We start from the raw sequence: 112,742 nt of genomic DNA, 5'->3' as shown, positions 1-112,742 counted from the left end.
GGGGGATGGTGGGATGGACTGTGCGGGTGAGGAATCCGTCGGATTCCAGGCTGCGCAGGGTTTGGGTGAGCATCTTCTGGGAGACGCCGCCGATGCGGCGGGACAGGTCGGTGTAGCGCATGGTGCCCTGCTGCATCAGCGAATCGATCACCAGGACAGTCCATTTGCCCGCGATGTGGTCGAGGACCTGCCGGGTGGGGCATTTGGCCGAGTAGCAGTCGGCGGCAAGGCCTGAGGATTCGACGGTTGTCACCTTTTCGAGAGTAGCGCACTAATTAGTGCCTACTTCCCGATCGAGCGCCACTCTCTGATAGTTAGTGACATGACACAGCTGAGCGTCGCCGACGCGATCCGCACCCGCCGCACCGTCCGCCACTACCGCCCCGATCCGGTCCCGGCCGAGGCCCTCGAAACCCTGGTGGAGCTGGCCATGGAAGCCCCTTCGAGCTGGAACTTGCAGGACCGATCCGTGGTCGTGGTCACCGACCCCGCCGGGTGCGAGGGACTGACCTGGGCCACCGGCGGGCAGCCGCAGCCGCAGGAGGCTCCGGTCATGCTGGTGTTCGTCGCCGAACCGCAGGCGTGGCGCGGCGACCGCACCGACATCTTCGACCTGGCGCGGGATAACCGCGCCTGGAGTGAGGAGTTCATCGCCGGATTCGCGGCCGCTTCCACCGAATTCCAGCAGGGCCTGGCCGAGCGGGAGCTGCTGCGCGAATACGCGGTCAAGGACGCCATGATCGCGGCGACCTATGTCATGCTGGCCGCCACCGAACTGGGCCTGGCCACCTCGCCGATGAACGGGTGGGACGAGGCGAAGGTCAAGAAGGTGATCGGGATCGAGGATCGGGACGATCTGGCCATCGCACTGCTCGTCTCGGTCGGCTACCCCGCCGAACGCCGTGAGCACCCCGGCCGCCGCCCCCGCGCACAGACGGTATTCCACGGCACCTACACCAAATCCGGCCCCGAGGGTGGCGTCTGACTCGCCCCGATCAGTGGAAGGACAGTGTCGGTCCTGGTCGGTAGGCTGCGGGAGTGCCCGAATTACCGGAGATCGTGGCGCTCGAGCAGTTTCTGGCCGAGCATGCGGTGGGTGCGGTCGTGGGACGGGTCGATGTCGCCGCGCTGAGTGTGCTGAAGACCTTCGATCCGCCGGCGACCGCGCTGCAGGGGCGTGACGTGACCGGGGTCGGTCACTGGGGGAAGCATCTCGGGATGGATTGCGGCGGGCTGTGGTTGATCACGCACCTGTCGCGGGGCGGCTGGCTGCGGTGGATCGACGAGCCGGGAGCCAGTCCGCCGAAGCCCGGGAAGGGGCCGCTGGCGCTGCGGGTGCATTTCTTCACCCCCGAAGGGGCCACGCCCGCTTTCGATCTCACCGAGGCGGGCACCAAGAAGCGGCTGGCGGTGTGGGTGACCGAGGATCCGCTGTCGGTGCCCGGCATCGCGCGACTGGGCCCCGACGCGCTCGCGGTGAGCGAACCCGAATTCGCCGAGATCCTGCACGGCACCTCGCAGCGCGTGAAGAACGCCCTCACCGACCAGACCCTGCTGGCCGGCATCGGCAACGCCTACTCCGACGAAATCCTGCACACCGCAAAGCTTTCCCCGTTCGCGAACTCCCGCACCCTGGACCCGGAAGAGCTGTCCCGCCTGTACTCGGCCATGCGCGCCACCCTCTCCGACGCCATCCAGCGCTCGGTAGGCCAGGACGCCGCCCGCCTGAAGGGCGAGAAGCGTTCCGGCTTCCAGGTCCACGCCCGCACCGGCCTCCCCTGCCCCGTCTGCGGCGACACCGTCCGCGAAGTCTCCTTCGCCGACAAGTCCTTCCAGTACTGCCCCACCTGCCAAACGGCCGGCAAAATCCTCGCCGACCGCCGCATGTCCCGCCTCCTCAAATAGCGTGAGAATGCACTGACGGACAAAAATGTCCGAATTTTTGTGCGCCAGTGCATTCTCGGCGGCTACACGGTTACTGGGGTGGTGCACCTCTGGAGGACGTGAGCTGGGATCTCGATGTCGGGGGCCAGGTCGTCGGAGGAGATGGGGGCGTCGAAGACCGTGCGCATCGGCAGCACTCCGGCCCAGACTCCGCCCGCGGCAATGTCTTCCGCGTCGTCGCGGGGGCCACCGGTGCGGACCTTGACCGAGGCCTCGGTGAGGTCTACGGCCAGGACCAGGGTGGCGGCCATTTCCTTCTTGTTGGGGGAGCGGACGGCGTCCCAGGCGCCGGGGGCGGCCTGTTCGACGATGACGCGCAGGGCGTGCATGCGCTCGTCGGGGTCGGTGAGTTCGACCGGGCGGGCGTGGATGACGGCCGAGCGGTAGTTCATCGAGAAGTGCATGGCCGAGCGGGCGTAGACGATGCCGTCGAGGTGGGTGACGGTCAGCGAGACGTCGCCGGTCATGGCCGCGCGCAGGTTGCCGGAGCCGGTGGAGCCGTGCAGGTAGAGGGTGTCGCCGTCGCGGCCGTAGATGGTGGGGATGACGACGGGGGTGCCGTGCAGGACGACGCCGAGGTGGCAGAGCATGCCGGCGTCGAGCACCGCGTCCAGGTCGGCGCGGTCGCTGCGACCCCGCTCCTTGGACCGGGTGAGGCTGCTGCGGAGGGTGGGTGACAAAGGCGCCCGCGTCGAAGACGATGGTGTCCGAGTCGAAGCTGTCTCACTCATGAGACCAGTTTCGCGGGGGAAATGGCATTGCTGAATAGCCAATTCTGCGTCGGATTCGAAGACCACTTTGGGGGAGAAGTGCCGTTCACGCTCGCACATCCGGCCGCCGTGCTGCCGCTGCGGCGGGTGCTGTGGTTTCCGGGGTTGGTCGCGGGGAGCCTCGCGCCGGACCTGCCGTACTACCTGCCGATCGGGATCGACGGGGAGCTGACGCACTCGGTGCCGGGGTTGCCGGTGGATGTGCTGCTGGGCGGGGTACTGGTGGCGATCGCCTGGGTATTGCGCAGGCCCGTCGAGGGCATGGTGGGCAGGGCTGCCACCCTCACCCGGCCGAGTGTGCCGGGGGCCGTGGCGGCGCTGCTGATCGGGGCGGTCACCCACCTGGTCTGGGATGCCTTCACCCATACCGACGGCGTCGCGGTGCGGCACTGGGAAGTGTTGCGGGAGTCGGTGATCGGACCGCACCGGGTCTACAACGTGATCGGCTACGTCTCCTCGATCGCCGGAATGGCGCTGCTCGCGGGCTATCTGATCGCCTGGTACCGCCGTGCCCAGCCCGTCGCCCCAGACCCCCACCGCGCCCGGGTTGTGCTGTCGCTCAGCGTCGTAGCGATACTCGCCGGTCTCCTAGCGCGAACCGATCCGGTGGCGCGGATCAGCCTCTACGATTGCGTGCGGCACATGATGATCTACGCAATCACCAGCGCCGCCACGGGTTTCGTGTTGTATGCGCTCGTGTCCGCGGCCGCTTCGGCCTCCAGGGGAAATCGTTGACCCCGCTCGAACATCCGCCCACCGACCCGGAGGTCGCACTGCTGCGCTGAGTGGCATGCTGGAATCGACCGGTTGTCGATTGACCAGGAGGCCACTTGCGGGGAAATCACCTGGTCGACGACGATCTGCCGTTCACCGTCGACCGTGCCAGCGGCGTGGCCCTGGCCGCGCAGGTGGCGGACGGGCTGCGGCGGGCCGCCACCTCCGGGGCCCTGCGCGGCGGGGATCGGCTGCCGTCCTCGCGGGAGCTGGCCAACCGGCTCGGGGTGAGCCGGACCGTGGTCACCGCCGCCTACGACCAGCTGCACGCCGAGGGCTGGCTGGACGGCCGCCACGGCTCGGGCACCTATCTGACGGCCGCGCCCGCACCGGCCAGCGCGCACGCCGACGGGCCCGAGCGCGTCGATCCGCGGGCCGGACTGCTGGATCTGGCCGCGGGCGCGCCCTCCATCGAGGTCATCGACACCGCCGCGTGGCGCCGCGCCTGGCGGGCCGCCTCGGACCGAATGCCCTTGATACGCAAGGACCGCCGCGGTGAGCCGGAGTATCGCGAGGCCGTCGCCGAACACCTGCTGCGCCATCGCGGGCTGGGCGCGGGCAGTGGCACCGCCGTGCTCGCCACCGCCGGAACCGGTTCGGCCGTAGGCGAACTCGCCGCCGCCCTGCTGCGACCCGGCGATGTGGTGGCCATCGAGGATCCCGGATATCAGCGTGCCGCCGGTGCTTTCCGCGCGGCGGGCGCCCGGCTGGTTCCGGTGCCCGTCGACGCCGAGGGCCTGCGGGTGGATCTGCTGCCCGAGGACGCCCGCATGGTGTACTGCACTCCCGCACACCAGTTTCCGCTCGGCGCGCGCATGCCCGCCGCCCGCCGCGTGGCCCTCATCGAATTCGCCCGCCGCACCGGCGCACTCGTGGTCGAGGACGACTACGACGGCGAATTGCGTTACGACACCGCGCCGCTGCCCCTGCTGGCCACCCTCGCCCCGGATGCCGTCGTGCACCTGGGTACCACCAGCAAGATCCTCACCCCCACCCTGGGCGTCGGCTGGCTGGTCGCCGAACCCGCCGTCACCGAAGCCGTGCTCGGCTATCGCGAACTCACCGGCACCAGTCCCGCCCCGGCAGGTCAGCAGGTGGTGGCCGAACTGGCCCGCCACGGCGACCTGGCCCGGCACCTGCGCCGACTGCGCCGCGACATGCCGCACCGCCGCGCCCTGGTGGTGGAGGAACTGCGCGGCCGCGGTCTGGAAGTACGCGGCGACGACGCCGGATCACACGTGTTCGTCCCGCTCGCCTCGGCCGAGCAGGAGGATCGCGCGGTGGCCGCCGCCCGTGAACTCGGCGTCCACCTCGACGCCCTGGCCCGCTACCACGTCGGCCCCCGCCACACCTTCGGTCTGTCCCTCGGTTATGCCGCCCTGCCGGCCGCGGACCTGCCGAAGGCCGTCCGGTTGGCCGGGGATGCGCTGAGCCGAGTCGTACAGTGGACCGCATGACCGAAAAGGACATCCACGCCCGCATCAAGGACCTCGTGGACCGTGAGCACGAGCTGCGCTCCAAGACCACCGGCGGCCAGCTCGACCCGGAGGACGAGCGCCGTCAGCTGGCCGAGATCGAAGTCCAGCTCGATCAGTGCTGGGATCTGCTGCGTCAGCGTCGCGCCCGCCTGGATCAGGGCCGCAATCCGGATGAGGCCGAGGTGAGCTCGGCCCGGCAGGTCGAGGGCTACCTGCAGTAATACTCGAGCACTCCGGCATCCGGTGGCCGTCTTCCAGGTGCGGCCCCCGGATGCCGGATTGTTGTGCGTCGAGGGCAATTGTTGTATCCGGAGGGCATAAGCCCCTGGGAGCGCCCGGGGGTTGGGCTTACGCTTTTCAGATGGTGGCAACGACAGACATCACGACCGCGGACGGAACCGTTCGCGGACTCCGGGGCCGCCGCGTTTCACGCTGGCGGTCCATTCCTTTCGCGGCGCCTCCGGTGGGAGAACTCAGGTTCCGCGCGCCGCGGCCGGTGCAACCGTGGAGTGGCGTACGCGACGCCACCGGATTCGGTTTCGCCGCAATGCAACACCGCGACGGTGCGCGGATCGGGCCGCGGCAGGCGCAGCCGACCGGTGAGGACTGCCTGACGCTCAATGTCACGGCACCCAACGACCCGTCGGCATCCCCGCGCCCGGTGATGGTGTTCATCCACGGCGGCGGCTACATGATCGGAACCTCCGCGCTGCGGCTGTATTCCGGTGCGCGGCTGGCGCTGCGCGGCGATGTGATCGTGGTGTCGGTCAACTACCGGCTGGGTGCCTTCGGATACGTCGACTTCGGCGAATACTCCACGGACGACACCCGATTCGAGTCCAATCTGGGGCTGCGCGATCAGGTCGCGGCCTTGGAGTGGGTGCGGCGCAATATCGGCGCGTTCGGCGGCGACCCGAACAATGTCACCATCTTCGGCGAATCCGCCGGTGCGCACGCGGTGCTCGCGCTCATGTGCACGCCCGCCGCGGCGGGGCTGTTCCATCGCGGCATCGCGCAGAGCGCGCCCGCCGACTGGGCGCCGACCCAGGCCGAGGCCCGGCTGTTCGCCCGGCGCTGTATCGACGAACTCGGTGTCGCCCCCGAGGACGCCGCGAAGACGCTGCTCACGGTCGGCGCCAACGACATTCGCCGGGCCGTGGACCGCGCGGTCACCAAGGTGATGCACGAGCAGCCGGGGCTGTTCCCGGTCGCGCCCGTGGTGGACGGCGACTACCTGCCGTCCCCGCTCATCACGGCCTTCACCAACGGCACCGCGCACCGGGTGCCGCTCATCATCGGCACCAACCGCGACGAGGCCACCCTCTTCGTCCGCTTCGACGACACCCTGCCCACCACCCCCGACCGCATGCGCTGGCTGCTGCGCCACGTCGATCAGGCCATGGACGCGGGCGGCGACAGCCCGATCTTCATCAAGCTCGGCCAGACCATGCCGACCTCGCCGGAACGCCTGCACGAGGCGCTCGCGGATTACGGCGCGATCGTCGAAAAACGGGTGACCGCCGCGTATCCCGGGTTCCCCGGCAAGAAGGCCACCGTCCGCATGGGCGGCGACTTCACCTTCTGGCGGCCGTCGGTCCGGGTCATGGAGGCGCACAGCCGATTCGCGCCCACCTACGCCTACCGCTACGACTTCGCCCCGCGCGCAATCCAATTGGCGGGCTTCGGAGCCACCCACGCCCTCGACCTCATCCCGGTCTTCGGTGCGGTGGATTCGGCGTTCGGGCGGGCCATGACCGCCGCGGGCGGGCATCGCGCGTTCCGTTCGGTGTCGCGCCAGTTCCAGGACAACTGGCTGGCCTTCGCCCGCAACGGCGCACCGCTGCCGAACTGGCCCGCCTACACCGAGGACCGGCGAGCCACCATGATCATCGACGCGCCGTCGCGAGTGGAGATCGATCCGGAGCGCACCAAACGCCTTGCCTGGCAAGGGGTCCGGATACCGGCCCTCACCTGAGCGAAATCACCAGGGCGTACCCGACAGGCCCATGTCCGCCAGCGCGGACCGGGCCAGCGCGGTGAGCGCGTCGGCTGTCGGAATGGCCTCCGGGTCCAGGCTGACCAGCGACAACGTATAGGTGTCGGCGATCCTGGTCAGGTACCCGGACAGCCGGGTGCGGGGCAATGCGTCCGATCGCAGTCCGGGATGGATGGCGCGGGCCGCCAGCCCGGTGCACGCGTGCGGTCCCAGCGCGAGCAGGGATTCGGGCAGGTTGCCGATGTTGGAGCACAGGATGTCCCGCTCGCCCGCGCCCTTGGCCAGCCGATACGCCCAGCGGTCGGGCACCACCTGCAGGATCTCCTCCGGAATGCCGCCGGGACTGGTCATGCGGTGCTCGTAGGCGTTGCGGGCCTTGCGCCGCAGGCTCGCCGGGGTGTCGTCGCGGGTGATGGCGACCTCGGTCATGGACATGTCGTTGTCCACGCGCGGCTCGTCGCGGGTGTCGACCGGCAGGCTGGCGGCAATGGTGTCGCCGGGAAAACCGCTGGCCCACAACATGTTCGCGATCAGATGGACGAACAGGCTGTTGGCTGTGCCGCCGTGCGAGACGGCGACACGATTCCAATCGCGGGCCGGAATCGCGAGCACCGCACCGCACGTGGCCGCGCTCGAACTGCCGGACCGTGCCTTCCGGTCGGGCGTCGCGGTCGGCCGGTCCGGAATGCCGCGCCGCAGCGCGCGGGCCGTCCCACCCAGGACCGTGGCCCACATGCGCCGCGCGTCCGCCCAATCCGAGTGGCCCGCAACGGGTGCCGCGAGCGGAATGCCGGACAGCGCGTTATCGATGGCCAGGGTCAGCGCTCGCCCGTCGGCCAGCGCGTGCGAGCAGGTCAGCGCCACCACGCAGCCGCCGTCGTCGAGTCGCGCGGCCGAGAGCCGCCAGCCCGGGCCGGTCTCCGGATTCAGGTCCGCGCCCTGCCGGTCGGCCCAATCCAATACCGCCCCAGCCGGAATCGGCTCCTGGACCATGGTGAACGGGTACGCCGACTGGTTCGGCTGCCAGCGCGGACGCGCACCCGGCACCCGGGAGCGCACCACCCGCCGCCCGAGCGGACCGGTGCGCAGATCGCGATGCACCCGCCAGAGCAGGGCGGGATGCACGGGTTCGGCGGTACGCCAGAGTCCCTGCAGGACGATCGGGGTGCCCATGCCCCGATGCGACCGCAGGAAGATCTCGTCCAGCACGCTCAGCCGATCCATCGAACCGCAAGCGTACCGATCGGTTGCATGTACCGCTGCCGCGCGTACTCGGGGGTTGCGCTCGAGTACATCCGCCCTGCTCGGGCCGGGCAACTGAGGCGTCAGGCCGGGCGGCCGTGGCGGCCCGCGCCCGAGGCGAAGCGCTGCGCGCCGTCCAGGGCTCCGTCCATCAGGGCCTTCATGCCGTGGCGCAGTTCGTTGGCGATGGCCTCGGACTCCTCCAGGCCGTTCTGCTCCAGCACCGACAGGCGGTCCGAGCGCAGGCAGGTCTGCGGGAGCGCGGCCAGCTCGAGCGCGAGTTCCTCGGCGGCACGCCGGGATTCGCCCGGCGGGACCACCCGGGTGACCAGCCCGATCTGCAAGGCCTCGGTCGCGCCGACCGCGCGCCCGGTGAGGATCAGGTCCATGGCGCGGCCCTCGCCGATGATGCGCGGCAGCCGCACCGTGCCGCCGTCGATGAGCGGCACGCCCCAGCGGCGGCAGAAGACGCCGAAGGTGCTGTCCTGCTCCGCGATTCGCAGATCGCACCAGAGCGCGAGTTCGATGCCGCCCGCGACCGCGTAGCCGGAGACGGCAGCGATGACGGGCTTGGACAGCTTCATGCGGGTGGGGCCCATGGGGCCGTCGCCGTCCTCGGTGACGGCGTTGGAGCGTTCGGTGCCAAGGGCTTTCAGGTCCGCGCCCGCGCAGAAGGTGCCGCCCTCGCCCCACAGCACGGCGACCGCAGCGGTCGGGTCGGAGTCGAAGTCGCGGAAGGCGTCGGCCAGGGCTTTCGCGGTGGGGCCGTCGACCGCGTTGCGGGCTTCGGGGCGATGCAGGATCACGGTGTAGACGGGGCCGTTGCGCTCCACTCGTACTGTCACCCGCCCGACGGTACGCCGTAAGCCCAGCGGCGCGCAGCGCCTCCGTTGAAGGGTGGTGGTGGGTGACGGGTGGGCTTGCGTCAAGAAATGAATCGATGGTTCACTTCTTGCATGGCGTATCGCAGAACCCCCGCTGTCCAGGCGCGCCTGGACGCCCAGGCGGGAACGATCGTGCGTGCCGCCATGACCGTGCTGTCCCGCGACGGCTTCGCGGGACTGTCCATGGCCGCGGTCGCCGCCGAGGCCGGGGTCGCCACCGGCACGGTCTACAAGAACTTCAGCGGCAAGGCCGAATTGGTGACCGCCGTCTTCCGCGAGGTGGTCACCCGCGAAGTCGAGGCGGTCGCCGAGGCCGGGGCCGCGGGAGCGGGCCGCACCGCCCGCGACCGGGTCACCGCCGCCGTCGAGACCTTCGCCGGCCGCGCGCTCAAGAATCCGAAACTGGCCTACGTGCTGCTCGCCGAGCCCGTGGATACCGCGGTTGACGCCGAGCGCCTGCGCTTCCGCCGGGCCTTCGCCGAGACCTATGTCAACGCGATCGCCGACGGCGTCGCGAATGGCCAACTGCCGCCGCAGGATCCGCTCACCTCGGCCACCGCCCTGGTCGGCGCCATCGGCGAGGTGCTGGTCGGCCCGCTGTCGGAGCGACTGGAGAGCGAATCGGTGCTGCCCGAGCTCGTCGCCTTCGCGCTGCGCGCGCTCGGCGTACCCAACGCCGCGCCTTCGAACGCTCTGCCTCCCAACGACTAGGAGTCACCCCCAATGCACACGCACGACGTCTTCAACCAGGTGCCGCCCATCGTGCCGTTCGACAACTCCCGCAATCCGGCGCTGATCGAGGGTCTGCACCGGGAGGGCGCGGGCTGGGCCGAGGCCGAGGTGCGGGAGCTGGGTGCGCTGGCGGGCGGCGCGGCCGCGCAGGAGTGGGGGCGGCTGGCCAACGAGTACCCGCCGGTCCTGCACACCCACGACCGCTACGGCAATCGCATCGACGAGGTGGAGTTCCACCCGTACTGGCACAACCTCATGGAAGTCGCTGTCTCCCATGGCCTGCACGGCTCGCCGTGGCAGGACGACCGGCCGGGCGCGCACGTGGCCCGCGCCGCCAAGTTCTACACCTGGGGTGTGGCCGACGCCGGGCACATGTGTCCCATCTCCATGACCTACGCCGTGGTGCCCGCGCTGCGCCACAATCCGGAACTGGCCGCGAAATACGAGCCGCTGCTGGCCTCGCGCGTCTACGACTTCGGCCTGCGCGAGCCCTCCACCAAGGCCGGTCTCATCGCCGGCATGTCCATGACCGAGAAGCAGGGCGGCTCCGACGTCCGCGCCAATACCACCACGGCCACACCGCTTTCCGACGGCAGCTACCGCATCGTCGGCCACAAGTGGTTCACCTCGCACCCCATGGGCGACATGTTCCTGACCCTGGCCCAGGCGCCCGGCGGACTGTCCTGCTTCCTGCTGCCCCGGGTGCTGCCCGACGGCACCCGCAACGCGCTGCGCATCCAGCGGCTGAAGGACAAGCTGGGCAACAAGTCCAACGCCTCCTCCGAACTCGAGTACGAGAACGCCATCGGCTGGCTGGTCGGCGGTGAGGGCGCGGGCGTAAAGACCATTATCGAGATGGTCAATATGACGCGACTGGACTGCGTGATCGGCTCGGCCACCGGCATGCGCACCGGCGCCGTCTTCGCCACCCACCACGCGCGGCACCGGCAGGCCTTCGGCAAGAACCTGGTGGACCAGCCCGCCATGCGGAATGTGCTGGCGGACTTGATCATCGAGTCCGAGGCCGCGACCACGGTCATGATGCGGCTCGCGGGAGCCACCGACCGCGCCGACACCGATCCGGCCGAGGCGGCGCTGCGCCGCATCGCGCTGGCGGTCACCAAGTACTGGGTCTGCAAGCGCGCCCCCGCGCACGCGGCCGAGGCGCTGGAATGCTTCGGCGGCAACGGTTACGCCGAGGAATCGGGCATGCCGCGGCTGTACCGCGAGGCCCCGCTCATGTCCATCTGGGAAGGCTCCGGCAATGTCGCCGCACTGGATGCCTTGCGCGCCATGGCCCGTCAGCCCGAAACCGTCGAGGCTCTGCTCACCGAGGTGAACCTCTCCCGCGGCGCGAACCGCCACCTCGACGCCGCCATCGACCGAATCGGCAAGGAACTCACCGACTTCGCCGACATCGAATACCGCGCCCGACGCCTGGTGGAACTGATGGCCCTCGTCCTCCAGGGCGCCCAACTGGTCCGCCACGGTCACCCGGCGGTCGCCGACGCCTTCTGCGCCACCCGCTTCGGCGGCGACTGGGGCATCGCCTTCGGCACCCTGCCCACCGGCGTGGACACCGAAGCCATCCTCCAGCGCGCCTACGTCGACTGACTCAGCCGAAGTCGAGGCCCTGTTCGGTCAGGGCCTCGCGCAGCACACGGATGGCCTTGGGGCCCATGCCGTGCAGGGCGAGCAGGTCACGCTCGGGCACCCCGGCCAGTTCTTCCAGGCTCTGGTATCCGGCGGCCGCGAGGGCGCGGGTCGCGGGTGCGCCGATACCGCGTGGCCAGGTCGAATCGCTCATGGCCCGAGCCTAGGACGCGTCGGTCGGGCGCGGGGAGGGTGGCGCGCCGTTGTAGAACGTGTTCTACTTTCTGGCGTATTCGTAGGAATCTCAGGGGGTTGCGCGTGACTGTGAGCAAGGGGCCCTTGGCGGGTGTGCGGATTGTGGAGCTGGCCAGTATCGGGCCCGGGCCGCATGCCGGGATGATGCTGGCCGATCTGGGTGCGGATGTGGTGCGGGTGCAGCGGCCCGGGGATGGGTCCGCGGTGGGGCCCATGCGCGCGCAGTTGCGTGGGCGGACCATTGTGCAGGCCAATTTCAAGGATCCGGACGATATTGCCGCGGTGCGCGGGCTCATCGATAAGGCCGATGTGGTTATCGAGGGGTACCGGCCGGGCGTGGTCGAGCGGCTCGGGCTGGGGCCGGAGGAAGCGCTCGCGCGGAATCCGCGGCTGATCTACGGGCGCATGACCGGGTGGGGGCAGGACGGGCCGCGTGCCGATCGGGCCGGGCACGATATCAACTACATCGGGCTCACCGGTGCGCTGAATGGCATCGGGCGCAAGGGGGAACGGCCGCTGCCGCCGATCAATCTGCTCGGCGATTACGGTGGCGGGTCGGTGTTCCTGGTGCTCGGCATCATTACCGCGCTGTACGAGCGGGAACGTTCCGGGCAGGGGCAGGTGGTGGATGCGGCCATGGTGGACGGCGTGCTCACGCTGGCGCATTCGATCTGGACGCTGCACCAGGGCGGGGTCTGGTCCGACGAGCGCGGCACCAACCTGCTCGACACCGGAATGGCCTGGTACGACACCTATTCGACGGCCGACGGCAAGCACCTCGCGGTCGGCGCGTTCGAGCCGCAGTTCTACTCCGAACTGCTGCGCGTGCTCGAGCTGGATCCGGGATCGCTGCCGCACCAGATGGATCCGGCCGGACAGGATGTGCTGCGCAAGGTTTTCACCGAGAAGTTCGCGAGCAGGACCCAGGCCGAATGGGCCGAACTCTTCGACGGCGTGGACGCCTGCGTCACGCCCATTCGCACCTGGACCGAGGCCGCCCAGGACGAACACCTCAGGGCCAGAGGCTCTTTGATCGAGGTGGGCGGCATGCTGCAGCCCGCCCCCGCGCCCCGGTTCTCGCGCACCCCGCCGCCGACGCCCGCCCCGGCGCCGGAGGCGCTCACCCCCATCGATGAGATCTGGGTGTAGCGAACCGGAGGATCAGTCGCCCCGTCATCTCCGTCATTCCGGCGTGCTTTTGGCCGGAATCCACCGCTCGGGGTGTGGATCCCGGCCAACAGCATGCCGGGATGACGAGCGGGGATGACGGGGCGCTGGTCAATCTTCCGGGCTAGGCGGTGCCGCCGTTCACCCGGATGTTCTGCGCCGTAACCCAATTCGCCGCATCACTGGCGAGAAACGCTACGACAGCTGCGATCTCACTCGGTTTGCCCAACCGGCCGAAGGCGCTCATGCCCTCGAGCCGCCCCAGGAACTCGTCGCTCTTGCCGGTGCGATAGGTCTCGGTCTCGGTGGCGCCCGGGCTGACCGCGTTCACCGTGATGCCGCGCGGCCCGAACTCCTTGGACAGGATGTGGGTGAGCTGTTCGACCGCGCCCTTGGTCGAGTCGTAGACGGCGTAGCCGGGCAGCATGAGCGCGGTGGTGGAGCTGGAGATGGTGATGATCCGGCCGTTGTCGGCCATCCGATCCCAGGCCAGCTGCATGCCGTGAAAGACGCCCTTGACGTTCACGGCGAAGCTCAGATCGAATTCCTCGGAGGTGATCTCCGGAAACGGTTTGGTGATCGCGACGGCCGCGTTGTTGACCAGGATGTCCCAGCTGCCCCAAGTGGTCAGCAGCCGGTCGACCATGGCCGCGTACTCGTCGCGGTCACGCACATCGGCGGCCAGCGCCAGCGCCTGGCCCCCGTCCGCCTCGATCTTCGCGACCACTTCGTCGGCGAGCTCGGGCGTGTGCGGATGATTGATGCCCACTCGGACGCCCTGCGCAGCAAGGGTTTCCGCGATGGAGCGGCCGATACCGGTGGCGGCGCCGGTGATCAGGGCGGTCCTCATTACTCGTACCAGTAGTCGAGCCAGATCTGCGCGCCCTCACCGAGATTGGCCTTGAAGCCGCCCTCGCCGCGCAATCCGGTCAGGTCGCCGGTGCCGGAGCCGGGAATCACGAACCACTCGCCGCTGACGATATTGTCGGCGACGGTGCCCGCGTCCTGCAGCAGGAAGGTGCCGGACTTGCCGTCCACCGATCCCGTAATGCGTTCGATGCCAACGAAACTGGCGGTGCCGTCGGGGGAGGAGGACTGCAGGAACTCCACCACGCCCTCGCCCTCGATACCGCCGGAGAAGCTCTCCTCCACATGGATTCGGGTGAGGACCGGGCCCTGTTCGGGCTCTTCGTAGGGGACAGGCTCGTACTTGTGCACCGCGATGGTGCCTTCGACGCGAATCTTCTCGCTCATTGCTCGCCTCTTGTTCAGGAATGCGCCGAAAAGGGCGCATGGGTATCCTCCCTCACCTTCGGGCGGTGCGCGGGGTTCATCAAGCCCGGAATCCTGTTGTATCCAGAAGCTCGGTTAATGAATGTCCGCCGACACCCACGCGTTGCGACCAAGGCCACGCTTCCGGGCGCGGCCCAGCGGTAATAGCGTCGGGGCATGCCTCGTACAACGACGTACACCCAATGGATCGCCCTCCCGCCGAAGCAGTTGTGGAGCGTGCTCGGCGATCCGGCGCGCTGGCCCGAATGGAATCCCGCCGTGAGCGCCCTGACGTTGCACGCCGCGCCCGGCGCGGGGGTCACCGGCGACTATCTGCCGCGCGGGCGCGTGAACGAGGCCGTGCACGGGCGGCTGGCGAAACCGTTCGTGCTGTCCACCTTCGTGCCCGAGCACGAGATCACCATCGAACAGCCCGAACCGGCGGGCACCATGCGCATGCGCTGGGTGCTCACCCCGCGCGACGGCGGCACCGAACTCAGCCAGCAGCTCACCTTCAGCGGTATCTCGGGCGCGACCATGCGCAAGGTGGTCGGCGATCTGCTCGAGACCGACACCCACACCTGCTTCACGCGGCTGGCTAGGCTGGCCGGGCTCGAGCCCGCCGCCGACGCGCTGACCGTCGTAATCGCCGGTGGCACCGGCGCATTGGGGCGCATCCTGGCCGCCGACCTCGCCTCCCGGGGCCAGCGCGTGGTCATCCTCACCCGGCACACCGTGGCGGAACTGCCCTACCCGCAATACGAATGGGACGGGCGCACGGTCGGCGCGTGGGCCGACGCCCTACGCAATCCCGGCCGCACCGCGGTCATCAACCTGGCGGGCAAGCTCGTCGACTGCCGGCCCACCGCACGCAATATCGCCGAATTGCGCCGCAGCCGAGTCGATTCGACGCGGGCTCTCGTCGAGGCGTCCAAGACCCTGGACCGGCCGATCGACCATTGGATCCAGGCCAGCACCACCGCCATCTGGTCCGACGCCGGGGAGACCCGCTGCACCGAGGCCACCCCGCTGCCCGAACCCGGCCTGCCGCAGATGACCGGCGTGGCCGCGCCCTGGGAGGCGGCCTTCGACGGTGCCAATGCCGCGCACTGGACGATCCTGCGCACCTCCATCGTGCTGGATCCGGACGCGCCCGCGCTGAAACGCCTGGCGGCCCTGACCAAGGCGGGACTGGGCGGCAGCGTCGGCAACGGTCGGCAGTGGTTCAGCTGGATCCACTTCGAGGACTGGCTGGCCATCGTGCGGGCCGGGCTCGGCCTGGATCCGCGGGTGAGCCTGCCCAACGGCGTGGTGGTCGCGGCCACGGACTTCCCGGTCCGCAACAAGGAACTCATGGCCACCCTGCGCAGGCAGCTGCGCCGCCCGTGGTCGCCGCCGACTCCCGCGCCCGCGCTGACCATCGGCGCGATCTTCCTGCGCACCGATCCGGCGCTCGGGCTGACCGGGCGGCACGCCACCTCCGAGGTGCTCCGGCACAACGGTTTCCGCTTCCGCTACCCGACCCTCGACGAGGCGCTGTCGAACCTGCTGCCACGCTGATCGCGCCGTCCTGACAACCGAAAAGTGTGATCTACGACAAACTGTCGTATTCGGATGTCACGTTTCGAGGCCCGCCGGCGTCTGTTGTTCATGAGTACCACCGCGAACCGCGCCGATGCCGCCGACCAGCGGTATCACTTGGCCGCGGGCCTGAAACGCTCCATCAACAAGGTGTTCCCGACGCACTGGTCGTTTCTGCTCGGGGAGATCGCCCTCTACAGCTTCATCATCCTGCTGCTGTCCGGGGTCTACCTGACCCTGTACTTCGAACCCTCCATGACCGAGGTCGTCTACGAGGGCTCGTACCAGCCGCTGCGCGGCGTGCAGATGTCCGCGGCCTACCGCAGCGTCCTCGACATCTCCTTCGACGTGCGCGGCGGGCTGTTCGTGCGACAGCTCCATCACTGGGCCGCCCTGCTGTTCCTGGCCTCGATGATCATCCACATGCTGCGGGTGTTCTTCACCGGCGCGTTCCGCAAACCGCGTGAGGCCACCTGGGTGGTCGGCGCGATCCTGTTGATCCTGTCCATGTTCGAGGGCTACTTCGGGTATTCGCTGCCGGACGACCTGCTCTCCGGCACCGGGCTGCGTTCGCCGCTGGGCGGCATCACCATGGCGGTCCCGGTCATCGGCACCTGGACGCACTTCTTCCTCTTCGGCGGGGAATTCCCGGGCACCGTGCTGATCCCGCGCCTCTACATCACCCACGTGCTGCTGTTCCCGGGAATCATGCTGGCGCTCATCGTCACGCACATCGCGCTGGTCTGGTACCAGAAGCACACCCAGTTCCCCGGACCCGCCCGCACCGAGCGAAATGTGGTGGGCGCGCGCATCATTCCGGTGTTCTCGCTGGATCAGGGCGCGTTCTTCGCGTTCACGCTGGCCACCGTGTCACTCATGGGTGGACTGTTCCAGATCAACCCGATCTGGAATCTCGGCCCCTACAACCCCGCTCAGGTGTCGGCGGGCTCGCAGCCCGACTTCTACATGATGTGGACCGACGGCCTGGCCCGGCTCATGCCGCCGTGGGAGATCTACCTGGGCAACTACACGATTCCCGCGCCCTTCTGGGTGGCGGTGATCATGGGCCTGGTGCTGGTGGTCATCCCCATCTATCCGTGGATCGAGAAGCGCCTCACCAAGGACACCGCCCACCACAATCTGCTGCAGCGACCGCGAGATGTGCCGGTGCGCAGCGGAATCGGGGCCATGGCCATCGCGTTCTACCTGGTACTCACCTTCGCCTGCGTCAACGACATCATCGCCTTGAAGTTCGATATCTCGCTCAACGCCACCACCTGGTTCTTCCGCATCGCCCTGCTGGTGCTGCCGCCCCTGGCCTACTTCGTGGCCTACCGGTTCTGCCTGGGCCTGCAGCGCAGCGACCGCGCGGTGCTCGAACACGGCATCGAGACCGGCATCATCAAGCGACTGCCGCACGGCGAATACATCGAGGTCCATCAATCGCTCGGCCCGGTGGACGAGCACGGACACCCAATCCCCTTGGCATACCAGGGCGCCGCCGTCCCGAAGAAGATGAGCAAGCTCGGCTCTGCGGGCAAGCCCGGAATCGGCGGCTTCCTGACCGCCGACCCACCCGAAGAACGCGCGGCCCTCGACGCCGTCCATCATCATGAGGAACAGGCACAGCTCACCATGCTGAAGACCAAGCAGGACACCGGGAGTCGGCAATGAACCTCCGAACACACACCGACGAAGCCGAATTCGGCCTACTGGTCCCCGCCGCCACCGTCTACGACATGGTCTCCGCCCGCACCGTCCAACACCTCCTACGCGAAAACGGAGTCCGAGCCACCCTCGGCCGCACCCGCATCCACCGCTGGCGAAACCTCAAGGACCGCTTCCAAATCCTGGTCTTCCCCGAAGACGCCGCCCGCGCCTACGACGTCCTCTCCCGCCACACCAGCTGACAGGACTACGCGACCTTGATGGTGTGCGGGCCGACGCTGAGGGTGATCTCCACTCGTCCACCCAGCGCTTCGGCATAGGCCCGGAGAGTGTCGAGTTCCATGGCGCCGAGATCGCCGTTCTCGATTTGAGATACGCGTGACTGAGAAACACCGAGTACCACGGCGATCTCGGACTGGGGCTTGCCCAGGGTTTTGCGGAGCTCCTCGAGGTGATAACCCGCGACGTAGGCATCTAGCTGCGCCGACGCCTCGGCACGAACTGCCGGATCCGCCAGTTCCGGGTGTAGGTGATGGGCTTCCGCCTTGATGTCTCGCCAATTCCGCGCAGGGCTCATGACCTCTGTTCCTTCTCCACGTCTTTCTCGGTTCGATAGTCGGCGTATCGGCGCTCGGCCAACGGAATCGCCTCCTCGTACCAGCGAGACCATCTTCTCGCCTTGTCGCCAGCAACCAGAACGATGGCTTCGCGATCAGGGTCGAAGACGAACAGCATTCGGATCTCCGACTGACCACAGGAACCAGGCCTGAGTTCCTTCAGATTGCGTAGTCGGCTGTGCTCGAGGGTATCGACGAGAGGCCGGCCCAACACCGGGCCTGCCTCCGCCAGCCTGTCCAGCGCCTGCTCGACCAAGGCGGCGGCCCCGCCTTGGTGCTGGCCGTGGTCGCGCTCGTCACCGGCACGTGCGCTGTGCTGCGCCCACGGCCGGCCGCCTAGAGCTTGGTGAGGGTGCGGCTGAACTTGGGGATCAGGCGGATCTTGCCGGCTGTGCCGAAGTCGATGGTGACCGTGGCGAGGTCGCCGAAGCCCTCGGCGGCGATGACTCGGCCGAGGCCGTACTTGTCGTCGTTGACGCGGTCGCCTACGGCCAGTACGAGATTGGTGTTGTTGCGTTTGGCGGCTGCTGCGGGGGCGGGGCGGCGGTCGCCGCGGCCGCTGAGGCCGGGGCGTTGGTCGGACCAGCCGTCGCCGCGGGTCCAGTCGCGGTCCAAGCCATCGTCTTCGCCGCGGCGGCGGAAGCCGCGGGAGGTTTGGGAGGGGGTGGGCTCGAGGCGGCGCCAGTCCATGAGGTGGCCCGGGATCTCCTGCAGGAAGCGGGATTCCGGGTTGGAGACGGGCTGGCCCCAGCCGGAGCGGACCACGGCGCGGGTGAGGTACAGGCGCTTGCGGGCGCGGGTGATGCCGACGTAGGCCAGGCGGCGCTCCTCCTGGAGCTCGGCGGGATCGCCCAGTGCGCGCATGTGCGGGAACTGGCCGTCCTCCCAGCCGGTCACGAAGACCACCGGGAATTCCAGGCCCTTGGCGGTGTGCAGGGTCATCAGCGTGACCACGCCGGAACCCTCTTCGGGGATCTGGTCGGCGTCGGCCACCAGCGAGACGCGCTCCAGGAACGCGGCCAGCGAGCCCGGCTCCGGTTCGCCCTCGGCCTGCTCGGGAATGATGCCCTCGGCCCGGGCCGCCTCCACATTGTTGCGCGCCTCGGAACTGAATTCGCGTGCGACGCTGACCAATTCATTGAGGTTGTCCAGCCGCGCGCCGTCCTGCGGATCGTCGGAGGCCTCCAGCTCGGCGCGGTACCCGGTGCGATCCAGCACCGCCTCGACTATCGAACCGACATCCGGGAAGTCCATATCGGCCTGCGCGCCCGCGGCCCGGATCTCGTCGAGCAGCTCCAGGAACCCGCCGATCAACCGCTGCGAACGCGAATTGAGCAGCGCCACCTTCCCCTCGGCCGCGTCCCGAAGCGCCTGTGCGAAGCCGATATTCCGCTGCTCGGCATGCACCGCCACGCACGCCTCCGCGCGATCGCCGATGCCGCGGCGCGGGGTGTTCAGGATCCGGCGCAGGCTCACCGCGTCGTCCGGATTCTCCAGCACCCGCAGGTAGGCCACGATGTCGCGGACCTCCTTGCGCTCGTAGAAGCGCACGCCGCCGACGACCTTGTACGGCAGGCCCATTCGGATGAAGATCTCTTCCAGCGCCCGGGAATTGTTGTTGGTGCGGTAGAAGACCGCCACATCCGCGTAGTTGGCGTCGCCCTGATCGACCAGCTTGTCGATCTCCCGCGCCACGAACGAGGCCTCGTCGTGCTCGTTGTCGGCCACGTACCCGACGATCAGCTCACCGTCGCCGTGATCGGTCCACAGCTTCTTCTCCCGCCGCCCCTCGTTGCGGGCGATGACCGCGTTGGCGGCGGTCAGGATGTGCTGTGTGGAGCGGTAGTTCTGTTCCAGCAGAATGGTTTCCGCGTCCGGGAAGTCGCGCTCGAACTCCTCGATATTGCGGATGGTCGCACCGCGGAAGGCGTAGATGGACTGATCGGCGTCACCCACCACGCACAGTTCCGACGGCGGCACCCGGTTGTCGTCCTCCGGGGTGTCCGGCTCGTCGCCCCACAGGTTCCGGTGATGGCCCACCAGCTCTCGCACCAGCACGTACTGCGCGTGGTTGGTGTCCTGGTACTCGTCGACCAGCACGTGCCGGAACCGCCGCCGGTAGTACTCGGCCACCTGCGGATGCCGCTGCAGCAGCGACACCGTCTCGCCGATCAGATCGTCGAAGTCCAACGCATTGGCCGCGCGCAGCCGCCGCTGGTACTCGGCGAAGACCCGGGCCACGATGCGCGGCAGCTCGGCATCCTCGGTCTCGGCGTCGGCCGCGGCCTGCTCGGGATCGATGAGCTCGTTCTTGAGATTGGAGATGGCGGTGGCCAGCAGCCGGGGCGTGTACTTCTTCGCGTCGATATCGAAATCGCGAATGATCATGCCCAGCAGCCGCCGCGAATCATCCGCGTCGTAGATGGAGAAGTTGGTGTTCAGCCCGGCCAGCAGCGAGGCCTGGGTGCGCAGGATGCGCACGCAGCTGGAGTGGAAGGTGGACACCCACATGCCCGCCGCGCGCGGGCCGACCAGCCCGGCCACCCGCTCGCGCATCTCGGCCGCGGCCTTGTTGGTGAAGGTGATGGCCAGGATCTCGCCCGGGCGCACCCCGCGGGCGTCGAGCAGATAGGCGATGCGACGGGTGAGCACCGCGGTCTTGCCCGACCCGGCGCCGGCCACGATGAGCAGCGGGGTGCCGGTGTGCGTCACAGCGGCCCGCTGTTGTGGATTCAACCCCTCGAGCAACCGCTCGGTCTTCATATCGTCCCGTGCCACCGTCGTGTTGATCGCCACCGTCGTGTTCATCGCCCGTCCACGCTACCGGCGCGCACCGACAGACGGCGGACGGGATCGCACAGGTGTCCGATAAGTGCCGGTCCGGCGAACTTCCGGTGAATCGAATCGGCTCCGGATACTCAGAAGATTCACAAACGTAGTTGTTTTGCTTGGGTCACTCTGCGTGGCACACTCGTCGAATGACCGGCTCTATGGCGACGCATTGCACCTGAGCCCGACCACGGGGGGACAATGTATGGCCAACAGGTCTGATTCTTGGTGAAGAACCGATCGGTAACAGGACGGGTCCAACCACCGATCGACGTTCGGGACCACGAGGAGTTGAAAGTATGAGCATCTCGACGACGGGACAGTCCGAGTCCGCCACCGGCTCGGATTCCGCCCTGCCCTCCGAGGCTGAGATCGAAAAGCTGCGCTTGGAAATCGACAAGCTGGACGCCGAAATCCTCGCGGCCATCAAGCGCCGCACCGAGGTCTCGCGCATCATCGGACGCACGCGCATGGCGAACGGCGGGCCCAAGCTCGTCCACTCCCGTGAGATGAAGGTGCTGGAGCGATTCAGCGAGCTCGGCCAGGAGGGTCACACCCTCGCCATGCTCCTGCTGCGCCTCGGCCGCGGCCGTTTGGGCCACTGATCAATCCGACTCGTTAACGGACAGCACCGCCCGATCCGATACATCGAGCGGTGTGTCTTTCGGCGTGCCCACAGACCTTGCTGCATGCGGAGACCGGTGCAGCATCCCCAGGCCGCCCCGGGTGTTTCGACCCCGGGGCGGTTGTTTTCGTTCCGATGGGCAGAGCGTGCCTAGGGCAGGGCGATGTACTTGGTGTCGAGGTACTCCTCGATGCCCTCGAAGCCGCCCTCGCGGCCGAATCCGGACTCCTTCACGCCGCCGAACGGCGCGGCCGGATCGGAGATGACACCGCGGTTGACGCCGACCATGCCGGTCTCCAGACCCTCGGCGACCCGCAGCGCGCGATCCAGGCTGCGCGTGTAAACGTATGCGACCAGGCCGAATTCGGTGTTGTTGGCCGCGGCCAGACCCTCTTCCTCGGTCTCGAAGCCGACCACCGGGGCGACCGGGCCGAACACCTCCTCGCGCAGGATGCGGGCCGCGGGCGGAATATCGGTGAGCACGGTCGCGGGATAGAACCAGCCCGGGCCGCCGGGCGCCTTGCCGCCCAGCTTGATCTGCGCGCCCGTGGCCACCGCGTCGTCGACCAGTTCGCTCACGGTGTCGAGCTGGTTCTCGTTGATGAGCGGACCGAGCGTGGTCTCGGGATCGACGCCATTGCCGAGTTTGTACTCCGCCATGGCCGCCGCCAGCTTGTCGGTGAATTCCTGGCGAACCGAGTTCTGGACGTGGAAACGGTTGGCGGCCGTGCACGCCTCACCGCCGTTGCGCAATTTCGCCAGCAGCGCGCCCTGCACCGCGGCATCGATATCCGCGTCGTCGAAGACCACGAACGGGGCATTGCCGCCGAGTTCCATGGAGGTGCGCAGCAGGCCGTGCGCGGACTGCTCGACCAGCTTCTTGCCGACCGGCGTCGACCCGGTGAAGGTCAGCTTGCGCAGGCGCGGGTCCTCGAGCAGCGGGGCGGTGACCGCGCTCGACCGCGAGGTGGTGATCACCGACAGCACGCCGTCGGGCAGCCCGGCCTCACTGCACAGCTGGGCCAGCAGCAGCATGGTCAAAGGTGTTTCGCCGGCAGGCTTCACGATCATGGTGCAACCGGCGGCGAGCGCCGGACCGATCTTGCGGGTGCCCATGGCCAGCGGGAAATTCCACGGCGTGATGGCCAGGCACGGGCCGACCGGCTGCTTGTGCACGAGAATGCGGCCGGTCCCGGCCGGGGCGGGCTGGTAGCGGCCGTGAATGCGCACGGCCTCCTCGCTGAACCAGCGGAAGAACTCCGCGCCGTACTTCACCTCATTGCGGCTCTCGGGCAGGGCCTTCCCCATTTCGAGCGTCATGAGCAGCGCGAACTCCTCGGCCCGCGCGGTGATCGCCTCGAACACCGCGCGCAGGATCTCCCCGCGCTGCCGGGCCGGGGTCGCGGCCCATTCGGCCTGCACCGCGGCCGCCGCGTCGAGCGCGCGCACCGCGTCATCGGGCGTGGCGTCGGCGACCTGGGCGATGACCTCACCCGTGGCCGGATTGTGCACCGGGAACGTCGCACCCCCCGTGGCGTCCACCGGTCCGCCGATCCAGAGTTGCGTGGGAATGGATGCGAGTAATGCGGTTTCGGTCACCATTCCGCCAGCCTATGCCTCACCCTCGAATGTGACTCCTACGCTGGACGAATCCCGCGAATCACCAGTGGTTACCTGCGGGTCAGATCGGCGACGTTGTAACCTCGCCCGGGTGAGCAGCGACATCACCGCGTCGGCGGTCTGGCGGAAACTGCACGACCATCATGCGTCGATCGGCACGCGACATCTGCGGGAGTTCTTCGCGGAGGATCCGGCCCGCGGCGAAGAGCTGACGGTCCAGGTGGCGGACCTGCGCATCGACTACTCGAAGCATCGGGTGACGCGCGAGACCCTCGATCTGCTGGTCGAATTGGCGCACACCGCCGGGGTCGAGCAGCGGCGCGACGCCATGTTCGCGGGCGAGCACATCAATACCTCCGAGGACCGCGCGGTCGGGCACGTGTGGCTGCGACGGCCGGCAGGGGAACCGCTGCGCGTCGACGGCCAGGACGTCGAGACCGATGTGCACGAAGTCCTCCGGCGCATGGGCGAATTCACCGATCAGCTGCGCTCCGGCCAGTGGCGCGGCGCGACGGGGGAGCGCATCACCACCGTCGTGAACATCGGCATCGGCGGCTCGGACCTGGGCCCGGCCATGGTGACCCTGGCGCTGCGGCACTATGCGGACGCCGGCATCTCGGCCCGCTTCGTCTCGAATGTCGATCCGGCGGACCTGGTTTCGAAGCTGCACGGCCTGAACCCGGCGACCACGCTGTTCATCGTGGCGTCCAAGACCTTCTCCACCCTGGAGACGCTCACCAATGCCACCGCGGCCCGGCGCTGGCTGGTGGCCGCGCTCGGCGAGGAGGCGGTGGCCAAGCACTTCGTGGCGGTGTCCACGCACGCGCAGCGGGTGGCGGACTTCGGCATCGACACCGCCAATATGTTCGGCTTCTGGGACTGGGTCGGCGGACGCTACTCGGTGGATTCGGCCATCGGCCTGTCGGTCATGGCGGTCATCGGCAAGCAGCGCTTCGCCGAGTTCCTCGACGGAATGCACCGGGTGGACGAGCATTTCAAGACCGCGCCGCTGCACGAGAACGGTCCGGCGCTGCTCGGCCTGCTGGGCGTCTGGTACTCGAACTTCTTCGGCGCGCAGTCGCGCGCGGTGCTGCCGTATTCCAATGACCTGGCCCGCTTTCCGGCCTACCTGCAGCAGCTGACCATGGAGTCGAACGGGAAATCCGTTCGCGCGGACGGCACTCCGGTGTCGACCAGCACCGGCGAGATCTTCTGGGGCGAGCCCGGCACCAACGGCCAGCACGCCTTCTACCAGCTGCTGCACCAGGGCACCGTGCTGTGCCCCGCCGATTTCATCGGATTCGCCCGCCCCACCGACGATCTGCCCACCCTCGACGGCACCGGCAGCATGCACGACATCCTCATGTCGAACCTCTTCGCCCAGACCAAGGTGCTGGCCTTCGGCAAGACCGCCGAGGAGATCGCCGCCGAGGGCACCGACCCGAAGATCGTGCCGCACAAGGTGATGCCGGGCAACCGCCCCACCACCGCCATCCTGGCCCCGCAGCTCACCCCGTCGGTGCTGGGTCAACTCATCGCCCTCTACGAGCACCTCGTCTTCACCGAGGGCGCGATCTGGGGCATCGACAGCTTCGACCAGTGGGGCGTGGAACTCGGCAAGCAACAGGCGCTGGCTCTCGAGCCGCTGCTGACCTCGCCGGAAGACCCCGCCCCGCAAGGAGATTCCTCCACCGACGCGCTGATCGGCTGGTACCGCTCCAACCGTCGCTGAGCCCCGGCAAAGCCCGCTCCGGGGCCGTGAGGGCCCCGGAATGCACGAAAGGCGCGCCCGTCCGGGCGCGCCTTTCGTCTGTTCGTCTGCCGCTCAGTCCCGTTCGGGGCCGAGGGAGATGCCTCGGGAGGCCAGCCAGGGCAGCGGGTCGATCTTGTCGACGCCGTTCAGCCAGACCTCGAAGTGGCAGTGCGGGCCGGTGGAGAAGCCGCGGTTGCCGACGGTGGCGATCTGGTCGCCCGCCATGACGCGCTGGCCCTGGGAGACGGTCGCGGTGTCGATGTGGCCGTAGATGGTGACCGTGCCGTCATCGTGCAGCAGGCGGACCCACATGCCGAAACCCGAAGCGGGACCGGCCTCGAGCACGGTGCCGTCGGCCACCGCGTAGATCGGGGTGCCGATCGGGGCGGCGATGTCCACGCCCTGGTGGGCGACGCCCCAGCGGATGCCGAAGCCGGAGGTGAAGGTGCCCGCGGCGGTGAACTTGGTCCACAGCGGCCGGTACTTCGAGGCCTCCTGGTTGGCCATATCGGCGGCGAACTGCTTGCCCTTGGCCAGGATGTCGTTGAACTGGTCCAGGCTCGCGGGCGCGCTCGGGTTCAGCACCTGCGGCGAGCCGGGCGCACCGTCGCCGACCACCGAGGTGGCCGCGACTTCCTTGACCTGGTTGGCGGCCTGGTAGTCGACATTGCTGCTGTCGTGGCCACTGGCCTCGATGGTGGCCTGGCCCGCGGCCACGACCGCACCGGCGGCCACCGCGACGACCGCGGCGCGGCCCTTGAGCGCGTTGGGCGGTGCGGGCAGGCGATGGGTGCCGCCCGCGCGGCGCTTGCCGCCGACCCGGGTGGGGCGCTCGTCGTCGTCGGAATCCGCTTCGCGCGCCTCACGATTCACGCGCGCGCCGTCGCCGGAGAACTGGAGCTTCTCGCCGGACGCGGTCTTGAACGTGTAAACGGGGCGATACTCGTCGGAGGGGGTCGGGTCCGCGGACGGATCCCAGTTGGTCCGCGACCGCGCGGCCCAATCACTCGGATTCGGTGCGGCCCAGCCGTTCACGGTGGTCTGGGCGTTCCAGTCGGCCTCGGGCTGCTCGTCCCAGCTCTGCTGCTGGTCCCAGGCCTGCTGCTGATCCCAGTTCTGCTGTTCGTCCCACTGCTGTGCGGACTGCCAGGCGGATTCGTCCCAGGGCCGGGCGTTGTCCCAGCTCTGCTCGGAGTTCCAGGCCTGCGTGGCGTCCCAGTCGCCGTGGGCGACGGTGCTCTGTGCCGCGAACGGGGCGTCGAAGCTGGTCGCGCCGTAGGTCTCCGCGTCCTCTTTGTAGCGGTGGCCGCGTCGGGGCCGGTGTTGCGGAGCGTCGTGCTGCGTCAAGCCTGCCGTCCTCCTGTCCGTGACCGGGTTGTGACATCGACCGCAACGACGGTAACGAAACGATTGCGGCTCAGCAAGCGATGGACCTGGTTCGACACGCGGCTGTGACATTCATCACTCCGAGGGCGGGAATGTGCCCACTGTGCTTGGGGTAACCAACTGAGGTTTGTCAACGACGCTGCGTAGTAGCCGATGTCACTCTTCGGGATTCGTGTGCTCCACCTGGCACCGGGTCAACAAGCTACCGATGAGTAGCATTGACGAGGGGTTTTAGGACCGCGGAGACAGTACCGTGACCTGCGCCACTTAGGCTGTATGCGGCTGATTTCCGCTCCATGTGACTGATTAGAGTCCGATCCGACCCGCCTCCGACGACGGGCCGCCAACCAAGACGTTGTCACAACAACGCAGACGAGACGGTGAGTACATGGATCTCTTCGAATATCAGGCGAAGGAACTCTTCGTGAAGCACGGAGTGCCTTCGTCGGAGGGCCGCGTCACGGATTCCGCCGAGGACGCGCGGGCGATCGCCGAGGAAATCGGCAAGCCGGTAATGATCAAGTCGCAGGTCAAAGTCGGTGGCCGCGGCAAGGCCGGTGGCGTGAAGTACGCCGCCACCCCGGACGACGCCTTCACCCACGCCTCCAACATCCTGGGCCTGGACATCAAGGGCCACATCACCAAGAAGGTCCTGGTCGCCGAGGCCAAGGACATCGCGGCGGAGTACTACATCTCCTTCCTGCTGGATCGTTCCAACCGCACCTACCTGGCCATGTGCTCGGTCGAGGGCGGTATGGAGATCGAAGAGGTCGCGGCCACCAAGCCCGACCGTCTGGCCAAGGTTCCGGTCGACGCCGTCAAGGGCGTGGATCTGGCCTTCGCCCGCAGCATTGCCGAGCAGGGCCACCTGCCGGCCGACATCCTGGATGCCGCGGCGGTCACCATCCAGAAGCTGTGGGAAGTCTTCATCAAGGAAGACGCGACCCTGGTCGAGGTCAACCCGCTGGTGCGCACCCCCAACGACGAGATCCTGGCCCTCGACGGCAAGGTGACCCTGGACGAGAACGCCGAGTTCCGCCACCCCGACCACCTCGAGTTCGCGGACATCGACGCCACCGATCCGCTCGAGCTCAAGGCCAAGGAGAACGACCTCAACTACGTCAAGCTCGACGGCGAGGTCGGCATCATCGGCAACGGCGCGGGTCTGGTCATGTCGACCCTCGACGTCGTCGCCTACGCCGGTGAGAACCACGACGGCGTCAAGCCGGCCAACTTCCTCGACATCGGCGGCGGCGCCTCGGCGGCCGTCATGGCCGCCGGCCTGGACGTCATCCTGGGCGACTCCCAGGTCAAGTCCGTGTTCGTGAACGTCTTCGGCGGCATCACCGCCTGTGACGCGGTCGCGAACGGCATCGTCGGCGCGCTGCAGACCCTGGGCGACGCGGCCTCCAAGCCGCTGGTCGTCCGCCTCGACGGCAACAAGGTCGAGGAGGGTCGCAAGATCCTCGCCGACTTCAACCACCCGCTGGTGACCCTCGCTCAGACCATGGACGAAGGCGCCGACAAGGCCGCCGAGCTGGCCGCGGCCAAGTAAAGGACACGAACCAACATGTCTATCTTCCTGAACAAGGACAACAAGGTCATCGTCCAGGGCATCACCGGCGGCGAGGGCACCAAGCACACCGCGCTGATGCTGAAGGCCGGCACCAACGTGGTCGGCGGCGTCAACGCGCGCAAGGCGGGCACCACCGTCAAGCACGTCGACAAGGACGGCAACGAGGTCGAGCTGCCCGTGTTCGCGTCCGTGGCCGAGGCCATGGAGAAGACCGGCGCCGACACCTCCATCGCCTTCGTGCCCCCGGCCTTCTCGAAGGACGCCATCATCGAGGCCATCGACGCGGAGATCCCGCTGCTCGTGGTCATCACCGAGGGCATCCCGGTGCAGGACACCGCCTACGCGTGGGCCTACAACGTGGAGAAGGGCAACAAGACCCGCATCATCGGCCCGAACTGCCCCGGCATCATCACCCCGGGTGAGTCGCTGGTCGGCATCACCCCGGCCAACATCGCGGGCAAGGGCCCGATCGGCCTGGTCTCCAAGTCGGGCACCCTGACCTACCAGATGATGTACGAGCTGCGGGACTTCGGTTTCTCCACCGCCATCGGCATCGGCGGCGACCCGGTCATCGGCACCACCCACATCGACGCCATCGAGGCGTTCGAGAAGGACCCGGAGACCAAGCTCATCGTCATGATCGGCGAGATCGGCGGCGACGCCGAGGAGCGGGCCGCGGCCTACATCCAGGCCAACGTCACCAAGCCGGTCGTCGGCTACGTCGCGGGCTTCACCGCGCCGGAGGGCAAGACCATGGGCCACGCGGGCGCCATCGTGTCCGGCTCGGCCGGTACCGCCCAGGCCAAGAAGGACGCCCTCGAGGCCGCGGGCGTGAAGGTCGGCAAGACCCCGTCCGAGACCGCCGCCCTGGCGCGCGAGATCCTCGAAAAGGCTTCCATCAGCGCCTGATTGCGCTGCTGAAACGCTGATCACGAAGGCCGCCTGTCGAATTCGACAGGCGGCCTTCGTGCGTATTTCCCGGAACTTTTCGTTCGTTATTTCAGGTATTGCGGTAAGGCCACGGCTGGTGGTAGATGGTGCCCCCGACCGTCAAGTGCAGTAGCGTCGGTGGAGGTTCGTGAACGACTCGATAGGAGACGACGACATGTCATACCCGACCGGGGGCTCGGGATTCAACGCGCCCCAGCCGACGCCCTCCTCCGCATCCGGATACGGCTCGCAGCCCGCAGGCGCTCCCGCTGCCGGTTCGGGAACCTCTCCAGTCGCGGGGAAGGGACTGCCCTTCTTCCTCACCGTTGGAATCGCCGCGCTCGGCGTCATCAACTTCCTGCTGGGCTTCGCGCCCTACATCGGCACCAAGTCCGTCGAGATCGGCGGCACCCGGGTGGGCGGTGACACCAGCTTCAGCCTGTTCGAGAACGCGGGTTCGGCCGCGCTGGTGACCATTCTGCTGGTGGCCGGTCTGGTGGCGGGCCTGTCGCTGCTGCCCAAGCAGGCCGGCAATACCGCCGTGGTGGCGGCCGCCTCGCTGGCCGCGTTCCTCGGCATCCTGTTCAGCTCCTTCGACCTCGGCGACAGCGTCACGCTGAAGTGGGGTGGCTGGGTGATTCTGTTCCTGAGCTTCGTGCAGGCGGTGGTGGCCGTGCTGGCGCTGCTGTTCGAGCTCGGCATCGTCAAGGCTCCGGAGCCGAAACCGGCTGCGGCGCAGGGTGGTTACGGCCAGCCGCAGCAGCCGTTCAGCACCACCGGGCCGCAGTCATACCAGCAGCCTTCGTTCGGCCAGCAGGGCGGTTACGGCCAGCAGCCGCAGCAGCCCGGGTTCGGCCAGCAGGCCGGTCAGCAGTCCTACGGGCAGCAGCCGTCCTACGGTCAGCAGGGCGGGTACGGTCAGCAGCCCGCCGGGTACGGCACGGGTTCGCAGCCGACCTACGGTCAGCAGCCGCAGCAGCCGTACGGCCAGCAGCAGCCGGGCTACGGCCAGCAGCCGTCGTACGGTCAGCAGCCGGCGCAGCCCGCGGGCAGCTCGGACGCCACCCAGCACTTCGGCGGCCAGCAGGCGCAGCGCCCGGCGCAGCCCTTCGGCGGCGAACAGGCCGCGGATCCGGCGGCCGACGCCACCCGCGCCTTCCGTCCGGGCCAGGACGACAAGTAATTCGGTTCGTGGGAACGGCCCCCGGTGTGTCTGCCGGGGGCCGTTCTCTTTGCCCGCCCGCCGTTCTCACCCGGCGCGCCTGACCCCCCGGTTTCCGAGATGCTGCCACGCTGGTTGTCCATGAGTGCCCCGAAAGCTGCCCTGGCTCGCCTGAGCGACCCCGATCCACGGGAGTCGCCGCGGCCGCCGGTCCGGCGGCGGGGCGGGGGTTTCGGGTCGCTGACCCCCGAACGCGCCCGGGTGCTGATGCTGGTGGCCGCCCGGCCCTCGGCCATCACCATGCTGGTGATCTTCATCCTGGTGTACGGCACGCTGTTCGCGGCGGGCGGCGGGATGAGCGGTTCGTCGGGGGCGATCGCGGCGAGCTGGCTTGCGGTGCACCAGGTTCCGCTGGTGATCGGCAAGACGAGCATCGGGCTGTGGCCGCTCCTGCCGACCGCGATCATGCTGTGGCTGGTGGCCCGCGAGAGCGCGGAGGCGGCCGGACCCGATTGCGAGACAGAGGAATTGGGCTGGGTCGTCGGCGCGGCGGTCGGTGGGCCGCTGCTCATCACGGCGGTATGCCTGGCGGTCGCGGACGACGCCTCGGCGGTGGTGGCATTGCAGCCGCCCGACACCCTGGCTGCGTTCGGCTGGGTGCTGGGTCTCAGCGTGCTGGCGGCGGCCGTCGGGATCGGGTCCCAGCGCTGGCGCGATCTGGCCGATCTGCTGCCGATTCGCCTGCCGGACTGGGTGGTTCCCGGTTTCCGTGCGGGCATGACAGCCGTCGGCCGGCTGCTGGCGGTCGGGGCGGTCGCGACCGTCGCGTCCTTCCTGGTCCACTGGTCCCGCATCGGCGACACCTACCAAGCCGCCAACGGAAGTGTCTTCGGCGTACTGGGTTTGACGCTGCTCTCGCTGGCCTACCTGCCGAATGTGGCGGTCGACGCGGTGAGCGTGCTGGCGGGCGGGCAGGTGCGGATCGGGCCGGGATCGTTGAGCCTGTTCCGGATCGAGGGCGCGCCGGTGCCCGCGGTGCCGGTGACGGCGGCGGTGCCGTCGGGTCCCGTGGCGGTGTGGTGGCTGGCGCTGCTGGTGGTGCCCGCTGCCGCCGGGGCGCTCGCGGGCCTGGATTGTGCTCGTACGTCGCGGGATCGGGCGGCCGCGCCGTGGGCGACGCTGACCGCCGCCGGGGTCGCGGCCGTCGCGGTGGCGCTGCTCGGCGCGATGGCCGGGGGCGAGCTCGGGACGTTCGGCCGGATCGCGCCGACCCTGGTGACCGCGGCGCTGGTCTTCGTCTGGGTGGCCGTCGCCGGATACGTCGGCATGGTGGGCGCGCGGTGGTTCGGCGGTCCGGCGGTGCTCGCCCATGACGAGTACTACGACGACGAGGTCTACGCCGACGACGAGTACTACTACGAGGACGACGACTACTACGACGACGAATACGAGGACGAGGACGAGGACGACGAGACCGCGCGCGCCGCGACCGGAGGCTGGTACGACGAGTCCGATCTGGACGGCGCGCTGGAGGCCGAACTGGTCGAGGACCAGGACGAGGACGTCGCCGCGGCCGGTGTGAAATCCGTCGAGAACTCCGACATCGTGGACGCGGAAGTGGTAGAAGGCGACCTGCCGGACAAGTAGCAATCGGGCGATAGTTACTCTTTAGGCGGCGGATTCGCCCCGCCGTCCCTTCCCGCTCCGATACCCAGGGAGTAGTGCGCTGACGTCCACGCCCGCCCAGCTGCTGCCGCCGACCGCGCCCGCGACCGTTGTCGTGCTGGCCTCCGGCACCGGATCTCTGCTGCGTTCACTGCTCGAGGCGACCCGGACGCCGGGCTATCCGGCGCAGGTCGTCGCCGTCGGAGTGGATCGTGACTGCCCCGCCGTCGAGCACGCGGAGGCCTTCGACGTCTCCTCGTTCAAGGTCGCGCTGGGCGAGTTCGCGAACCGCGCCGAATGGGATGTCGCACTGACCGAGATCGTCGCCGCGTTCGAGCCCGATCTGGTGGTCTCCGCGGGCTTCATGAAGATCCTCGGGCCCACGTTCATGGACCGCTTCGGCGGTCGCATCATCAATACCCATCCCGCGCTGCTGCCCGCGTTCCCGGGCGCGCACGGGGTGCGGGACGCGCTCGCCTACGGCGTCCGGGTCACGGGTTCGACCGTGCACCTGGTCGATTCGGGTGTGGACACCGGGCCGATCCTCGCGCAGGAGGCGGTCACCGTGCTGCCCGACGACGACGAGGACAGCCTGCACGAGCGCATCAAGGTCGTGGAGCGGCGGTTGCTGGCGGAGGTCGTCGCCGCCGTCGCTACCCGAGGCATTGTCTCCGATGGACGAAAGGCAGTTATCCCAGATGAGCGAGTTCTCCGGTGAGTGAACGCAAGCCGATCAAGCGGGCCCTCGTAAGCGTCTACGACAAGACCGGTCTGATCGAACTGGCCCAAGGCCTGCATCAGGCGGGCGTGGAGCTGGTCTCGACCGGATCCACCGCCAACAAGATCGCCGAGGCCGGCATCCCGGTCACCAAGGTCGAGGACCTGACCGGTTTCCCGGAGACCCTCGACGGTCGCGTCAAGACCCTGCACCCGCGCGTGCACGCCGGCATCCTGGCCGACACCCGCAAGGAGGAGCACGTCGACCAGCTCGTCGAGCTCGGGGTCGAGGCGTTCCAGCTCGTCGTGGTGAACCTGTACCCGTTCACCCAGACCGTCGCCTCGGGTGCGAGCGTCGACGAGTGCGTGGAGCAGATCGACATCGGCGGGCCGTCCATGGTGCGCGCCGCCGCCAAGAACCACCCGTCGGTCGCGGTGGTCGTGAACACCGGCGACTATGCCGAGGTGATCGCGGCCGTGCAGCAGGGCGGTTTCACCCTGCCGCAGCGGACCGCGTTGGCCGCCAAGGCCTTCCAGCACACCGCCACCTACGATGTGGCCGTCGCCAGCTGGATGACCAGCGTCGCCGTCCCGGCCGTCGCTCCGGAAACCGAAGCGGCGGACAAGTTCCCGGCGTGGATCGGCGCGACCTGGAACCGCGAGAACGTGCTGCGCTACGGCGAGAACCCGCACCAGGGCGCGGCGCTCTACGTCAACGAGGCCGGTCCGGCCGGGCTGGCGCAGGCGAAGCAGTTGCACGGCAAGGAGATGTCGTACAACAACTACACCGACGCCGATGCCGCCTGGCGCGCCGCCTACGACTTCGACGAGCCGGCGGTGGCGGTCATCAAGCACGCCAACCCGTGCGGCATCGCGGTCGGCGCGGATATCGCCGAGGCGCACCGCAAGGCACACGGCCACCGACCCGGTCTCCGCGTACGGCGGCGTGATCGCGGCCAACCGTGAGGTCTCCGTCGAGATGGCCGAGCAGGTCGCCGACATCTTCACCGAGGTCATCGTGGCCCCGGGCTACGCCAACGGCGCGGTGGAAGTGCTGCAGCGCAAGAAGAATGTCCGCGTGCTGGTGGCCCAGCCCGCCCAGCGCAAGGGCGCGGAGCTGCGCCCGGTCAGCGGCGGCGTGCTGCTGCAGGACCGCGACATCCTCGACGCCGATGGCGACAGCGCCGCCAACTGGACCCTCGCCGCCGGTGAGGCCGCTGACGAGGCCACCCTGCGCGATCTCGAATTCGCCTGGCGCGCTTGCCGGGCCGTGAAGTCGAACGCCATCCTGCTGGCCGACGAGGGCGCGGCCGTGGGTGTCGGCATGGGCCAGGTCAACCGGGTCGACTCCTGCAAGCTGGCGGTGGAGCGGGCCGGGGATCGGGCCAAGGGCTCGGTGGCCGCGTCCGACGCGTTCTTCCCGTTCTCGGACGGTCCGCAGATCCTGGTCGCCGCGGGCGTGCGCGCCATCGTGCATCCGGGCGGTTCGATCCGCGACAAGGACACCATCGACCTGTGCCGCGAGGCCGGGGTCACGCTGTACCTGACGGGGTCGCGCCACTTCGCTCACTGAGCAAGGTCACAGCTCACTGAGCAAGCGGCACAACGTCATTCACGAAGGGTGCGGATCGCGACGGCGATCCGCACCCTTCGTGCATCGCGATATCTATTTGGCGCTCAGTACTTTTCGATCACCCAGCGGGGCCTTCAACGGGATCTCCAGCGTGCCGAATACGGCGATCATGGTGCACATCTTGCCGACCGCGGTGGGCAGCGTGCCGGACTTCAGATCCACGGTGACGCTGGACGAGGTCTCGGTGACGGTGGCGTCGATGCCGTAGCACTCCGGCGAGCCGGTCTGGAAGTTCACCGCGATCTTGTCGGGGGCCAGCCGGGTCCAGCTGTCGAACGAGATGCTGTGCGGGCTGACGATGGTGGGGTCGGCCGTGAAGGGCCGCCCGAATTGTCCGTTGGGTGCCTCGGTGGGCGTGCTGGTCGCGCTGCTGGCGGTGCTGGATTTCGCTTGGCCGCCAGTGTCTTTCGAGTCGCCGCACCCCGTCACGGCGAGCCCGATCGATGCGGCCGCGGCGGCAGCGATCAGGCGGCGTCCCCTTGTCCCGGTCATGGCTGACACCCTAACGGCAGGGACCGGTCGGATGGTTCCGCGCGCGCGATCCCTTACTTTGGCGAATTTCTGGCGACGACACGCCGAAATCTTCGCAGACCCGGCGCGTATCCCTGCGCTGACCGGTGCAACGTGAGTAATCTCGATTCAGATGCGCCAATGCACTTCCGTGCCATCGCCTTACCTATGATCACCATCTCCCGAAAGGACACACCGTGGGCGACACATTGAGGGTCGGAGAAGAACTCAAGGCTGGGGAGTCGCTGACGGGTGGTGCCTACACCCTCGCGCTGCAACCCGATGGCAATCTGGTGCTCTCGGAGCCGGATGGCAACGTCGTGTGGTCGACCCTGACCCACGGCCAGGGCGTCGAGCGGCTGGCCCTGCAAGACGACGGCAACCTCGTGCTCTACAAGGGTGACGGCGCCGCCTGGTCCACCGAGACCAACGGCAAGGACGCGGACCGTCTGGTCGTCCAGGCCGACCGCAATGTCGTGCTGTACGGCAAGGACGGCAGCGCGCTGTGGTCCTCCGAGACCAACACCGACAACCCGCTGCCCGCACCGGAGCCGGTCCAGACCGAGGCCGCCGCGGTCGTCGAGGACGTGCCCCCGCCGCCGCCGGCCGCCCAGACCTACACCGTCGAGCCGGGTGACACCCTGTGGGCGATCGCCGAGCGCTTCTACGGCGACGGCAACCGCTACCAGGAGATCGCCAACGCCTCCGGCATCGACAACCCGGATGCCATCAACCCGGGCCAGGTCCTGACCATCCCGTAAGGCGCAGCTTCGCTACGCATGCGAGAAATGAAGCCCCCGAGTGCAAAAGCACTCGGGGGCTTCATGTTTGGGTGGGTGGGTAGCGCTCCGCCACTGTCGGGGTTTCAGGGGGAACCCCTGAGAGCTACGAGAGTTGTTTCAACTCTAGGTATTTCGCCCGGCGAAAGTGTGTGAGCTACCGGCTCGTGAACGGAAGCAGTGCCATCTCACGGGCGTTCTTCACCGCCACCGCCACCTGGCGCTGCTGCTGCGGGGTCAGGCCCGTCACGCGACGCGAGCGGATCTTGCCGCGGTCGGAGATGAACGTGCGCAGCAGGTTCACGTCCTTGTAGTCGACGGTCTCGATGCCCGCGGCGATCAGGGGGTTCTTCTTCGGGCGACGGGCCTGCTCGGCACGGACCTTCTTCGACGGTGCTCGCTTCACTGCCATGTCAGCGTTCCTCACTCACGAATCGTGGATGCTTACCAACTCGATTTGTGCACACCGGGCAGTTCACCTCGATGGGCCATCGCGCGTACTCGCACACGCGAGAGACCGAACTTTCGGAGATGACCACGCGGGCGTCCGTCCGCGGCGTCCCGATTGCGCAATCGTACCGGACTGGCATCGCGCGGCAGCTTGGCCAAGGCGGTCTGCGCGGCCGCCCGATCGGTGTCGCTGCTGGTCGTTTTGCGGATGATCTCCTTCAGTTCCGCTCGCCGTTCGGCGTAGCGGGCGACGATCAGTTTGCGCTCTTCGTTCTTGACGATCTTCGACTTCTTCGCCATATCGTTGCTCCTCCCGGAGGGGTCAGCGGTCCTCGCGGAAGTCGACGTGCTTGCGGGCGACCGGGTCGTACTTCTTCAGGACCATCCGGTCGGGATCGTTGCGCCGGTTCTTGCGGGTGACGTAGGTGTAGCCGGTCCCGGCCGTGGACTTCAGCTTGATGACGGGCCGGATGTCGGTCGATTTCGAGGCCATCTTCTTCCCTTTCAGATCTTCTCGCCGCGCGCCCGCAGGCGAGTGACGACCGCTTCGATGCCGTCGCGGTCGATGGTCTTGATGCCCTTGGCCGAGACGGTCAGCGTGATCCGCCGGTCCTCGCTGGGCAGGTAGTAGGTCTTGCGCTGGATATTGGGGTTCCAACGCCGGTTGGTCCGCTTGTGCGAGTGCGATACGGACTTGCCGAAGCCCGGCTTTCGACCGGTGACCTGGCAGATGGCCGACATGGGCACTCCCTTCCGGGTGGTGGACGTTACTGATAATCGTTTTCGACAACGAAGTTATTCCAAGGTACATTGACTCGTCGGTAATTGAAAATCATTGTCGAAAGGGGGACCGGTGCCGTCCCAACGCAAGCCCGTGCTCGTACTCGCGGGGCTCCCCGGCCGCGCCGCCGACGGTGTGGATCGGGCCGCCCGCCTGCTCGGGTCCGAGCCCGGCACGGTGGTGGTCCGCCACGATCTGAGCGAACTGCGCGAGGGCGTGGTGCGCCGCACCGTCCGCCTCGACGGCCGCGAGGACATCTCGGTGCTGGAACTCGCGCACGGCTGTGTCTCCTGCACGCTGCGCGCCGACCTGCTGCCGTTCCTGTGCCTGCTGGCCGAGCGGGATTCGGTGCGCCGCATCGTGCTCGCGCTGGATCCGGCCTTCGAGGCGGAAGCGGTGTGCCAGGCCATCAATGACGTGGTGGTGACCGGGGTCGTGGGCCGCGTGGACGGCCCGGCCGGGCGTAGCGTGCGCGTGGAGACCGTGCTCACCTGCGTCGACAGCCGGGACTGGCTGGCCGACGCCACCGGCGACGAGACCCTCGCCGAGCGCGGCCACGCCACCGCCGAAGATGAGCGGACCGTGGCCCAGCTGGCCGTCGGTCAGGTCGAATTCGCCGATGCCCTGGTGGTTTTCGACGGCGGAGCCGATCCGGTCGAGCGCGAGCGCACCAATGCCGTGCTGGTGCGGCTGACCCCGCGCGCCCCCATCAGCTGGGTCGCCGCGCCCGAGGTGCTCGACACCGAGGACCTGACCTGGCTGCTGCGCCGGGTGCCCGCCGATGCCCGCCGCGGCGCGGCCTTCGATCCGCACGCCCCGCTGCTGGGCGGTCAGCCGCCGCTGGAGCCGGATTGCGGTGTGGCACTGGTGGAATTCGCCACCGACCGCCCCTTCCATCCGGATCGATTGCACTCGGCCATCGACGTGCTGCTCGACGGCGTGGTGAGCGCGCGGGGCCGGGTCTGGCTGGCCACCCAGCCCGACGAGGTGGTGTGGCTGGAGTCCGCGGGCGGCGGCCTCCGTGTCGGCGGCGCGGGAAAGTGGCTGGCGGCCATGACATCCCGGGAACTCGACGAGGTCGATCCGGAGCGCCGCACGCTGGCCTCGCTGCGCTGGCACGAGGAGTTCGGGGACCGGCACTCCTCACTGGTGATCCTGGTCGCCGATGCCGACGCCGACGAGATCCGCCACGCGCTGCACTGGGCGCTGGTCGACGAGGACGAACTGCGGCAGGTGCGTTTCGCGCCGGAGCGGGTGGCGCTGTGGGCGGACCCGTTCGGCGATCAGCACGAAGAACCGTGCGACACCACCCGATCCACGCCCGTCGCCGGCGACGGCGCTACCCGAAACAACGAAAGGTGAAGTGATGAGAGAGGGAATCCATCCCGATTACCATCCGGTGGTCTTCCAGGATGTGAGCACCGGAAAGTGCTTCCTGACCCGATCCACCGCGGTGTCCACCCGGACCATCGAATGGGAGGACGGCAATACCTATCCGCTGCTGGTCGTCGATGTGACCTCGGATTCGCATCCGTTCTGGACCGGCAATCAGCGCGTGCTCGATACCGCGGGCCGGGTCGAGAAGTTCGAGCGCCGTTACGGCAAACGCGTTCGCGGCGGACACAATTCGCCTACCAATAAGGAGAACTGACAATGGCCGTACCCAAGCGCAGAATGTCGCGGGCCAATACCCACGCCCGGCGCTCGCAATGGAAGGCGACGCCGCCGGATCTGATTCCGGTGAAGGTCGGGGGAGTCGAGTACCGGATTCCGCGCCGGCTCGCGCGGGCGGTGGAGCGCGGCCTGATCGATCCGGGGAAGATCTGACCGATCAGGCCGCCGAACCTCAGCCTTCCTTGGTCGCCAGGTCCACGAGGGTGGCGGCGAGGCGGAAGTACTTGTTCTTGCCGAGATCGGCAATGGTTTTCACGCCGAGCGCCTCGAGCAGCTGGGCGTCGTGCTTCTCGGTCAATCCGGCGAGCGCCGACGGCGGCGCGGCCAGGATGTCGTCGAGGGACTTCGTTTCGTATGCCTTGTCGAGAGCTTTGTCGAGAACCACGCTGACGGCCACGGGGGCCTCCTTCGTCTGGAACTGAGCAAGAGATCGGACGACGCCGACAATAGCCCCGAAGTTGCTGTCCCACCAGAGATCTGCTCGAGTGTTGCGGACACGTGAATCGGCCGTCCGATTGTTTCGGGAGTGCGAAAAAGTCTTCCTAAAGTTGTGAACTCGTGGCCTGGCGACGGTATCCTCGTGCCTTGAGGGCGGGTTCTTCTGATCACAGAAGAACCCGCTCATCGCCACTTCAGGGCCAGTTCAGCGGGTGTTCGGCCGCCATACGCGGACTCTTCGGCCGGCATTCACACTCCGGATAAAATCCGACAAATCGACCAATTCAGTTGCTGGATGGCGGATTCGGCGCGCCCGCAACCGGAGCTTGTCCAGTTTCTACCGACTCGTCCGAATGGCCGTCGGGTCCGGTGCCCCAACCGGGTAATGGCACACCCGGCAGCAACTGTTCCAGCCGGGCCAGCTGATCGGCGAACGCGGTGGCCGGTCCCTCCACGAGCGAGAAGGGGAACGGCCAGTGCCGCCCGCCGCTCAGCCGGTCCACCTCGGCCTTCAGCTCGGCGGTCGTGGCCTCCAGATCGCTGATCTCGGTGCGCAGTTCGTCGATCTCGGCGAGCGCGGCCGCCAGCCCATCCACCACCGTCCGATCGTGGCCCTGTGCGTCCTTGCCCAATTGCGGCCAGCCGTTGAGGCCGGGGCCGCGCAACTGGGTCTGGATATCGCGCAACACTTGGTCCTGTTCGGGGGTCAAGTCCGGTTCCTCCGTTTCTACGTCCCATTGGCCGAAATCGGCTCGGTCGGTTTGGTTCACATCGCATTCCACGCCGTCGACCACGACCTGCTCGCCGGTCTGATAGATCGAGATGCGCGGATCGATATTCCCGCCGGACCAGGCCACCGTCTGCCACGCCCAGCTGGCCGTGCCCGTGTCCAGCGCCCGGCTCACCGGCCAGAAGCCGCCGTAGATACCGACATTCGCGCGCCCGATGACGCTGGCCGCCCCGTCCAGGTACTCGTTGATCGGCACCTGCTGCTGAGGGGTGGCGTCGAAATCGGCGGAGAAGTAGATGGGCCGATCCGCCCGTCCGCCGCAGCGCAGCACCCGGGCCAGCGCCGCGCGCGCGTCGGTGACGCCCGCGCCGTAGCCGTCGAGCATGCGCGCGGCCGTGGTCTCCCAGTTCGAAACAATCGAAATGCCCTGTGCGCGCAGGTCGTCCGCTTCGGCCGGAGTGAGCAGTTTGCCCGGGAGGGTGGGACCGCCGTCGGACAGATACCGGACGACGAAGTCGTACCCGGCGGCTTTGATGGCACTGGGGGCGGGCCTACCTGCGGCGTAATCCAGCCCGAAACGCATGCCTCTCACTGTAATTCGCGAGGTGGGCCCAATGTGCCGCTCTGACCGTTTTGCCCGCCGGAAGGTGACGCGCCGCGAACCGTCGCGGTGATCGTTCGAGAGTGGTTGACTGGGAGGCAATTTGTGATGTGCGTCACTGGTTTTTCAGAAACGGAGAAGATCGATGCCTGTACGCAACGAGGCGTGGCCGCCCGGCACACCGTGCTGGGTCGACTGCCAGGTCGACGATCCGGTGAAGGCCGGGGAGTTCTATTCCGCGCTGTTCGGCTGGACCATGCAGGGCGGTGGGGAGGACGCCGGGGGCTATCTGATGGGGCTACGGGACGGGCAGGCGGTGGCCGGGATCGGGCCCAAACCGGAGGTGGGGGTGCCGTCGGTGTGGACCACGTATTTCGCGGTGGCCGATGCCGACAAGAGCGCCGAACAGGTGACCGCGGCGGGCGGCAGCCTGCTGGTGCCCGCCTTCGACGTGATGGAATTCGGCCGCATGTTCGTGGCCGCGGATGCCTCGGGCGCGCCCTTCGCGGTGTGGGAGGCGCGGGCGCACGACGGCGCGGCGGTCTACAACGAGCACGGCTCCTACGTCTGGAACGACTTGCACACCGGCGATTTCGAGGCGGCCAAGAGCTTCTACGGCGATGTCTTCGGCTTCACCTTCACCGAATTCGACGACGAGGCCATGCGATACGCCACCTTCACCCCGCCCGGCGGGACCGACGCGGTGGGCGGCATCAATGACGACAGCGTCAACGGCGTGGCCGCCGAGGTGCCCTACTGGCTGACCTGGTTCCAGTTCGAGGGCATCGACTCCGGCATCGCGCACGCGGTGGAATTGGGTGCGACCGTGCTCATGTCGGCCACCGACGGGCCGTTCGGCCGGATGGCCATCATGGCCGCGCCGCAGGGCGAACTGTTCGGCCTGCTCGATCCGACCACCACGGCGGAGACGCCGACGGCCGACTGAGACAGACGGCTTCGTCATCCCGGCGTGTTCTTGGCCGGGATCCACCGTCATGCAGTGGATTCCGGCCAAAAGCACGCCGGAATGACGAGAGCGGCAGGCGGTTCAGCGCACCGCCGCCATGGGCGCCCGCGCCTCGCGGCGGTCCGGCGCGACCAGGATGGCCGTGATCGGAATCGCCAGCGACAGCGTGCCGATGATGAAGAACGGCACGAAGAAGTTGAACAGCACATTGCCCTGCGGCGTGGACTTGGACGGGTCCACGTGCACCTGCAGCCCGGTCAGCCCGGCGTAGTGCATGCCGGTCACCAGGATCGCGTACACCACCGCGCCGAGCAGCACCAGCGGCACCGACGACACCCAGAGGCTGAACCACAGGGTCAGCGCCGAGAGCACGAAGGCGATCACGTACACCGCGACCGTGGCCACCAGGCTGGTGTCCACCGTGCCCTGGATGCGAATCGCCTTCAGCAGCAACAGGTGCACGTCGCCGAAGCCGAAGGCCATCACGGCCGCCGCGATCAGCAGCCGCCACCAGACCAGCCGCTTGCCGTTGATGAGCATGGCGATGAACACCGTCGCCGCGGCCAGCACCGAGAACAGCGTGATCGACACATTGTCGTAGCGCAGCTGGGTGCCCTTGATGTCGAAACCCAGCATGGACACGAAGATCGGCATGGCGACGCCGACGCCGCCGATGGAGACCGCGGCCACGAACTGCCACACCAGCCGGAAGCGCTGGGTCACCGACTTGGTGGACTGGCGAATGCATGCCAGCCCACAGGCGGCCCCCGCGAAGGACACGATCAGTGCCAGCGCGATGACCCAGTAGCCCATCGAGAAATAGATCATCCGGTGATTCCCCCTACCTAACCGCGAGCGGCGTTTTCGCGTTGCGCCGCCATCAGCCTTTCGATCGCGTACTCGGTGACCGCGGCCAAAGAGCGGCGCACCTCGGCCGGGTCCCGCGCGTCGATGTCGACGATCGGCACGCCCTCGCGCACGCTGAGCGCCTCGCGCAGTTCGGTGACCGGGAAGCGGGGCGCGTCCGGGAAGCGGTTGACCGCGATCAGGAACGGCAGCGATTTGGCCTCGAAGAAGTCGACGGCCGCGAAGCTGTCCTCGATGCGGCGGGTGTCGACCAGCACCACCGCGCCGATGGCGCCCTTGATGAGGTCGTCCCACATGAACCAGAACCGCCGCTGCCCGGGCGTGCCGAACAGGTACAGCACCAGGTTGCCGGGCAGGATGATGCGCCCGAAATCCATGGCCACCGTGGTGGTTTCCTTACCGGGCGTGGCGGCGAGGTCGTCGACCCCGTCCGAGTAGCCGGTCACCATGGCCTCGGTGCGCAGCGGCACGATCTCCGAGACCGCGCCCACGAAAGTGGTCTTGCCCGCGCCGAATCCGCCCGCTACGACGATCTTGGTCGAGGCGGTGCGGGCCTCCTCGCCCGGTCGCGGCGGGTACTGCAGGGCCGGGTTGGGGAACTGCCCGGTCGTGTACGCGGGGGCCCCGTGCGGGCCACCGGGGTACCCTGCGCCATCAAAGGGCGCGGAGTCCATGCAGGGTCCTCTCCATCAGGGAGCGACGCTCGTCGAAGGTGGCCTGATCGCTCAAAGTCGAATGCACGCGCAGCGTTCCGGCGACGACGAGATCGCCGATCACGACCCGGACCATGCCCAGTGGCCGTCCCAGGTGCGCGGCGATCTCCGCGACCGAGAGCCGGGCGGTGCCCAGGCGCAGGATCTCGGTGCGCACGTCACCCGCGGGCCAATCGAAATGGGCGGTGTAGGACAGGGTTTCGACGACCGCCTCGAGCGGCAGTTCGACCGCGGGTTCGGTGCGGCCGGAGGTCAGCGCGTAGGGACGAACACGTGTGGTCGGTGGCCGATTGCCGCCACCGCCAAGGGGATTGGTCATCGGCGGCTCATCTACGAGGCCGTGCGGGCGGTGGCCGAGACCACGGACCCGACCCGGTCGACCAGCAGCGCCATCTCGTAGCCGATGCGGCCGATGTCGTGCTGCTTGTTGGCCAGCACCGCCAGGTGCGAGCCATTGCCGACGCTCATGACCAGCAGGTATCCGCGCTGCATCTCCACGATGGACTGCATCACCTTGCCGCCCTCGAAAAGCTGTGCGGCGCCGGCGGACAGGCTGGCCAGACCGGCGGTCACGGCGGCCAGCTGCTCACCGCGATCGGACGGCAGATGCGGGCTGGTGGCCTGCAGCAGGCCGTCCGCGGAGACCAGGACGGCGTGTGAGACGCCCGGAACCTCGCGGGTGAAGCGGGTGACCAACCAGTTCAGATTCTCGTCCGTGGTGGTGCTCTGGGTGTCGGTCATGCATGCCCTCCGTCGTTGTACTGGGAGTCGGCGCGCCCGGAACGGACGCCGCTGAGGTGCCTGCTGAGGCTGTTGCGGATCTCTTCCGGATTGCGGCCTTCGCCGTCGTCCTCCTGGGCGACGGCGCCGGGCACCAGCTGGGCTCCGGGCCGCCGAATCGGCAGCCCGCCCTGGGTGCGGTCACTACTGGTGGGGTTGGCCGCCTCCTCGGCCGCGGCCCAGCCGGCGTCCGAGTTCGACGACCATGCCGCGCCGTTCTGCTCCGCGGCGGCGGGTTCGACCAGCCACTCGGAGACCATGCGCTGATAGATCGGGGTCGGGGCCCCGACCGGACGCAGCCCGGACTGCGGCGCGGCCTGCCGCTGCGCGGCGGGTGCGGCGTCATTGCCGCGAATTTCACTGTCGGTCTGGGCATTCCCTTCCGGGGCCTCGATGGCTTCCGGGGCCGCCTCGACGACCTCGGGGGCCTCGGCGACATCCTCGGCGGGGTCGCCGATGACGTAACCGTTCTCGGTCGGGCGGGCCACGGGGTGCTCGCCGGTACCGAAAGCGCTGTAGCCGTTGCCGAACGAGGTGCCCGCGCTCTCCGCCTCGGCGCTGAAGCCGTAGCCGGAGTTGTTGCCGCCGCCGGTGATCGGTGCGACCGGCTCCGGGATATCCTCGGCGGGATCGGTGGCGCGAACCTCGCCCCAGAAGTCCATCGGCGCGGCGGCCGGCTCGGGTTCCGGTTCCGGACGCAGTGCCGTCACACCGTAGGCGCGGGCCTCGTCGGGTTCGGTGAACGCGTCGGTGAAGCCGTCGGAGAAGCGATCCTGCGGTGCCTGCTCGCCCCGGACGGGAAGCTGACCGCGAACCGGAAGCTCGCCGCCGAAGACGGGCACCGCCGGCTGCTCACCGGTATCGACCCCCGGCTTGCGCTGGGGCAGGCCGGAACTGGTGGTGAAGCGTCCGGTGGTGGCCGGAACCGGTTCGGGCAGATTCGGGACCGGCGTCAGCCGCGGCGGCGCGATCACCGGCTGCGGCGCGGAGATCGGCCCCATCGGCACGCCGACCGGCCCGGAGGCCAACGGATTCGGACCGGTCACCAACAGCGGATTCGGCGCGGTGGCCAAGGGATTCTGCCCCGGCGGCACCGGGAGCGCCGTCGGCACCGCGTACTGCCCGGTCGGGTCGCCGCCGCGCTCCGGCGCGGGCGAGACCAGGCTGCCCGGTAGGTGCACGCTGGCGGTGATGCCCGGCTGCTGCACCATGGCCGAGGTGCGGCGCAGGCTCACGGTGATGTTGTGCCGCTTGGCCAGGCGGCCGACCACGAAAAGACCCATGCGGCGGGCGGTCTCGACATTGACCTCGCCACCGGAGGCCAGGCGGTCGTTGATGCCCTGCAGGTCCTCGGCGTTCATGCCGAGGCCGCGGTCGGTGATCTCGATGAGGTAGCCGCCGTCCACCGCGCGCGCCACCGACACCGCCACCGGCGTGGTGGGCGGGGAGTAGCGCAGCGCGTTGTCGATCAGCTCGGCCAGCAGATGCTCGATATCGACGGCCGGTTCACCGGCGACGATGCCGTCGGGCACGGTGCCGATCTCGACGCGCTGGTAGTCCTCCACCTGGGAGACCGAGGACCACAGCATGTCCGACAGCGGCACCGGCGCGAGATGGCCGCGGCGCAGCGCGGTTCCGGCCAGCACCAGCAGGTTGTCGCCGTTGCGGCGCATGCGGGTGGCGAGGTGGTCGAGGCGGAACAGCGACTGCAGGCGCTCGGAGTCGTCCTCGTCGCGCTCGAGCTCCTCGATCAGGCCCAGCTGCTGCTCCACGAGGGATTGGCTGCGGCGGGAAAGGGTCTCGAACATGTTGCCGATCTGCAGGCGCAGTCGCGCCTGCTCGGCGGCGAGGTGCAACGCCTGGGAGTGGATGTCGTCGACGGCGCGGGCCAGCTGGCCGATCTCCTCGGTGGTGTGCACGTCGACCGGGGTGATCTCCGGGGTCGCGCCGCCGGCGCGCACCACCTCGAGCTCCTGGGGCAGGTCGATGTGGGCCACCTGCAACGCATCTCGCCGCAGACGGCGGACCGGGACGACCAGCGAGCGGGCCACGATCAGGGCCAGCGCCAGACCGGCCAGCAGCATCCCGATCACGATCGAGGTATCGCGCAGCACGTTGTTGCGGGCCTCGGTGGTGAGCTGGGCGAGCTTGTCGCCCATGGAGTCCGCGACCTGCTGGACTTCCTTGCTGTAGGCGTCGGCGCTGGCGCGCAGCGAGTCCTGCATGGCCGGCAGGGAGCCGGCGTCGGGCACGTTCTGCATCAGGATGCCGACGCGCGCGCCCGCACTGTCCTTGAGCACGTTGGCGTTCTCGGCCGCGTCCGGCACCAGGCCGCGGTACACCTCGATCATGGTGATCTCGGCGCCGATGGCGGTGAGCAGCTTGGTGCGCAGCGCCGGGTTGTTGCCCGCGCCCGGCACCGCGAGCATGACGCGCTCCTGGGTCAGCAGCCGCGCCGCGGTGAGCGCGGCGCCGTACTGCAGGAAGGACTGCTGCACCCGGAGGTCGCCGACGGTGGGCGCGTTGGTGAGCGCGGTCTGGGTCCGGGTCTGGACCTCGTCGGCCTGATCGCCGATGGTCTGCGGGGAGCTGGTGCGCAACGTGTTGCGCATGGTCTTGGCCACCGCGATGGCGGTGCCGAGCTCCTTGGTCACGCCGGGATCGGCGTTGGAGGCCTTGATGGCGGTGTCCATGACGGCCGTCGCCTGATCGAACTTGGCGGTGGCCGCGTCCAGCGCCGGGTCGACGTCCTGGTTGCCGCCGGAGATGGCCGCGACCGCGAGTTCGTTGGTGGAGGTGATGAATCCGACCGTGGCGTGCATGACGTCCATCTGGTCGGTCGCCGCGCTCAATTTCGAAATGGTCTGCAATTCGCTGTTGATGCGCAGTACCGCGAACGTCGCGGCGAGGAGCACCGGGAGCACCAGCACGATCCCGACTTTGCGGGTTACGGGCCAGTTGGACAGGCTGAATTGCCAGGACCGGGGTGCTGCTTCCATCCCGCTTCCGTCGCCTCCGCTTTCACGTTTGACCCCCGGGTACGTATGCGGTTGTACGGCTTTGGGGTCGAACCCGCGCGGAACCAACTAGAGGTCTTCTTTTACGGCCTGCAACATACCGCGTGAGCTGAGTAACGGCAATTCGGGCGACTCGGTGGTTTAGTTTCCGAATGAGGGCTTGCCCCAACGTTTTTCGCGTGGATTTGGGTGACACCGCAACCACTCCGCATCGGGCCTCCGGGAAACACGCAGGTCAGCTTCCTCACTTGCCCGGCGTGTCGAAGGGGACCTTCTCAGTCACCTCTCAGTCGCTGTGGGCAGACTGATTGTCATGCGCATTCTGGTAGTCGACGACGACCGCGCGGTTCGTGAATCGCTGCGTCGCTCGCTGACCTTCAACGGGTACACCGTCGACCTCGCCGTCGACGGTCTGGACGCTTTGGAGAAGACCGCCAGTCAGCGACCCGACGCTCTCGTCCTGGACGTCATGATGCCCCGGCTCGACGGCCTCGAGGTGTGCCGCCGCCTGCGCAGCACCGGCGACGATCTGCCGATTCTGGTACTCACCGCACGGGATTCGGTCTCCGAACGAGTGGCCGGGCTCGACGCCGGCGCCGACGACTACCTACCCAAGCCCTTCGCGCTCGAGGAACTGCTGGCCCGGCTGCGCGCCCTGCTGCGCCGCACCGCCGCCGATCCGGTCGACGCCGCCTCGGAGGCCATGACCTTCGCCGACCTGTCGCTGGACCCGGTCACCCGCGAGGTGCTGCGCGGCGAGCGCCCGATCAGCCTCACCCGCACCGAGTTCTCGCTGCTGGAAATGCTGATGGCCAATCCGCGCCGGGTGCTCACCCGCAGCCGCATCCTGGAAGAGGTGTGGGGCTACGACTTTCCGACCTCCGGCAACGCGCTCGAGGTGTACATCGGCTACCTGCGCCGCAAGACCGAGGCCGACGGTGAAGCGCGACTCATCCACACCGTGCGCGGCGTCGGCTACGTGCTGCGCGAAACCCCGCCCTAGGAGCCGAGCTCGTGGGTAGAACCGTTCCCCGGCGCCCGGTGGTGGCCGGTCTCGGCGCACGCACCGCGGCCGGTTCGGGGCCACGGACCGAGGCGTCCGAACTGCGGCCGCCGATGCCGCTGACCCGATCGGTGTCGCTGCGCTGGCGGGTGACGCTGCTGGCCGCCTCGGTGGTGGCCGTGGCCGTCGCCTTCACCTCCATCGCCGCCTACGCCATGGTGGCGCGCTCGCTGTACGCCGACGTGGATTCGCAACTGCGGGCGCGGGCCTCGGTGATGATCGACAACAACCTCGACAGCCTCGGCTTCCAGTCGCTGGTGTTCGCCGGGCTGTACTCCAGCGATGTCGGTGTGGCCCTGGTCTTCCCGGACCAGTCGCAGTACGTGCCGCCGCAGACCACGATCCCGCCCATCGGCCCGCAGGAGCGCGAGGTGGCCAGCGGCAAGCTCGGTTTCTCGCTGCGCACCGTCGACGATCAGCGGGTGCTGGCGCGGCGCACCCATTCCGGTTCCACCCTGGTGGTCTCGCAGCGGCTGCAGCCCACCAAGGAGGTGCTCGACCGGCTGGCCTGGCTGCTGTTCGTGGTCGGCGGCTGCGGGGTCATCGTGGCGGCCGCGGCCGGAACCACCGTGGGGCGCACCGGTTTGCGGCCCATCGCCCGGCTCACCGCCGCGACCGAGCGCATCGCCCGCACCGACGACCTGACCCCCATCCCGGTCACCGGCGACGACGAACTGGCCCGGCTCACCGAGAGTTTCAACACCATGCTGCGCGCCCTGGGCGAATCCCGGGAGCGGCAGCGGCGGCTGGTGGCCGACGCCGGGCACGAGCTGAAGACGCCACTGACCTCCTTGCGCACCAATATGGAACTGCTCATCGCCTCCTCGCGCCCGGGCGCGCCCCGCATCCCGGACGAGGACATGGCCGAGCTGCGCTCCGACGTGATGGCCCAGATCGAGGAGTTGTCCACGCTGGTGGGCGATCTGGTCGACCTGGCCCGCGAGGACGCCCCCGAGACCGTGTACGAGCAGATCGACCTCGGCGATGTGGCAGAGCGGGCGCTCGAGCGAGTCCGGCGGCGGCGCACCGGAATCGAATTCGACGCCAAGCTGCGCCCCTGGTTCATCTACGGCGACGAACCGGGCCTGGAACGCGCGCTGCTCAATGTGCTCGACAATGCGGCCAAATGGAGTCCGGAGGGCGCCAAGGTATTCGTCACCATGCGCGAGAGCGGGCGCGGACTGCTGGAATTCGCCGTCGACGACGCCGGGCCCGGCATTCCGCCCGCCGAACGCGAGTTGGTGTTCGAGCGGTTCTACCGGACCACCGCCTCGCGCTCCATGCCCGGTTCCGGGCTCGGATTGGCGATCGTGAAGCAGGTCGTGACCAAACACGGCGGCACCATCAACATCGATACTTCCGACCGCGGCGGCGCTTTGATCCGTATCGTGCTGCCTGGAGAAGGCGCACCACCGCACGTGGCGGACAACTGAAAGCTCGGCGAAAAGCAAGCACGGTCTCAGTCCACTCTCAGTCGTTCCCGCCAGGCTTGGCGACGAGACTCGAGGAGAAAACGAGAAATGACCGAGGATTCGAACCAGCGGGGCACCGAGCCCGAAGGCAACGCCGCCGAGCACCCGGGCAGTGCCGCCGAAGGCGTTCAGCCGAACCCGACCGCCGCGCCCGAAACCACCGCCTCGGGCCTACCCAAGCGCGACACCACCTCCACGCCCGCCCCCGAGACCGCGGACAAGCCCTTCGACGGCTTCGATGCCCCGGCTCCCCGCCCGCATCCCGCCGCCCCCGCCGGTTTCGGTGCGGCACAGTCGTTTTCCGGCGGCGCCGCGCAGGCGCAGGGCCCCGGGGCCGCGCAGCCGCAGGGCTCCGGCGTTGCGGGACAACCGGGTTCGGGTCCGGCCGGACCGCAGGGACAGCCGCCCGTGCCGGGACCGTACGGCGCTGATCCGGCCACCCAGGTCATTCCGGGCGCGCAGCAGGCCAATCCGGGTGCACAGCCACAGCACCCCGGTGCTCCCGCCTACGGTGCGGCTTTCGGTGGGGGACAGGCCTATTCGGAGCAGTTCGGTGGCAAGCATCCGACCGAGGAGATTCCGGTCGGCGCCGCTCAGCAGTTCGGAACCGCACAGCAGCCCTACGGGCAGGCGTACGCGGCGTCGGGGGCCGGGTACGCGACCGGGCAGCATCCGGCCTATGCGACGGGACAGCATCCGACGCAGGTGATTCCGGGCCAGCCGGGCGTGCCGGGACAGTTGGGCGCGCCCTACGGCCCGCCGCCGCAGAAGCGGTCCGGCAAGGCCGGACTCGTCGCGGGCGCGGTCGCGCTGGCGCTGCTGAGCGGCGGCATCGGCGGCGGCGTGGTGGCCCTGGCCAACCACAACGACACCCACACCACGGTCACCAACGCCCTGGAGCAGCCGGTCGGCAAGGGCAAGGCCGAGCCCGCACCCGCCGGATCGGTCCAGGCGGTGGCGCAGAAGGTGCTGCCCAGCGTGGTCATGATCCAGGTGGCCGGGACCCGGGCCGAGGGTGAGGGCTCCGGCGTGATCCTGTCCTCGGACGGCCTGATCCTCACCAACAATCACGTGGTCAGCGGCGCGGGCCAGAACGCCAAGCTGACCGTGGCCTTCAGCGACGGCTCGACCTCCCCGGCGACGGTGGTGGGCGCGGATCCGATCTCGGACGTCGCGGTCATCCGGGTCACCGGCAAGACCGATCTCAAGCCCATCGAACTGGGCCAGTCCGCGAATCTCGCGGTCGGCCAGGGCGTGGTGGCGGTCGGTTCGCCGCTCGGCCTGGCGGGCACCGTGACCAGCGGCATCGTGTCCTCGCTCAACCGCCCGGTCTCCACCAGCGGTGAGCCGGGCTCGCAGGGCACGGTCATCGACGCCATCCAGACCGACGCCGCCATCAACCCGGGCAACTCCGGCGGCGCGCTGGTCGATATGGACGGCAAGCTGATCGGCATCAATACCGCCATCGCCACCATGGGCACCGCCGAGTCGGCGGGCGCGCAGAGCGGCTCCATCGGCCTGGGCTTCGCCATCCCGGTGGACACCGCGCGCCGGGTGGCCGACGAGCTGATCAAGAACGGCAAGGCCACCTACGCCCAGATCGGCATCACCGTGAAGGCGCAGGACGATGTGAACGGCGCGCGCGTGATGGACGTGTCGCCGGACGGCCCGGCCGCCAAGGCGGGCATCCCGAAGAACGCCATCATCACGAAAATCGATGACCAGGTGGTGGATTCGGGTAATTCGCTGATCGCCGCGGTGCGCTCGCACCGGCCCGGCGACAAGGTCAAGGTGACCTACACCGATGACCAGGGCAAGAACCCCAAGACCGTCGAGGTGACCCTCGGCGAGGCAGCAGTGGAGGGCGGCCGATGATGATTCACCAGAAGGACCGGGAAAGCGCACCGACGATCCGTGTCACCGCGGACGGGGGATGGGAGCTGTTGTCGGACAAGGACGCTACGGTGAGCACCATGGAAATCGATGCCGCTGTGGCGGGCCGTGCTCTTGTCGTGGTCGTCGACGACCGAACCGCCCATGGCGGAGTGGACTCGCTGGGTCCGCTGGTCACCGAACTACTCACCGAGGCCGGGTTCCTGGTGGACGCCTCGGTGTCGGTGCAGGCCGATGAGGTGGAGATCCGCAATGCGCTCAATACCGCGGTGATCGGCGGTGTCGACCTGGTCATCTCGGTCGGCGGCACCGGCATGTCCCCGCGCGACGTGACGCCGGAGGCCACCGAAGAGGTGCTGGACCGGGTGCTGCCCGGCATCAGCGAGGCGCTGCGCTCCTCCGGGCTGGCCTCGGGTTCGCTGGACGCGGGCCTCTCGCGCGGGCTGGCCGGGGTCTCGGGCAGCACGCTGGTGGTGAACCTGCCGGGTTCGCGCGCCGCCATCCGGGACGGCATGGCCACCCTGGGCCCGCTGGCCAGCCGCGTCATCGATGAGCTGTCCGGCCTGTCGGAATGACCGACGCCGATAGTCCCGAATCCGCCGATTCCGCCGAGCCGGAATCGCGGGATTCCCCCGAGTCACCCCGTCCGGCCGAGCGCCGGGCGGGGTCTCGTCGTTTGACCCCTGCCGAGCGCGCCCGGCTGGCGCGCGTCTTCGGTGACGAGCTGCCGTCCACGACCAAGGACGAGCGCACTCCCGAACCCGAATCCGGCCGATCCTCCGATGATTGGCTGCGCTCGCAAGTCCCGCCGCATCACGGCTGAGTCTCTCGCACATCACGATCGGTCTCTCGCACATCACGAACGCTGAGAGTTAACCAATGCTCTGACGGTGGGCTTTGCCATGTCCTTTATCTTTTTGTTGCCATTTGGTAGCTGTTGTGGCTAAGGTCTCTTTCGGGTCAGTAAAGCTACGGTTCTATTGAGTTTTAGGCGCGTGCCGGAACGTTGCCTGTGTGGAATTCGGTGCCGTGGCGACCCTCTTCAACCCCGGTGGTCGGGGTTGTCCGCAGAAAAACTGATGAGGGAACTATGAGCGAGAACCGGACCGCCGGTTTGCGGCGTGCCGCCCGTATCGCGGGTGTCGGCGCGGCCGCCTCTGTGGCCTTGGGCCTGATGTCGACCGGCGCCGCCAACGCCGACACCTTCGTGCCGTTGCCGGACGGCCACAAGGCCGGACCGGGCGTCACCATCGATCGTCTCGGCGAGCACGCCGTCATCTCGCCGTCGCTGTCGGCGAACGGCGCGGGCCGCACCGCCTGGCTCTCGGGCCGGGTCATCGCCAACGTCGATACCCCGGAAGGCACCGTCGGCCCGAACAACGGCCCGACCAACTCGCCCGGTTCGAACAACTCCTCGACCCACGGCACTTCGCAGGTCAACACCGGCTACATCATCGGCTGCCAGGTCAACATCTCCGACTCCGCCGTTTCCGCGGGCGTCTCCGGCGGCGTGAGCCTGACCGGCGCCAACGCGGGCGGCTCGATCGGCCTGAACCTCGGCCCCGGCCAGGTCACCTTCGTCCAGGTGCAGTCCAAGGACATCACCAAGTCGGGCACCTACGCCATCGACTACAAGGACGTGCCGGTCGACGTGCAGGGCTGCGCGGGCTACGCCCAGGCGCGCGCCTACACCGTCGTCGAGGTCATCGGCGACAACTACTCCAAGACCACCCTCTACGGGCAGCCGTTCAGCCTCGGCTGACGTTCGGTCACCAATTCATTTCTCGCATAAGCGAATTCGACCCTAGAGGGAAACATCATGAACGTTCGCAAGACCATGGCGCGGGTCGCCGGCGTGGGCGCTGTCGCCACCGCCGCCCTGGGCCTGTTCTCGACCGGCGCCGCCAATGCCGACACCTTCGTGCCGCTGCCCGGCGGCTCCATCACCGAGACGATGGCTGACGGCACCGTCGTGACCATCTCCATGACCGGTGAGTCGGCCAACATCAACCCGTCGATGGGCGCCACCCCGCTGCACCGCAACGCCTGGGTCTCCGGCTCCGCGCGGGTCCAGCTGTCCGGCACCAACGGCACCGTCGGCGGCAAGATCGTGCCCGGTTACGTGGTCGGCTGCCAGGTCAACATCGCCGGTGGCGGCGCCAACGGCGGCCCCAGCGTGGGCGCCAACTACGACGGCTCGAGCCCGACCGCGGCCGCCAATGTCGGTGGCAACCTGACCCTGGGCCCCGGCCAGTCGAAGGCCTTCTACCTGCTCGATCAGGAAGCGCCGGACGACTTCGGCAGCGAGGCGCACTACAAGCGCAACAAGTTCTCCGGCAGCTCGGGTTCGGTGACCTGGTCCGACGAGACCATCAACCTGAACGGCTGCGGCGGCTACGCCCAGGCCCGCTCGTTCGTGGCGGTCCAGGTCGAGACCGACAACGTCATCTCCGCCTACACGCTGTGGGGTCAGCCCTTCAGTCTCGGCTGATCCAGTTTCCGCTCAGCGGAAACCCAAGGGGCCCGGTGCTAATCGCACCGGGCCCCTTTTGCTATGTATGAATTTCTCGACATACCTGCGGGTTTGTGTTCGGGAGTGAGCGGTCTTGTTCGCTCACGTCTCAAAGCTCACAGCGGTGATGTAAAGTGCCCTCCGTCGCTACACGAAAAGAAATTGTTACCAGTAACACAGTGGCAACAATGTGGCGACAAACTCTACCGGGGATTCGGCCAGGATCCCATTTCAACCTCGGTGGTCGAGGTTGAACCGCTAGAACCTGATGAGGGGAAGTATGAGCGAGAACCGCACCCACGGTGTGCGCACCGCGGCCCGTTTTGCGGGCATCGGCGCGGCCGCGGCCGTGGCCATCGGCCTTATGTCCACCGGTGCCGCGAATGCCGACACCTTTGTGCCGTTGCCGGACGGCCAGAAGGTGAACCCGGCGGGCACCGTCACTATCACCCGTACGGGCGAACACGCCATCGTGTCGCCGTCGCTCTCCGCCAACGGTGCCGGCCGTGTGGTGTGGGTCAGCGGCGCGGCGTCCGCCGTGATCACCGATACGCCGGAAGGCACCGCGGGCCCGAACAACGGCCCGGCCGGTGGCGCCGGCACCAACAACTCGTCCACACACGGGATTTCGCAGATCAACACCGGCTACATCGTCGGCTGCCAGATCTCCATCGGCGAGGACGCGATCTCGGCCGGCATCTCCGGCAACGTCAGCCTGAACAGCGCGGGCGTCGGCGGTTCGCTGGGCGTCAGCCTCGGCCCGGGCCAGGTTGCGTTCGTGCAGATCGACTCGAAGGACGTCCCGAAGGCGGGCACCTACTCCGTCGAGTACCGCGATGCCGAGATCCAGATCCAGGGTTGCGCGGGCTACGCCCAGGCGCGTGCGTACACCGTCGTCGAGATCATCGGCGACCACTACTCCAAGACCACCCTCTACGGCCAGCCGTTCAGCATCGGCTAAGTGGTCTCCGCCCGCCAAATCCTTTCTCGCGTAAGCGAATTCAAAACCTGAGGGACAAACCAGAAATGAACATCCGTAAGTCCGTGGCGCGGGCAGCCGGCGTGGGTGCCGTCGCCACCGCAGCTCTTGGCCTGTTCTCCGTCGGCGCGGCCAACGCCGACACCTTCGTGCCGCTGCCGGGCGGCGAAATCACCCAGACCCTGTCCGACGGCACCGTGGTCACCATCAAGCTGGTCGGCGAGTCGGCCAACATCAGCCCGTCGATGGGTGCCACCCCCGTGCACCGCAACGCCTGGGTCTCGGCCTCGGCGCAGGTCCACATCTCCGGTGACACCACCGCCGCCGGCGGCAAGATCTTCCCGGGTTACGTGGTCGGCTGCCAGGTCACCATCGACGGCGGCGGCGTCAGCGGCGGTGCCGACGGCGGCGTGAGCTGGGACAGCTCGGGCAATGCCACCCCGTCCGCCAGCCTGAACTCGGGTGCCAACCTGAGCCTCGGCCCGGGCCAGGCCAAGTCGTTCTACGTCCTCGACCAGGAAATGGCCGACGACTTCGGTTCCGAGGTCCACAAGAAGCGCAACAAGTTCTCCGGCACCGACGGCTCGGTCACCTGGTCGGATGAGACCATCGGTCTCAACGGCTGTGCCGGCTACGCGCAGGCTCGTGCCTTCGTGAGCGTCGAGGTCGAGACCGACAACGTGGTCAGCTGGGTCACCCTGTGGGGCCAGCCCTTCAGCCTGGGCTGATCCCCTCGCTGTTGTAATACCAACGGGCTCGGCGCTTTTCGCGCCGGGCCCGTTTGCGTTGCCCGACTTCAGCTTTCGTGCTTGCCGCCCGCGCTGCGCTCGGCGAGCAGGTCTCGGATCTGGTGCAGCAGTTCGTTATCCGAGAGTGCGTCGGGGGCGTCACCGCCCCACATCCGCTTGGCCCGGTTGGCCGGGACCACCAGGATGAAGTAGAGCAGCGCCGCGATGATCACGAAGTCGATGGCCGCGGTGATGATCGGCCCGATGGCGATGAAGGTGGCGGGCTTGTCGGCGATCAGCTGAAAGCCCAGGCCCAGCTTGTTGGAGCCGCCGAACACCGCCAGTAGCGGGGTGATGATGCCGTCGGTGAAGGCGGTGACGACCGCGACGAACGCGGTGCCCATCACGACCGCGACGGCGAGATCGACGACATTGCCGCGTAGCAGAAATTCCTTGAAACCCTTGAGCATTGCCGAAACTCCTCTACCTGAGGGATCGAACGCAGTGTTATGGGGTACCGGGCGATGCTAGTTCACGGGCGCGCCGGTTCAGTGGAACGCAGTGCCGGGTTTCAATGGAACACCACGGTGAGCGCGCTGCGCAGGGAGGCCGCGGCCACCGCGGTGGCGCGCCGGGAATCCAGCGCCACCAGCACCACGCGGTCGGTGCGGCCGCGCGGGTCCTCCGTCCCCGACACCAGCACCACGGCCGCGTCGGCGGCCAATAGCCGTGCGGGACGGCCGTTTCCGCCGGCGTCCTCGCCCGCCACCACGTCCACCCGGTCCCCGGCCCGCAGGATCTCGGCAACGGCATTGTCGGCCAAGCGAATCGGCACGATGCGCGCATCGGGCGCGTGCGCCGCCACGGCCGCCAGCCGCGGCCCGACCACCCGCAGCTCGGTGACGATCTCCCCGGCCGCCAGCGCGCCCGCCAGCGTGGCTCCGCGCAGCCGCCCGGCCTCGCGCACGGTCCCGGCCGGCAGCGTGGCCGTCTCCCGCGGCGCGGGCCGCAGATCGCCCTCGCCCAGCACCTGCCCCGGCGGCAGGTCCCGCGCGGCCACCAGCACCTCGGTGCGCCCGGCGGCGGGATCGGTGCGAACGGCGAGGAAGGCCGCCAGAACGAGCAGCGCGACCGCCCCGGCCCGGCGGAGCAGCACGGTATCCGCCCAGTTCAGACGGCTACGGAACTCCTCGAGGAAGACTCGGTGCGGTCGCGTCATGCGGGCAGCCTAGGACCACCCGAACGCCGACATGCCCGGGCGGAACCCGGGCTGTGGATAAAGAGAGAGGCTGTGGAAAAGCTCGAATCAGGCGGCGGAGGTGGAGCCGCTCGACGCAGCGGCCGAGGTCGCGGCCGCCGGAGCCGCCGTGCTCGACGCGCTGGAGCTGGAGCCATTGTCCGAGGAAGACGGCTTGGCCGGCTCGGAGGAGGTCGAGCCGTTGCGGCTGTCCGTCCGGTAGAACCCGCTGCCCTTGAAGACGATGCCGACCGAGTTGAACAGCTTGCGCAGCTTGCCGTTGCACCGATCGCAGGTGGTCAGTGCGTCATCGGAGAAGGACTGCACGATGTCGAACTTGTTGTCGCACTCGGTGCATGCATACGAGTAAGTAGGCATCGGGTAACCTCCACGCTCTTCGTCGATTTAGCACTCTACAGCTGGCAGTGCCAACGCTGCCAATCGGGTGTCAATTCCCGAGGTGATCTTCGAGCTTCCGCAGCCCGCCGAACGGGGTCAACGCCCATCCCATTCGATGGTCGTGTGACTCCTCCGGCAAACGCCGCACGAGTTCGTCGTCGCGCACCACCGCGACCAATCGCGCATCGGCGCGGCATGCGCCCAAACTGCGATCGTAATAACCCGCGCCGCGCCCCAATCGGACTCCCCGCTCATCGACCGCCAATGCCGGAACCAGAATGGTCGCCGCCATTGCGATCCCATTCGCGACCGGGGCGCCCGACGGTTCGCGCAGTCCGAACCGGCCGCGCCGCAAGCCCTCCGGGCCGGTGTACTCGGCCCACTCCAGGGGACCGGGCTCGCCGGTCACCGGGAGCAGCACCCGCGCGCCCGCGGCGCGCAGCGCGTCGAGCATGGCGAGCGAGCCCGGCTCGCCGCCGACGGGCACGTAGGCGCAGACCACCTCGCCGCCGAGATCCGCGGCGGCGACCGCGGCGGCCAGCGCCGCCGCCTCGCGCTCGCGGACCTCGGCGGGCAGCGCCTTGCGTCGCGCGAGGATCTCTGCGCGCCACGCCTGCTTGTCCCACGCTCGGTCGACCACGCCAACACGATAGGCGAGCCGACCCCGTCATTCCGGCAGGCTTTTGGCCGGAACCCACCGCGGTGGGGATGGATCCCGGCCAAAAGCACGCCGGGATGACGAGTGAGTCGGCCGGTGTCAGCGATCCGAGCGCGGGCGGGTCAACGTGAAGGTGTCCACGGCCTTCAGTTCGCTGGTCGGCCCGGTGAGCGCGTAGTAGGTGCCCTTGATGGTGGTGTCGCCGCCCGGCTGTCCGGGGTCCACGTCGAAAGCGCAGAAGCCGTAGGGGTGTTCGGCGTCCTTGAACGCCGACCAGGGCGCGTCCTCGAGCACGTACACCGGCGCCTTCTTCCCGGTGGCCGGGTCCGCCGCACCGACGGCGGTGATGACGCGGCACTTGTCGCCGGGGAAGAACAGCTGATTGGACGGCGCGGAGGTGCCGCCACCGCCGATCACCAGGTGTACGGTGCCCTTGCCGGTGTCCACGACATCCTTGCGGGTGTCGGCGGGTTTGGGTGTGAGGGTCTCGGAACCGGTCACTCCGCGTACGGGATGTGAACGCTCGTAATGGTGTTCGTGCCCGCACAGCACCAGGTCGACCTGGTACTTGTCGAACAGCGGCAGCCAGTCCTGCCGGATGCCCAGGTCCGCGCCGTTGAATTTGTCGGCCGAGGAGATGGCGACCTGGTGCATGAACACCACCACCCAGTCGATGCCCTTGTCGGCGCGCGCCTTGGCCAATTCGGCTTCCAGCCACCGTTTCTGGGCCCCGCCGGAATACCCCTTGACGTAACTGTTGCCGCCGTCCTGCAGGCAGATGTCGTCATTGGCGACCGCGATGACGCGCATCCCGCCGACGGTGAAGGAGTACCAGAGGCCCTTGGCGTGTTCCTCGGCCCCGGCGTCGGGCACCGTGAAATAGGTCTGGAAGGCGGCGAATCCGATCGGCCCGTTGCCGAGTTCGTTCTCGTGATTGCCCGGCGCGGGCATCCAGGGCCGGTAGCGCGCGGAGCGGGAGTTGTTGGCCCACCAGTCGTTCCAGGTGCGCAGCCGGTCGGTGGCGATATTGGCGTAGCAGAGGTCGCCGTTGACCAGGTTGAACAGCGGGGCCAGCGATTCCACCGCGGAGGTGACGTCGCCGGCGTACTGGGAGCCGAGGTTGTCGTTGAGGGCCTTGCCGTCGACGATCTTGCCGACCGTCGGGGTGCCCTGGTCGCCGAAGCTGGTGAACCGGAACTTGGCGCGGCCCGCGGGCGCGGTGCGGATGGTGCCGAGTTCCGGCGGCGCGCCGTCGTGCCCGGCGGCGTAGACGTAGTCGGTGTCGGGGGACAGGCCGGTGAGGCGCGCGTGGTGGGCCTGAATCTCGATGCCGGACTTGGCATCCCGATAGGTCCGGGTCTGCGCCTGGACGCTCTTGCCGAAGCCAGCGTCGGCGGTGCCGTAGCGCACGGTGGGCTTGGTGACCGAGCCGGTGGTGTGCCAGCTGACCACGATCTCGCGCGCGGCGTCGGCCCCGAACTGCAGGTGCAGTCCCGAAACCCGCGGCGCGGCAGCGCGATCCGGGGTGGTCACCAGTTCGGCCGATCGCGGCCAGGCCTCGGCGCCGGAACCGTTCCCGCGCAGCGCCACCGCGCCGCCCGCGCCGACCGCGAGTCCGGCGATGCCCGCGACGGCCGAGGCCCCGAACAGCCGGCGGCGGCTCAGGCCGCGCCCGGCATCGGGGGAGTTCACGGCGGGTGCGGCGGAATTGCCGGGGGTGGAGTCCGGGCTGTGGGGATCCTCACGGTCGGTCATAGGTGTCAGTCAACAACCGCTGGGTACGACCTAGATCACGGCGCGGCGAACGCCAAATGAAATGAACGGGTCGGTCTGTCAGATGGGCCCGGGTCGGCGTTCGGTGCGCCCTCGGCCGTCCGGCCCCTTAGGCTCTCGGAGATATCGAGGCGGCCACGCGCGACTTCGAGCAGGTGACGATGGATAGGGTGAATTTCATGACAGCTAATGGCGGCGGAGCCGTGTCGCCCAACGGCGGAGCAGACGCCTGCTTCCGCACCGCGGTGGTTCCCGCGGCGGGGCTCGGCACCAGGTTCCTGCCCGCGACCAAGACGGTGCCCAAGGAGCTGCTGCCGGTGGTCGACACCCCGGGCATCGAATTGGTCGCCGCCGAGGCCGCGGAGTCCGGCGCCAATCGGCTGGTGATCGTGACCTCGCCCGGAAAGGACGGCGTGGTCGCGCATTTCGTCGAGGACCTGGTGCTGGAGAGCACCCTCGCCGAGCGCGGCAAGTTCCATCTGCTGGAGAAGGTGCGCAAGGCCCCGGGGCTGCTGGACGTGACCTCGGTCGTGCAGGAGGAGCCGCTGGGCCTGGGTCACGCGGTGGCGCAGGCGGAATCGGCCCTCGACGACGACGAGACCGCGATCGCGGTGCTGCTGCCCGATGACCTGGTGCTGCCCTCGGGCGTGCTGGAGGTCATGGCCGAGGTCCGTTCCACGCGCGGCGGTTCGGTGCTGTGCGCCATCGACGTGCCGAAGGAACAGGTCAGCGCGTACGGCGTTTTCGACGTCGAGGAGCTGGCCGACGGACCGGCGGACGTACTGAAGGTCAAGGGCATGGTGGAGAAGCCGGCCGTCGAGGACGCGCCCTCCACCTTCACCGCCGCCGGGCGATACCTGTTGGACCGCGCCATCTTCGACGCGCTGCGCCGCATCACCCCGGGCGCGGGCGGCGAACTGCAGCTGACCGATGCCATCGCGCTGCTGATCGCGGAGGGACACCCGGTCCACGTGGTGGTGCATCGTGGGTCGCGACACGATCTGGGCAACCCGGGCGGTTATCTTCGTGCTGCGGTCGATTTCGCTCTGGAACGCGAGGAATACGGTCCGGCCCTGCGCGAGTGGCTCGAGCAGCGGTTGGCGCCGGGCTGGAATCCCCAGCTGACCTCGCACGAATAGACCCTCGTGCGCGGAGACATGGACATCGTGCGCACCGACACAGGCGAATCGGTCGCGACGGACGCGGCGGGCGAGACAACGGAAGGGCGGCATGCGCTCGGTTGAGGATCAGCAGATCAAGGTGACCGCCGCGGCTGTGGCCCCGCGGCCGGTTCGGGTCGCGATCAGCGAGGCGCAGGGTCTGCTGTGTGCCGAGGATGTGGTGACCGAGCGTCCGCTGCCGGGTTTCGATCAGGCCGCCATCGACGGATATGCCGTGCGCAGTGTGGATGTCGCGGGCGCGGGCGCGAATATCCGCGACGAGGACGGCAATTCGGTGGATCTGAGCCTGCCGGTGGTGGGCGAGGTGGCCGCGGGGTCGCGCCAGCCGATCCGGCTGCAGCCCCGTCAGACCGTGCGGGTGGACACCGGCGCGCCGCTGCCCACCCTCGCCGATGCCGTGCTGCCGCTGGAGAACACCGACGGCGGCCGGGCCCGGGTGAAGGTCTACGAGCCGGTGCGCTCGGGCGATTACGTGCGCCGCATCGGCGATGACGTGCAGCCCGGCGATCTGGCCGTGCGCGCGGGCACCATCATCGGCCCGGCCCAGGTGGGGCTGCTGGCCGCGGTGGGCAAGGACAAGGTGCTGGTGCATCCGCGCCCGCGCCTGTCGGTGCTGTCGGTGGGCGGCGAGCTCGTCGATATCGACCGTACCCCCGGACCGGGTCAGGTCTACGACGTGAACTCCTACGCCCTGGCGGCCGCCGCGCGCGACGCTGGCGCGGACGTGAATCGGGTCGGCATCGTCAGCTCCGACCCCAAGCGGCTGCGAGATGTGGTGGAGGGCCAGCTGGTTCGCTCCGAGGTCGTGGTGATCGCGGGCGCGGTCGGCGGCTGGGCGTCGGAGCAGGTGCGCGAGGCCCTGGAGGGCCTGGGCGAGCTGGAGATCACCCGGGTGGCCATGCATCCGGGCTCGGTGCAGGGTTTCGGCCTGCTCGGCCGTGACGAGGTGCCGACCTTCCTATTGCCCTCGAATCCGGTTGGCGCGCTGGTGGTTTTCGAGGTCATGGTGCGTCCGCTCATCCGGATCGCGCTGGGCCGCCGCCATCCCATGCGGCGCGTGGTGCGGGCGCGGACGATCCTGCCCATCGCCTCGATTCCGGGTCGCCGCGGTTATCTGCGCGCGCAGCTCATGCGCGACGAGCAGACCGGCGACTACCTGGTGCAGCCGCTGGGCGGGCCGAACGGCGCGTCCTCGCATCTGCTGGCCACCATGGCCGAGGCCAACAGCCTGATCGTCATCGATCCGGACGTCACCGAGGTGCGTACGGGGGACGAGGTGCGGGTCGCTTTCCTTGCGCAGCGAGGGTGAGGCGTGGACATGAACGTCTTCCGGACCGCCCAGCATCCGGGGTGGCCGGCGCATCTCGGGCCGGTACGGGTGGCGGCGGGCACCGTGACGCTGCGCCCGATCCGGCTGCGTGACGCCTCGGCGTGGAGCCGGATTCGCATTCGCGACCGGGACTATCTGGAGAAGTGGGAGCCGACGGGCCGCGGCCCGTGGGAGGCCCGCAACCATTCCAGCAACTGGCCCGCGCTGTGGTCGGCGCTCAAGGCCGAGGCCCGGCGCGGCGCCATGATCCCGTTCGTCATCGAGGTGGACGGCTCGTTCGCAGGTCAGCTCACCGTGGGCAATATCGTGCGCGGCGCACTGCGTTCGGCGTGGATCGGCTACTGGGTGTCGAGCGAGCTCAGCGGCCGGGGCGTGGCCACCGCCGCGCTGGCCCTGGGCCTGGACCACTGCTTCGGCGAGGTCGGCCTGCACCGGGTGGAGGCCACCGTGCGCCCGGAAAACCTTGCCAGCCAGGCGGTTCTGCGCAATGTCGGCTTCCGCGAGGAGGGCCTGCTGCAACGCTACCTGGATGTCGACGGCGCCTGGCGCGACCATTTGCTGGTCGGCATGACGGTCGAAGAGGTCTCGGGCACGGTGGTGGACAGGCTGATTCGTGCCGGACGCGCCACCAAAGCCTGAAAACTAGCTGTGTGTTTCCACCTTACGAGGTGGTTGTTACTAGTGTTGCGGGTGTGGTCGGCGCGCCTGTGGGGAATTACCTTGCGGTGGATTTACCCTACGGACGTCGGTGGTGCGTCCGCCTACCAACCGGTAGGCGCTGCGGTGCACGTCGAAGGGACAGCTATCTGGGCGGGACGGAGGTGTGACGGCAATGCCGAATTCGATCTTGTGGATCGGTTTGGTGGTGCTCTGGGTCTTCGTCCTGTTCCCCATGCTCGCCAACCGGCATCCCCGCATCCGCCAGCACACCGACGCCGCCCTGTCCACGCGGGTGTTGCATCGTGGTGGCGCCAAGCGACGCACCAGGAAAGGTCCGGCGACCGGACATGAGACCGACCCGGACTACGTGCCGGTTCGCAGGAAGCTTCAGCACCCGAGCGAGGATCCGGAGGATCGGATGACCAGATCGGACGATAGCCCCACTGCGTCGGACGAGAAGGAAGTCGAGACCGAGGGGCCGAAGGACGAAGCCCAGGTGACCGCCGAAGCACCCGAGCCCGAGACGGATTCGGCCGAGGTCGCCGCCGAGGCGGGGGAGAACATCGAATCCGATTCCGCCGCAACGGAATCCGAGACGGACACCGAAACCGCAACGGACGAGGGAGAATCCGAGACCGGTAGCGCCGATGAGGCCGATGCCGAGACCGACAGTACCGACGAGCCCGAGCCCGAACCCGAGGCGCCCCGGCGCGCCCGCATGCCCGCGCTGCGCGAACCCGAGCCGGAACCGGAACCGGAACTCGATTCGGACGACGAGGATTTCGTGCCCTCCCGGCGCGGCCGCGGCGGCTATGACCCCGAGGCCGACGCCGCCGCCCGCGCGGCCCGCTACACCTTCCGCCAGCGCGCCGTGCTGGGGCTGGTGCTGTCCACCCTGATCCTCGCCGCCGCCGGATTCGCCGTCACCGCGGCGCTGTGGTGGCTGGCAGCCCTGTCCGGAGCCGGGCTGGTGGGTTATCTCGCATACCTACGCAGACAGGTCCGCCTGGAGGAGGACATCCGGCGTCGCCGTGCCGCCCGTGCGGCCCGCAAGCGCACCGAGGATGCCGAGGAGCCGCCCGCGACCCGCGAGCGTCCCCGCCCCGATCGCGAGCAGACCCGCACCCAGCTGCGCCGCGCGGTCCTGGTCGAATCCGATGACGAGGACCCGCTTTTCGAGCACCTGGAGCTGTTCGACGCCGCGGCCGCCCGCGCGACCCGCCAGCGGGCCACCGGCGGTCGGGAATACCGCGCGGTCGGCGAGTAGCCAGGACCAATGAGAAGGGCCCGGCCATCAGGCCGGGCCCTTTCTCTGTCGGGGATCAGTTGTTCGGGATCTTCCGCTCGATCAGCTCCGCGAGAGTGCGGAGCTTGGCGGCGAATTCGCGGGCCGCGTCCGGATGATCGGTGGAACCCTTCACCACCTTCTGCGTCAGCGCGGCGAGCCGGGATTCGACGGAGCTGAACACATCCGCGGTCTGCGGCTGCTCCTCCTCGACGAGATCCCCGCGCAGCCACGCCTGCAGCCGCTGCACGACCTCACGCTCGTCGTAGTCGTCGCGCAGCACCGCGACCGCCTCGCGGAGCTTGCCCGCGGTGACCTTCACGTCGGCGGCCAGCGTGGTGTACACGGTGACCGCCGCCTCCTCGCCGTGCGCCGCGGCCACCGGCAGCAGTTCGCGGATCTGGCCCTCGTTGATGGACGGCGCGACCGGATGCAGCCGCGCGGCCAGCGGCCAGGCCCGGATCAGCTTGTGCGCGTAGGACCGCTGCATGTCCCAGCGCTTCTCGACGTAGTCGTCGAAGGTGGCGTGGTCGGCCCGGTAGAGGCGGCCGTCGCGCACGATCTGGAGGGCGCGCCCGGCGGTCCAGAACGCCACCCGCAGGGCATCGATGGAGGATTCGCAGACCTCGAGCTGTTCGGACTCCGAGCGGCTCAGCGGGCCCTCGCCGCCCGTGGCGGGCAGGGGCAGGTCCAGCACCGAAGGTGCCGGTGTCGGAGCCGATGCGGCGGGTGCCGGAGCCGATGCGGCGGGTGCCGGATCGGGTTGTACGGGTTCGGGTTCGGCCGCGATCACCTCGAGCACCGGCCGGACCGCTTCGGGAGCGGGTCCGGCCTTCGGTGCGGGCGCGGGGACGGTCTTCGGAGCGGCGGCCTTCGGCTCGGCCGCCGCCGGTGCGCCGGGCGACATGAGCACCGCGGTCGCCGCCTTCGACAATTGCGGCGTGCGCGGCCATTTGGCGTCGCGCAGGGGCGAGACCGGGGGAGTGTGCTCGGCCTCGTCGGAGAGCGGGTTGCGGCCCAGCCCGCCGCCGATGGAACTCTTACGACGCTGCGGTGGCATCAGGCCGACACCTCCACCGGCATGCGGTCGGCCGCCGCGTCCTCCAGATACGGCCGCACCAATTCCTCGCCGACGGCGCGATATTCGCCGAGATCCTCGATGGGGTTCTCGGCCCCGTCGCCGACTTCGCCGTCGGCGGCCTCGCGATACCACTTCCAGGCGCTGACGCAGGAATCGAAGACGTCGTATCCGGCGTCCTCCAGATTGCCGCGCTGGGTGCGGTATTCGGTGGACACATTGACGCCGTTCTTCATGGTGACCGGAACCTTCGTCATGAGCACCCGCACTCGAATGGCGCGATCGCTTTCCGCGGCGGCCTCTTCGGCGGCCCGATAGGTACTGGGCACGCGCTTGACTTCCGAGGGGCTGACGCTGGTGACCAGAATCAGTTCGTCGCTCACCGGGACGGCGGCCTTGAAGATCTCCGCGGATTCACCGCCGGCGTCGACGATGATCACATCGTATTTCCCGGAATTGTCGGTGATGCAGTCGTTCACATGCCTGGACGGGAAGGCCAGCAGTTCGAAGGGGATCTCCACCTCGGCCTTCTGCAGGCGCCGATACCAGCTGTACCCGGTCTGGCTGAGTGGGTCGGCGTCGATCACCAGCACCCGAAGTTCGTGCACGGTGGCGAAATACGAGGCGAGGAAGAAGGCGGAAGTCGTCTTGCCCACGCCGCCTTTGAGATTCCCGAGCGTCACGACGAGTGGTTCGGGAAGATTCGGTAGTACACCGGATTCGGTCATCGATCATCCTCCTGATGATGGGGAGGGCGGTTTTTTCCGTTCGCCAGTCTCACACGCGCGCGGGTGCGCGCCCGCCATGGCGCGCGCGAAGTCGCGGATTCGGTGCGAAATCGACTGTGTCCAAGCGCAAAATCCGCTGTGTCCAAGCGTGAAATCCGCTGTGTCCAATTGGACACAGCCGTCAATGGTTACCGTTTCGTAATGAATAACACGCATGTCATTCGTTGCACCCCATGCACTTCGGGCGAAATATGCAATCTCGGATCGACTGGCAGTACCGAACATTCGCGAGTGTTGGACGGAAACCGAATAGCTTTCACGGCTTGATCGGAGGACGACCGCTCATGGAAACGATCGGTGATAGACAGAAGGTTCGAGTTCTTCCGCGGCTGAGCCTGCGGACCCTGGTGACAGGAGTCCTCGGCGCGGCGGCCGTCGGAGCCGCCCTGCTCTTCACGGCGGGCGAGGCGCACGCGGCGCCGGTGACCGTTCCGGGTATCGGCGAGATCGAGATCCCGAACGAGATCGCGGCGCGGATCGGAATCATGGTTCCGGCACAGGAATCCACGGCTGGGGAAGCCGGGGATTTCCGTCCCGTGACGAATTCCGAGACCGATGCCAGGACTTCGGGTGTGGGTGAGGCCGACGCCTCCCGCATGGTCGCGATCCCGGAACGGATCGCCATCAATCCCGCGGACCCGGGCCCGGATTCGATTCCGGTGCAGGCGCTCTCACCCGAGCCGCTGCGCCCGGCCACCCCGGCCCCCGCGCCGGAGGTGCGCTCGGTGGTCGTTGCCGGACTGGGCAGCTTCGAGATTCCCAGCAGCCTGCCCCCGCTGGTCGGCATTCCCGGCGTGACCGATGCCGCGGCCGTGCCCGCCCCGATGCCCGCGGCCATGCCGAAGCGGACCACCGGGCAGCGCGCGCTCGAGGCGGCCACCAGCAAGCTCGGCGCGAACTACCGCGCGGGCGGCAACGGCCCGGACTCCTTCGACTGCTCGGGCTTCGTGCAGTGGTCCTATCGGGAGGCCGGAGTCGAGTTGCCGCGCACCAGCTATTCGCAGCTGGCCTCCGGGACCCCGGTGCCGCTGGACGAATTGCAGCCGGGCGATCTGGTGTCCTACTACGGCGGCGGCCATTCGGCGATGTATCTCGGCGACGGGAAGATCATTCACGCGAGTGATTACGGGTCGGGCGTGAAGATCTCGCCGCTGAACAATATGTCGGTGACCGGAGCCCGCCGCTTCTGATCAGGGCCAGGCGACCGCAGCGGTACGGGCGACGAATTCCGGATACGAGATACCGCCGGTACCCGACCACAACTGCTGGGCCATGACCGCCAGCCGAGCACGCAATGGAGTGACGATCTGCTCGGGAGTCATCGCCGTCGGATCATCGCACCAGACGAAGACCATGGAACCGCGCAGCAGGGACCGATCGGATTCGGGCAGCCGCTGTCCGTTGACGAAGAGTCCCGGGTCCCAGACCCACAGCAATTCGGGCGGTGCGTTCAGGGCCGCCGCCGGTCCGCCCGTCGCGAAGTACGTCGGCGTGAAGGCCGCGTTGAGAATGGGATGTCCGGCCCGGGTGAACTCCTCGGGCGTCCGACCGCCGGGCAGCCACGGCAGCCCACCGGCGCTGGATGACCAATATCCGACCACCGCTTCGGGTTTCAGGGTCAGCACGCCGGGGTGGTCGAAGCCGTCGTTCCAGACCCGCGGGGTCTTACCGAAGGACTCGACGATATCGGCGGCCCAGTTGGCGAACCCGACCACCACATCGCCCGGAGTCGCATCGGGGCCGAAAGTCTTTGTGGCGTAATCACCCAGCTGTGGATAGCGGGTGTAGTCGGAGACATACTCGTCGCCGCCGAGATGCCAGTACCGGCCCGGGAACATGGGCACGAACTCGCGCAGGATATCGCTGATCAATTGGTAGGCAGCGGGATTGGTGAGATCGATCTTGCCGCCGATGCCGCCCGCGACCGTATTGTCCAGCGCCGCGTCCTGTGCCGTGGTGCGCACCGGACGCAGCACCAGATCCTGATGCTCGGCCAGGATGGCGGTCATATGGCTGGGCATATCGATCTCGGGCACGATCTCGATGCCGTAGGACCGGGCATAATCGAGCAGGTCGCGGAGCTCGGCGCGGCTGTAGTGCTCCGGTGAGGTGATCTCCGGGTGGACGGTGCTCTCCAGCCGGAAACCCTGGGTGTCGGACAGGTGCAGCTGCACCATGTTCATCCGCAGATACGCGGCGTCGCGGATGCGCGCCTTCACCCAGTCGACCGGAAAGAACTCCCGGCCGGTGTCGAGCAGGAGCCCGCGTTCGGTGTAGTCCGGATGATCCTCGGCGGTGCCGCCGGGGAGCGCGGAGCTCTGGCGCAACCACTGCAGCGCGGTCTGCGTGCCGTGCGCGATGCCCACCGGGTCGGTGGCGGTAATGGTCAATCGGTCGGTCAGGACAATGCGATAGGACTCAGCGGACGGCGTTCCCGTTTCGCCGTGGCGCAGCACGATATCGCCAGGTCGATCACCATTTTCGGCGAGGGATATCGGTTTTCCGGCGCGGGTCAGATCTGCGGCCAGCAGCTGTGCGGATTCGCGATATTCGCCGTCCGCGACAATGTGGGATTCGGGTCCGAGGGTGAATCCGGTGGTCCCGGCGGGTGCCGGTGTCCAGCTTTGAATGCTCGGTACGGTGACTGGAAGCTGTTGTGCCACAGCAGGATCGGCCATTGCTGCGGGAATGTGGACAATCGCCCAGGAGGCGGCGAGGGCGAGGCAGACGGCGAACCGGCGGACCGCCCGGCCGCGGCGAAAGGAATTTCCAGGCACGGCGACCATTGAACCCGTCAAGCCCCGAAAACGTCATACGATACAGAGATTCATCGGCGAAATTCTCGAGGTGCGATATGGGGACCAGGAAAGCCGTGACGACCAAAAAGGCAGTGGCGACCGCGTTCGCGACACTCACCTTCGCCGCGCTGTCGATATTCACCGCCGCCCCGGGATCGGCCGCCCCGGTCTGCGCCGGCGCGGGCCAGCCGACCTTCACGGTCGCCTCGGTGCCGGGCGCCGCGCTCGAAGGGTTCACCGTGGACCCGGCGGGCCGCGCCTTCGTCACGGATCTGGTGAGCGGTCAGGTCTTCCGCATCGACGCGCCCGGCGCGCCCGCGGTCCCGATCGCGCGGGTGCCCAGCGGCGGCGCGGGCGCGCTGGCCTGGCTGCCGGATGGCCGCCTGCTGGTCGGATACGGCGCGGACGCGCGGGCCGCGATCGGCGACTCCATCCGCGCGGCCGGGATCGTCACCGTCGATCCGGACACCGGCGCCATGGCGCCCTTCGCCTCCGGACTCTCGGCCGCCGACGGCATGGACGTCGCCCACGATGGAACCGTCTACGCCACAAACGATTTCGGCTCGCTGGTGGGTCGCGTGTACCCGAACGGCGCGGTGCAGGCGGACTGGGCGAATTTCCCCAGTGCCAATGGCGCGGTGCTGAACCGGGACAACTCGTTCCTGTACGTCTCGCGCACCTTCGTCAATCCCGGCGTCAGCCGGATCCCGACCAACGCGCCCTGGGCTCCGCAGTCGCTGCTGGACCTGTCCGGCGGTGACTTCTTCAACGCCCCGGACGGTTTGACGCTCGATTCGCTGGAACGTCCTGTGCTGCCGTTCAATACGGCGGGCCAGGTCGTGCGCATCGACGCGCCCGGCGCCTATTGCGTGCTGGGCTTCGGCCCGCAGCTGACCAGCGAGGTGCAGTACGGCCGTGGCGGCCAGGGCTTCTCGGCCGGGCGGCTGTTCGGCATCACCTTCACCGGTCTGGTCTACGAGGTCCCCGGCGGCTTCGATCCGGATGCCCGCACCGCCGCGCCCTGAGCCGCGACGGGCTCGGTCAGCAGCCCGACGATCATGGCGATGATGCTGGCCTGCGCGTCGTTCCGCTCGGCGGCGGTGGGCAGGTCCTGGCGCTCGTAGTCGGCGAGCAGGGCGAACATGACGGTGCTCATGGCCCGCAGCCGGTAGGTCTTCTGCGCCCGGGTGAGGTCGGGCATGGCCTTGTAGAGCCGCGCCACGATCACCCGGGTGGCGTGCCAGCGTTTCTCGTGCAGGTCGGGTCCGCTCACGGCCGGATGCGCCCGCGCCTGTTCCAGGAATCGCGCGTAGTGCGTGGACCCCTCGGCGTAGGGCACGTCGAACATGGGCCGCACCAGCACCGCGACCAGCGCGGCCACGCTGTCGGGCGCGCCGGAGGCCTCGTGGTCGGCCAGCAGTTCGGTGCGCCGCGACTCCAGCGCGGGCTGGTGCCGCTCGATGATGGCGGTGATGAGCCCGTCGCGGGAACCGAAGTGGTAGTGCACCGCGGAGTTGTTGCGCTGTCCCGCCGCCACCGCGATATCGCGCAGTGCCACATCCGGTCCGCGTTCGGCGATGGAGCGCTCACCGGCGAGCAGGATCAGCTCGCGCGCGTCAGGACTGTTCACCGGGGTCACTATAGGGCCGCGCGCGGTTCGGAGCCCACACGGCTCTCCCGGCGGTCTGACCTGGCAGTTAATCGAACATGCTTCATTGATTAAGCAACTGTGTTTAACTGGGCGCGTTCCGAATCCCGGCTCCCCAGGGGAACGCGATGAGAAAACTGCCGATCATGCTGGCCGCCGTCGCCGGATTCGTCTTGGCCACCGCCCCCTCGCACGCCGCTCCGGGTATCGGAAGGTATGTGGCACTGGGCGATTCGTACGCGGCCGTCGGGGACCTGCTCGATCAGTACGGTACGCCCGGCTGCTTCCGTTCCCGGAAGAATGTCGCCAATTACGTTGCCGCCGAACTGCGTCCGGCCGAATTCGTCGATATGAGCTGTGGCGACGCCACCACCGCGAATATGACCGCCCCGCAATGGGTGGGCCTCGCGGTGAATCCGGCGCAGTTCGATGCGCTGACCCCCGACACGGATCTGGTCACCATCAGCATCGGCGGCAACGACCTGAATCTGCCGACCACGTTCGGCCCGTGCGGTGCGCTGGCCGTCACCGATCTCGACGGGAATCCGTGCGAGCGCTACTACACGGCCGGCGGGGTGGACCGGCTGGCCGATCGCATGGAGAACGAGATCCGGCCCCGTATCGCGGCGGTTCTGGGGGCGCTACGCGACCGCGTGCCCACCGCGCGGATCGTGATGGTGAATTACGCGAGCCCCTTGCCCGCATCCGGGAGTTGCTATCCCGCAGCACCTTTCGCGAAGGGCGACGTGCGGTATCTGCACGCCGCGATCGCCCGCTTCGCGGCCGTTCAGCTCGAGGAGGCGCGCCGGATCGGGGCGATCGGCGTCGATGCCTTCGGGGTGCCCGGCCACGACATGTGTCAGCCGGTGGGGCCGCGCTGGATCGAACCGCTGGTGCCGGCCGCCGCGACCACCCCGTTCCATCCGAATTCCACTGCGACGGCGGCGATCGCGCGCCTGGTGACGGCGGCGCTGAATTCGAACTAGGGCGAACGCTACGTTGCGTTCACAAGACGGGTAATGAACGAATGCCGTTGGGAACGGGATAACGCCTGTAGGACACGGGAATTCGGATGGCGGGCCGGTTCCAACCTAATGCAATCGCGCAGGTCGTGTGTTGCAATAGGTTGGGAGCCGCGCCGCTTCGGCGGCAATCTGATGAAGGAGCCGCGCAGGTGCCCGGAGGAAGACTCAATCAGGAGGATCGCCGTCTCATCGCCGCGGGTCTGTCCCGCGGGCTCGGCTACGCCGACATCGCCCGCCAGCTGAATCGGCCCACCTCCACCGTGAGCCGGGAGGTGACCCGCAACGGCGGGCCGGGCCGCTATCGCGCGGAGACCGCCCAGGCCGCCACCGCGGTGCGCTCGCGCCGCCGCGTCCCCCGGCCCAAACATGTCGAAAAGCCCTCCGGCGCTGACGAATACGGCCGCGGCCCGGAGCTGCTGGCGGAGTTCAGCACGGCGCTCGCGCTGCTGTTCGCGCAGACCGGGATGCCCAGGACGGCCGCCGCGGTGCTGGCCCGGCTGTACGCCGCGGATTCGGGCAGTCTCACGGCCGCCGAGCTGGTGGCGCAGCTGCGGGTGAGTCCGGCGACGGTGTCGGCGGCCGTCGGCCAGCTCGAGGAGCGGGCGCTGATCCGGCGCGACCGGGATCAGGGCAGCCGCCGGGATCGCTACGTGATCGAGGAATCCGCCTGGTACCGTGCGACTCTCGCGGCGGCGCGCGTCAACGAGCGACTGGCCGCGCAGGCCCGCGACGGCGCGGCGGCGCTGGGGGCGGCCACGCCCGCCGGTGTCCGGCTGCTGGGCATGAGCGAGTACCTGGAGCGGGTGGGCCTGGATATGGTCCGCTCCGCCGAACGCTGGCGCGACCGCCTGGGCTAGGACTCGAGCACCTGGGCTAGAGATTCGCGACGGCGATTCCGGGGAATCTGCGGTGAATGCGATCCACATACCGGCGCACCGTGGAAAGTTCGGCATTGATGGTCTGCCGGGCTTCGGCGGTGGGTGCGGATTGCAAACGCCGCGTCAGTTTGACTACATGTCTTTCCAATTCATTCAGGAAGATGCGAGCCTGAGCTAACTCGGGATCCTCGCTGGTATCGGGATTGTCGAAACCCCTGTACTGCATATCGCGGAAGTATTCCACGCAGCGGGGCTCCGCGCGGCGCAAATGGATTGCGCCCGGGCGGGATCGGACCGGCGGTATGCCCCGTACCCCACGCGTCCCCGATCGAGTAGCCTCGCGAAGCGATCCCCGCACCGCCCCCCGACAGGAATTCGTATGGCCATCAGCTACCTGGAATCGATCGTCGTCGGCGCGCTACAAGGGGTGAGCGAGCTCTTCCCGGTCTCCAGTCTCGGCCACAGCATCCTGCTGCCCGCCTGGGTGGGCGGTAAGTGGGCCGACGATCTGAGCATGTCGGCCAAGGATTCCCCGTATCTGGCGCTGCTGGTGGCCATGCACGTCGCCACCGCGCTGGCCCTGGTGATCTTCTTCTGGCGGGACTGGGTCGGCATTTTCCGCGGACTCTGGGATGTCGTGCTGACCCGTCAGATGCGCACGCCCGAAGCGCGATTGGGCGTCCTGCTGGTGATCGCGACGATCCCGGTGGGCATCGCGGGGCTGCTGCTGGAGAAGGCCGTCCGCAACTATCTCGGGACGCCGGTCCCGACCTCGATCTTCCTGGCGATCAACGGGTTCGTGCTGCTGTCCGCGGAGATCATGCGCAAGCGCGAGTACGAGCCCGATTTCGTGGTGTCGAGTCCGACCGGGCGCACCGGCGACCTGTCCATGGAGGACACCGTCGTGCTGCCCATGACCGATCCGGCGCACGCCTCGGATGTGCGGCTGTCCCGCCTGAGCTTTCGCGATGTCACCCTGATCGGTTCGGCCCAGATCGCCGCCCTGTTCCCCGGCATCAGCCGCTCCGGCAGCACCATCGTGGCCGGCCTGTTCAAGGGCATGCGGCACGAGGACGCCGCCCGCTTCGCCTTCATGCTGGCCACCCCGGTCATCCTGGCGGCGGGCGTGCTGAAGATGCCGGAACTGTTCAAGCACGAGAACCACGAGATCCTCGGCCCGGCGCTGGCGGGCAGCGTGGTGGCGGGCGTGCTGTCCTACATCTCGGTCAAGTTCCTCACGGCCTACTTCGAGACCAAGACCCTGACGCCGTTCGCGATCTACTGCCTGGTGGCGGGACTCGGCAGTTTGGTCTGGTTCTCCATTCGCTGAGCCGCTACCCGCATACGAAAATGCGCTGGTGCGAGACCCGAAAGGGTTTCGCACCAGCGCATTTCCGTCAGATCAGTGACCCGCGGTGGTGGTCGTCGTGGTGGTGGGCGGAACGGTCGTGGTCGTCGTCGGCGGCACCGTGGTGGTGGTAACCGGCGGCGTCGTCGTGGTGACCGGCGGCGTGGTCGTCGTGGCGTCCGGCTTGACCGTGGTGGTCGTGGGCGGCACCGTCGTGGTGGTCGGCGGCGTAGTGCCCGTGGTGGTCGGGGTGGTGGTCGCCGGAGTCGTGGAACCCGTTGCCGGAGTAGTGGTTCCGGAGGTGCTGGCCCGCGGCGCGGCGGCCAGGGCCTTGGGCGCGGTGGTGGTCGTGGTCGGGTTCAGCGTCTTCGGATCGAGCTGCTTGGCCTGCGCCTGCTTGGCCAGCTCGGTCAGCCACGCGGCCGCGTACTCCGCGGAGCTCACCTGCTTGCCGTTATCCGGATTCTGGTCGTGCCAGTAGTCGAAGTGGTGGCCGGTGCCGTTGGGGCCCAGGGTCAGGTTGTACGGGTCGTTCAGGAGCACCGGAATGGTGTTCTGGTTGGTGGTGATCAGTCCGATGACCTCGTTGAACACCTTCTGGGGCAGATACGCCAGCGGCGACATGTTCTCGGCCGCGATATTCTCCGCCGCCACCGGGGTCGGATTGTCCTGGTTCGGCTTGTAGCCCGGCTGCGACACCTTCAGCAGCACATCGAGGAAGGTCTCCTTGCTGGTCCACCAGCTCGGATTGTGCGCGATGTCGGCGAAGGCATCGCCCGCGATCTTGCCCAGCACCACGGCCACGTCGATGCCGGTGGTCGGCGTGATGGTGTTGTCGTTCTGAATCTGATCGACATTGATCTGCCGGCCCACATTGATGGCCAGTTGCAGCAGCGAGATGTTCTTGGGCGCGGCGCAGGTGAGATCGCCGTCGGAGCAGAAGGAGGCGATGCGGCCGTTCAGCGCGCCGAAGTCACCGGACTGGTCCGGCAGCGCGCCCTGGCCGCCGGCCACGTACTTGCCGTTCTGGTACTGCTGCCCGAAGTTGTCGGGGTGGTTGGGGTCCTTCGCACCCGGGAACGGGCCCTCGCCCTCGGTGCGGCCCGCGTCGGCGAGGATCACGACACCGGCAACATTGCCCGGATCGACGATCCCGTATTTGCCGTCCGCTCCGGCGTTCTGATGCCCGACGTCCATGGCCACCCGGCGCGCGACGTCCGCGCCCTCGCTGTAGCCGACAATGGCGTACTTGGTATTCGGGCAGGCCGCGGAGATATCGCGCATGACCTGCTCGGTATTGGCGACACCGGTCTTGACGGCATCCTCGTAGCTGTTCAGATTGGCCGGGTAGGAGACGTACACCGCCCAATACGAATTGGAGTCGACCTGACCGCCCGGCGCGTTCACCACCGGGTCCACCCAGTGGCTCTGGTAATCGTCCGACAGCGCGGCGGGCAGCTCGTTGCCGTTCGCGTCGACCAGCATCTTCGTGGTCCCGGCCTGCGGCGAGTCATTGCGCCCGGCCACCGAGATGGTGACCATGTCATGGCATTCGGTGACCGAGGCCTTCAAGGCCGGATCGGCCTGCTTCGAGTCCGGTGACGACGTGATCGCGAAGGTCGCCGCAACCGCCGCCGCCACACCCAGCGCGGCCGGTGCGGCAACCGCCGATGCGATGCGATGTCGCTTCATGAATTCGCGAATATCCACGCGAGATTCCCCATTTCACCCCGACAGTGAACCGTCAGGCCCCCTGTGCAAGGTCGGGCCATCTACCGACAGACACGTCGTCCCGGGACATCCGAGCGTTACTTTCGCGAATGAGTCGTTATCGCACCATGTCTCGAGTGCGCCGGGTCGGAGTGGGCTGGGTCACACCGTCGATCGAGGTTCGGGCCCGCCGGAATCATCTCCGGCGGGCCCACCCCTCGGTCCGGTCAAGCCCCGATCGGCTTGCCGAAGAACGAGGCCAGGGTTTCGCCGATGGTGTCGCCCAGGGTTTGGAGTTCGCCCGGGGTGCCGAGCATGGAGGGGGAGTCGGTGGTGGAGCAACCCGGTTGGGCCGCAACGCCATTGAGGCGGTCGAAGAGCCACATGAGGGCGGCGGGGCCGCCTACCACCTCGGCGACGATGTGTTCGCTGGCCCAGTCGCGGGTGTAGGTGATCTGGGCGGACGGGTCCTGGCAGTAGGTGTTCACGAGCTGGTCGGCGGAGGCGAGCGGAAGGATCTCATCCCACTTGGAGTGCCACATGAAGATCGGCATGTCCGGGAGGCTCTTGCCGAGGCGGGTGTCCTCGAGGACGGCCTGGACGGCCGGTTCCCGCAGCGGGTCGGGGGAATCGATCAGGCCGGTGATGTTCAGGAACGGCAGGATCGAGGACTGGTACTGCACACAGAACGGCGCCTTCACCGTGCGCAGCAGCTGGCCGAGCGGGTTGAGCTTCCGGTCCAGCAGGGCGTCGAAGTCCGGGTACTCGCGGGCCAGGCCGAGGACCGCGCCCAGCACCAGGCCGGCGGTCGCCTGATTGTTGGCCATGAGCAGGGCCGCGCCCAGATCCGCGCCGGTGCCGCCGGAGGCCGCGCCCACGATATTCAGTTCCGGCGCATAGGTTTTGCGCAGTTCCGCGGCGTGCATGGTGGGCATCGATCCGCCCGAATAGCCATACATGGCCACCGGCGCGCTCGCGCCGACGCCGAGCGGTGCGAACGAGGTGGCGGCGCGAATCCCGTCGAGGGTGATGCGCCCGGCCAGCGGACCCGCCGCGTACGCCGAATTCGGGCCCTGGTGGTCCGGGATCACCACCGCGTCGCCCTTCTGCAGCGCGGCCTGCGCGAACAGGAACTCGGCGGGCGCGACGATCTGGCCGACGAAGGTCGCGGCCGAGAACTGTTGCAGCGCATAGGAAGGACTGCAGTAGCCCGCGGTGGAGTCCTCGGCGATCTGCACCGAGAGCAGCTTGCGCGGCGTGGGGGAGGCCCCGCGCGGCTTGAGCAGGGTGGCCGCCGCCGGGATGGCCTCGTCGCGAGAGTTGTTGGAGCGGTAGGAGACCTGCCAGGCGTCCACGTTGAGCGGGATGAGCCCGAAGTTGGCGACGTTCACCTGCCGGACCGCGAGAATCTGGCCGGGCGCGGCGGCCGCGACCTGGTCGGCGGGCGGGTTGTAGAAGCCGGGATCGAGTTCCGGCGGCAGCGGCAGAATCCGCGCGGGCTGGATCGACGGCAGCGCCGGGGCGTCCGCCGGATCGGCCTGCGCCGGTGCCGCGGCCAGTCCCGCCACCACGAGCGCGCTGACGGATATGGTCCCGAGCCGCACCAGCCGCCCGGTCAGTCTCCTGGTCCTCATCGACCTGTTCCTCACCCTGATTCCCATTTGTGAGACTACGCAGTCTCAATATGCCGCGATCACTATGACATGCGTGTGAGCTGGCTCGCAATATCCACGGGTGGCGGAAACGGTCTATTCGAATCGGGACGATCGCGGCCCTTGCTTGGAGTGCACTCCAGCTCGTTAGGGTCGGATCATGAGCAAAGTCTGGTTCATCACCGGTGTCTCACGGGGTTTCGGGCGCGAGTGGACCCTCGCCGCACTGGAGCGCGGCGACCGGGTCGCGGGTACCGCGCGCGATCTGAGCACGCTCGACGACATCGTCGCCAAATATCCCGATGCCTTCCTGCCGCTGCGCCTCGAGGTCACCGACCGCGCCGCCGACTTCGCGGCCGTCCAGCAGGCCGCCGAGCACTTCGGCCGCCTCGATGTGGTCGTGAACAATGCCGGCTACGGCCAGTTCGGCATGATCGAGGAACTCTCCGAGCAGGAATTCCGAGATCAGTTGGAGACCAACGTCTTCGGTGCCATGTGGGTCACCCAGGCCGCCCTGCCGATCCTCCGTGCCCAGGGCGGCGGCCACATCCTCCAGGTCTCCAGCATCGGCGGCATCTCCGCCTTCCTGAACCTGGGCGCCTATCACGCCTCGAAGTGGGCGCTCGAGGGCTTCTCGCAGTCCCTGGCCCAGGAGGTCGCCCCCTTCGGCATCCACGTCACCCTCATCGAGCCCGGCGGCTTCGACACCGACTGGGCGGGTCCGTCCTCCCGCCACGCCACCCCGAATCCGGCCTACGACGCGGCCCGGGCGGCCCGCGCCGCCCAGCGCAACGCGGTCAAGCGCGGTGACCCGACCGCCACGGCCACGGCTGTCTTCGCCGTGGTCGACGCCGAGAAGCCGCCGCTGCGCATCTTCCTCGGCGAGGTTCCCCTGGGCATCGCGACCGCCGACTACGAGTCCCGCCTGGCCACCTGGCGAGAGTGGCAGCCGGTTTCCATTGCCGCCCAAGGCAACTGATCGGGCCGCCCAAGGCAGCTGATCGGTCGGAGCTCAGACGCGGCGGCGGCCGAAGAGCGGCCGCCGCGAATTCCATTGGCGGGACCGGGATACGCGGGCGCTGAACCCGGCCATGTGCAGGGCCAGTCCCAGCAGCCCGGCGATGACGAAGACATCGACTCCGAAACCGGTAGTGCGGTCGGCGAGCTCGAGCAGCAGTGCGATACCGAAGAGGACCGCGGCGACGATTGCGAACATACCGGTGAGATACCCACCCCCGGTCGGCGAAACATACAAAGCCCATCCGCGAGTCGGATGGGCTTTTCGTATGTTCTGACAAAAGCGGGTTTATTTGTGCGATAAACCGATTCGCGTGAAGGTCGCCGAACCGCTGGTCATAGGTTCGTGCAAACTGTTCGCGACCACCCCGGATCGGCTTGACCGATGTGCTCCGCGCCACGTACTTTCGGGGTTACCGACACATGTGAGCTGATCGAAGGAGGCGAGTCGGATGTCGAACAGTCCCATCGAAGGCACCCCCGACCTGCGTCACCTGGCTCACCGGACCGCCTGGGTTCCGGGTCGTGTAGCGCACGGCTTCTGAGCAGCCCTTTTCCGGCGTGCCTCGAACGCGGCCCCGGCACATTTCGATCTCTGTCACGGCCTTCGGCATGCCCGCGTGCCGTTTCGCGCTCCGGGTTCTCGGGCGGCGTCACCGAAATAGAAAGCTCCTGAAATGGCGACTAGGATTATCAGATCGACCGCGCAGCGAAATGAGGTTGTGCAATGGTAGAGGCGCGGATCACGGTCAACGGGAAAGTCACCCCGATTTCCCCGGCGGCACCCCATACCACCGTCCTGGATTTCCTGCGGGACCGCGGTTTCACCGGGAGCAAGGAAGGCTGCGCCGAGGGCGAATGCGGCGCCTGCTCGATCATGGTGGCGCGCCCCGGCGTGGAGCAGCCCACCGATTGGATCGCCATCAACGCCTGCCTGGTGCCCGTCGCCTCGCTCGACGGCCAGGAGATCGTCACCGCCGAGGGTCTCGGTGAGCTCGACGGTTCCGGCACGCCCACCGAACTGCACCCGGTGCAGAAGGAGATGGCGGTGCGCGGCGGCTCGCAGTGTGGTTACTGCACCCCGGGCTTCATCTGTTCCATGGCGTCGGAGTACTACCGGCCGACCCGTTGCGCCTCCGCGCACGCGGCCGAGGACACCGCCGAGGGCCACGATCACGAGCACGGCCCCAATGGTTTCGACCTGCACTCGCTGAGCGGAAACCTGTGCCGCTGCACCGGTTACCGCCCGATCCGCGATGCCGCCTTCGCGCTCGGCGAGCCCGAGGCCGACGACAAGTTCGCGCAGCGTCGCGAGCAGGACGCGCCCGCGCCGGTCGCCACCGAGTACTCGCAGGACGGCCGCACCTTCCGCCGTCCGGAGACCCTCGCCGAGGCCGTGCAGCTGCTGCGCGAGCGCCCCGACGCGGTGCTCGTCGCCGGTTCCACCGACTGGGGCGTCGAGGTCAATATCCGTTCGCGCCGTGCGGATTACGCGATCGCCATCGACCGCCTCCCCGAACTGCGCGGCCTGAAGGTCGAGGCCGATCACATCGAGATCGGCGCGGCCGTGCCGCTGACCGAGATCGAGCGCCGCCTCGACGGCAGCGTGCCACTGCTGGCGGAACTGTTCCCGCAGTTCGCCTCCCGCCTGATCCGCAACAACGCCACCTTCGGCGGCAACCTGGGTACCGGTTCCCCGATCGGTGACTCCCCGCCGGCGCTGCTCGCGCTGGGTGCGTCGGTGGTGCTGGCCTCCGCCGACGGTGAGCGCGAGGTCGAACTGGCCGACTACTTCACCGGCTACCGCCAGAGCGTGCGCCGGGCGGACGAGCTGATCCGCGCCGTGCGGATCCCGCTGCCGCTGGCCAAGGTGACCGCCTTCCACAAGATCGCCAAGCGGCGCTTCGACGACATCTCCAGTGTCGCGGTCGCTTTCGCCCTCGATATCGAGGACGGCGTGGTCAGCCGGGCCCGCATCGGCCTGGGCGGCGTGGCCGCCACCCCGATCCGCGCCCGCGACACCGAGGAAGCGCTGATCGGCAAGCCGTGGTCCACCGAGACCATCGAGGCCGCGGCCGCGATCCTGCAGGGCGAGGGCACGCCGATGAACGATCACCGCGCCAGCTCCGAGTACCGCGCCGCGATGCTCGGCCAGAGCCTGAAGAAGCTGTACGCGCAGACCACCGAGGCGGTGCTGTCATGAGTCATCTGTCCGAGCGTCCCGAGAAGCCGGTAGTCGGCGTCCCGATGCCGCACGAGAGCGCGTCGCTGCACGTCACCGGCACCGCGCTCTACACCGACGACCTGGTGTACCGCACCAAGGACTGCCTGCACGCCTACCCGGTGCAGGTGTTCAAGGCGCACGGGAAGATCAAGTCGCTGAACACCGACGCCGCGTACGCGGTGCCGGGCGTGGTGCGGGTGCTCACCATCGCCGACGTGCCGGGCGTCAACGACGCGGGCATGAAGCACGATGAGCCGCTGTTCCCCGAAGAGGTCATGTTCAATGGCCACGCGGTCGCGTGGGTGCTGGGCGACACCCTCGAGGCGGCCCGGCTCGGCGCCGCGGCCGTCGAGGTGGAGCTCGAGGAGCTGCCCTCGCTGATCACCGTGCGCGAGGCCATCGCGGCCGAGAGCTTCCACGGCGCCCGCCCGACCATGATCCGTGGCGATATCGATGAGGGTTTCGCCAACTCGGTGCATGTGTTCGAGGGTGAGTTCGAGTTCAAGGGCCAGGAGCACTTCTACCTCGAAACCCATTGCGCCCTGGCGCAGGTCGACGAGGCCGGGCAGATCTTCATCCAGTCCAGCACGCAGCACCCGTCCGAGACGCAGGAGATCGTGGCGCACGTGCTCGGGCTGCACAGCCACGAGGTCACCGTGCAGTGCCTGCGCATGGGTGGCGGCTTCGGCGGCAAGGAGATGCAGCCGCACGGTTTCGCGGCCATCGCCGCGCTGGGCGCGAAGCTCACCGGTCGTCCGGTTCGCCTGCGGCTCAACCGGACCCAGGACCTGACCATGTCCGGCAAGCGGCACGGCTTCCACTCCTCGTGGAAGATCGGCTTCGACGCGCAGGGCCGCATCCAGGCCCTGGACGCGACGCTGACCGCCGACGGCGGCTGGAGCCTGGACCTGTCGGAGCCGGTGCTGGCGCGCGCCCTGTGCCACATCGACAACACCTACTGGATCCCGAACGCGCACGTCGCGGGTCGCATCGCCAAGACCAATACGGTCTCCAACACCGCATTCCGCGGTTTCGGCGGTCCGCAGGGCATGATCGTGATCGAGGACATCATGGGCCGCTGCGCCCCGCTGCTGGGCCTGGATGCGGCGGAGCTGCGCGAGCGTAACTTCTACGCGCCCAACCAGACCACGCCCTACGGCCAGCCGGTCGGGCAGACCGATCGCATCGGCAAGATCTGGCACCAGGTGCAGGACAACGCCGACTGGGCCGAGCGGCAGCGCGAGATCGCGGCGTTCAACGCCTCGCACCCGAACACCAAGCGCGCCTTGGCGATCACGAACATCAAGTTCGGCATCTCGTTCAACCTGACCGCCTTCAACCAGGGCGGTTCGCTGGTGCTGATCTACAAGGACGGCTCCGTCCTGATCAACCACGGCGGCACCGAGATGGGCCAGGGCCTGCACACCAAGATGATGCAGGTGGCCGCGACCACGCTCGGTATCCCGCTACACAAGGTGCGGCTGGCGCCGACGCGAACGGACAAGGTGCCCAACACCTCCGCGACCGCGGCCTCCTCGGGCGCGGACCTCAACGGCGGCGCCATCAAGAACGCCTGTGAGCAGCTGCGCTCGCGGCTGGTCCAGGTCGCCGCTACCCAGTTGGGCGGCAACGCTTCCGACATCCGCATCATCGACGGTGTCGCAACGCTTTTGGGCAGCGACAAGACCCTCGACTGGGACACGCTGGTGCACACCGCGTACTTCCAGCGGGTGCAGCTGTCGGCCTCGGGCTTCTACCGCACCGAGGGCCTGCACTGGGACGCCAAGATCTTCCAGGGCTCGCCGTTCAAGTACTTCGCCTACGGCGCGGCCGCGACCGAGGTCGAGGTGGACGGGTTCACCGGCGCCTACAAGATCCGCCGCGTCGACATCGTGCACGATGTGGGCGACAGCCTCTCGCCGCTGATCGACATCGGTCAGGTCGAGGGCGGGTTCGTGCAGGGCGCGGGCTGGCTGACGCTGGAGGACCTGCGCTGGGACACCAGCGACGGCCCCAACCGCGGCCGGTTCCTGACCCAGGCGGCCAGCACCTACAAGCTGCCGTCCTTCTCGGAGATGCCCGAGGAGTTCAATGTGACGCTGCTCGAGGACGCCACCGAGGAGGGCGCGGTCTACGGCTCCAAGGCCGTCGGCGAGCCGCCGCTCATGCTGGCCTTCGCGGTGCGCGAGGCGCTGCGGCAGGCCGCCGCCGCGTTCGGGCCGGAGGGCACCAGCGTCGATCTGGCGTCACCCGCGACGCCGGAGGCGGTGTACTGGGCCATCCAGGGCGCGCTCCGCGGTGACGTGGCCGCCAAGGCGCTCACCAACGGGCACGCCGGGAATGTCAACGGCCACAACGGCAATGGCAGCAACGGCCACGCCAATGGCAATGGCAGCAACGGCAACGGCGTCGCCGTCGGCACGACCGCGCTGAGCGGAGTCTGACATGACCTGGGTGGCCGCGGTCGAACGGTTACGAGCCCGCCGGGAACCCGGCGTGCTGGTGACCGTCGCGACCGTGCGCGGTCACGCGCCCCGCAAGCCGGGGGCGAAACTGGTTGTGGGACAGACCGAATCGTGGGGCTCGATCGGTGGCGGCAATATCGAGGCCGTCGCCATCGATCGGGCCCGCGAGCTCATGGCCGCGCCGCACGCGGAGGCGGAGCTGATGGATTTCGCGTTGAACGACAAGGTCACCAACCGGCACGGGGTGCAGTGCTGCGGCGGCGCGGTCAGCGTGCTCTTGGAACCGCTGCCGGTGGTGCCGGCCGTGGCCATCTTCGGGGTCGGGCACGTCGGCTACGAGCTGGCCCGCATCCTGGCCCGCCAGGACCTGGACCTGCACCTGATCGACACCCGGCCCGAGCAGCTCAGCGAGGAACGCCTTGCCGTGCTGGCGGATTCGGTCGCGCAGGTGCACGTGCACCGCCCGCTCATGCTGCCCGAGGAAGTGATCGCGGAACTGCCGCGGGGCACCCATGTGCTGATCATGACCCACGATCACGCCGAGGATGCCGCGCTGTGCGACACCGCCTTGCGCACAGACCATCTCGGCTCCATCGGTCTGATCGGCTCGGCAGCCAAATGGGTGCGGTTCCAGAAGAAGCTGGCCACCGAGGGCGGCTTCGATGAAGCCACCATCAACCGGATCAAGACCCCGATCGGGCTGCCGGATATCACCGGCAAGGAGCCCGCGATCATCGCGATCAGCGTGGCGGCGGATCTGATGCTCATCTGGCAGAAGGAAACCGCCAACCGCATGGCCTAGCGCAGGTGGGCGGTGTCGTTGAGCGAACGCACGCCGGCGCTTCCGTCGGCGTGGTACGCGACCTCCGAGAGGGAGGCCGCCGCCAACTCCATTCGGAACAGCGACTCGGGCGGCGCGCCCAGCGCCAGCCGCACCAGCGTCCGCAGCGGCGCGACGTGAGAGACCACCAGTACCCGTTGCCCCGGGAACTGCGTCAATAACTTGTCTCGCGACCATTCGACGCGGCGGGTCACCGAGTCCAGCGATTCGCCGGTGCCGCCCGGTATCGCGGCCGGTGAGACCAGCCATTCCGCCAGCTCGTCCGGATAGCGTTCGCGGATCTCGGCGAACGTGAGCCCTTCCCACACACCGAAATCCGCCTCCCGCAGTCCCGCGGCCAGCTGGACGTTGAGACCCAGTTTCCCGGCGGCGGCCTCGGCGGTCTCCCGGCAGCGGCGCAGCGGCGAGGACACCACCGCATGCACCGCACCGTATTCCGCCAGCCGGGCGGCGACGGCATCGGCCTGCCGCCGCCCGGTTTCGGACAGGGCCGGATCCGATCCGCCGCTGCCGGAGAAGCGCCGCTCCGGTGTCAGCGCCGTCTCACCGTGCCGCAACAACACCAGCGTGGTGGGCTCCCCGTCCGCGAATGTCATGCCGGCACTTCGTCCTTCGCGACTCGCTGGGCCTTGGTGACGAGATGATTGCCGAGCACCAGATAGTCGATCTCGGTGCCCAGGAAGCAATTCAGCGCGTCCGCCGGGGTGCACACGATCGGTTCGCCCGCCACATTGAACGAGGTATTGATCAGACACGGCACATCGGTGAGGGCGGTGAAGCGGCGCAAGAGTGCCGCCAGGCGCGGGGTATCGCCATCGGTGATGGTCTGCACCCGGGACGTGCCGTCCACATGCGTCGCGCCCGGGATCACGTCCCGGAACTCCGGCCGCACCGGGAACACGAAAGTCATGTAGGGAGAACGGGTTTTGCGACCCATCTCGAAGACCTTGGGAGCGTCCGACTCCAGCACCAGCGGTGCGAAGGGCCGGAACGGCTCACGGTGCTTGACCCGGGTGTTGATGACGTCCTTGATATCCGGGAACTTCGGGTTGGCCAGGATGCTGCGGTGGCCCAAAGCCCGTGGGCCGTGCTCGATCCGGCCCTCGTACCACCCGATGACGACCTTCTCGGTGAGCAGCTTCGACACCTGATCGACGACCTCGTCATCGTCGAGCCTGGTCCAGCCCACACGGTCGCCGAACTCCCGCAACGCCGCCTCGATGGCCGCGTCGTCATATTCCGGTCCGAGATAAGGGGTTACGCGCGGCGCGGGCCGGGGCTTGCCCGCCGTGTCCGGGTGGTTCAGCCAGGCGTACGCGGCCGCGCCGATCACGATGCCGGTGTCGCTGGCTCCGAAACTCACCGCCATGTCCTCGAACCACGAGCCCTCAAACAGCGGAGTGTTGTTGAGGCAGTTCAATGCCACCCCGCCCTCGAACAGCAACTGCTGCCTCAGGTCGGTCTTGCCCTCGAGCGCTCGAAGCTGGTGGCGCGTAACGATGGTCAGCATTTCCTGGGCCGCCGCGGCCACCCGGGCCTGGTACTCGAGCGTGTCCTCGAAGGGGCCGAAATACTGCTCGAACAGCGGGTCCAGGCTGCGCGGGTTGTCCGTCTCCAGCGGCCTGCGGAACGAGTACCGGCCGTGCGAGTGCAGTTGGACGAGATCCTCGACGAACGGATTCGGTACCGGCGGCCGGGCGTAGCCGGACAGTCCCATCACCTTGTACTCGTCGTTGTTCGGCACGAAGCCCAGGAAGCGGGTGATGGCGCTGAACAGCATGCCGATCGAGTTCTCCGCGCCGATCGTCGATTCGTCGAAGACACGGATCCGGCCGTCGCGGATCTCACCCATGACCGACGAGAACCGTTCCGCGCGACCATCACTCACCAGGAACGCGCTGTCCTTCATCCCGGCCAGGTAGTAGCCGGTCATGGCGTGGGCGAAGTGGTGCGGCACGAACACCACCCGGTCCGGATCCGGCGTGAACCCGGTGCGCGCGGCGAAGTCGGCCAGGATGGCCTCCGGGCTCACCACCTCGGCGGCCAGATTGCGGATGGTGCGCAGCAATTGCTGCCGCGCAACGGAATTCATCGGCGCGGCGGAGATATCGGCCAGCAGTTGGTCCACCACCTCGGCGTCCCACCGCCAGGGAATGGCGATGAGATCGATATCGGAGAAGCCCAGCCCGGCCTGCTCGAGACACCACCGCACCGATTCGACCGGGAAGTCGGTGGTCTTCTTCTCCCGATTGAGCCGCTCCTCCTCGACCGCGGCGACCAGTTCGCCGTCGATCAGCAGCGCGGCCCCGGCGTCATGGCCCATGAGGTAGTGCTTGTCCCGGCCGACCGCGCCGAAGTTCTCAGCGAAGAACTCCGAGACGCGGCTGAATCCGTTGCAGGCCAAGACGATCATCAATATTTCCTTCCGTGCCGAGAATGAGGTCGCGGACAATCGCGCCGGCGGCGGGTGCCTGGCACAGGCCCTGGCCGGAGAATCCGGCCGCATAGACGAAGGGGCGCTGGGGATCGCGCCCGATGAACGGCACCCCGTCCGGGCTGACGTCGAGGTCACCGCTCCACCCGTGGTCGATGCGCTGCCCCGCCAGGGCCGGATAGGTGGCGGCGAGCTGCCGCGATACCCGCTCGCGCCAGGCCTCCCGGGTCTCGTCCGGGCCGGGGCGGCCCATGCCGATCAGAATCCGGTCACCCCAGGAGCGAATCCGCAGGCTGGACGGGTGCAAGGTCATCGGAATCGCGGCGGGCCCGGCCGCGGCGGGCGCGTCGGTGAGCAGCAGGTCCACGGGGTAGGTGGTCACCGGGAGGTCCACGCCTGCCAGGGCGGCGACCGTGTCCGCCCACGGCCCGGCCGCGCAGACGATGGTGTCGGCGCGGATGGTTCCGGCGGAGGTGTGCACGAGCCCGTCGGGATCGATCGCGGTGACCGCCGTTCCGGTGCGCAGCACGGCGCCGGCCCGCTCGGCCGTCGCGGCGAAGGCGCGCACGATCGCCGCGGGATCACAGGAGTACGCCTCGGGCGACCAGGCCGCCGCCACAATGGAATTCGGGTCGAGCAGCGGGTTGCGGCGGGCCGCCTCGGCGGCGGTCACGAGTTCGACCTCGACCCCCGCGGCGTGCTGCCCGGACCGCTCCCGCTGGAAGTCCTCCACCTGATGCTCGTCGGTGAACAACACCAGGAAGCCGACCCGGTCCAGGCCCAGATCGATTCCGCTCCGCTTGGCGAGGGCGTGATACGCCGCGAGGCTGCGCACCGCGAGCTCGCCCACCAGGGCGCTGTCCGGAAAGTAGGTCCGGACCACACCGGCCGTGGTGCCGGACGCTCCGGAGCCCAGCTCGCCGCGGTCGAGCAGGACGGTGCCGACTCCGGCCTCGGCCAGTTGGGCTGCGATCGAGGTGCCGATGACGCCGCCGCCGATGACCAGGACCTCCGTGCGCTCGCTCATGACTGCCGTCCGACCTCGGCCGGGCGCTGCTGGCGCAGGTGGTCGCCGCTGTCCCACGGGTACAGGTGCAGATTCCAGCCGCCCAGGGTGTTGACGTAGAGCGCCAGCTGGCTCGCCACGGCCAGGAAGTCGTCGCGGTCGAGCTGGTCGAGGCAGGCCAGGAACCGCTGGGTGAAGGCCCACAGCGGCTCCAGGCCGCAGTAGCCGAGGAACTCGGCCGGAACGCCGACCAGCAGCCGCGTCATGTGTCGCAGCGAATCCATCGGCATGCCCTGCACCGCGGCGCGGACCAGGCCGCCGTAGGAGGCGTACCCGAGCGGGCGGGTCTCGCCGTTGACGAACAGCAGGGTGGGCAGCACGGTGTCGAAACTGCCCGCGCCCGAGGGGATCAGGCCCCGGTGCAGATCGGCCAGCTCGGCCGGTTCGGTCAGCCAGATCAGCTCGGTCTCGGCGTGCACATCGTGGATCAGCCGGTTGGCGTCCGCGTCGGCGGCGGTCAGGTGCGGAATCCGATGTCCGCCTTCGGTTCCCGCCTTGCGCACCTCGACCAGGATCGGCTGCTTGGTCGAATACACCGAATCCCACACGGCCTGACCGGCTTCCAACAGGACGGCGACGTCCTCGTCCCGGATGCGCCCGACGGGTGCGGCGGGCATCGGCTCGGTCAGCGTGCCGTACTTGATGCCCAGATGCTGGAGCGCGGACAGGAATACCGTGCCGTCGGGCGCGTCGCGGCGGTCCGCGATCTTCTCCGCGGCGGGCACGTGCAGCAGCGAGGGGATCGGCGCCACGTGGTACAGGTGCTGACCGGCGACCAGGGCGTGACCCTGCAGGCTGCGGTAGGGCAGGGCCTCCCACAGTGCGTCGGCCAGTTCCGGGTTGCGGCCGTCGAGTTCGGCGGTCACGGTGAGACCCAGTTCGGGCCAGGCGATCTCGATTTGACGTAGCGACGACTTCGCATGGCTCTGCGACGACTCTGCCAAGGTGTTCTCCTTCATTGCGATATCGCCCGCCGCTAGGCCTGCGCGAAGTGGTCGCGCACGGAATCGACCTGCTTGGCCATCATGTCGATGATGGTTTCGACGACCTCGGTGTCGGCGTCCGCGGCGATGGTCAGCTCGCGGGTCCAGTCGAAGAAGCAGCGGTTGGGGTCATTGGTGATCGGCCGTACGCGAATGGTGCCCAGGTAACGCTGCACGCCCATGGTCGGCTCGATGGAGCGATAGGACTGCAGCCGCTTCTCCTCGTCGCGCCCGCAGACCTCCTGCTGGACCAGGCCGTCGCTGAACACCAGCGTGAAGTTGTAGAGCGACGGAACCCGTTCCGGCCCACCGTCTCCGACCCAGTGCACATCCTTGGCCGCGGGTCCGGACACGATCGACACCAGCCGCAGCGCGTCGCGGACCGTGGTCCAGACCGTGTCCGGATCGGCGTCGACGACACTCGAGTGGTACATCGTGTGCTTCCGCTGGATGGCCACGAAAACTCCTTGTCCGGCAACGTAATTGCCTCGGCTCTGCAGACTTCGCAATGAAGTACACAGGCGGCCGGACGGCAGCGGCCAGGCGTGGAAGCCACGAAACGGGGCCAAGGTCACAGTGTGGATTTCGTATACTTATACGAGAGTGAGACCGCGTCGAAAGGCGTTGTGCGGCAATAAGAATCAAATGCTTCGCCGAAATGATCCACGGCCTGGCAAACCGGTGGCGGCGCAGGCGATCGGGCAAGGTCCGTTCGGCAATGTCCATGTCGGGGCCCACTCCACTCGGTGGATGGCTCCCGCCTGTCGCACGACAGTTACCCTGCAGATTTCGCCGAGCGAACCGGGCCGTAATGGGGTATTTTCCCACTCTCGGCAGCCGAAGAATTCCACATGGTTTGTTAATCCCTACGAAAACCCGGCCCCCGCCGCCATCCCTGTTCATGTCTTCTACCCCTAGCCGACACCGTCCGGTTGGCTGTGTACTCCTCATCACAAGTTGCAAAAGCAAGGGATGAGCGCCGTGGACCGCCGACCCGCCACACGGGCGGAAACAGTCGGACCGCCCGGCCCCGCATCCGGGGGAGTCCCCGCGTGATCCGTGAAGGAGTGACCGTGACCGTCAAAGAGAAGAGCCTCCAGGAGCTCGAGCGCGACTGGCTGGACGAGGCGATCAGGTTGGCCACCACCAGTGTGGCGAACGGTGGCGGTCCGTTCGGTGCCCTCGTAGCCAAGGACGGCGAGATCGTCGCGGTCGGCCACAACCAGGTCACCTCGACCCTCGACCCGACCGCCCACGGCGAGGTCAGCGCCATGCGCGCCGCCTGCAAGGTGCTGGGCACCTTCTCCCTCGAGGGCTGCGTCCTGGTCACCTCGTGCGAGCCCTGCCCGATGTGCCTGTCCTCGGCCCTGTGGGCCCGCGTGGACCGCATCATCTTCGCCGCCGACCGGCACGACGCCGCCACCGCCGGCTTCGACGACCGCGTCTTCTACGAGCTCTTCGAGGTGCGCACCGAGGGCAACTGGCCCACCACGCTCGAGCGCCTCGACCTCCCCAACCGCAACGCCCCGTTCGAGGCCTGGCTGGCCAAGACCGACCGCATCGACTACTAGCGGGTCGATACCGAGAACCCCGGGTCCATTGGGCCCGGGGTTCTTTTGTGTCCGTCAAATGATGCCGCGCCAATTGGCGATTTTTCAGCTATTGGATGATTGAGTGGATCGGGTAGGCGGACGAGGAGGAGGGGAAGCGGCGTGGTCGATGGTCCCGAAGGCTCCGCGGAACCGGCAGAGGTGCCGGTCGACTACCGGTTCACCCTGGCCAACGAGCGGACCTTCCTCGCCTGGATACGCACCGCGCTCGGCTTGCTCGCCGGTGGCGTGGCCGTGCACACCTTGGTTCAGCCGTTCCATCACTCCGGGGTGCGGCGGTTGCTGGCGATGAGCTGTCTGGTGCTGGCGTTCATGGTGGCGATCGGGGCGTATACGCATTGGCGTGATGTCGCGGCCGCCATGCGCCGGGGACTGCCGCTGCGGGATACGCCGATGGTGCCGATTCTGGCCTTCGGGATCGCGTTCGTCTCGCTCGTCGCGGCGTGGGGGATGTTGTTCCGATGACGGCGCCGACCTTTCCGGAGGAGCGGACCGCGTTGGCGTGGCGGCGTACCTCGGTGGCATCCATGGGTACGGGGGCGTTGTTTCTCAGTCATGCGGTGAGCAATGGATGGCGTGGGGCGGTGATTGCTCCGGTGTGCGCCGTGATCGCGCTGCTGTTGTTGGCGCTCATGGCATTTCGGCGCAATCGGGCGCTGCTGGGGGAGCGTGAATACGACGGGACACCGCAGATCGTGCTCACCACGGTGGTCGTGGTGAGCGTGACGGTGGTGGCCGCGGTGATCGGGTTCACCGATCCCGTGCGATAGCAGGCAGTTTCGATCCGTGCCGGGCGACCGGCCGAAAAGGAGGCAGGCAGTGAGCACAGCGACCGAACCCAGTGATTACATCATCGAGCAGCAGCAGCGGGTCACCTCGGAATTCTCCTTCGCCGACACCACCGACCAGCAGGACGCCGACCGCGGGTTCATCGCGGCGCTCGAGCCCGGCGTGGTGCGGGACGCCGATGGAAACGTGGTGTGGGACAACGACTCCTATGACTTCCTGAAGGGTTCCTGCCCGTCCTCGGTGAACCCGAGCCTGTGGCGGCAGTCCGGGCTGAACATCCGGCAGGGCCTCTACGAGGTGACCGAGGGGATCTATCAGATCCGCGGCCTGGACCTGTCGAACATGACCATGATCGAGGGCAAGACCGGCGTGATCGTGATCGATCCGCTCATCTCCGCGGAGACGGCGAAGGCGGGCCTCGAGCTGTACCGCGCCCACCGCGGCGACCGGCCGGTCACCGGCCTCATCTACACCCATTCCCACGTCGACCATTTCGGTGGCGCGATGGGTGTGACCACCGAGGCCGACGCCGAATCCGGGCGCTGCCCGGTGATCGCGCCCGCCGGTTTCCTCGAGCACGCCGTCGCCGAGAACATCTATGCCGGAACGGCAATGGCGCGCCGGGCCGCCTACATGTACGGGGCGGCGTTGCCGCGCGGGCCGCACGGCACCGTGGGATCGGGTCTGGGACAGACGACTTCGACCGGCACCGTCACGCTGATCGCGCCTACTCTGGACATCACCGAGACCGGGCAGGAGGAGACGATCGACGGGGTGCGCATCGTCTTCCAGATCACCCCCGGCACCGAGGCGCCCTCGGAGATGAACTTCTACTTCCCCGACCATCGCGCCCTGTGCATGGCCGAGAACGCGACGCACACCCTGCACAATCTGCTGACCCTGCGCGGCGCGCTGGTGCGTGACCCGCACGTGTGGGCCCAGTACCTGACCGAGTCGATCAACCTGTTCGGCTACGAGTCCGACGTAGTGTTCGCCTCCCATCACTGGCCCACCTGGGGCACCGAGCGGCTGGTGGAATACCTTGCCCTGCAACGGGATCTGTACGGCTACCTGCACGACCAGACGCTGCGCAAGCTCAACCAGGGCTATGTCGGCAGTGAGATCGCCGAGGCGATCGAGTTGCCGCCGGCGCTGACCGCGGCCTGGAGCACGCACGGCTACTACGGTTCGGTCAGCCACAATGTGAAGGCCATCTACCAGCGCTACATGGGCTGGTTCGACGGCAATCCGGCGCACCTGTGGGAGCATCCGCCGGTCGAATCCGCCAAGCGCCATGTGGAATTCATGGGCGGCGCGGACGAGGCGCTGCGCAAGGCGCGCGTCTCCTTCGACAATGGCGACTACCGCTGGGTGGCGCAGGTGCTCAACTACGTCATCTTCGCCGACCCGTCCAACGCGGCGGCCAAGACCCTGCTGGCCAGCACCTACGAACAGCTCGGCTACGGCGCGGAGAACGCCACCTGGCGCAACTTCTTCCTGATGGGCGCCTACGAACTGCGCAACGGCAAGGTCGGCACCCCGACCAAGGCCAGCTCGCCGACCATGATGGCGGCGCTGACCATCGAGCAGGTCTTCGACGCCATGGCGCTGCGCTTGGACGGCCCCAAGGCTTGGCACGAGAAGGCCGTCAGCGACTGGGTTTTCACCGATGAGAAGCGCACGCATCGCCTCGAACTGCGCAATGGCGTTCTCATCCATTTCGACCGGCGCGATGGCGACAAGCTCCCGCCCGCCGATGTCACCTTCACCCTCACCCGCCCGACCCTGATCGGCGTCCTGCTGGCGGGTCAGGATCTCGGCGCGGCCGTGCAGTCCGGGGCGATCACCATCGACGGCGACGCCCAGAGCTTCGCGAAGCTCGCCGCCCTCTTCGACGAGCCCGACCCGGATTTCGCCATCGTCACCCCCGAATAGGCGAGGCGCGTACCCCGCGAGCGTCATGACGTACGTCATTCGACGCTCGCGGGGCCGCTCGCCGGGTGCCTAGCTTCGCACGGATACCCAACTATGAAAGGGATTCCTGCGATGCCTACCACCTTCAAGCTCGGCGGCGAGCTCGATGTGAGTCGAATCGGTTACGGCACAATGCGTTTGGCGGATCAAGCGCCCGGTTTCGACGATGCGGTGCTGCACGTCTGGCGGGCGCCCGCCGATCGGAAGAGCGCGATCGCATTGCTGCGGCGGGCGGTCGAGGCTGGGGTGAACCTCATCGATACCGCCGATGCGTACGGGCTCGGTGAGAGCGAGGAGCTGATCGCCGAGGCGCTGGCGCCTTATCGCGAGGATGTGGTGATCGCGACCAAGGTCGGCGCGGTGCATCCGTCGCCGACCGAATGGCTGTCGCTGGGGCATCCGGCGTATCTGCGGCAGCAGGCCGAATTGTCCTTGCGGCGGCTGCGAACCGATCACCTCGATCTCTTGCAGCTGCATCGGGTCGATTCGGCCTATCCGCTGGCCGATCAGGTCGGCGCGCTGCGCCAGCTGGTCGACGAGGGCAAGGCGCGGCTGATCGGGTTGTCCGAGGTCGGCGTCGAGGAGATCCGGGCGGCGGCGGAGATCACGCCCATCGCCAGCGTGCAGAACCTCTACAACCTCACCCACCGGGTCGCCGAGGATGTCGTGGAATACACCGCCGCGCAAGGCATCGCGTTCCTGCCCTGGTTCCCGCTGGGGTCGGGTGCGCACGCCGGGGCCGATGGCGTGCTCGCGGAAATCGCCGCCGAACTCGACACGACGCCGGTGCAGGTGTCGCTGGCGTGGTTGCTGCACCGCTCGCCGACCATGCTGCCGATTCCGGGCACCTCCGCCGCGGAGCATCTCGAGCAGAACATCGCCGCGGCGCGGATCCGGCTGTCGGACAGTCAGTTCGAGCGGCTCTCGGCGATCGCCGCACCGTGAGTACGTCACGGTCCATCCCCGACTACGTCACGGTCGCCGTCAGCTGACAGATGTGGCGGCAGGGGTCCGGGAACGAGAGTTGAAGCCGCACAAGGTGCAGCAACGCTTTCGAAGGGACAAGGACATGATCGACATTCGACGCATCGGCAAGCGGCGCGGCGCCCGGGCCATCGCGGCGGTCACCGCCGCGGTGGCGGCCGGCAGCCTGGCGGTGGCCTGCACCGCGAGCACCGTCACCCACGCCGGACCGAACGAGGACGCGCCGAAGCCGACCGTGGTGCTGGTGCACGGCGCGTTCGCGGACGGCTCGAGCTGGAACGATGTCATCGACAAGCTCCGCAAGGACGGGTATCCGGTGGTGGCCGCGGCGAATCCGCTGCGCGGTCCGGCCTCCGACGCCACCACGCTGAAGGGCCTGATCAGCCACATCAACGGACCCGTGGTGCTGGTCGGGCACTCCTACGGCGGTTCGGTCATCAGCGCGGCCGCGGCGGGCAACGACCAGGTGAAGAGCCTGGTCTACGTCGCGGCCTTCCTGCCCGCGCCCGGTGAGACCGCGCTCGAGCTGACCAACAAGTTCCCCGGCACCACCCTGCCCGGCACCCTCGACCCGGTCCCCTTCACCGGCCCGGACGGCAGCACCGGCACGGATCTGTACATCCAGCAGGCCAAGTTCCACGATCAGTTCGCCGCCGACGTGCCCGCCGACCGCGCCGCCCTGGCCGCCGCCTCGCAGCGTCCGATCCTGCAGACCGCGCTGGAGGAGAAGGCGACCGTGGCGGCGTGGACCGACAAGCCCAGCTGGGATGTGGTCACCACCCAGGACCTCAATATCCCGGTCGCGGCCCAGCGGTTCATGGCCGAGCGGGCGCACGCGCAGGTCACCGAGGTCGCCGCCTCGCATTCGGTCGCCGTCTCGCACCCGGATCTGGTCGCCGGCGTGATCGAGCGGGCCGCCCAGAGCTCCGCCCACTGAACCGCACTCCGCCCACTGACACGAAAAGCATTCGAGGAGAACACGATCATGGATCTGAAGCTGGAAGTAATCGTCCTGCCCGTCGCCGATGTCGACCGCGCGAAAGCCTTCTACGTCGAGCGGCTCGGCTTCCGTCTCGACGCCGATTTCCCCGTGGACGAGGGCTACCGCGTCGTACAGGCCACCCCGCCCGGATCGGAATGCTCGATCATCTTCGGCACCGGCGTCACCGCGGCCGCGCCCGGCTCGGTGCAGGGCCTGCATCTGATCGTCACCGATATCGAGAAGGCCGTGGCGGAGCTGACCGAACGCGGGATCACGGTCGAGGGACCGTTCCACGACGCGACCGGCGCCTTCCACCACGCCGGGGCGAAAGACCGTGTGCCGGGCGCGCATCCGGAGCGCCGCAGCTACGGTTCGTTCGCGGCCTTCACCGACCCCGACGGCAATTCCTGGTTCCTGCAGGAAATTACCCAGCGCGCGCCGGGCCGCTGATCCGATGAGCGAGGGTGAACCCATGTCAGACAACGAAACTCGAATCTACGACATCGTGGTGATCGGCGCCGGGCCGGTCGGTGAGAATGTCGCCGACCGGACCCGCGCGGCCGGACTGAGCACGGTGATCGTCGAATCCGAACTGGTCGGCGGCGAATGTTCCTACTGGGCTTGCGAACCCAGCAAGGCGCTGCTGCGGCCCGTCCTGCTCTACGGCGAGGCCGCCCGCTTCCCCGGTGTCGGCGGCGCGGTCACCGGACCGCTCGACGCGGAAGCGGTGCTGAAGCATCGCGACCGCATGTCGGCCGACTGGAACGACCGGGACCAGGTCGACTGGCTCGATTCGGCGCGGATTGATCTCGTGCGCGGCCACGGCCGTCTTGACGGGCCGCGGCGGGTGACCGTCCACACTCCTGAAGGCGGCATCGTGCGGCTCGCCGCCCGGCACGCGGTGGCGGTGTGCACCGGCACGTCCGCGGCTCTCCCGCCGCTGCCGGGCCTGGATGCGTTGCGGCCGTGGACGAGTCGCGAGGCAACCAGCGCCCGCGAGGTGCCCGACCGGCTCGCGATTCTCGGGGCGGGCGTGGTCGCGGTCGAAATGGCCACCGCCTGGCGAGGATTGGGCGCGCAGGTCACGCTCATCGCCCGCGAATCCCGGCTGCTGGGCCGCGTCGAGGCCTTCGCCGCGGACCTGGTCGCCGATCGGCTCCGGGAGGCCGGTGTCACGCTGCACCTGGGCACCACCATCGACACGGCCGAACGCGCGGGCGGGCCCGATGACGCTGTCCACATCAGCCTTGCCGACGGCACGCGACTGGTCGCCGACGAACTGCTGCTCGCGACCGGGCGTGCGCCGCGCACCGAGGACATCGGGCTGGAAACCGTCGGCCTGACGCCGGGGGAATGGCTCGGCGTGGACGACTCCTATGCCGTGACCGCCGTCGATGGTGAGTGGCTGTATGCGGTCGGCGACGTGAATCGCCGTGCGCTGCTCACCCATCAGGGCAAATACCAGGCGCGAATCGCCGGGGCCGTCATTGCCGCCCGGGCGCGTGGGCTGACGCTGGACACCGGGCGCTGGGGTGCGCACGCGGGGACCGCTGACCTCGAGGCGGTTCCCCAGGTGGTCTTCACCGATCCGGAGATCGCGGCGGTCGGCCTCACCACCGAGGATGCCGCGCGGGCCGGACGGGTAGTGGATGTGGTCGATTACGAGATCGGCCGGGTCGCGGGCGCGATCCAACACGATCCCGGCTATCGGGGGCACGCCCGCGTGCTCATCGATCCGGAGCGCCGGGTGATCGTCGGCGCCACCTTCGCCGGAGCGGGCGTCGCCGAACTGCTGCACTCGGCCGCCATCGCCATCGCCGGTGAGGTCCCGATCGACCGGCTGTGGCATGCGGTTCCGTCATTCCCCACCATCAGCGAGGTCTGGCTTCGGCTGCTGGAAACCTATCGCGATCAACGGGTCTGACGCCGCTGGTAGGGTGGTTTCGTGCTCATCGAGGAAGTCGACAGAATCTAGCCGCCAGTCGAAGGCGGCGCATTTCCTCACACCGGCGCGATTTCCACATATCCGCGCCCTCGCGCCTTCGTCTGCTTTCCGCATCCTCACGAATTCACGCGGCCCGCTCGTTCTCGAGCAGGAAAGAGTCGACGACCCATGTCTACATCCATGCCCTCTGCCATCACCTTGCAAAATCTGTCCTTCGAATGGCCCGACGGGAGTATCGCGCTCGCCGGGCTCACCGGGACCCTGACCGCCGGGCGCACCGGCCTGGTCGGCCGCAACGGCGCCGGTAAATCGACGCTGTTGCGGCTGATCGCCGGAATCCTGACGCCCAGCTCCGGGCGTATCGAAACCAGCGGTGAGGTGGGGTATCTCCCGCAGACGCTCACCCTGGGCCGGGAGGAGACCATCGCGCAATTGCTGGGTATCGCGGGCAAACTCGCGGCCCTGCGCGCGATCGAATCCGGCGACACCGCCGAGAAACACTTCGAAACGATCGGCGACGACTGGGACATCGAATCCCGCGCCGATGAGATGCTGCACGAAATAGGGTTCGGCGCAGCGGATCTCGATCGCAAAGTCGGCGAGATCTCCGGCGGTGAAGCGGTTCTCATCGCCATCACGGGGCTGCGCATCCGGCGCACCCCGATCACCCTGCTCGACGAGCCGACCAACAATCTCGACCGCGAAACCCGTGCCAAGCTCACCGAATTCGTGGACACCTGGCCGGGCACCCTGGTGGTGGTCAGTCACGACCTCGAGCTGCTCGAGCACATGGACGCCACCGCGGAACTGCACGGCACGACACTGGAGGTGTTCGGCGGGTCCTACAGCGCCTGGAAGCAGCACGTCGAGCAGCAGCAGGCGGCGGCCGAACAGGCGGCCCGCACCGCCGAACAAGCGCTGAAAGTCGAGAAGCGGCAACGCATCGAGGCCGAGACCAAGCTCGCCCGCCGCGAGCGCACCGCCCGAGCGACGCAGCGGGACGGGGGTATTCCACGGATCCTCGCGGGCAACCGCGCCAGCAAGGCGCAAGGTTCGGCCGGGGCCATGCGCACCACCCTCGACGCGAAAGTCCGTGCGGCCCAAGAAGCCTCGAATGCCGCAGCGGCGCGGGTACGGCGCGAGGAGCACATTCATCTGGAACTGCCCGACCCGGACGTGCCGCGCAGCCGCCGCATCGCGGAACTCGGCGACGGCGAGCGGAGCATCGTCATCCAGGGGCCGGAGCGCGTCGCCCTGGTCGGCCGCAACGGTGCCGGGAAATCCACCCTGATCGAGGATCTGCTGCACGGCCGCCGTCCCGAACGCGCTGTCCTGCACACGGATCGGGTGGGTTATCTGCCGCAACGCCTCGACAATCTGGACGAGCGGGCCAGCGCGCTGGAGAACGTCCACGCGGTGGCCGTCACCGTCGCGACCGGCACGATTCGCAATCAGCTGGCCCGGTTGCTGCTGCGCGGCAGCGCGGTCGAACGCCCGGTCTCGACGCTGTCCGGCGGTGAGCGCTTCCGAGTGTCACTGGCGCGCTTGCTCTTCGCCGATCCGCCGGCGCAGTTGCTGATCCTCGACGAGCCGACCAACAACCTCGATATCGCCAGCGTCGATCAGCTGGTCGAGGCGCTGGTCGACTACCGCGGCGCGATTCTCGTGGTCAGCCACGACCATCCGTTCCTGCGCCGGATCGGCGTCGATATGGTGCTCGAGCTCGAAGCAAGCGGCCGCATCCACCGGCGGGACACGCTGTAGCAGCGTTGTAGAACATGAGAATGCCGGGCCCGCTGATGTTTTCGCGGGTCCGGCATCGGTTCTGTCGAATTCAGAGGTGGTCGGCGTCGATAATGGCCTGGGCGAACGGATGCGGGGCCTCCTGCGGGACATTGTGTCCGATGCCGTCGAGCACGCGGTGCTCGTACTTGCCGGTGAACTTGGCGCGATAGCCCTTCCCGTCCTTGGCCGGGCCGTCGAAATCGCTGCTGATCGTGATGGCGGGCACGGAGATCGCCGGACCGGTCGCCAGCCGCTGCTCGTACGAATCGTATTGCGGCTCACCGGGAGCCAGGCTCAACCGCCACCGGTAGTTCGAGATGACGATCGCGACGTGATCGGGATTGTCGAAGGCGGCGGCGCTGCGGTCATAGGTGGCGTCGTCGAACTTCCAGGCGGGGGAGGCGCGCTGCCAGATGAGCTTGTCGAAATCGTGGCGGTTGCGCTCGTAGCCCAGGCGACCGCGCTCGGTGGCGAAGTAGTACTGGTACCACCAGCCGAGTTCGGCCTCCGGTGCGAGCGGCTGCTGCTGGGCCGCCTGCTGGGTGATGATGTAGCCGCTCACCGCCACCATCGCCTTGACCCGCTCGGGCCACAGGGCGGCGATGATATCGACCGTGCGTGCGCCCCAATCGAATCCGCCGAGCACCGCCTTGTCGATCTGCAAGGCATCCATGAAGTCGACGATGTCGCGGGCGATGGCCGACTGCTGACCGTTGCGGACGGTGTCGGGAGAGCGGAAGGTAGTCGTGCCGTAGCCGCGCAGGAACGGGACCAGCACTCGGTAACCGGCGTCGGCCAGCTGCGGCGCGACATCGACGTAGCTGTAGGCGTCGTAGGGCCAGCCGTGCAGGAGGATCACGGGCTGGCCGGTGCTGGGACCGAATTCGGCGTAGCCGATATTGAGCACGCCCGCGTCGATCTGCTTGATCGGGCCGAGGGAGGTGTGTGCGCCGGATCCGGCGCGCAGGTCCGCACCGGCGGCCGTGGTGGCGGGAGCGGGGGTGGCCTTGGTTTCGGTCGTGCACGCGGTCAGGGTGACCGCGGCCAGGCCCGCGGCGAGGGCGCCGCCGAGAAGTCTTCTGCTGAAATCCATGCCCTCGACGCTAGGAATCGGCCCGGCCCGGCGGCGAGCGTCGAATGACGTAATCGGTGTCGCCCGGTTACGTCATCCGACACCGGTCATGCGGCCGGATCGTCCGCCGGGGGCAGCAGCGCCGCGAGATCGCCGCGCGAACTGATCCCCAGCTTCGGGAAAATCCGGTGCAGATGCGTGCTGACCGTCCGATGCGACAGGTACAGCCGCTGCCCGATCTCCCGGTTGGTCAATCCCTGCGCCGCCAGCTGCGCGATGCTCAACTCGTGCGGGGTGAGCTGATCGCGGGCGTCCGGATTCCGGTTCGGACTCGACTCGCCCGCGCTGCGCAGTTCCAGGCGGGCCCGCTCACTCCACGCCGTGAAGCCCAGGGCATCGAAAGTCTCACGGGCCGTGCGCAAATGGGTGCGGGACTCCACCACCCGGCGCTGCCGCCGCAGCCATTCGCCGTAGGCCAGATGCAGGCGGCCGCGTTCGGCGGGCCAGCCGGTGAGATCCGCCTCGAGAGCTTCGGCGAACAGCTTCTCGGCATCATCACCCGCCAGTACCGCCCGGGCGTAGCGCAACCCGATGTGCAGGGCGGGCGACGACGTGGACGCGGCCACCGGCTCCACGTCACGAAGCAGGTCGCGCAGGGCATCGGTCTGCCCGGCGCGGACCGCGGCCTCGGCGAGTTCGGCGAGGAAGGACGCGTGCGTCGACAGCGAATAGGACGGGTCGCGCGGATCGTGCAGGCGGGCCAGATCGGTGAAGGCATCGTCGAATCGGCCCTCGCCCAGCGCGATCAGCCCCCGGGTGAGCAGCACCTTGCCCAGCACCGGCCGGGAGCCGGCCGCGAGACCGACGCGTTCGGCGTCCGTCGCGAGCGCCGCGGCCTGCGGATAGTCGCCACGCAGCGCCGCGATCTCGGCCTGGATCGCGACGACCGACGCATGCATGAAGGTCTGCTGGGTCTCCAGGGCGAAGGCCGCGGACTCGGCCGCGATGGGTGCGGCGGTGGCGAGGTCACCGACCCGCACCAGGCCCCAGGCCTGGATCGCGAGGGCACGGGTCAACAGCCCGAGCCGGCCGGACGACCGGAATCCGGCCGCGGCCGCGGTGGCGAAGTGCACGGAGAGGTCGAAGGCGCCGACCTGGTGTGCCGCGCTGCCGAGCAGATGATCGACCTCCGGATCGCGTCCGGTGGTCGCGGCGAGCACCCGCAAGTGACCCAGGACCTGCTCGCCGCGCTCGAACGGAGCCACGATCGAGTCGACCGCGAGCTTCCGCGGGTCGCCGTCGGGAACACCGAAGGTGTCGGCTACGGCGAGCACCGCGCGCCGGATATCGGGACCGGGTTCGGACCAGTAGCACCGCATGGCCGCGCCCCAGAGGATGCGCAGCGCCGAATCGGTATACCCGTCGGCGGCGACGGAGGCGGCGAGTGCGGCCAATTCGCCTATGTGCGAAGGATTCTCGCGCATGCCGTCCTCGAAACCGCTGAGGATCCAGTTCGCCGTGGCCTGCTGTCCGCTCGTGAGCGGCAGGGTGCGTGCGGTGTCGACCAGTCGTTCGACCGTCTTCCGCTGACCGGAATCGACCGCCAGTTCCGCCGCGCGCAGCAGGCGATCCGCGCGCCGGCCCGGCGTGGCGCTGAGCGCGGCCGCGCGCTCCAGGGCGGCGATCGCGCCGCCGCGGTGCCGGGACCGTTCGGCAGCCTGTTCGAGGGCGGTAGCCACGTCCTCATCGGCCCCGGCCACGCCCGCCGCCCGATGCCACACCTGGCGATCCGGTGACTCGGCGAGCGTCTCGGCCAATGCCAGATGGGCACGGCGTCGCTGCTCGGCCGTGGCCGAGGCCACCAAGGCCGAGCGGACCAGCGGGTGGCGGAAAGCCACTGCGCCGGAGGCGATATCGATCAGGTGGGCCGTCACGGCGGGTGTGAGGATCTCCGCGGTCGCCGGGGAGCCTTGGACAATCCCCGCGGCAGTGAGTGTCTCGGTGATCGAGTCGCTGTCGTTCAGGGCCGCGACGAGCAGGGCGGCCCGGGTCGGTTCGGGCAGGGTCGCGCCCCGCGCCGAGAAGGCGCGTTCCAGCCGCTCGGTCAAGGGCAGCATCATGACCGGTTCGGCGAGATCCGTTGCCGCGGTGGGAAGTTCGGTCAGCGCCAGCGGGTTGCCGTGAGCCTCGGCGAGCACCCGGCGGCGGACCTGGACGGGCAGTTCCGGTACGACGCTGTCGAGGAGTGCGTTGGCCTCGTCCTGGGGGAGCGGCCGCAGGCGCAGGGCGGTGAGTCCGGCCTCGCGCAGCGGTGAACCCGTGCCGTCCCGCAGCGTGGCCAGCACCGCGACCGGTTCGGATTCGATGCGTCGCACCACGAAGGCCAGCACCTCGGCACTGGCGGGATCGAGCCAGTGCACGTCCTCGGCCACGATCAGCAGCGGCCGTTCGAAGGCGGCATCGGCCAGCACGGTCAGTGCCGCCAGGCCCACCAGGTGCGGGCTCGGTTCCTCGGTGCTGTCCGACATGCCCAGAGCGGTTGTCAGCGCATCGAACTGGCGGGCCGGGAGGGCCTGGAACTCGCGGCGCAGCGGGTACAGCAGTCGATGCAGGCCCGCGAAGGCGAGGCCGTGCTCGGCCTCGAGGCCGGCGGTCCGCAGCACTCGCAAACCCGTGGCACCGGCGACGGCCGCCTCGACCAGCGTGGATTTTCCGATTCCGGGCTCGCCCTCGATCAGGAAGCCGCTGCGGTCGCCGGGGTTGTCCACGAGGGCGGACAGTTCTTTCAGCTCGGTGTCTCGTCCGAACATCGGCATGTGTGGCGGTCTCCTCCCGGACCCGCGATGACGTACGGGACCTGCCGTGAGGTTACCGAAAAACAGTTACGTCACCTCAGCGTCAACTGACAGATTCGGCGCCCTGCCTGCGGCGGCGAAGGTGATTCCCATGACAACCGTTCGCTTTCACCTGATGTCCAGCCTGACTCCCGCCGAGGTCGTCGCCGTTCTCACCGACTTCGGGCCCTCCCGCGCCGAGGCGTGGCCCAGCATCGACGCCGAGCACTTCACCGTCCACGACCGCGGCGAGAACTGGGCCGAGGTCACCGAGGGCACCGCCGCCGCCTGGGAACGCGCCCGCTACCAATGGAATCCGGACGGCGACACCGTGGTGATCACCACGCTGGATTCCAAGCTCTTCGGCGCGGGCGGCGGCTGGGTGTTTCGCGCCACCCCCGACACCTTCGGCACCCGGGTCGACGTCGAACTGACCCGGACCCCCAAGGCGCTCAAGGGCAAGCTGCTGGCCGCGCTGCTGCCGCTGGTCGGCCCGTCCTCGCTGCGCAAGGCGTTCGCCGGCCCGCTGAAGGCGGAGTGATGTCCACCGTGCTCACACCCGGCGTCCACAGCTTCGACTCCGACGGAATCCTCCAGCGCTATCACGTCTTCGGCCGCGGACCGGTATGCCTCGCGCATCCCGGCGGGCCCGGAATCCACTGGGAATACCTGCGCATGCCCGAGCTCGAGGAACACCTCACCATGGTGTACATCGAGGCGCTGGGTACCGGCGAATCCGGCCGTCTCCCAACGCATCCGAACGGCTACAGCCGAGAGCGCTACAGTCTCGCGGTGCAGCGGATCATCGAGCACCTGGGTGTGCCCGAGGCCTATCTGCTCGGCCATTCCCACGGTGCGTTCGTCGCCGCCTACCACGCACTGCACCGCCCCGAGCGGCTCGCGGGCGTGATCCTCTACGAGGGCGCCCCGGTCACCGGACCCGAACACGGTGCCGAGGCCGGACGCCGCTTCCAGGAGTTCGCCGCCGCCCATGCCGACCGCCCCGAACTGGCCGAGGTGCTCGCGGCAGCCGCTGCCATGCAAGACATTACGAGCGACGAACAAACCGTCGCGGTCGCCCGCGGCATCCTCCCCGCCTACTTCGCCGACTACTGGTCCGACGAACCGCGATGGGCTGCCTTCCGTGCCGGCGTCCAGGCCACCTACATCTCCGGCCTGAACGCCGACCTGACCCCCGACCTCATCGACGACCGTGCGTCCCTCCCGAATTCGACCATCCCCACCCTGATCATCGTCGGCCGCCACGACGTCATCTGCGGCCCCCGCTGGGCCGAGGAACTCCACACCCTCATCCCTGACTCGCGCCTGGTGATCCTCGAAAACAGTGGCCACATGGGCCATCTGGAGGAACCGAAGCGCTTCACCTCCGCGGTCCTCGACTTCGTCTTCTCCCCGAAAGGCTGACCGCCATGCCCTCGCTCCGCGCAGTCCGCCGTGACCTGGCTTTCGCCACAACAGTTTTCACGGGCCCGGCGACCCTGTGGCGCTGGTCCGAACTCGCCGTACTGCACGGGCGAGGGCCCACCCCCACCGACTTCCTCAACCACTCGAACGGGCAGCTCCCATGACAACAACTGCGGCACAGGCCACTTCCGCTTCCGAACGTTCCTCCGTCATCCGTGTCTCCCTGATCCGCGGCCTCCTGGCCCTCCTCTGGGCCGCCGCCTTCGCCACCGCCCCCGACCCGCTGAACGCCGTAGCCATCGCCCTCCTCGTCATCTACCCCCTCATCGACGCCGTCTCCTGCGCCGTCGACTACCTGGCCACCCCCAACCCCTCCGAACGCCGGGTAACCGCCTTCAACGGCATCCTCAGCACCACCATCGCCATTGCCCTCGGCATAGCCGGCACCGCAGGCGGCGTCCCGGCCGTCCTAACCGTCTTCGGCGCCTGGGCAACCCTCTCCGGCGCCGCCCAACTGGTCGTAGGCATCCACCGCCGAGGCCCCATCCTCGGCAAACAATGGCCCACCCTCATCTCCGGCGGTCTGTCCGCCCTGGTCGGCGCCGTTTACATCGCCCAAGCCGCCGGTGATTCCCCGACCCTGGACGTCCTGTCGGTCTACGCCACCGGCGGCGGCATCTTCTTCCTGGTCCAGTCCGCCCTGTTGCTCTGGAAGGCCCGGACACGCAGAGCGTCAGGAGAGTAGTTGCTCGAGGCGGGTGGTGCAGAACCCGGTGATGTTCATCTCCGGCGGCAGCTTGACCTGATTCGTCATGCGCAGCAGGGGAATCGAGAGCAGCACCACCCCGAGGACTTCGTTGTAGTGCAAGTGGCGCACCGGGCGACCGGTGCGTTTCTCGTAGTGGGCGATCGTCTCGGCGCGGGAGGGGGTGCCCGGGAGTCGGGGGTGGCCCTCGAATTCGCTGCTGGCCCAGTCCAGGAAGAGCATCCAGGCCAGATCCGCCTCGCCGTCGCCGAGGAATGCCATCTCCCAGTCGAGGACGCCGGTTACTCGGAAATCCTTGTCGTAGAGGATGTTCGACATGCGGGCGTCGCCCCAGCAGAGCGAGACTCGCTCGGGCTCGTAGGCGTTGTCGCGGAGATGGGTGAGGGCACGGCGGAAGATCTCCGGTTGTTCCCCGCCGCAGGCCCAGGTCATGGCGGCGTCCAGGTAGCCGACGATTTGGTGGACGGCTCCGTGGCCGTGGCGGGGGAAGGACAGGAAGTCCAGTCGGAGTTCCCGCCAATCCAATTCGTGGATGTCGGCCATCGTGTCGACACAGCCCCACCACATGCGTTGCCGCTGTTCCGGCGTGGCCTCGAAATACGTACCCGCCGAGTGATACGACGGGTAGTCGCTGGGGGAGTCGCCGGGCAGGCGGTTCATCACGTAGTAGGGACTGCCCAGCGCTCCGGTGCCGCGATCCAGCCAAGCGACGGCCGGCACCGGGACGGACGTTCCGGCCAGCCGTTGCATGACCAGGACCTGCCGCAGTAGGTCGTAGTCGGGGAACAAGGCGTTCTCCGGCGGGCGGCGCAGCACAAGCGGCACCGTGCCGTTCTCACCCATCGCGTCGAACAGGTATGTCTCGGTGGAGAATCCGCGCGCGGTGCGCGCAAACTCGGCGACCGTGGAGGTGCCGAGCTGCGGAAGATGGTGCCGCAGGGCCGGTTCCAGCGCCGCCGGTAATTCCTCGGGAGACGGGCGGAGTGCGTTCGTCATTGCTACCCCGCGAACCCGTAGCGCGCGTTGCGGCCGTAGAACACCATCTCGACGAGCCCGTATCCGACCTTGCCCTCGTGCTCGACCCGACACAGAGTTCCACTGAGCGCCTGGACCTTCTGTAGGTCGGCGGTGTCGGTGAGGTCGGCCGTGAAGCTGTCGCTCCAGTACGGCCCGCGCCACAGCCCCGAACCGTAGCCGCGGTAGACGTCGTATCCGGCCAGGCCGGGCCAGTAATTGGTGACCCGCGACAAGGTGAATTCGCGATCCCGCCCGTCGGCAGACTGAGTGATGAACTTGCCGCCCTTGATGATTCGGAAGTCGTCGCGGAATTCCAGGTCGTGCTTCACGTCGAGGATCGGGATCGGCGCCGCGGCCGAATCGATCGGCTCGAAGATCGCGCCCTCGAAGTGCCAGCGCTGGCCGTCGGCGGTCTCACGCTGCGCGAAATGCACCAGCTCATCGTCGAATTGGAAGATGCCCATGTAGTACAGCACCCCGTCGGGCAGTTCCGCGGGCTGCAGGCCCTCACCTTCGGAGAGGCTGCCGCCGCCCCCGCCGTGCCGGGTGCCCCAGGAGTGATCGCGCCCGAACCACCAGTTGTCCGGGTCGATGTCGATGCGCTGGCCCTCGATCTCCAGCCAGCCGCTGATCCGCCCGTTCTGGTAGTACCGCCGGGCGTCCTCGCGGACCCGGCCGCGGCTGCGGAAGAACGCGGGTTCCTGTTCGTAGGCCGGGAATTGGCCCTCGAAGTCGAGCTGCATGCGGATGCCGTGCTCGTTGTCGTCGAGGGTGGCGCGCACCTTGCGCAGCGGTTCGACCACCTCGTAGCGGTAGGGCCCGACCTGCCAGTTGTCCAAACCGTCGCGCTGCCCGGTGATCTCACGCGACATCCGCACCACGTGCGCCACCTTGTCGTCGATGGTGATCATCACGTAGGCGTCCACCACATTCCGGTTGGGGTAGCGCGCGAGACCGGTCATCACATTGACCGAGCCGGATTTGTCGAAGCCGTACAACACGATTCGCTCGGTCCAGCGCAGGTCGCTCTGCAGGGTGTGATCGAAGGTGGTGGGCAGCTGGTGGATGAGCAGTTCATCGTGAGGAGTGAGCATCGGTGGTCCTCTCATGGAGCCCGGCGACGCATCGCCGTAATTCGAATACGCGATGAACCGTATTTCAAACGAGGTCCGGAGATATCCTGTTTCGCGAAACTCGCCGACAGGAGATCTCCGTGACCCAGCCCGCCCCGCGCTCCGGTCCCGGCCGCCCGCGTGATCCACAATTGGACGCGCAGGTGCTCGCCGCCACCCAGGAACTGCTGGTCAGCGACGGTTACGAGGCCACCACCATTGCCGCGGTCGCGCGCCGCGCCGGCGTCGTCGCCACCTCCATCTACCGCCGCTGGCCCAGCAAGCGAGCCCTCATCGAGGACGCCGCCTTCACCCTGGACACCGGCAACTACCCGGTCCCGACCGGCGACCTGCGCGCCGACCTGCTGGCCTGGACCCGCCTGTTCCTCGCCGCGGCCGCGTATCCGCCCGCCCGCTCGGCTCTGCCCGGCCTGCTCGCCGCCTATCACGACAATCGCGAGGAACACCGCCGCATCCTCGACCTCGGCGAGCAGCCCACCCGCGCGGCCCTGCGCGAACTCCTCGCCGACGCCGCGGCCGCCGGTCAGGCATCCCCCGCCTGCGATGCGGACGCGGTCTTCGAATTACTCCGCGGTGCAACGCTTTTCCGCGCCCTCACGCACGGCGACGAGAACGCCGACGCCTTCTGCCACCAGATCGCCGACGCCCTGCTGGCCGTCGCCGCGGCTCCGGCTCGAGTGACATCGGCAGTGGACTGACACGACGAGAGGCCCGGATCCAGCTGGATCCGGGCCTCTCGTCTACATCCTTACGGGTGGTAGACCTCGACATAAGCGTTGGTGGCTATGGCGATGACACCCGGCCCCATACCCGTGCAGCCAACCGAAACCGGCTGCCCCGACGGGGTGAACGGATAGCTGAGCGACTTGTACGGCCCGATCGCGTACAGCGGGAACGGCCCGCTGGCGTAGAGGCCGACACAATCCAGGTGCACGACGTAGTTGGAGCCCCCGTCGGGAGCGCAAACGGCGGTCGCGTCGGTCAATCCCTTCGTGACACTGCAGTCCTGCGGCGCGGCCTGTGCGCTACCAGCCCCCAGGACGGCCGCGAAACCCAAACCCGTAATGCTGACCGCGGCAATCCGTGCGGCGACACCCAATGACGTTCTCATGAAACCCCTTCAGTTCGCAGTGCAGGCAGAGCGGGGCCGACCTCGCGATCGGACGACCCAACCCTAGGAATCGAAGCGTTCCGATGGCTATCGGACGAATGCCCCTTTTTGCTACTCGGTGATCCTTCTGAGCCCGAAACCGGCTGGGAAACAGCTTCTTCTGGTGGCAAAGACCAACACGGCTTTCGACGCCAGCCCGCCGATGTCATGCGGCCACCCCCTGGGCCGTGCTGACCAGCTCGTCGACCAGGGGTTTCGGGGCTCGATCGGTCCACATGATCACCGCGTCGATCGGGGGTGCGTCGGCCACCGGGAGCGCCCGTGAGCTGCTGTCCGCGTGCCGCCGGGCCATGGATTCGGGTGCCAGCCAGATCCCTTGCCGCCGGGCCGCGATGATCGGACCGTCCTCCACGTCCAGGACGGCCGGGTCGCGCATCGACCGGCCCGGGCGCAGGACGTCGACCCAGCCGCGTTCGACGCTGTCGGACACGAAGATCGCGGGCAGCACCACCGGATCGGCGGCCAACTCGGCCAGCACCAGCGCGTCGTGCTCGGCGAAACGATGGTCGCGGGACACCGTCGCCACCCACGGCTCGGAGCCGATGACGGTGTGGCGCAGGCGAGTTCCGTCCAGGGGGAGCCAGCCGAATCCGGCATCGGCCCGGCCGGATTCGAGGGCGCGCACGCCCTCGGGCATGGTCCGCACGCTGACCAGATCCACCTGCAGACCGGGCACCGCCGCCTCGAGGCCGTCGGTCACCCGGATCAGGAACGGGGCGGTCTGGCAGGGGCAGCACACCACCCGCAGGCGGTTGATCTCCTGTCCCGCAACCCTGTTCACCCGTTCGGCCAGCCCCACCCAGTCGTCGACCAGGGCCTGCGCCCCGCTCGCGAGTTCCCTTCCGGCATCGGTCAATTGCGTCCCGCCCGACCCGCGGACCAGCAGTACCGCTCCGAGTGTCCGCTCCAGCCGCCGGATCTGGGCCGAGAGTGTCTGCTGCGTAATGTGCAGCAGCGTTGCCGCCCGCGTGATATTGCCCGCCGACGCCACCGTCAGGAAGGATTCGAGCAGCCGAATGTTCAACTCCGGCAGCGCATCCCGGGCGATCGGCTCGTACAGCCGCCGATCCCAGTCCGCCGCACCGTAATTCGGCATGTCAGGCATCCGCCTCGGCCCGCGTGCTCCGGGTCGCCCACACCGCCGCGGCGGCGAGCCCGGCCAGCGCCGCGCCGACCCACAGCACCGCCCGCAGCGCCACATTGTCGGCCACGAGCCCGCCGAACAGCGCGCCCAGCGCGATGGCGAGATTGAACATGGAGGTGTTCAAGGCCGTGGCCGCCTCGGCGGAATCCGGTGCGGCACGCAGAATCCAGGTCTGCACCCCCACCGGGATGCCGCCGAACGCCAGACCCCACACGATCAGCAGCCCCAGCCCCGTCACCACCGTGCCGCCCACCAGCGCCATCAGCACCAGCACCACCGCCAGCAGCGAGGCGATCGCGATGAGCGCCTTGCGAATATCCTGCCCACCCAGCGCCCCGGCCACGAAATTGCCGATGATGCCCGCGATTCCGAAGGCCAGCAGCGACGGGCCGACCAGCGCCTTGTCCATCCCGGACACGTCCTGCAGGATCGGGCTCACGAACGTGAACGCCGTGTAGTGCCCGCTCACCAGCAGGAACGTGACCAGCACGCCCGCCCGCACCACCGGATTACGGAACTGCCCGGCCAGCGTGCGCACCCGCACCGGTTCGGTGGCGGGCAGCGGCGGCAGCAGGAGCAGCAACGCCACCACGACCACCAGACCCAGTCCGCCCAGCACACCGAAAGCCACACGCCAGTCGGTCAATTCGCCGATCAGCGTGCCCGCCGGGACGCCGAGCACATTGGCCGCGGTCGCACCGCCGAAGGCGATGGCCGTCGCGCGCGGAATGAACCGCTCCGGCACCATGCGCACCGCGATGCCCGCCGCCAGCGCCCAGAATCCGCCGATCGCGATGCCCACCAGGAAGCGCGAGGCCAGCAGCAGCGGGAAGTTCGGCGCGAACGCCGACATCAGATTCGCCCCGACCATGAGCGTGATCAGCCCGAGCAGCACCACCCGCCGATCCAGCCGGCCGATCGCCACCGGCAGCAGCGGCGCGGTCGCCGAGGCCACCAGCCCGGGCACCGTCACCATCAACCCGGCCGTGCCCTCGGACACGTCGAGCGCACCGCCGACCGAGGTCAACAGGCCGACCGGCAGGGCCTCGGACGTCACCATCGCGAACGTCCCCATCGCGACCGCCGCGACACCCAGCCACCGATGCGGCGGCACCCGTTCCGGTCTGGATTCCTGTGCCGGAGAACCGACAGCGCTCACCATGCGCACACTCCTCATTCGTGAGAATCCCCGCCGGTCCCGTTGACCGGCGGGGCCTCGATTTAGAATGGTCAGCCCCTTGGGGCCGAACAACGACGAAAAGTGCAATGCCGCATTAACCGCGGAGTAAGCGAGACGGGAACTTCGTGGAACTGCGCGACATCGAGATCTTCTTGACGCTCGCCGAGGAACTGCACTTCGGCCGCACCGCCGAACGCCTGCACGTCACCCCCGCGCGCATCACCCAGGCGATCAAGAAGCAGGAGCGTCAGATCGGCGCCCTGCTCTTCGAGCGCACCAACCGCAGCGTCCGCCTCACCACCGTCGGCGAACAGCTCCGCAGCGATCTCCTCCCGCACTACGAGGGCCTCGCCTACGGCATGCGCCGCGCCAAACTCGCCGCCAGCGGCCAGACCGCGGTGCTGCGGCTGGGCCTGATGCCGTTCAACATCAGCGAGTTCCGCGTCTTCTGGGACGAGTTCCGGGATCGGCATCCCCACTGGCAGTTGAAACTTCGCCGCATGCACTACACCGACCCGTTCGAGCAGCTGCGCAGCGGCGAGTTCGACGCCGTGGTGCTCTGGCTGCCGGTGCGCGAGCCCGATTTCGTGGTCGGGCCCACGCTGTTCCACGATCCCCGGGTCCTCGCCGTCGCCGACGACCATCCGCTGGCCGACCGCGAGTCGGTCACCCTGGAGGAGACCACCGAGTACCTGCACGCCATGGCCCCGCTCGGGTCCCGCTACTGGGAGGACGGCTACCTGCCGTTCATCACGCCCGGCGGCAACCCGGTGAACCGCGGCCGCCCGGCCCTGCACGCCGACGACCTGATCGACATGATCAGCACCGGGGAAGTCGTCCACATCTTCCCCGGCCACGTGCGCCGGCACTGGGGCATGAGCAATATCCGGTTCATCCCGGTCACCGATATGCCGCCCATCTCCTACGCCCTGATCTGGCGCTCCGAACTCGAATCCGAGCCGATCCGCGCCGTGGCCGAGGTGATCCGCGAACTGGGCGCCCGGCAGCTCTGACCGCTCACCAGTACTGGTCGCGGGATCGCTGGACGGGCCGCGGTGGGGGAGTTGGCTGGCGCCGCTGGGGCGAGACCCGGGGCTGCGGGGGAGTGACGGTCACGGGCGCGGGAGCGTGGGTGTCGTAGGCGGATTCGGCGTGTTCGGCCTCGTCGATGCCGTTCACCTCGGCCTCGTCGTCGACGCGGAAACCCAGCAGCCGGTGGATGATCCAGGCGAGCAGCAGGGTGGCGAGGAAGGAGTAGGCCAGCACGGCCAGGGCCGCGACGGCTTGGCGTTCGAGCTGGGCGAGACCGCCGCCGAAGAGCAGGCCGTTGCCGCCCGCCGGGTTCACCGAGGCGTCGGCGAACAGCCCGATCAGCAGCGTTCCCACCAGGCCGCCGACCAGGTGGACGCCCACCACGTCCAGCGAATCGTCATAGCCGAAGACGTATTTCAGGCTCACCGCCAGGGCACAGCACACCCCGGCCACCAGCCCGATGCACAGCGCGCCGATGGCCCCCACGAAACCGCAGGCGGGCGTGATGGCCACCAGACCGGCGACCGCACCGGACGACGCCCCGATGGTGGTCGGCTTCCCGTCGCGCAGCTGCTCGACCACGATCCACGCCAGCGAGGCCGCGCCCGTCGCGATGGTGGTGTTGGTGAATGCCAGGGCGGCGAGATTGCCTGCGGTCAAGGCGGATCCGGCATTGAAGCCGTACCAGCCGAACCACAGCAGCGACGCTCCCAGCAGCGTGAACGGAACGTTGTGCGGGCGTGAGATGCTGCGCGGCCAGCCGTGCCGCTCGCCGACCACCAGCACCACCGCGAGCGCGGCCGCACCCGCGTTGATGTGCACCGCCGTGCCGCCCGCGAAGTCGAATGCCTTCAGCCGGTTGATGATCCAGCCTCCGACCTCCGTGGAATTGCCGGACGCGTCGGTGTCGGTGAACCCGCTGGCGCTGAAAACCCAATGGGCGACCGGGAAATACACCACCGTCGTCCACAGGACCGTGAAGGCCACCCAGCTCCAGAATCGGGTCCGCCCCGCGATCGCCCCGGTGATCAGGGCCGTCGTGATGACCGCGAACATGAGCTGGAACATCACGAACGCCATGGTCGGAATCTGGTGTCCCGCAGGGCCGGACAGCGATCCCTGCGTCATGCGCAGCAGGCTGTGCGACATGTCGCCCACCAGCCCTTGAAAGGCATCGTCGCCGAACGACTCGCTGTAGCCGTACAACAGCCACAGGGTCGACACGACGCCCAGACAGACGAAGTTCATCATCAGCATGTTCAGCACGCTCTTGCCGCCCACCATGCCGCCGTAGAAGAACGCCAGCCCCGGTGTCATCAACATGACCAGCGCGGCGCTCGCCAGCACCCACGCGGTATCTCCCGAATTCACACTCGTACCTCATATCCCACGGGAATTCGCGCACAGCATCGGAAAATGCTGTTTCCCCCAGTGGCCCGTTGGTGTTTCGAGGTGGTGAATTCGATGGCGGCCGGTCGTACGACCGCGCGGCCCGGGCCCGCCGCCGGGGATAAGGATCTGCGTGAACCAATTCCTGGCCGGTTTAACGCAGCCGCTTTAACTTGGGGGCATGGCGGCGAAAGCGCAGATCCTGGCGGCGGCGGAACGCCTGTTCGCCGAATTCGGCATCGAGTCGGTGTCGTTGCGGCAGATCGCGGTGGCCGCAGGACAACGCAATACCTCGGCGGTGGCGTATCACTACGGCAGCAAGGAGGCGCTGGTCGAGGCGATCTACGTGTGGCGGATGACCACGGTGAACGCGCAGCGACTGGCCCGGCTGCGCGCGCTCGGCCCGGACGCGAGCATCGAGCAACTGGTGCGCGCGCTCGTCGAACCGCTGGCCGCGACGCTGCACGATCCGGATCGCGGCGACGAACCCAGCTGGTATCTGCGCTTCATCGCCGAAACCCTGTGGCGCCCACAGTTCGATCCGGTCGTCAACACCCTGCGCCGTCCCGAGGCCGAGAGCGTCCGGCTCGTCGTCGCGGGCCTGCGCGGCGCGCTCGACGGTCTCGCCCCCGAGATCTTCGACGAGCGCATGCGACTGGTCTCGATGCTTTTCGTCACCGCACTGGCCGACCGGGAACGCCGTCTCCAAGAACCCGATCCGCCACCGCATCTCGGCGACCTCGGCCTCGAGGTGCTCGTCGCCGCGGCCACCGCCATCCTCACCGACCCCTGGCCACCCCGAAATCCACCGACAGAACAAGGATCACGATGACCGCCTCCTACGCCACCCTCGGCGACCTGCTGACCGGCCGCTCCCTGGCCGCCGGACCGCGCACCCTGCACCGGCTGCCCGGCGGCGCCGACAGCGCGCCCTACGAACTCTTCACTCTCACACCGCAAACCAACCTGATCGGCGCGGAGATCTCCGGCATCGACCTGCGCGAGCCGGTCGGCCCGGAACTGTTCGCCGAACTCGACCGCGCGCTGTTGGAGTGGAAGGTGCTGTTCTTCCGCGACCAGCACCTCACCGGGGCGCAGCACCGCGACTTCGCGCGGCTGTGGGGCGAACTCGAGGTGCACCCGTTCCTGCCGCAGGGCGACGTCCCCGAGATCGTCCGCTTCGCCAAGGACGCCGACAATCCCGGCGTC

General features: G+C 68.4%; 112 protein-coding genes and 1 pseudogene (2 of these 113 only partly in view). 63 read left to right on the top strand and 50 right to left on the bottom strand.

The features are described 5' to 3' along the window. A protein-coding gene (locus ON43_RS29885; RefSeq protein ID WP_040812840.1) for a winged helix-turn-helix transcriptional regulator crosses the window boundary here: on the bottom strand, positions 1 to 253 show its 5' portion. The gene continues 122 nt to the left of window position 1, outside the view; only the first 253 of its 375 coding nucleotides appear in the window; its start codon is at positions 251 to 253; its stop codon lies beyond the left edge, outside the window. 69 nt (positions 254 to 322) lie between these two features. Here ON43_RS29885 and ON43_RS29880 point away from each other — a divergent pair, with 69 nt between their 5' ends. Beyond that, positions 323 to 985: a nitroreductase family protein gene (locus ON43_RS29880; RefSeq protein WP_040812838.1), complete on the top strand. Its 663-nt coding sequence runs from the start codon at positions 323 to 325 to the stop codon at positions 983 to 985. 53 nt (positions 986 to 1,038) lie between these two features. After that, on the top strand, positions 1,039 to 1,905 hold the full coding sequence (locus ON43_RS29875) for an Fpg/Nei family DNA glycosylase (RefSeq protein WP_040812836.1): 867 nt from the start codon (positions 1,039 to 1,041) through the stop codon (positions 1,903 to 1,905). Positions 1,906 to 1,967: 62 nt separating this feature from the next. On the opposite strand, the gene ON43_RS29870 is transcribed toward ON43_RS29875, so the two are convergent. Then, a complete protein-coding gene (locus tag ON43_RS29870; RefSeq protein WP_051179433.1) occupies positions 1,968 to 2,675 on the bottom strand; it encodes a pyridoxamine 5'-phosphate oxidase family protein in 708 nt (235 codons plus the stop codon). A gap of 78 nt (positions 2,676 to 2,753) precedes the next feature. Between ON43_RS29870 and ON43_RS29865 the strand changes: the two genes are divergently transcribed. From ON43_RS29865 to ON43_RS29850, 4 genes are all read left to right on the top strand, one after another. Next, a complete protein-coding gene (locus ON43_RS29865; protein WP_040812832.1) occupies positions 2,754 to 3,449 on the top strand; it encodes a DUF4184 family protein in 696 nt (231 codons plus the stop codon). A gap of 95 nt (positions 3,450 to 3,544) precedes the next feature. Beyond that, positions 3,545 to 4,945: a MocR-like pyridoxine biosynthesis transcription factor PdxR gene (pdxR, locus tag ON43_RS29860; protein ID WP_245568804.1), complete on the top strand. Its 1,401-nt coding sequence runs from the start codon at positions 3,545 to 3,547 to the stop codon at positions 4,943 to 4,945. Continuing rightward, a complete protein-coding gene (locus tag ON43_RS29855) occupies positions 4,942 to 5,187 on the top strand; it encodes a DUF2630 family protein (protein ID WP_040812962.1) in 246 nt (81 codons plus the stop codon). Before pdxR ends, ON43_RS29855 begins: the two co-directional genes overlap by 4 nt. A gap of 140 nt (positions 5,188 to 5,327) precedes the next feature. Continuing rightward, positions 5,328 to 6,941 (top strand): carboxylesterase/lipase family protein, encoded by a 1,614-nt coding sequence (locus ON43_RS29850; RefSeq protein WP_040812830.1) that lies wholly within the window; start codon positions 5,328 to 5,330, stop codon positions 6,939 to 6,941. A gap of 6 nt (positions 6,942 to 6,947) precedes the next feature. On the opposite strand, the gene ON43_RS29845 is transcribed toward ON43_RS29850, so the two are convergent. Both ON43_RS29845 and ON43_RS29840 read right to left on the bottom strand, forming a co-directional pair. Next, positions 6,948 to 8,186, bottom strand: coding sequence for a hypothetical protein (locus tag ON43_RS29845; RefSeq protein WP_040812828.1), 1,239 nt, complete (start codon positions 8,184 to 8,186; stop codon positions 6,948 to 6,950). Positions 8,187 to 8,287: 101 nt separating this feature from the next. Further along, on the bottom strand, positions 8,288 to 9,049 hold the full coding sequence (locus ON43_RS29840) for a crotonase/enoyl-CoA hydratase family protein (protein WP_040812826.1): 762 nt from the start codon (positions 9,047 to 9,049) through the stop codon (positions 8,288 to 8,290). A 111-nt stretch (positions 9,050 to 9,160) separates the two neighbouring features. On the opposite strand from ON43_RS29840, the gene ON43_RS29835 reads away from it, so the two are divergent. After that, complete coding sequence (locus ON43_RS29835; RefSeq protein WP_040812824.1) at positions 9,161 to 9,799, top strand: TetR/AcrR family transcriptional regulator; 639 nt, start codon at positions 9,161 to 9,163, stop codon at positions 9,797 to 9,799. A gap of 12 nt (positions 9,800 to 9,811) precedes the next feature. After that, the gene (locus ON43_RS29830) at positions 9,812 to 11,434 is read left to right on the top strand and encodes an acyl-CoA dehydrogenase family protein (protein ID WP_040812823.1); all 1,623 of its coding nucleotides are present in this window, start codon (positions 9,812 to 9,814) and stop codon (positions 11,432 to 11,434) included. Between the two features lies 1 nt (position 11,435). On the opposite strand, the gene ON43_RS29825 is transcribed toward ON43_RS29830, so the two are convergent. After that, positions 11,436 to 11,627, bottom strand: a complete 192-nt coding sequence (locus tag ON43_RS29825; protein ID WP_040812821.1) for a helix-hairpin-helix domain-containing protein — start codon at positions 11,625 to 11,627, stop codon at positions 11,436 to 11,438. A gap of 98 nt (positions 11,628 to 11,725) precedes the next feature. Between ON43_RS29825 and ON43_RS29820 the strand changes: the two genes are divergently transcribed. Next, entirely contained in the window at positions 11,726 to 12,817 is a 1,092-nt protein-coding gene (locus ON43_RS29820) for a CaiB/BaiF CoA transferase family protein (RefSeq protein ID WP_040812819.1), read from the top strand. A gap of 142 nt (positions 12,818 to 12,959) precedes the next feature. On the opposite strand, the gene ON43_RS29815 is transcribed toward ON43_RS29820, so the two are convergent. Both ON43_RS29815 and ON43_RS29810 read right to left on the bottom strand, forming a co-directional pair. Then, entirely contained in the window at positions 12,960 to 13,685 is a 726-nt protein-coding gene (locus ON43_RS29815; RefSeq protein WP_040812818.1) for an SDR family oxidoreductase, read from the bottom strand. Further along, the gene (locus ON43_RS29810; protein WP_040812817.1) at positions 13,685 to 14,089 is read right to left on the bottom strand and encodes a DUF3224 domain-containing protein; all 405 of its coding nucleotides are present in this window, start codon (positions 14,087 to 14,089) and stop codon (positions 13,685 to 13,687) included. The genes ON43_RS29815 and ON43_RS29810 overlap by 1 nt, the downstream gene beginning before the upstream one ends. A gap of 195 nt (positions 14,090 to 14,284) precedes the next feature. Here ON43_RS29810 and ON43_RS29805 point away from each other — a divergent pair, with 195 nt between their 5' ends. From ON43_RS29805 to ON43_RS29795, 3 genes are all read left to right on the top strand, one after another. Further along, on the top strand, positions 14,285 to 15,667 hold the full coding sequence (locus tag ON43_RS29805; RefSeq protein ID WP_083913826.1) for a DUF1731 domain-containing protein: 1,383 nt from the start codon (positions 14,285 to 14,287) through the stop codon (positions 15,665 to 15,667). A gap of 90 nt (positions 15,668 to 15,757) precedes the next feature. Further along, entirely contained in the window at positions 15,758 to 17,362 is a 1,605-nt protein-coding gene (qcrB, locus tag ON43_RS29800) for a cytochrome bc1 complex cytochrome b subunit (RefSeq protein ID WP_040812958.1), read from the top strand. Beyond that, positions 17,359 to 17,598: a hypothetical protein gene (locus ON43_RS29795; protein ID WP_040812816.1), complete on the top strand. Its 240-nt coding sequence runs from the start codon at positions 17,359 to 17,361 to the stop codon at positions 17,596 to 17,598. The genes qcrB and ON43_RS29795 overlap by 4 nt, the downstream gene beginning before the upstream one ends. A gap of 5 nt (positions 17,599 to 17,603) precedes the next feature. Here the strand turns inward: ON43_RS29795 and ON43_RS29790 are convergent, their stop codons facing one another. The 3 genes from ON43_RS29790 to pcrA all read right to left on the bottom strand — a co-directional run bounded on the left by ON43_RS29790 (position 17,604) and on the right by pcrA (position 20,781). Continuing rightward, entirely contained in the window at positions 17,604 to 17,933 is a 330-nt protein-coding gene (locus ON43_RS29790) for a helix-turn-helix domain-containing protein (RefSeq protein ID WP_040812815.1), read from the bottom strand. Further along, complete coding sequence (locus ON43_RS29785; protein WP_051179432.1) at positions 17,930 to 18,229, bottom strand: type II toxin-antitoxin system RelE/ParE family toxin; 300 nt, start codon at positions 18,227 to 18,229, stop codon at positions 17,930 to 17,932. The genes ON43_RS29790 and ON43_RS29785 overlap by 4 nt, the downstream gene beginning before the upstream one ends. Positions 18,230 to 18,309: 80 nt before the next feature. Next, positions 18,310 to 20,781 (bottom strand): DNA helicase PcrA, encoded by a 2,472-nt coding sequence (pcrA, locus tag ON43_RS29780; RefSeq protein WP_040812814.1) that lies wholly within the window; start codon positions 20,779 to 20,781, stop codon positions 18,310 to 18,312. 320 nt (positions 20,782 to 21,101) lie between these two features. On the opposite strand from pcrA, the gene ON43_RS29775 reads away from it, so the two are divergent. Then, positions 21,102 to 21,407 (top strand): chorismate mutase, encoded by a 306-nt coding sequence (locus tag ON43_RS29775; RefSeq protein ID WP_040812813.1) that lies wholly within the window; start codon positions 21,102 to 21,104, stop codon positions 21,405 to 21,407. 170 nt (positions 21,408 to 21,577) lie between these two features. Here ON43_RS29775 and ON43_RS29770 read toward each other — a convergent pair whose 3' ends face one another. Beyond that, on the bottom strand, positions 21,578 to 23,029 hold the full coding sequence (locus ON43_RS29770) for an NAD-dependent succinate-semialdehyde dehydrogenase (RefSeq protein WP_040812812.1): 1,452 nt from the start codon (positions 23,027 to 23,029) through the stop codon (positions 21,578 to 21,580). Between the two features lie 109 nt (positions 23,030 to 23,138). On the opposite strand from ON43_RS29770, the gene pgi reads away from it, so the two are divergent. Then, positions 23,139 to 24,779 (top strand): glucose-6-phosphate isomerase, encoded by a 1,641-nt coding sequence (gene pgi / locus ON43_RS29765; protein ID WP_040812810.1) that lies wholly within the window; start codon positions 23,139 to 23,141, stop codon positions 24,777 to 24,779. A gap of 93 nt (positions 24,780 to 24,872) precedes the next feature. Here the strand turns inward: pgi and ON43_RS47075 are convergent, their stop codons facing one another. Further along, complete coding sequence (locus tag ON43_RS47075) at positions 24,873 to 26,147, bottom strand: M23 family metallopeptidase (protein WP_051179431.1); 1,275 nt, start codon at positions 26,145 to 26,147, stop codon at positions 24,873 to 24,875. A gap of 427 nt (positions 26,148 to 26,574) precedes the next feature. Here ON43_RS47075 and sucC point away from each other — a divergent pair, with 427 nt between their 5' ends. From sucC to purH, 6 genes and pseudogenes are all read left to right on the top strand, one after another. Continuing rightward, the gene (gene sucC, locus ON43_RS29755) at positions 26,575 to 27,741 is read left to right on the top strand and encodes an ADP-forming succinate--CoA ligase subunit beta (protein ID WP_040812808.1); all 1,167 of its coding nucleotides are present in this window, start codon (positions 26,575 to 26,577) and stop codon (positions 27,739 to 27,741) included. A gap of 15 nt (positions 27,742 to 27,756) precedes the next feature. Then, a complete protein-coding gene (sucD, locus tag ON43_RS29750) occupies positions 27,757 to 28,671 on the top strand; it encodes a succinate--CoA ligase subunit alpha (protein WP_040812807.1) in 915 nt (304 codons plus the stop codon). 196 nt (positions 28,672 to 28,867) lie between these two features. Next, the gene (locus tag ON43_RS29745) at positions 28,868 to 29,875 is read left to right on the top strand and encodes a DUF5336 domain-containing protein (protein WP_040812805.1); all 1,008 of its coding nucleotides are present in this window, start codon (positions 28,868 to 28,870) and stop codon (positions 29,873 to 29,875) included. A gap of 120 nt (positions 29,876 to 29,995) precedes the next feature. Further along, positions 29,996 to 31,501: a cell division protein PerM gene (locus tag ON43_RS45110; RefSeq protein ID WP_040812803.1), complete on the top strand. Its 1,506-nt coding sequence runs from the start codon at positions 29,996 to 29,998 to the stop codon at positions 31,499 to 31,501. A gap of 79 nt (positions 31,502 to 31,580) precedes the next feature. Continuing rightward, the gene (purN, locus tag ON43_RS29735; protein WP_063712652.1) at positions 31,581 to 32,237 is read left to right on the top strand and encodes a phosphoribosylglycinamide formyltransferase; all 657 of its coding nucleotides are present in this window, start codon (positions 31,581 to 31,583) and stop codon (positions 32,235 to 32,237) included. After that, positions 32,234 to 33,809, top strand: a pseudogene (purH, locus tag ON43_RS29730) (bifunctional phosphoribosylaminoimidazolecarboxamide formyltransferase/IMP cyclohydrolase). The gene purN and the pseudogene purH overlap by 4 nt, the downstream one beginning before the upstream one ends. 93 nt (positions 33,810 to 33,902) lie before the next feature. Here purH and ON43_RS29725 read toward each other — a convergent pair. After that, the gene (locus tag ON43_RS29725) at positions 33,903 to 34,361 is read right to left on the bottom strand and encodes a hypothetical protein (RefSeq protein ID WP_040812801.1); all 459 of its coding nucleotides are present in this window, start codon (positions 34,359 to 34,361) and stop codon (positions 33,903 to 33,905) included. Positions 34,362 to 34,576: 215 nt separating this feature from the next. On the opposite strand from ON43_RS29725, the gene ON43_RS29720 reads away from it, so the two are divergent. Continuing rightward, entirely contained in the window at positions 34,577 to 35,140 is a 564-nt protein-coding gene (locus ON43_RS29720) for a LysM peptidoglycan-binding domain-containing protein (RefSeq protein ID WP_040812800.1), read from the top strand. Positions 35,141 to 35,315: 175 nt separating this feature from the next. On the opposite strand, the gene rpsR is transcribed toward ON43_RS29720, so the two are convergent. From rpsR to rpmB, 4 genes are read right to left on the bottom strand one after another with little or no spacing between them, the layout of a single operon-like run. Further along, complete coding sequence (rpsR, locus tag ON43_RS29715; protein WP_011211513.1) at positions 35,316 to 35,570, bottom strand: 30S ribosomal protein S18; 255 nt, start codon at positions 35,568 to 35,570, stop codon at positions 35,316 to 35,318. A 32-nt stretch (positions 35,571 to 35,602) separates the two neighbouring features. Further along, complete coding sequence (gene rpsN, locus ON43_RS29710; RefSeq protein WP_040812799.1) at positions 35,603 to 35,908, bottom strand: 30S ribosomal protein S14; 306 nt, start codon at positions 35,906 to 35,908, stop codon at positions 35,603 to 35,605. A gap of 22 nt (positions 35,909 to 35,930) precedes the next feature. After that, positions 35,931 to 36,101 (bottom strand): 50S ribosomal protein L33, encoded by a 171-nt coding sequence (gene rpmG / locus ON43_RS29705; RefSeq protein ID WP_040812798.1) that lies wholly within the window; start codon positions 36,099 to 36,101, stop codon positions 35,931 to 35,933. Between the two features lie 11 nt (positions 36,102 to 36,112). Beyond that, entirely contained in the window at positions 36,113 to 36,349 is a 237-nt protein-coding gene (rpmB, locus tag ON43_RS29700; RefSeq protein ID WP_040812952.1) for a 50S ribosomal protein L28, read from the bottom strand. Between the two features lie 112 nt (positions 36,350 to 36,461). Between rpmB and mrf the strand changes: the two genes are divergently transcribed. From mrf to rpmF, 3 genes are read left to right on the top strand one after another with little or no spacing between them, the layout of a single operon-like run. Beyond that, entirely contained in the window at positions 36,462 to 37,751 is a 1,290-nt protein-coding gene (gene mrf / locus ON43_RS29695; RefSeq protein WP_040812797.1) for a ribosome hibernation factor-recruiting GTPase MRF, read from the top strand. 4 nt (positions 37,752 to 37,755) lie between these two features. Beyond that, on the top strand, positions 37,756 to 38,040 hold the full coding sequence (locus tag ON43_RS29690; protein WP_040812949.1) for a type B 50S ribosomal protein L31: 285 nt from the start codon (positions 37,756 to 37,758) through the stop codon (positions 38,038 to 38,040). Between the two features lie 2 nt (positions 38,041 to 38,042). After that, positions 38,043 to 38,216, top strand: coding sequence for a 50S ribosomal protein L32 (gene rpmF / locus ON43_RS29685; RefSeq protein WP_040812796.1), 174 nt, complete (start codon positions 38,043 to 38,045; stop codon positions 38,214 to 38,216). A 19-nt stretch (positions 38,217 to 38,235) separates the two neighbouring features. On the opposite strand, the gene ON43_RS29680 is transcribed toward rpmF, so the two are convergent. Further along, the gene (locus ON43_RS29680; protein ID WP_040812795.1) at positions 38,236 to 38,460 is read right to left on the bottom strand and encodes a hypothetical protein; all 225 of its coding nucleotides are present in this window, start codon (positions 38,458 to 38,460) and stop codon (positions 38,236 to 38,238) included. Positions 38,461 to 38,785: 325 nt separating this feature from the next. Continuing rightward, positions 38,786 to 39,814 carry a DUF1906 domain-containing protein gene (locus ON43_RS29675; protein ID WP_051179429.1) on the bottom strand — a complete coding sequence of 343 codons (1,029 nt, stop codon included), beginning with the start codon at positions 39,812 to 39,814 and terminating at the stop codon, positions 38,786 to 38,788. Between the two features lie 163 nt (positions 39,815 to 39,977). Here ON43_RS29675 and ON43_RS29670 point away from each other — a divergent pair, with 163 nt between their 5' ends. Further along, entirely contained in the window at positions 39,978 to 40,778 is an 801-nt protein-coding gene (locus tag ON43_RS29670; RefSeq protein ID WP_040812794.1) for a VOC family protein, read from the top strand. Between the two features lie 102 nt (positions 40,779 to 40,880). On the opposite strand, the gene ON43_RS29665 is transcribed toward ON43_RS29670, so the two are convergent. Genes ON43_RS29665 through ON43_RS46890 form a run of 5 tightly spaced genes read right to left on the bottom strand, consistent with a single transcriptional unit; the run spans position 40,881 to position 46,158 of the window. Continuing rightward, positions 40,881 to 41,627, bottom strand: a complete 747-nt coding sequence (locus ON43_RS29665) for an MHYT domain-containing protein (RefSeq protein ID WP_040812793.1) — start codon at positions 41,625 to 41,627, stop codon at positions 40,881 to 40,883. A gap of 17 nt (positions 41,628 to 41,644) precedes the next feature. Then, on the bottom strand, positions 41,645 to 42,340 hold the full coding sequence (locus ON43_RS29660) for a GTP-binding protein (protein WP_083913824.1): 696 nt from the start codon (positions 42,338 to 42,340) through the stop codon (positions 41,645 to 41,647). Next, positions 42,321 to 42,698, bottom strand: coding sequence for a DUF742 domain-containing protein (locus ON43_RS29655; RefSeq protein ID WP_040812792.1), 378 nt, complete (start codon positions 42,696 to 42,698; stop codon positions 42,321 to 42,323). The genes ON43_RS29660 and ON43_RS29655 overlap by 20 nt, the downstream gene beginning before the upstream one ends. Before the next feature lie 11 nt (positions 42,699 to 42,709). Then, positions 42,710 to 43,120 (bottom strand): roadblock/LC7 domain-containing protein, encoded by a 411-nt coding sequence (locus ON43_RS29650; RefSeq protein WP_040812791.1) that lies wholly within the window; start codon positions 43,118 to 43,120, stop codon positions 42,710 to 42,712. After that, complete coding sequence (locus ON43_RS46890; RefSeq protein ID WP_040812790.1) at positions 43,117 to 46,158, bottom strand: sensor histidine kinase; 3,042 nt, start codon at positions 46,156 to 46,158, stop codon at positions 43,117 to 43,119. Before ON43_RS46890 ends, ON43_RS29650 begins: the two co-directional genes overlap by 4 nt. Positions 46,159 to 46,489: 331 nt before the next feature. Between ON43_RS46890 and ON43_RS29640 the strand changes: the two genes are divergently transcribed. From ON43_RS29640 to ON43_RS29600, 9 genes are all read left to right on the top strand, one after another. Then, positions 46,490 to 47,179 (top strand): response regulator transcription factor, encoded by a 690-nt coding sequence (locus tag ON43_RS29640; RefSeq protein ID WP_040812943.1) that lies wholly within the window; start codon positions 46,490 to 46,492, stop codon positions 47,177 to 47,179. Between the two features lie 113 nt (positions 47,180 to 47,292). Beyond that, on the top strand, positions 47,293 to 48,672 hold the full coding sequence (locus ON43_RS29635) for a sensor histidine kinase (RefSeq protein ID WP_086008054.1): 1,380 nt from the start codon (positions 47,293 to 47,295) through the stop codon (positions 48,670 to 48,672). Between the two features lie 447 nt (positions 48,673 to 49,119). After that, positions 49,120 to 50,586 carry a S1C family serine protease gene (locus tag ON43_RS43985; RefSeq protein WP_167333476.1) on the top strand — a complete coding sequence of 489 codons (1,467 nt, stop codon included), beginning with the start codon at positions 49,120 to 49,122 and terminating at the stop codon, positions 50,584 to 50,586. Between the two features lie 98 nt (positions 50,587 to 50,684). Beyond that, the gene (locus ON43_RS29625) at positions 50,685 to 51,179 is read left to right on the top strand and encodes a MogA/MoaB family molybdenum cofactor biosynthesis protein (RefSeq protein ID WP_218003406.1); all 495 of its coding nucleotides are present in this window, start codon (positions 50,685 to 50,687) and stop codon (positions 51,177 to 51,179) included. Beyond that, positions 51,176 to 51,427 (top strand): hypothetical protein, encoded by a 252-nt coding sequence (locus ON43_RS29620; RefSeq protein ID WP_040812788.1) that lies wholly within the window; start codon positions 51,176 to 51,178, stop codon positions 51,425 to 51,427. Before ON43_RS29625 ends, ON43_RS29620 begins: the two co-directional genes overlap by 4 nt. 267 nt (positions 51,428 to 51,694) lie before the next feature. Continuing rightward, positions 51,695 to 52,366, top strand: coding sequence for an MspA family porin (locus ON43_RS29615; protein ID WP_040812787.1), 672 nt, complete (start codon positions 51,695 to 51,697; stop codon positions 52,364 to 52,366). A gap of 57 nt (positions 52,367 to 52,423) precedes the next feature. Further along, on the top strand, positions 52,424 to 53,095 hold the full coding sequence (locus ON43_RS29610; protein ID WP_040812785.1) for an MspA family porin: 672 nt from the start codon (positions 52,424 to 52,426) through the stop codon (positions 53,093 to 53,095). A 301-nt stretch (positions 53,096 to 53,396) separates the two neighbouring features. Continuing rightward, on the top strand, positions 53,397 to 54,077 hold the full coding sequence (locus ON43_RS29605) for an MspA family porin (protein ID WP_040812783.1): 681 nt from the start codon (positions 53,397 to 53,399) through the stop codon (positions 54,075 to 54,077). Positions 54,078 to 54,142: 65 nt separating this feature from the next. Then, the gene (locus ON43_RS29600; RefSeq protein WP_040812781.1) at positions 54,143 to 54,823 is read left to right on the top strand and encodes an MspA family porin; all 681 of its coding nucleotides are present in this window, start codon (positions 54,143 to 54,145) and stop codon (positions 54,821 to 54,823) included. A gap of 68 nt (positions 54,824 to 54,891) precedes the next feature. On the opposite strand, the gene mscL is transcribed toward ON43_RS29600, so the two are convergent. The 5 genes from mscL to ON43_RS29575 all read right to left on the bottom strand — a co-directional run bounded on the left by mscL (position 54,892) and on the right by ON43_RS29575 (position 58,872). Next, complete coding sequence (gene mscL / locus ON43_RS29595) at positions 54,892 to 55,293, bottom strand: large conductance mechanosensitive channel protein MscL (protein ID WP_040812779.1); 402 nt, start codon at positions 55,291 to 55,293, stop codon at positions 54,892 to 54,894. Between the two features lie 101 nt (positions 55,294 to 55,394). Then, positions 55,395 to 56,042: an SAF domain-containing protein gene (locus tag ON43_RS29590; protein WP_040812777.1), complete on the bottom strand. Its 648-nt coding sequence runs from the start codon at positions 56,040 to 56,042 to the stop codon at positions 55,395 to 55,397. Between the two features lie 87 nt (positions 56,043 to 56,129). Beyond that, positions 56,130 to 56,438, bottom strand: a complete 309-nt coding sequence (locus tag ON43_RS29585; protein ID WP_040812774.1) for an FmdB family zinc ribbon protein — start codon at positions 56,436 to 56,438, stop codon at positions 56,130 to 56,132. Positions 56,439 to 56,508: 70 nt separating this feature from the next. Next, a complete protein-coding gene (locus ON43_RS29580; RefSeq protein ID WP_040812772.1) occupies positions 56,509 to 57,099 on the bottom strand; it encodes a 5-formyltetrahydrofolate cyclo-ligase in 591 nt (196 codons plus the stop codon). Positions 57,100 to 57,216: 117 nt separating this feature from the next. After that, entirely contained in the window at positions 57,217 to 58,872 is a 1,656-nt protein-coding gene (locus tag ON43_RS29575) for a purple acid phosphatase family protein (protein ID WP_083913822.1), read from the bottom strand. 197 nt (positions 58,873 to 59,069) lie between these two features. Here ON43_RS29575 and ON43_RS29570 point away from each other — a divergent pair, with 197 nt between their 5' ends. The 4 genes from ON43_RS29570 to sepX all read left to right on the top strand — a co-directional run bounded on the left by ON43_RS29570 (position 59,070) and on the right by sepX (position 63,328). After that, positions 59,070 to 60,029 (top strand): UTP--glucose-1-phosphate uridylyltransferase, encoded by a 960-nt coding sequence (locus ON43_RS29570; RefSeq protein WP_051179438.1) that lies wholly within the window; start codon positions 59,070 to 59,072, stop codon positions 60,027 to 60,029. A gap of 91 nt (positions 60,030 to 60,120) precedes the next feature. Continuing rightward, a complete protein-coding gene (glp, locus tag ON43_RS29565; protein WP_040812770.1) occupies positions 60,121 to 61,380 on the top strand; it encodes a molybdotransferase-like divisome protein Glp in 1,260 nt (419 codons plus the stop codon). A 9-nt stretch (positions 61,381 to 61,389) separates the two neighbouring features. Continuing rightward, a complete protein-coding gene (locus ON43_RS29560; RefSeq protein ID WP_040812934.1) occupies positions 61,390 to 62,040 on the top strand; it encodes a GNAT family N-acetyltransferase in 651 nt (216 codons plus the stop codon). A 193-nt stretch (positions 62,041 to 62,233) separates the two neighbouring features. Further along, positions 62,234 to 63,328 (top strand): divisome protein SepX/GlpR, encoded by a 1,095-nt coding sequence (gene sepX / locus ON43_RS29555; RefSeq protein WP_040812933.1) that lies wholly within the window; start codon positions 62,234 to 62,236, stop codon positions 63,326 to 63,328. A 55-nt stretch (positions 63,329 to 63,383) separates the two neighbouring features. On the opposite strand, the gene ON43_RS42880 is transcribed toward sepX, so the two are convergent. Continuing rightward, positions 63,384 to 64,406: a hypothetical protein gene (locus tag ON43_RS42880; protein WP_051179427.1), complete on the bottom strand. Its 1,023-nt coding sequence runs from the start codon at positions 64,404 to 64,406 to the stop codon at positions 63,384 to 63,386. Further along, a complete protein-coding gene (locus ON43_RS29545) occupies positions 64,406 to 65,152 on the bottom strand; it encodes a ParA family protein (RefSeq protein ID WP_040812767.1) in 747 nt (248 codons plus the stop codon). The genes ON43_RS42880 and ON43_RS29545 overlap by 1 nt, the downstream gene beginning before the upstream one ends. A gap of 344 nt (positions 65,153 to 65,496) precedes the next feature. Between ON43_RS29545 and ON43_RS29540 the strand changes: the two genes are divergently transcribed. Beyond that, entirely contained in the window at positions 65,497 to 66,402 is a 906-nt protein-coding gene (locus ON43_RS29540; RefSeq protein WP_245568803.1) for a C40 family peptidase, read from the top strand. Here the strand turns inward: ON43_RS29540 and ON43_RS29535 are convergent, their stop codons facing one another. Beyond that, on the bottom strand, positions 66,403 to 67,989 hold the full coding sequence (locus ON43_RS29535; RefSeq protein ID WP_167333474.1) for a family 20 glycosylhydrolase: 1,587 nt from the start codon (positions 67,987 to 67,989) through the stop codon (positions 66,403 to 66,405). It lies immediately after the preceding gene. A gap of 77 nt (positions 67,990 to 68,066) precedes the next feature. Between ON43_RS29535 and ON43_RS29530 the strand changes: the two genes are divergently transcribed. Further along, complete coding sequence (locus ON43_RS29530) at positions 68,067 to 69,035, top strand: SMP-30/gluconolactonase/LRE family protein (RefSeq protein WP_040812766.1); 969 nt, start codon at positions 68,067 to 68,069, stop codon at positions 69,033 to 69,035. On the opposite strand, the gene ON43_RS42875 is transcribed toward ON43_RS29530, so the two are convergent. Further along, positions 68,984 to 69,640, bottom strand: a complete 657-nt coding sequence (locus ON43_RS42875; RefSeq protein WP_157514234.1) for a TetR family transcriptional regulator — start codon at positions 69,638 to 69,640, stop codon at positions 68,984 to 68,986. The genes ON43_RS29530 and ON43_RS42875 overlap by 52 nt on opposite strands. 146 nt (positions 69,641 to 69,786) lie before the next feature. Between ON43_RS42875 and ON43_RS29520 the strand changes: the two genes are divergently transcribed. Continuing rightward, positions 69,787 to 70,644 (top strand): SGNH/GDSL hydrolase family protein, encoded by an 858-nt coding sequence (locus ON43_RS29520; protein WP_040812764.1) that lies wholly within the window; start codon positions 69,787 to 69,789, stop codon positions 70,642 to 70,644. 188 nt (positions 70,645 to 70,832) lie between these two features. Further along, positions 70,833 to 71,540: a GbsR/MarR family transcriptional regulator gene (locus ON43_RS29515; RefSeq protein WP_040812762.1), complete on the top strand. Its 708-nt coding sequence runs from the start codon at positions 70,833 to 70,835 to the stop codon at positions 71,538 to 71,540. 16 nt (positions 71,541 to 71,556) lie between these two features. On the opposite strand, the gene ON43_RS29510 is transcribed toward ON43_RS29515, so the two are convergent. Next, positions 71,557 to 71,805, bottom strand: coding sequence for a hypothetical protein (locus tag ON43_RS29510; protein WP_157514233.1), 249 nt, complete (start codon positions 71,803 to 71,805; stop codon positions 71,557 to 71,559). A 129-nt stretch (positions 71,806 to 71,934) separates the two neighbouring features. Here ON43_RS29510 and ON43_RS29505 point away from each other — a divergent pair, with 129 nt between their 5' ends. Further along, on the top strand, positions 71,935 to 72,891 hold the full coding sequence (locus ON43_RS29505; protein WP_218003405.1) for an undecaprenyl-diphosphate phosphatase: 957 nt from the start codon (positions 71,935 to 71,937) through the stop codon (positions 72,889 to 72,891). Positions 72,892 to 72,963: 72 nt separating this feature from the next. Here ON43_RS29505 and ON43_RS29500 read toward each other — a convergent pair whose 3' ends face one another. Beyond that, entirely contained in the window at positions 72,964 to 74,601 is a 1,638-nt protein-coding gene (locus ON43_RS29500) for a cutinase family protein (protein WP_245568802.1), read from the bottom strand. Between the two features lie 245 nt (positions 74,602 to 74,846). Next, on the bottom strand, positions 74,847 to 76,253 hold the full coding sequence (locus ON43_RS29495) for a lipase family protein (protein ID WP_040812755.1): 1,407 nt from the start codon (positions 76,251 to 76,253) through the stop codon (positions 74,847 to 74,849). Between the two features lie 175 nt (positions 76,254 to 76,428). On the opposite strand from ON43_RS29495, the gene ON43_RS29490 reads away from it, so the two are divergent. Further along, positions 76,429 to 77,250: an SDR family oxidoreductase gene (locus tag ON43_RS29490; protein ID WP_086008050.1), complete on the top strand. Its 822-nt coding sequence runs from the start codon at positions 76,429 to 76,431 to the stop codon at positions 77,248 to 77,250. Positions 77,251 to 77,283: 33 nt separating this feature from the next. On the opposite strand, the gene ON43_RS45105 is transcribed toward ON43_RS29490, so the two are convergent. After that, entirely contained in the window at positions 77,284 to 77,487 is a 204-nt protein-coding gene (locus ON43_RS45105) for a hypothetical protein (RefSeq protein WP_040812751.1), read from the bottom strand. A gap of 528 nt (positions 77,488 to 78,015) precedes the next feature. On the opposite strand from ON43_RS45105, the gene ON43_RS29480 reads away from it, so the two are divergent. From ON43_RS29480 to xdhC, 3 genes are read left to right on the top strand one after another with little or no spacing between them, the layout of a single operon-like run. Continuing rightward, positions 78,016 to 79,491, top strand: a complete 1,476-nt coding sequence (locus ON43_RS29480) for a xanthine dehydrogenase small subunit (protein ID WP_040812749.1) — start codon at positions 78,016 to 78,018, stop codon at positions 79,489 to 79,491. After that, positions 79,488 to 81,956 carry a xanthine dehydrogenase molybdopterin binding subunit gene (gene xdhB / locus ON43_RS29475; protein ID WP_040812748.1) on the top strand — a complete coding sequence of 823 codons (2,469 nt, stop codon included), beginning with the start codon at positions 79,488 to 79,490 and terminating at the stop codon, positions 81,954 to 81,956. The genes ON43_RS29480 and xdhB overlap by 4 nt, the downstream gene beginning before the upstream one ends. A gap of 1 nt (position 81,957) precedes the next feature. Then, entirely contained in the window at positions 81,958 to 82,779 is an 822-nt protein-coding gene (xdhC, locus tag ON43_RS29470; RefSeq protein ID WP_040812746.1) for a xanthine dehydrogenase accessory protein XdhC, read from the top strand. Here xdhC and ON43_RS29465 read toward each other — a convergent pair. Genes ON43_RS29465 through ON43_RS29445 form a run of 5 tightly spaced genes read right to left on the bottom strand, consistent with a single transcriptional unit; the run spans position 82,776 to position 87,759 of the window. Further along, on the bottom strand, positions 82,776 to 83,414 hold the full coding sequence (locus ON43_RS29465; protein WP_083913820.1) for a histidine phosphatase family protein: 639 nt from the start codon (positions 83,412 to 83,414) through the stop codon (positions 82,776 to 82,778). The two genes, xdhC and ON43_RS29465, sit on opposite strands and share 4 nt — an antisense overlap. Next, positions 83,411 to 85,231, bottom strand: a complete 1,821-nt coding sequence (locus tag ON43_RS29460) for a carbamoyltransferase family protein (protein WP_040812745.1) — start codon at positions 85,229 to 85,231, stop codon at positions 83,411 to 83,413. The genes ON43_RS29465 and ON43_RS29460 overlap by 4 nt, the downstream gene beginning before the upstream one ends. Beyond that, positions 85,179 to 86,279 carry an NAD(P)/FAD-dependent oxidoreductase gene (locus ON43_RS29455; protein WP_040812744.1) on the bottom strand — a complete coding sequence of 367 codons (1,101 nt, stop codon included), beginning with the start codon at positions 86,277 to 86,279 and terminating at the stop codon, positions 85,179 to 85,181. Before ON43_RS29455 ends, ON43_RS29460 begins: the two co-directional genes overlap by 53 nt. Further along, on the bottom strand, positions 86,276 to 87,262 hold the full coding sequence (locus ON43_RS29450; RefSeq protein WP_218003400.1) for a cucumopine synthase-related protein: 987 nt from the start codon (positions 87,260 to 87,262) through the stop codon (positions 86,276 to 86,278). The genes ON43_RS29455 and ON43_RS29450 overlap by 4 nt, the downstream gene beginning before the upstream one ends. A gap of 32 nt (positions 87,263 to 87,294) precedes the next feature. Continuing rightward, positions 87,295 to 87,759, bottom strand: coding sequence for an SRPBCC family protein (locus tag ON43_RS29445; RefSeq protein ID WP_040812742.1), 465 nt, complete (start codon positions 87,757 to 87,759; stop codon positions 87,295 to 87,297). Positions 87,760 to 88,374: 615 nt separating this feature from the next. On the opposite strand from ON43_RS29445, the gene ON43_RS46885 reads away from it, so the two are divergent. From ON43_RS46885 to ON43_RS29405, 9 genes are all read left to right on the top strand, one after another. Further along, entirely contained in the window at positions 88,375 to 88,872 is a 498-nt protein-coding gene (locus ON43_RS46885; RefSeq protein ID WP_281033363.1) for a nucleoside deaminase, read from the top strand. 141 nt (positions 88,873 to 89,013) lie between these two features. Continuing rightward, positions 89,014 to 89,376 (top strand): YidH family protein, encoded by a 363-nt coding sequence (locus tag ON43_RS29435; protein ID WP_245568801.1) that lies wholly within the window; start codon positions 89,014 to 89,016, stop codon positions 89,374 to 89,376. Further along, complete coding sequence (locus tag ON43_RS43980) at positions 89,373 to 89,681, top strand: DUF202 domain-containing protein (RefSeq protein ID WP_083913819.1); 309 nt, start codon at positions 89,373 to 89,375, stop codon at positions 89,679 to 89,681. The genes ON43_RS29435 and ON43_RS43980 overlap by 4 nt, the downstream gene beginning before the upstream one ends. Before the next feature lie 49 nt (positions 89,682 to 89,730). Continuing rightward, positions 89,731 to 91,635, top strand: coding sequence for an alkyl/aryl-sulfatase (locus ON43_RS29430; protein ID WP_040812740.1), 1,905 nt, complete (start codon positions 89,731 to 89,733; stop codon positions 91,633 to 91,635). Between the two features lie 111 nt (positions 91,636 to 91,746). Continuing rightward, positions 91,747 to 92,619: an aldo/keto reductase gene (locus ON43_RS29425; protein WP_086008049.1), complete on the top strand. Its 873-nt coding sequence runs from the start codon at positions 91,747 to 91,749 to the stop codon at positions 92,617 to 92,619. A gap of 124 nt (positions 92,620 to 92,743) precedes the next feature. After that, positions 92,744 to 93,595, top strand: coding sequence for an alpha/beta fold hydrolase (locus ON43_RS29420; RefSeq protein WP_051179423.1), 852 nt, complete (start codon positions 92,744 to 92,746; stop codon positions 93,593 to 93,595). A gap of 48 nt (positions 93,596 to 93,643) precedes the next feature. Beyond that, positions 93,644 to 94,090, top strand: coding sequence for a VOC family protein (locus ON43_RS29415; protein WP_040812736.1), 447 nt, complete (start codon positions 93,644 to 93,646; stop codon positions 94,088 to 94,090). Positions 94,091 to 94,112: 22 nt separating this feature from the next. Further along, a complete protein-coding gene (locus ON43_RS29410; RefSeq protein ID WP_040812734.1) occupies positions 94,113 to 95,564 on the top strand; it encodes a dihydrolipoyl dehydrogenase family protein in 1,452 nt (483 codons plus the stop codon). A gap of 189 nt (positions 95,565 to 95,753) precedes the next feature. Further along, a complete protein-coding gene (locus ON43_RS29405; RefSeq protein WP_040812732.1) occupies positions 95,754 to 97,349 on the top strand; it encodes an ABC-F family ATP-binding cassette domain-containing protein in 1,596 nt (531 codons plus the stop codon). Positions 97,350 to 97,419: 70 nt separating this feature from the next. Here ON43_RS29405 and ON43_RS29400 read toward each other — a convergent pair whose 3' ends face one another. Further along, positions 97,420 to 98,463 (bottom strand): alpha/beta fold hydrolase, encoded by a 1,044-nt coding sequence (locus ON43_RS29400; protein WP_040812731.1) that lies wholly within the window; start codon positions 98,461 to 98,463, stop codon positions 97,420 to 97,422. An 86-nt stretch (positions 98,464 to 98,549) separates the two neighbouring features. Further along, positions 98,550 to 101,258 (bottom strand): ATP-binding protein, encoded by a 2,709-nt coding sequence (locus tag ON43_RS29395; protein WP_040812730.1) that lies wholly within the window; start codon positions 101,256 to 101,258, stop codon positions 98,550 to 98,552. Positions 101,259 to 101,388: 130 nt separating this feature from the next. Here ON43_RS29395 and ON43_RS29390 point away from each other — a divergent pair, with 130 nt between their 5' ends. The 3 genes from ON43_RS29390 to ON43_RS29380 all read left to right on the top strand — a co-directional run bounded on the left by ON43_RS29390 (position 101,389) and on the right by ON43_RS29380 (position 103,446). After that, positions 101,389 to 101,817 carry an SRPBCC family protein gene (locus ON43_RS29390; protein WP_040812729.1) on the top strand — a complete coding sequence of 143 codons (429 nt, stop codon included), beginning with the start codon at positions 101,389 to 101,391 and terminating at the stop codon, positions 101,815 to 101,817. Continuing rightward, positions 101,817 to 102,701 (top strand): alpha/beta fold hydrolase, encoded by an 885-nt coding sequence (locus ON43_RS29385; RefSeq protein WP_051179422.1) that lies wholly within the window; start codon positions 101,817 to 101,819, stop codon positions 102,699 to 102,701. Before ON43_RS29390 ends, ON43_RS29385 begins: the two co-directional genes overlap by 1 nt. A gap of 160 nt (positions 102,702 to 102,861) precedes the next feature. After that, complete coding sequence (locus ON43_RS29380; protein WP_040812728.1) at positions 102,862 to 103,446, top strand: DUF308 domain-containing protein; 585 nt, start codon at positions 102,862 to 102,864, stop codon at positions 103,444 to 103,446. Here ON43_RS29380 and ON43_RS29375 read toward each other — a convergent pair. Together ON43_RS29375 and ON43_RS29370 are read right to left on the bottom strand one after the other, a co-directional pair. Further along, positions 103,435 to 104,463, bottom strand: coding sequence for a phosphotransferase family protein (locus tag ON43_RS29375; RefSeq protein ID WP_040812727.1), 1,029 nt, complete (start codon positions 104,461 to 104,463; stop codon positions 103,435 to 103,437). The two genes, ON43_RS29380 and ON43_RS29375, sit on opposite strands and share 12 nt — an antisense overlap. Before the next feature lie 2 nt (positions 104,464 to 104,465). Then, positions 104,466 to 105,578 (bottom strand): Rv3169 family protein, encoded by a 1,113-nt coding sequence (locus tag ON43_RS29370; RefSeq protein ID WP_040812726.1) that lies wholly within the window; start codon positions 105,576 to 105,578, stop codon positions 104,466 to 104,468. Between the two features lie 119 nt (positions 105,579 to 105,697). Between ON43_RS29370 and ON43_RS29365 the strand changes: the two genes are divergently transcribed. Continuing rightward, positions 105,698 to 106,315, top strand: a complete 618-nt coding sequence (locus tag ON43_RS29365; protein WP_040812725.1) for a TetR/AcrR family transcriptional regulator — start codon at positions 105,698 to 105,700, stop codon at positions 106,313 to 106,315. Between the two features lie 50 nt (positions 106,316 to 106,365). On the opposite strand, the gene ON43_RS29360 is transcribed toward ON43_RS29365, so the two are convergent. The 3 genes from ON43_RS29360 to ON43_RS29350 all read right to left on the bottom strand — a co-directional run bounded on the left by ON43_RS29360 (position 106,366) and on the right by ON43_RS29350 (position 109,094). Beyond that, positions 106,366 to 106,728, bottom strand: a complete 363-nt coding sequence (locus ON43_RS29360) for a hypothetical protein (RefSeq protein WP_040812724.1) — start codon at positions 106,726 to 106,728, stop codon at positions 106,366 to 106,368. A gap of 205 nt (positions 106,729 to 106,933) precedes the next feature. Continuing rightward, entirely contained in the window at positions 106,934 to 107,884 is a 951-nt protein-coding gene (locus tag ON43_RS29355) for a LysR family transcriptional regulator (RefSeq protein ID WP_040812723.1), read from the bottom strand. A gap of 1 nt (position 107,885) precedes the next feature. Continuing rightward, entirely contained in the window at positions 107,886 to 109,094 is a 1,209-nt protein-coding gene (locus ON43_RS29350; protein ID WP_086008048.1) for an MFS transporter, read from the bottom strand. Between the two features lie 143 nt (positions 109,095 to 109,237). On the opposite strand from ON43_RS29350, the gene ON43_RS29345 reads away from it, so the two are divergent. After that, positions 109,238 to 110,125, top strand: coding sequence for a LysR family transcriptional regulator (locus ON43_RS29345; RefSeq protein WP_040812722.1), 888 nt, complete (start codon positions 109,238 to 109,240; stop codon positions 110,123 to 110,125). A gap of 4 nt (positions 110,126 to 110,129) precedes the next feature. Here the strand turns inward: ON43_RS29345 and ON43_RS29340 are convergent, their stop codons facing one another. Beyond that, positions 110,130 to 111,515 carry an ammonium transporter gene (locus ON43_RS29340; protein WP_281033361.1) on the bottom strand — a complete coding sequence of 462 codons (1,386 nt, stop codon included), beginning with the start codon at positions 111,513 to 111,515 and terminating at the stop codon, positions 110,130 to 110,132. Between the two features lie 199 nt (positions 111,516 to 111,714). Between ON43_RS29340 and ON43_RS29335 the strand changes: the two genes are divergently transcribed. Together ON43_RS29335 and tauD are read left to right on the top strand one after the other, a co-directional pair. Further along, entirely contained in the window at positions 111,715 to 112,365 is a 651-nt protein-coding gene (locus ON43_RS29335) for a TetR/AcrR family transcriptional regulator (protein ID WP_051179420.1), read from the top strand. After that, positions 112,362 to 112,742: the start of a taurine dioxygenase gene (tauD, locus tag ON43_RS29330; protein ID WP_040812721.1), read on the top strand. 543 nt of this gene lie beyond the right edge of the window; 381 of the gene's 924 nt are visible here — the first part of the coding sequence; the start codon lies at positions 112,362 to 112,364; the stop codon falls past the right edge of the window. Before ON43_RS29335 ends, tauD begins: the two co-directional genes overlap by 4 nt.

The sequence above is a fragment of the Nocardia concava NBRC 100430 genome, from assembly GCF_000308815.1.
GTDB lineage: Bacteria > Actinomycetota > Actinomycetes > Mycobacteriales > Mycobacteriaceae > Nocardia > Nocardia concava.
The sequence above is the reverse complement of the archived record's forward strand: the minus strand, read 5'-3'. Positions and strand labels throughout refer to the sequence as shown.

Coding starts and splice junctions, on each gene's coding strand:
- ON43_RS29825 (WP_040812821.1), bottom strand. CDS start 11,627: ATGAGCGATTCGACCTGGCCACGCGGTATCGGCGCACCCGCGACCCGC.
- ON43_RS29835 (WP_040812824.1), top strand. CDS start 9,161: ATGGCGTATCGCAGAACCCCCGCTGTCCAGGCGCGCCTGGACGCCCAG.
- ON43_RS29795 (WP_040812816.1), top strand. CDS start 17,359: ATGAACCTCCGAACACACACCGACGAAGCCGAATTCGGCCTACTGGTC.
- ON43_RS29355 (WP_040812723.1), bottom strand. CDS start 107,884: ATGCCGAATTACGGTGCGGCGGACTGGGATCGGCGGCTGTACGAGCCG.
- sucD (WP_040812807.1), top strand. CDS start 27,757: ATGTCTATCTTCCTGAACAAGGACAACAAGGTCATCGTCCAGGGCATC.
- xdhC (WP_040812746.1), top strand. CDS start 81,958: ATGACCTGGGTGGCCGCGGTCGAACGGTTACGAGCCCGCCGGGAACCC.
- ON43_RS29520 (WP_040812764.1), top strand. CDS start 69,787: ATGAGAAAACTGCCGATCATGCTGGCCGCCGTCGCCGGATTCGTCTTG.
- ON43_RS29635 (WP_086008054.1), top strand. CDS start 47,293: ATGCCGCTGACCCGATCGGTGTCGCTGCGCTGGCGGGTGACGCTGCTG.
- ON43_RS29670 (WP_040812794.1), top strand. CDS start 39,978: ATGCCTGTACGCAACGAGGCGTGGCCGCCCGGCACACCGTGCTGGGTC.
- ON43_RS29605 (WP_040812783.1), top strand. CDS start 53,397: ATGAGCGAGAACCGCACCCACGGTGTGCGCACCGCGGCCCGTTTTGCG.
- ON43_RS29850 (WP_040812830.1), top strand. CDS start 5,328: ATGGTGGCAACGACAGACATCACGACCGCGGACGGAACCGTTCGCGGA.
- ON43_RS29405 (WP_040812732.1), top strand. CDS start 95,754: ATGTCTACATCCATGCCCTCTGCCATCACCTTGCAAAATCTGTCCTTC.
- ON43_RS29615 (WP_040812787.1), top strand. CDS start 51,695: ATGAGCGAGAACCGGACCGCCGGTTTGCGGCGTGCCGCCCGTATCGCG.
- ON43_RS29640 (WP_040812943.1), top strand. CDS start 46,490: ATGCGCATTCTGGTAGTCGACGACGACCGCGCGGTTCGTGAATCGCTG.
- ON43_RS29790 (WP_040812815.1), bottom strand. CDS start 17,933: ATGAGCCCTGCGCGGAATTGGCGAGACATCAAGGCGGAAGCCCATCAC.
- ON43_RS29410 (WP_040812734.1), top strand. CDS start 94,113: ATGTCAGACAACGAAACTCGAATCTACGACATCGTGGTGATCGGCGCC.
- ON43_RS29830 (WP_040812823.1), top strand. CDS start 9,812: ATGCACACGCACGACGTCTTCAACCAGGTGCCGCCCATCGTGCCGTTC.
- rpmF (WP_040812796.1), top strand. CDS start 38,043: ATGGCCGTACCCAAGCGCAGAATGTCGCGGGCCAATACCCACGCCCGG.
- rpsN (WP_040812799.1), bottom strand. CDS start 35,908: ATGGCGAAGAAGTCGAAGATCGTCAAGAACGAAGAGCGCAAACTGATC.
- rpmG (WP_040812798.1), bottom strand. CDS start 36,101: ATGGCCTCGAAATCGACCGACATCCGGCCCGTCATCAAGCTGAAGTCC.
- ON43_RS29540 (WP_245568803.1), top strand. CDS start 65,497: ATGGAAACGATCGGTGATAGACAGAAGGTTCGAGTTCTTCCGCGGCTG.
- mscL (WP_040812779.1), bottom strand. CDS start 55,293: ATGCTCAAGGGTTTCAAGGAATTTCTGCTACGCGGCAATGTCGTCGAT.
- ON43_RS29380 (WP_040812728.1), top strand. CDS start 102,862: ATGACAACAACTGCGGCACAGGCCACTTCCGCTTCCGAACGTTCCTCC.
- ON43_RS29415 (WP_040812736.1), top strand. CDS start 93,644: ATGGATCTGAAGCTGGAAGTAATCGTCCTGCCCGTCGCCGATGTCGAC.
- ON43_RS29400 (WP_040812731.1), bottom strand. CDS start 98,463: ATGGATTTCAGCAGAAGACTTCTCGGCGGCGCCCTCGCCGCGGGCCTG.
- ON43_RS29370 (WP_040812726.1), bottom strand. CDS start 105,578: ATGCTCACTCCTCACGATGAACTGCTCATCCACCAGCTGCCCACCACC.
- ON43_RS29665 (WP_040812793.1), bottom strand. CDS start 41,627: ATGATCTATTTCTCGATGGGCTACTGGGTCATCGCGCTGGCACTGATC.
- ON43_RS29745 (WP_040812805.1), top strand. CDS start 28,868: ATGTCATACCCGACCGGGGGCTCGGGATTCAACGCGCCCCAGCCGACG.
- rpmB (WP_040812952.1), bottom strand. CDS start 36,349: ATGTCGGCCATCTGCCAGGTCACCGGTCGAAAGCCGGGCTTCGGCAAG.
- ON43_RS29810 (WP_040812817.1), bottom strand. CDS start 14,089: ATGAGCGAGAAGATTCGCGTCGAAGGCACCATCGCGGTGCACAAGTAC.
- ON43_RS29690 (WP_040812949.1), top strand. CDS start 37,756: ATGAGAGAGGGAATCCATCCCGATTACCATCCGGTGGTCTTCCAGGAT.
- xdhB (WP_040812748.1), top strand. CDS start 79,488: ATGAGTCATCTGTCCGAGCGTCCCGAGAAGCCGGTAGTCGGCGTCCCG.
- ON43_RS29845 (WP_040812828.1), bottom strand. CDS start 8,186: ATGGATCGGCTGAGCGTGCTGGACGAGATCTTCCTGCGGTCGCATCGG.
- ON43_RS29870 (WP_051179433.1), bottom strand. CDS start 2,675: ATGAGTGAGACAGCTTCGACTCGGACACCATCGTCTTCGACGCGGGCG.
- ON43_RS43980 (WP_083913819.1), top strand. CDS start 89,373: ATGACGGCGCCGACCTTTCCGGAGGAGCGGACCGCGTTGGCGTGGCGG.
- ON43_RS29560 (WP_040812934.1), top strand. CDS start 61,390: ATGAACGTCTTCCGGACCGCCCAGCATCCGGGGTGGCCGGCGCATCTC.
- sucC (WP_040812808.1), top strand. CDS start 26,575: ATGGATCTCTTCGAATATCAGGCGAAGGAACTCTTCGTGAAGCACGGA.
- ON43_RS29725 (WP_040812801.1), bottom strand. CDS start 34,361: ATGACCGGGACAAGGGGACGCCGCCTGATCGCTGCCGCCGCGGCCGCA.
- ON43_RS29585 (WP_040812774.1), bottom strand. CDS start 56,438: ATGCCTACTTACTCGTATGCATGCACCGAGTGCGACAACAAGTTCGAC.
- ON43_RS29625 (WP_218003406.1), top strand. CDS start 50,685: ATGGAAATCGATGCCGCTGTGGCGGGCCGTGCTCTTGTCGTGGTCGTC.
- ON43_RS29650 (WP_040812791.1), bottom strand. CDS start 43,120: ATGACCGACACCCAGAGCACCACCACGGACGAGAATCTGAACTGGTTG.
- ON43_RS29815 (WP_040812818.1), bottom strand. CDS start 13,685: ATGAGGACCGCCCTGATCACCGGCGCCGCCACCGGTATCGGCCGCTCC.
- pcrA (WP_040812814.1), bottom strand. CDS start 20,781: ATGAACACGACGGTGGCGATCAACACGACGGTGGCACGGGACGATATG.
- ON43_RS29805 (WP_083913826.1), top strand. CDS start 14,285: ATGCCTCGTACAACGACGTACACCCAATGGATCGCCCTCCCGCCGAAG.
- ON43_RS42880 (WP_051179427.1), bottom strand. CDS start 64,406: ATGCCACCGCAGCGTCGTAAGAGTTCCATCGGCGGCGGGCTGGGCCGC.
- ON43_RS29455 (WP_040812744.1), bottom strand. CDS start 86,279: ATGAGCGAGCGCACGGAGGTCCTGGTCATCGGCGGCGGCGTCATCGGC.
- ON43_RS29855 (WP_040812962.1), top strand. CDS start 4,942: ATGACCGAAAAGGACATCCACGCCCGCATCAAGGACCTCGTGGACCGT.
- ON43_RS29460 (WP_040812745.1), bottom strand. CDS start 85,231: ATGATCGTCTTGGCCTGCAACGGATTCAGCCGCGTCTCGGAGTTCTTC.
- ON43_RS29590 (WP_040812777.1), bottom strand. CDS start 56,042: ATGACGCGACCGCACCGAGTCTTCCTCGAGGAGTTCCGTAGCCGTCTG.
- rpsR (WP_011211513.1), bottom strand. CDS start 35,570: ATGGCAGTGAAGCGAGCACCGTCGAAGAAGGTCCGTGCCGAGCAGGCC.
- ON43_RS29675 (WP_051179429.1), bottom strand. CDS start 39,814: ATGCGTTTCGGGCTGGATTACGCCGCAGGTAGGCCCGCCCCCAGTGCC.
- ON43_RS29880 (WP_040812838.1), top strand. CDS start 323: ATGACACAGCTGAGCGTCGCCGACGCGATCCGCACCCGCCGCACCGTC.
- sepX (WP_040812933.1), top strand. CDS start 62,234: ATGCCGAATTCGATCTTGTGGATCGGTTTGGTGGTGCTCTGGGTCTTC.
- ON43_RS29530 (WP_040812766.1), top strand. CDS start 68,067: ATGGGGACCAGGAAAGCCGTGACGACCAAAAAGGCAGTGGCGACCGCG.
- ON43_RS29620 (WP_040812788.1), top strand. CDS start 51,176: ATGACCGACGCCGATAGTCCCGAATCCGCCGATTCCGCCGAGCCGGAA.
- ON43_RS29770 (WP_040812812.1), bottom strand. CDS start 23,029: ATGGTGACCGAAACCGCATTACTCGCATCCATTCCCACGCAACTCTGG.
- ON43_RS29465 (WP_083913820.1), bottom strand. CDS start 83,414: ATGACATTCGCGGACGGGGAGCCCACCACGCTGGTGTTGTTGCGGCAC.
- ON43_RS29545 (WP_040812767.1), bottom strand. CDS start 65,152: ATGACCGAATCCGGTGTACTACCGAATCTTCCCGAACCACTCGTCGTG.
- ON43_RS29375 (WP_040812727.1), bottom strand. CDS start 104,463: ATGACGAACGCACTCCGCCCGTCTCCCGAGGAATTACCGGCGGCGCTG.
- ON43_RS29660 (WP_083913824.1), bottom strand. CDS start 42,340: ATGGACTCCGCGCCCTTTGATGGCGCAGGGTACCCCGGTGGCCCGCAC.
- ON43_RS29425 (WP_086008049.1), top strand. CDS start 91,747: ATGCCTACCACCTTCAAGCTCGGCGGCGAGCTCGATGTGAGTCGAATC.
- ON43_RS29495 (WP_040812755.1), bottom strand. CDS start 76,253: ATGAGGACCAGGAGACTGACCGGGCGGCTGGTGCGGCTCGGGACCATA.
- ON43_RS29570 (WP_051179438.1), top strand. CDS start 59,070: ATGACAGCTAATGGCGGCGGAGCCGTGTCGCCCAACGGCGGAGCAGAC.
- ON43_RS29385 (WP_051179422.1), top strand. CDS start 101,817: ATGTCCACCGTGCTCACACCCGGCGTCCACAGCTTCGACTCCGACGGA.
- ON43_RS29360 (WP_040812724.1), bottom strand. CDS start 106,728: ATGAGAACGTCATTGGGTGTCGCCGCACGGATTGCCGCGGTCAGCATT.
- ON43_RS29600 (WP_040812781.1), top strand. CDS start 54,143: ATGAACATCCGTAAGTCCGTGGCGCGGGCAGCCGGCGTGGGTGCCGTC.
- ON43_RS29655 (WP_040812792.1), bottom strand. CDS start 42,698: ATGACCAATCCCCTTGGCGGTGGCGGCAATCGGCCACCGACCACACGT.
- qcrB (WP_040812958.1), top strand. CDS start 15,758: ATGAGTACCACCGCGAACCGCGCCGATGCCGCCGACCAGCGGTATCAC.
- glp (WP_040812770.1), top strand. CDS start 60,121: ATGCGCTCGGTTGAGGATCAGCAGATCAAGGTGACCGCCGCGGCTGTG.
- ON43_RS29335 (WP_051179420.1), top strand. CDS start 111,715: ATGGCGGCGAAAGCGCAGATCCTGGCGGCGGCGGAACGCCTGTTCGCC.
- ON43_RS29775 (WP_040812813.1), top strand. CDS start 21,102: ATGAGCATCTCGACGACGGGACAGTCCGAGTCCGCCACCGGCTCGGAT.
- ON43_RS45110 (WP_040812803.1), top strand. CDS start 29,996: ATGAGTGCCCCGAAAGCTGCCCTGGCTCGCCTGAGCGACCCCGATCCA.
- ON43_RS29350 (WP_086008048.1), bottom strand. CDS start 109,094: ATGGTGAGCGCTGTCGGTTCTCCGGCACAGGAATCCAGACCGGAACGG.
- ON43_RS29395 (WP_040812730.1), bottom strand. CDS start 101,258: ATGCCGATGTTCGGACGAGACACCGAGCTGAAAGAACTGTCCGCCCTC.
- ON43_RS29420 (WP_051179423.1), top strand. CDS start 92,744: ATGATCGACATTCGACGCATCGGCAAGCGGCGCGGCGCCCGGGCCATC.
- ON43_RS29610 (WP_040812785.1), top strand. CDS start 52,424: ATGAACGTTCGCAAGACCATGGCGCGGGTCGCCGGCGTGGGCGCTGTC.
- ON43_RS29480 (WP_040812749.1), top strand. CDS start 78,016: ATGGTAGAGGCGCGGATCACGGTCAACGGGAAAGTCACCCCGATTTCC.
- ON43_RS29390 (WP_040812729.1), top strand. CDS start 101,389: ATGACAACCGTTCGCTTTCACCTGATGTCCAGCCTGACTCCCGCCGAG.
- ON43_RS29575 (WP_083913822.1), bottom strand. CDS start 58,872: ATGACCGACCGTGAGGATCCCCACAGCCCGGACTCCACCCCCGGCAAT.
- ON43_RS45105 (WP_040812751.1), bottom strand. CDS start 77,487: ATGTTCGCAATCGTCGCCGCGGTCCTCTTCGGTATCGCACTGCTGCTC.
- ON43_RS46890 (WP_040812790.1), bottom strand. CDS start 46,158: ATGGAAGCAGCACCCCGGTCCTGGCAATTCAGCCTGTCCAACTGGCCC.
- ON43_RS29500 (WP_245568802.1), bottom strand. CDS start 74,601: ATGAAGCGACATCGCATCGCATCGGCGGTTGCCGCACCGGCCGCGCTG.